At 38.7% G+C, this 101,783-nt stretch carries 103 protein-coding genes, 1 other RNA gene, 1 pseudogene, 1 riboswitch and 2 other annotated features (1 of these 108 cut by a window edge); of the genes and pseudogenes, 72 read left to right on the top strand and 33 right to left on the bottom strand.

What is annotated here, in order from left to right; genetic code table 11:
- Positions 1–57: 57 nt before the first annotated feature.
- Positions 58–993, bottom strand: coding sequence for a metal ABC transporter solute-binding protein, Zn/Mn family (locus COJ96_RS14895; protein WP_098574598.1), 936 nt, complete (start codon positions 991–993; stop codon positions 58–60).
- Positions 994–1,204: 211 nt separating this feature from the next.
- On the opposite strand from COJ96_RS14895, the gene COJ96_RS14890 reads away from it, so the two are divergent.
- Positions 1,205–1,777, top strand: coding sequence for a beta-class carbonic anhydrase (locus COJ96_RS14890; protein WP_098574597.1), 573 nt, complete (start codon positions 1,205–1,207; stop codon positions 1,775–1,777).
- On the opposite strand, the gene yidD is transcribed toward COJ96_RS14890, so the two are convergent.
- On the bottom strand, positions 1,774–2,001 hold the full coding sequence (gene yidD, locus COJ96_RS14885; RefSeq protein WP_098574596.1) for a membrane protein insertion efficiency factor YidD: 228 nt from the start codon (positions 1,999–2,001) through the stop codon (positions 1,774–1,776). The two genes, COJ96_RS14890 and yidD, sit on opposite strands and share 4 nt — an antisense overlap.
- 140 nt (positions 2,002–2,141) lie before the next feature.
- On the opposite strand from yidD, the gene COJ96_RS14880 reads away from it, so the two are divergent.
- A complete protein-coding gene (locus COJ96_RS14880; RefSeq protein ID WP_026563228.1) occupies positions 2,142–2,615 on the top strand; it encodes an S-ribosylhomocysteine lyase in 474 nt (157 codons plus the stop codon).
- A gap of 41 nt (positions 2,616–2,656) precedes the next feature.
- On the opposite strand, the gene ytzI is transcribed toward COJ96_RS14880, so the two are convergent.
- Together ytzI and COJ96_RS14870 are read right to left on the bottom strand one after the other, a co-directional pair.
- Entirely contained in the window at positions 2,657–2,818 is a 162-nt protein-coding gene (gene ytzI, locus COJ96_RS14875) for a YtzI protein (RefSeq protein ID WP_098574595.1), read from the bottom strand.
- Between the two features lie 113 nt (positions 2,819–2,931).
- Positions 2,932–3,189, bottom strand: coding sequence for a DUF6154 family protein (locus tag COJ96_RS14870; RefSeq protein WP_026563229.1), 258 nt, complete (start codon positions 3,187–3,189; stop codon positions 2,932–2,934).
- 202 nt (positions 3,190–3,391) lie between these two features.
- Here COJ96_RS14870 and COJ96_RS14865 point away from each other — a divergent pair, with 202 nt between their 5' ends.
- Together COJ96_RS14865 and ytkD are read left to right on the top strand one after the other, a co-directional pair.
- On the top strand, positions 3,392–3,709 hold the full coding sequence (locus COJ96_RS14865; RefSeq protein ID WP_098574594.1) for a hydrolase: 318 nt from the start codon (positions 3,392–3,394) through the stop codon (positions 3,707–3,709).
- Positions 3,710–3,856: 147 nt separating this feature from the next.
- The gene (gene ytkD, locus COJ96_RS14860; protein ID WP_098574593.1) at positions 3,857–4,336 is read left to right on the top strand and encodes an RNA deprotection pyrophosphohydrolase; all 480 of its coding nucleotides are present in this window, start codon (positions 3,857–3,859) and stop codon (positions 4,334–4,336) included.
- Between the two features lie 24 nt (positions 4,337–4,360).
- Here the strand turns inward: ytkD and COJ96_RS14855 are convergent, their stop codons facing one another.
- From COJ96_RS14855 to COJ96_RS14845, 3 genes are read right to left on the bottom strand one after another with little or no spacing between them, the layout of a single operon-like run.
- Entirely contained in the window at positions 4,361–5,167 is an 807-nt protein-coding gene (locus COJ96_RS14855) for an ABC transporter permease (RefSeq protein ID WP_098574592.1), read from the bottom strand.
- Positions 5,148–5,924, bottom strand: a complete 777-nt coding sequence (locus COJ96_RS14850; protein ID WP_098574591.1) for an ABC transporter ATP-binding protein — start codon at positions 5,922–5,924, stop codon at positions 5,148–5,150. Before COJ96_RS14850 ends, COJ96_RS14855 begins: the two co-directional genes overlap by 20 nt.
- Positions 5,925–5,944: 20 nt before the next feature.
- Positions 5,945–6,910 carry an ABC transporter substrate-binding protein gene (locus COJ96_RS14845; RefSeq protein ID WP_373561701.1) on the bottom strand — a complete coding sequence of 322 codons (966 nt, stop codon included), beginning with the start codon at positions 6,908–6,910 and terminating at the stop codon, positions 5,945–5,947.
- Positions 6,911–7,085: 175 nt separating this feature from the next.
- Between COJ96_RS14845 and COJ96_RS14840 the strand changes: the two genes are divergently transcribed.
- From COJ96_RS14840 to COJ96_RS14825, 4 genes are all read left to right on the top strand, one after another.
- Complete coding sequence (locus COJ96_RS14840; RefSeq protein ID WP_098574606.1) at positions 7,086–7,883, top strand: alpha/beta hydrolase family protein; 798 nt, start codon at positions 7,086–7,088, stop codon at positions 7,881–7,883.
- A 37-nt stretch (positions 7,884–7,920) separates the two neighbouring features.
- Positions 7,921–8,163: a DUF2584 domain-containing protein gene (locus COJ96_RS14835; RefSeq protein ID WP_098574589.1), complete on the top strand. Its 243-nt coding sequence runs from the start codon at positions 7,921–7,923 to the stop codon at positions 8,161–8,163.
- 123 nt (positions 8,164–8,286) lie between these two features.
- On the top strand, positions 8,287–8,811 hold the full coding sequence (locus COJ96_RS14830; RefSeq protein WP_098574588.1) for an RNA polymerase sigma factor: 525 nt from the start codon (positions 8,287–8,289) through the stop codon (positions 8,809–8,811).
- The gene (locus tag COJ96_RS14825) at positions 8,792–9,745 is read left to right on the top strand and encodes a hypothetical protein (protein WP_098574587.1); all 954 of its coding nucleotides are present in this window, start codon (positions 8,792–8,794) and stop codon (positions 9,743–9,745) included. Before COJ96_RS14830 ends, COJ96_RS14825 begins: the two co-directional genes overlap by 20 nt.
- Positions 9,746–9,779: 34 nt before the next feature.
- Here the strand turns inward: COJ96_RS14825 and pckA are convergent, their stop codons facing one another.
- Positions 9,780–11,366 (bottom strand): phosphoenolpyruvate carboxykinase (ATP), encoded by a 1,587-nt coding sequence (pckA, locus tag COJ96_RS14820; RefSeq protein ID WP_098574586.1) that lies wholly within the window; start codon positions 11,364–11,366, stop codon positions 9,780–9,782.
- Between the two features lie 247 nt (positions 11,367–11,613).
- Positions 11,614–11,753, top strand: a riboswitch (SAM riboswitch).
- A gap of 204 nt (positions 11,754–11,957) precedes the next feature.
- On the opposite strand from pckA, the gene metK reads away from it, so the two are divergent.
- Positions 11,958–13,157, top strand: coding sequence for a methionine adenosyltransferase (gene metK / locus COJ96_RS14815; RefSeq protein ID WP_098574585.1), 1,200 nt, complete (start codon positions 11,958–11,960; stop codon positions 13,155–13,157).
- A 247-nt stretch (positions 13,158–13,404) separates the two neighbouring features.
- On the top strand, positions 13,405–15,309 hold the full coding sequence (asnB, locus tag COJ96_RS14810) for an asparagine synthase (glutamine-hydrolyzing) (protein ID WP_098574584.1): 1,905 nt from the start codon (positions 13,405–13,407) through the stop codon (positions 15,307–15,309).
- A gap of 47 nt (positions 15,310–15,356) precedes the next feature.
- On the opposite strand, the gene COJ96_RS14805 is transcribed toward asnB, so the two are convergent.
- Positions 15,357–15,869 carry a gamma carbonic anhydrase gene (locus COJ96_RS14805; RefSeq protein ID WP_098574583.1) on the bottom strand — a complete coding sequence of 171 codons (513 nt, stop codon included), beginning with the start codon at positions 15,867–15,869 and terminating at the stop codon, positions 15,357–15,359.
- 143 nt (positions 15,870–16,012) lie between these two features.
- Between COJ96_RS14805 and COJ96_RS14800 the strand changes: the two genes are divergently transcribed.
- Together COJ96_RS14800 and COJ96_RS14795 are read left to right on the top strand one after the other, a co-directional pair.
- On the top strand, positions 16,013–16,816 hold the full coding sequence (locus COJ96_RS14800) for an alpha/beta hydrolase (RefSeq protein WP_098574582.1): 804 nt from the start codon (positions 16,013–16,015) through the stop codon (positions 16,814–16,816).
- 5 nt (positions 16,817–16,821) lie between these two features.
- Positions 16,822–17,916: a tetraprenyl-beta-curcumene synthase family protein gene (locus COJ96_RS14795; protein WP_098574581.1), complete on the top strand. Its 1,095-nt coding sequence runs from the start codon at positions 16,822–16,824 to the stop codon at positions 17,914–17,916.
- Positions 17,917–17,939: 23 nt separating this feature from the next.
- Here the strand turns inward: COJ96_RS14795 and mnmM are convergent, their stop codons facing one another.
- Complete coding sequence (mnmM, locus tag COJ96_RS14790; protein WP_098574580.1) at positions 17,940–18,512, bottom strand: tRNA 5-(aminomethyl)-2-thiouridylate-methyltransferase MnmM; 573 nt, start codon at positions 18,510–18,512, stop codon at positions 17,940–17,942.
- On the bottom strand, positions 18,509–19,474 hold the full coding sequence (gene mnmL / locus COJ96_RS14785; protein WP_098574579.1) for a tRNA modification radical SAM protein MnmL/YtqA: 966 nt from the start codon (positions 19,472–19,474) through the stop codon (positions 18,509–18,511). Before mnmL ends, mnmM begins: the two co-directional genes overlap by 4 nt.
- Positions 19,475–19,685: 211 nt before the next feature.
- Between mnmL and COJ96_RS14780 the strand changes: the two genes are divergently transcribed.
- The 8 genes from COJ96_RS14780 (at position 19,686) to COJ96_RS14745 (ending at position 27,694) form a co-directional block, all read left to right on the top strand.
- Positions 19,686–19,955, top strand: a complete 270-nt coding sequence (locus COJ96_RS14780; protein ID WP_098574578.1) for a YtzC family protein — start codon at positions 19,686–19,688, stop codon at positions 19,953–19,955.
- On the top strand, positions 19,952–20,131 hold the full coding sequence (locus COJ96_RS14775) for a glycogen biosynthesis protein GlgD (RefSeq protein ID WP_098574577.1): 180 nt from the start codon (positions 19,952–19,954) through the stop codon (positions 20,129–20,131). The genes COJ96_RS14780 and COJ96_RS14775 overlap by 4 nt, the downstream gene beginning before the upstream one ends.
- Positions 20,132–20,420: 289 nt before the next feature.
- Positions 20,421–20,933, top strand: coding sequence for a NapC/NirT family cytochrome c (locus COJ96_RS14770; protein WP_098574576.1), 513 nt, complete (start codon positions 20,421–20,423; stop codon positions 20,931–20,933).
- A 2-nt stretch (positions 20,934–20,935) separates the two neighbouring features.
- Complete coding sequence (locus tag COJ96_RS14765; RefSeq protein ID WP_098574575.1) at positions 20,936–22,387, top strand: ammonia-forming cytochrome c nitrite reductase subunit c552; 1,452 nt, start codon at positions 20,936–20,938, stop codon at positions 22,385–22,387.
- A 358-nt stretch (positions 22,388–22,745) separates the two neighbouring features.
- Positions 22,746–23,939, top strand: a complete 1,194-nt coding sequence (locus tag COJ96_RS14760; protein ID WP_098574574.1) for an MDR family MFS transporter — start codon at positions 22,746–22,748, stop codon at positions 23,937–23,939.
- Positions 23,940–24,087: 148 nt separating this feature from the next.
- Positions 24,088–24,309: a binding site (T-box leader), on the top strand.
- Positions 24,310–24,524: 215 nt separating this feature from the next.
- A complete protein-coding gene (gene leuS / locus COJ96_RS14755; protein ID WP_098574573.1) occupies positions 24,525–26,942 on the top strand; it encodes a leucine--tRNA ligase in 2,418 nt (805 codons plus the stop codon).
- A 53-nt stretch (positions 26,943–26,995) separates the two neighbouring features.
- A complete protein-coding gene (locus COJ96_RS14750; protein ID WP_098574572.1) occupies positions 26,996–27,310 on the top strand; it encodes a rhodanese-like domain-containing protein in 315 nt (104 codons plus the stop codon).
- Between the two features lie 198 nt (positions 27,311–27,508).
- Positions 27,509–27,694 carry a sporulation protein Cse60 gene (locus COJ96_RS14745; RefSeq protein ID WP_026563254.1) on the top strand — a complete coding sequence of 62 codons (186 nt, stop codon included), beginning with the start codon at positions 27,509–27,511 and terminating at the stop codon, positions 27,692–27,694.
- Between the two features lie 7 nt (positions 27,695–27,701).
- Here COJ96_RS14745 and COJ96_RS14740 read toward each other — a convergent pair whose 3' ends face one another.
- Positions 27,702–28,976, bottom strand: coding sequence for a BaiN/RdsA family NAD(P)/FAD-dependent oxidoreductase (locus tag COJ96_RS14740; protein ID WP_098574571.1), 1,275 nt, complete (start codon positions 28,974–28,976; stop codon positions 27,702–27,704).
- A gap of 206 nt (positions 28,977–29,182) precedes the next feature.
- On the opposite strand from COJ96_RS14740, the gene COJ96_RS14735 reads away from it, so the two are divergent.
- Entirely contained in the window at positions 29,183–30,814 is a 1,632-nt protein-coding gene (locus COJ96_RS14735) for a putative polysaccharide biosynthesis protein (protein WP_098574570.1), read from the top strand.
- A complete protein-coding gene (locus COJ96_RS14730; RefSeq protein ID WP_098574569.1) occupies positions 30,804–31,523 on the top strand; it encodes a 16S rRNA pseudouridine(516) synthase in 720 nt (239 codons plus the stop codon). Before COJ96_RS14735 ends, COJ96_RS14730 begins: the two co-directional genes overlap by 11 nt.
- 68 nt (positions 31,524–31,591) lie before the next feature.
- Here COJ96_RS14730 and COJ96_RS14725 read toward each other — a convergent pair whose 3' ends face one another.
- Entirely contained in the window at positions 31,592–32,026 is a 435-nt protein-coding gene (locus COJ96_RS14725) for a Dps family protein (RefSeq protein ID WP_098574568.1), read from the bottom strand.
- 173 nt (positions 32,027–32,199) lie between these two features.
- Between COJ96_RS14725 and speD the strand changes: the two genes are divergently transcribed.
- The 3 genes from speD (at position 32,200) to COJ96_RS14710 (ending at position 34,056) form a co-directional block, all read left to right on the top strand.
- Positions 32,200–33,009, top strand: a complete 810-nt coding sequence (speD, locus tag COJ96_RS14720; protein WP_098574567.1) for an adenosylmethionine decarboxylase — start codon at positions 32,200–32,202, stop codon at positions 33,007–33,009.
- 270 nt (positions 33,010–33,279) lie between these two features.
- Positions 33,280–33,705, top strand: coding sequence for an SRPBCC family protein (locus tag COJ96_RS14715; RefSeq protein WP_098574566.1), 426 nt, complete (start codon positions 33,280–33,282; stop codon positions 33,703–33,705).
- A complete protein-coding gene (locus tag COJ96_RS14710) occupies positions 33,706–34,056 on the top strand; it encodes an ArsR/SmtB family transcription factor (protein WP_098574565.1) in 351 nt (116 codons plus the stop codon).
- A gap of 54 nt (positions 34,057–34,110) precedes the next feature.
- Here the strand turns inward: COJ96_RS14710 and COJ96_RS14705 are convergent, their stop codons facing one another.
- Together COJ96_RS14705 and COJ96_RS14700 are read right to left on the bottom strand one after the other, a co-directional pair.
- Positions 34,111–35,466, bottom strand: a complete 1,356-nt coding sequence (locus COJ96_RS14705) for an amino acid permease (RefSeq protein WP_098574564.1) — start codon at positions 35,464–35,466, stop codon at positions 34,111–34,113.
- A gap of 467 nt (positions 35,467–35,933) precedes the next feature.
- Complete coding sequence (locus COJ96_RS14700; RefSeq protein ID WP_081825309.1) at positions 35,934–36,155, bottom strand: DeoR family transcriptional regulator; 222 nt, start codon at positions 36,153–36,155, stop codon at positions 35,934–35,936.
- A gap of 367 nt (positions 36,156–36,522) precedes the next feature.
- Here COJ96_RS14700 and dat point away from each other — a divergent pair, with 367 nt between their 5' ends.
- Positions 36,523–37,395 carry a D-amino-acid transaminase gene (dat, locus tag COJ96_RS14695; protein WP_098574563.1) on the top strand — a complete coding sequence of 291 codons (873 nt, stop codon included), beginning with the start codon at positions 36,523–36,525 and terminating at the stop codon, positions 37,393–37,395.
- A 119-nt stretch (positions 37,396–37,514) separates the two neighbouring features.
- Here dat and cysK read toward each other — a convergent pair whose 3' ends face one another.
- Positions 37,515–38,444 (bottom strand): cysteine synthase A, encoded by a 930-nt coding sequence (gene cysK / locus COJ96_RS14690; protein ID WP_098574562.1) that lies wholly within the window; start codon positions 38,442–38,444, stop codon positions 37,515–37,517.
- A 167-nt stretch (positions 38,445–38,611) separates the two neighbouring features.
- Between cysK and thpR the strand changes: the two genes are divergently transcribed.
- From thpR to COJ96_RS14670, 4 genes are all read left to right on the top strand, one after another.
- Entirely contained in the window at positions 38,612–39,199 is a 588-nt protein-coding gene (gene thpR, locus COJ96_RS14685; protein WP_098574561.1) for an RNA 2',3'-cyclic phosphodiesterase, read from the top strand.
- 11 nt (positions 39,200–39,210) lie between these two features.
- Complete coding sequence (locus tag COJ96_RS14680; RefSeq protein WP_098574560.1) at positions 39,211–40,194, top strand: diacylglycerol/lipid kinase family protein; 984 nt, start codon at positions 39,211–39,213, stop codon at positions 40,192–40,194.
- Positions 40,181–42,313 carry a type I pullulanase gene (gene pulA, locus COJ96_RS14675; protein ID WP_098574559.1) on the top strand — a complete coding sequence of 711 codons (2,133 nt, stop codon included), beginning with the start codon at positions 40,181–40,183 and terminating at the stop codon, positions 42,311–42,313. Before COJ96_RS14680 ends, pulA begins: the two co-directional genes overlap by 14 nt.
- A gap of 216 nt (positions 42,314–42,529) precedes the next feature.
- Positions 42,530–43,303 (top strand): phosphotransferase family protein, encoded by a 774-nt coding sequence (locus COJ96_RS14670; RefSeq protein ID WP_098574558.1) that lies wholly within the window; start codon positions 42,530–42,532, stop codon positions 43,301–43,303.
- Here COJ96_RS14670 and COJ96_RS14665 read toward each other — a convergent pair whose 3' ends face one another.
- Positions 43,304–43,582 (bottom strand): YtzH-like family protein, encoded by a 279-nt coding sequence (locus COJ96_RS14665; protein ID WP_098574557.1) that lies wholly within the window; start codon positions 43,580–43,582, stop codon positions 43,304–43,306.
- 166 nt (positions 43,583–43,748) lie between these two features.
- On the opposite strand from COJ96_RS14665, the gene trmB reads away from it, so the two are divergent.
- Positions 43,749–44,390, top strand: coding sequence for a tRNA (guanosine(46)-N7)-methyltransferase TrmB (gene trmB, locus COJ96_RS14660; RefSeq protein ID WP_098574556.1), 642 nt, complete (start codon positions 43,749–43,751; stop codon positions 44,388–44,390).
- A 97-nt stretch (positions 44,391–44,487) separates the two neighbouring features.
- On the top strand, positions 44,488–45,330 hold the full coding sequence (locus COJ96_RS14655) for a YtnP family quorum-quenching lactonase (RefSeq protein ID WP_098574555.1): 843 nt from the start codon (positions 44,488–44,490) through the stop codon (positions 45,328–45,330).
- Between the two features lie 41 nt (positions 45,331–45,371).
- Here COJ96_RS14655 and COJ96_RS14650 read toward each other — a convergent pair whose 3' ends face one another.
- On the bottom strand, positions 45,372–45,701 hold the full coding sequence (locus COJ96_RS14650; protein ID WP_098574554.1) for a PepSY domain-containing protein: 330 nt from the start codon (positions 45,699–45,701) through the stop codon (positions 45,372–45,374).
- Between the two features lie 179 nt (positions 45,702–45,880).
- Between COJ96_RS14650 and COJ96_RS14645 the strand changes: the two genes are divergently transcribed.
- From COJ96_RS14645 to murC, 6 genes and pseudogenes are all read left to right on the top strand, one after another.
- Complete coding sequence (locus tag COJ96_RS14645) at positions 45,881–46,954, top strand: M42 family metallopeptidase (RefSeq protein ID WP_098574553.1); 1,074 nt, start codon at positions 45,881–45,883, stop codon at positions 46,952–46,954.
- Positions 46,955–47,017: 63 nt separating this feature from the next.
- Positions 47,018–47,521, top strand: a complete 504-nt coding sequence (locus COJ96_RS14640) for a DUF84 family protein (protein WP_098574552.1) — start codon at positions 47,018–47,020, stop codon at positions 47,519–47,521.
- Between the two features lie 58 nt (positions 47,522–47,579).
- A pseudogene (locus COJ96_RS14635) lies at positions 47,580–47,918 on the top strand (thioredoxin family protein); the annotation flags it as partial.
- Positions 47,919–48,063: 145 nt separating this feature from the next.
- Complete coding sequence (locus COJ96_RS14630) at positions 48,064–48,852, top strand: DUF1444 domain-containing protein (RefSeq protein ID WP_098574605.1); 789 nt, start codon at positions 48,064–48,066, stop codon at positions 48,850–48,852.
- A gap of 452 nt (positions 48,853–49,304) precedes the next feature.
- Positions 49,305–51,509 (top strand): DNA translocase FtsK, encoded by a 2,205-nt coding sequence (locus COJ96_RS14625; protein WP_373561700.1) that lies wholly within the window; start codon positions 49,305–49,307, stop codon positions 51,507–51,509.
- A gap of 236 nt (positions 51,510–51,745) precedes the next feature.
- Positions 51,746–53,047 carry a UDP-N-acetylmuramate--L-alanine ligase gene (gene murC / locus COJ96_RS14620; protein ID WP_098574549.1) on the top strand — a complete coding sequence of 434 codons (1,302 nt, stop codon included), beginning with the start codon at positions 51,746–51,748 and terminating at the stop codon, positions 53,045–53,047.
- Positions 53,048–53,204: 157 nt separating this feature from the next.
- Here the strand turns inward: murC and COJ96_RS14615 are convergent, their stop codons facing one another.
- Complete coding sequence (locus tag COJ96_RS14615; RefSeq protein ID WP_098574548.1) at positions 53,205–54,320, bottom strand: aminopeptidase; 1,116 nt, start codon at positions 54,318–54,320, stop codon at positions 53,205–53,207.
- 224 nt (positions 54,321–54,544) lie between these two features.
- On the opposite strand from COJ96_RS14615, the gene COJ96_RS14610 reads away from it, so the two are divergent.
- The 5 genes from COJ96_RS14610 to ccpA all read left to right on the top strand — a co-directional run bounded on the left by COJ96_RS14610 (position 54,545) and on the right by ccpA (position 58,528).
- Positions 54,545–55,006, top strand: coding sequence for a DUF948 domain-containing protein (locus COJ96_RS14610; protein WP_098574547.1), 462 nt, complete (start codon positions 54,545–54,547; stop codon positions 55,004–55,006).
- A 22-nt stretch (positions 55,007–55,028) separates the two neighbouring features.
- Positions 55,029–55,523: a YtxH domain-containing protein gene (locus tag COJ96_RS14605; protein ID WP_098574546.1), complete on the top strand. Its 495-nt coding sequence runs from the start codon at positions 55,029–55,031 to the stop codon at positions 55,521–55,523.
- Positions 55,524–55,617: 94 nt separating this feature from the next.
- Positions 55,618–55,950, top strand: coding sequence for a bacillithiol system redox-active protein YtxJ (gene ytxJ / locus COJ96_RS14600; protein ID WP_098574544.1), 333 nt, complete (start codon positions 55,618–55,620; stop codon positions 55,948–55,950).
- 253 nt (positions 55,951–56,203) lie between these two features.
- Positions 56,204–57,283, top strand: coding sequence for a bifunctional 3-deoxy-7-phosphoheptulonate synthase/chorismate mutase (locus tag COJ96_RS14595; protein ID WP_098574541.1), 1,080 nt, complete (start codon positions 56,204–56,206; stop codon positions 57,281–57,283).
- A gap of 246 nt (positions 57,284–57,529) precedes the next feature.
- Entirely contained in the window at positions 57,530–58,528 is a 999-nt protein-coding gene (gene ccpA / locus COJ96_RS14590) for a catabolite control protein A (protein WP_026563283.1), read from the top strand.
- A 40-nt stretch (positions 58,529–58,568) separates the two neighbouring features.
- Here the strand turns inward: ccpA and COJ96_RS14585 are convergent, their stop codons facing one another.
- Genes COJ96_RS14585 through COJ96_RS14575 form a run of 3 tightly spaced genes read right to left on the bottom strand, consistent with a single transcriptional unit; the run spans position 58,569 to position 61,054 of the window.
- Positions 58,569–59,741 carry an acetoin utilization protein AcuC gene (locus COJ96_RS14585; RefSeq protein ID WP_098574538.1) on the bottom strand — a complete coding sequence of 391 codons (1,173 nt, stop codon included), beginning with the start codon at positions 59,739–59,741 and terminating at the stop codon, positions 58,569–58,571.
- Positions 59,738–60,385 (bottom strand): acetoin utilization AcuB family protein, encoded by a 648-nt coding sequence (locus COJ96_RS14580; RefSeq protein ID WP_098574535.1) that lies wholly within the window; start codon positions 60,383–60,385, stop codon positions 59,738–59,740. The genes COJ96_RS14585 and COJ96_RS14580 overlap by 4 nt, the downstream gene beginning before the upstream one ends.
- A 36-nt stretch (positions 60,386–60,421) precedes the next feature.
- Positions 60,422–61,054 carry a GNAT family N-acetyltransferase gene (locus tag COJ96_RS14575; protein ID WP_098574532.1) on the bottom strand — a complete coding sequence of 211 codons (633 nt, stop codon included), beginning with the start codon at positions 61,052–61,054 and terminating at the stop codon, positions 60,422–60,424.
- Between the two features lie 224 nt (positions 61,055–61,278).
- Between COJ96_RS14575 and acsA the strand changes: the two genes are divergently transcribed.
- On the top strand, positions 61,279–62,997 hold the full coding sequence (gene acsA, locus COJ96_RS14570; protein ID WP_098574530.1) for an acetate--CoA ligase: 1,719 nt from the start codon (positions 61,279–61,281) through the stop codon (positions 62,995–62,997).
- Between the two features lie 67 nt (positions 62,998–63,064).
- On the opposite strand, the gene COJ96_RS14565 is transcribed toward acsA, so the two are convergent.
- Positions 63,065–65,914: a transglycosylase domain-containing protein gene (locus COJ96_RS14565; RefSeq protein ID WP_098574528.1), complete on the bottom strand. Its 2,850-nt coding sequence runs from the start codon at positions 65,912–65,914 to the stop codon at positions 63,065–63,067.
- A 144-nt stretch (positions 65,915–66,058) separates the two neighbouring features.
- Positions 66,059–66,283, top strand: a binding site (T-box leader).
- Between the two features lie 47 nt (positions 66,284–66,330).
- Here COJ96_RS14565 and tyrS point away from each other — a divergent pair.
- The gene (gene tyrS / locus COJ96_RS14560; RefSeq protein WP_098574526.1) at positions 66,331–67,584 is read left to right on the top strand and encodes a tyrosine--tRNA ligase; all 1,254 of its coding nucleotides are present in this window, start codon (positions 66,331–66,333) and stop codon (positions 67,582–67,584) included.
- 117 nt (positions 67,585–67,701) lie between these two features.
- Here the strand turns inward: tyrS and COJ96_RS14555 are convergent, their stop codons facing one another.
- On the bottom strand, positions 67,702–68,949 hold the full coding sequence (locus COJ96_RS14555; RefSeq protein ID WP_098574524.1) for a cation:dicarboxylate symporter family transporter: 1,248 nt from the start codon (positions 68,947–68,949) through the stop codon (positions 67,702–67,704).
- 207 nt (positions 68,950–69,156) lie between these two features.
- Between COJ96_RS14555 and COJ96_RS14550 the strand changes: the two genes are divergently transcribed.
- Entirely contained in the window at positions 69,157–70,386 is a 1,230-nt protein-coding gene (locus COJ96_RS14550) for a sensor histidine kinase (RefSeq protein ID WP_257148525.1), read from the top strand.
- Positions 70,387–70,392: 6 nt separating this feature from the next.
- The gene (locus tag COJ96_RS14545) at positions 70,393–71,319 is read left to right on the top strand and encodes a response regulator (RefSeq protein WP_098574520.1); all 927 of its coding nucleotides are present in this window, start codon (positions 70,393–70,395) and stop codon (positions 71,317–71,319) included.
- A 109-nt stretch (positions 71,320–71,428) separates the two neighbouring features.
- Here COJ96_RS14545 and rpsD read toward each other — a convergent pair whose 3' ends face one another.
- A complete protein-coding gene (gene rpsD / locus COJ96_RS14540) occupies positions 71,429–72,031 on the bottom strand; it encodes a 30S ribosomal protein S4 (protein WP_026563299.1) in 603 nt (200 codons plus the stop codon).
- 380 nt (positions 72,032–72,411) lie between these two features.
- Here rpsD and COJ96_RS14535 point away from each other — a divergent pair, with 380 nt between their 5' ends.
- Both COJ96_RS14535 and megL read left to right on the top strand, forming a co-directional pair.
- A complete protein-coding gene (locus COJ96_RS14535) occupies positions 72,412–73,842 on the top strand; it encodes a sensor domain-containing diguanylate cyclase (RefSeq protein WP_098574518.1) in 1,431 nt (476 codons plus the stop codon).
- 99 nt (positions 73,843–73,941) lie between these two features.
- Entirely contained in the window at positions 73,942–75,126 is a 1,185-nt protein-coding gene (megL, locus tag COJ96_RS14530) for a methionine gamma-lyase (RefSeq protein WP_098574515.1), read from the top strand.
- Positions 75,127–75,475: 349 nt separating this feature from the next.
- Here megL and COJ96_RS14525 read toward each other — a convergent pair whose 3' ends face one another.
- Positions 75,476–75,958: a GAF domain-containing protein gene (locus COJ96_RS14525; protein ID WP_098574512.1), complete on the bottom strand. Its 483-nt coding sequence runs from the start codon at positions 75,956–75,958 to the stop codon at positions 75,476–75,478.
- A 158-nt stretch (positions 75,959–76,116) separates the two neighbouring features.
- Between COJ96_RS14525 and refZ the strand changes: the two genes are divergently transcribed.
- The 7 genes from refZ to rarD all read left to right on the top strand — a co-directional run bounded on the left by refZ (position 76,117) and on the right by rarD (position 84,206).
- The gene (refZ, locus tag COJ96_RS14520; protein ID WP_098574509.1) at positions 76,117–76,749 is read left to right on the top strand and encodes a forespore capture DNA-binding protein RefZ; all 633 of its coding nucleotides are present in this window, start codon (positions 76,117–76,119) and stop codon (positions 76,747–76,749) included.
- A 170-nt stretch (positions 76,750–76,919) separates the two neighbouring features.
- Positions 76,920–78,608, top strand: a complete 1,689-nt coding sequence (gene ezrA, locus COJ96_RS14515; protein ID WP_098574506.1) for a septation ring formation regulator EzrA — start codon at positions 76,920–76,922, stop codon at positions 78,606–78,608.
- A gap of 121 nt (positions 78,609–78,729) precedes the next feature.
- Entirely contained in the window at positions 78,730–79,872 is a 1,143-nt protein-coding gene (locus tag COJ96_RS14510) for a cysteine desulfurase family protein (RefSeq protein ID WP_098574503.1), read from the top strand.
- The gene (gene thiI / locus COJ96_RS14505; protein ID WP_098574499.1) at positions 79,873–81,078 is read left to right on the top strand and encodes a tRNA uracil 4-sulfurtransferase ThiI; all 1,206 of its coding nucleotides are present in this window, start codon (positions 79,873–79,875) and stop codon (positions 81,076–81,078) included. It abuts the gene before it with no gap.
- Between the two features lie 100 nt (positions 81,079–81,178).
- Positions 81,179–81,385 (top strand): alpha/beta-type small acid-soluble spore protein, encoded by a 207-nt coding sequence (locus tag COJ96_RS14500; RefSeq protein ID WP_088089259.1) that lies wholly within the window; start codon positions 81,179–81,181, stop codon positions 81,383–81,385.
- A 169-nt stretch (positions 81,386–81,554) separates the two neighbouring features.
- Positions 81,555–83,141 carry an acyl-CoA synthetase MbcS gene (mbcS, locus tag COJ96_RS14495; RefSeq protein WP_098574483.1) on the top strand — a complete coding sequence of 529 codons (1,587 nt, stop codon included), beginning with the start codon at positions 81,555–81,557 and terminating at the stop codon, positions 83,139–83,141.
- 132 nt (positions 83,142–83,273) lie between these two features.
- Positions 83,274–84,206 (top strand): EamA family transporter RarD, encoded by a 933-nt coding sequence (rarD, locus tag COJ96_RS14490; RefSeq protein WP_098574480.1) that lies wholly within the window; start codon positions 83,274–83,276, stop codon positions 84,204–84,206.
- Positions 84,207–84,261: 55 nt separating this feature from the next.
- Here the strand turns inward: rarD and COJ96_RS14485 are convergent, their stop codons facing one another.
- Positions 84,262–85,065, bottom strand: coding sequence for an NAD kinase (locus COJ96_RS14485; RefSeq protein WP_098574477.1), 804 nt, complete (start codon positions 85,063–85,065; stop codon positions 84,262–84,264).
- 164 nt (positions 85,066–85,229) lie between these two features.
- On the opposite strand from COJ96_RS14485, the gene sppA reads away from it, so the two are divergent.
- The 9 genes from sppA (at position 85,230) to COJ96_RS14440 (ending at position 92,681) form a co-directional block, all read left to right on the top strand.
- On the top strand, positions 85,230–86,240 hold the full coding sequence (sppA, locus tag COJ96_RS14480; RefSeq protein ID WP_098574475.1) for a signal peptide peptidase SppA: 1,011 nt from the start codon (positions 85,230–85,232) through the stop codon (positions 86,238–86,240).
- Between the two features lie 11 nt (positions 86,241–86,251).
- Complete coding sequence (locus tag COJ96_RS14475; protein ID WP_098574472.1) at positions 86,252–86,719, top strand: RDD family protein; 468 nt, start codon at positions 86,252–86,254, stop codon at positions 86,717–86,719.
- A gap of 115 nt (positions 86,720–86,834) precedes the next feature.
- Entirely contained in the window at positions 86,835–87,494 is a 660-nt protein-coding gene (locus tag COJ96_RS14470) for a DUF2953 domain-containing protein (RefSeq protein WP_257148524.1), read from the top strand.
- Positions 87,495–87,511: 17 nt separating this feature from the next.
- Positions 87,512–88,006, top strand: coding sequence for a GerW family sporulation protein (ytfJ, locus tag COJ96_RS14465; RefSeq protein WP_098574466.1), 495 nt, complete (start codon positions 87,512–87,514; stop codon positions 88,004–88,006).
- A 182-nt stretch (positions 88,007–88,188) separates the two neighbouring features.
- On the top strand, positions 88,189–88,689 hold the full coding sequence (gene tpx, locus COJ96_RS14460; protein WP_098574463.1) for a thiol peroxidase: 501 nt from the start codon (positions 88,189–88,191) through the stop codon (positions 88,687–88,689).
- A 115-nt stretch (positions 88,690–88,804) separates the two neighbouring features.
- Positions 88,805–89,788, top strand: coding sequence for a class I SAM-dependent methyltransferase (locus COJ96_RS14455; protein WP_098574460.1), 984 nt, complete (start codon positions 88,805–88,807; stop codon positions 89,786–89,788).
- A gap of 232 nt (positions 89,789–90,020) precedes the next feature.
- Entirely contained in the window at positions 90,021–91,214 is a 1,194-nt protein-coding gene (locus COJ96_RS14450; RefSeq protein ID WP_098574458.1) for an acetate kinase, read from the top strand.
- Positions 91,215–91,329: 115 nt separating this feature from the next.
- Entirely contained in the window at positions 91,330–92,172 is an 843-nt protein-coding gene (locus COJ96_RS14445) for an EcsC family protein (protein ID WP_098574456.1), read from the top strand.
- Positions 92,169–92,681, top strand: coding sequence for a MogA/MoaB family molybdenum cofactor biosynthesis protein (locus tag COJ96_RS14440; protein WP_098574453.1), 513 nt, complete (start codon positions 92,169–92,171; stop codon positions 92,679–92,681). The genes COJ96_RS14445 and COJ96_RS14440 overlap by 4 nt, the downstream gene beginning before the upstream one ends.
- A 38-nt stretch (positions 92,682–92,719) precedes the next feature.
- Here COJ96_RS14440 and COJ96_RS14435 read toward each other — a convergent pair whose 3' ends face one another.
- Both COJ96_RS14435 and COJ96_RS14430 read right to left on the bottom strand, forming a co-directional pair.
- Complete coding sequence (locus COJ96_RS14435; RefSeq protein WP_098574451.1) at positions 92,720–93,034, bottom strand: hypothetical protein; 315 nt, start codon at positions 93,032–93,034, stop codon at positions 92,720–92,722.
- Positions 93,035–93,306: 272 nt separating this feature from the next.
- A complete protein-coding gene (locus tag COJ96_RS14430; RefSeq protein WP_098574446.1) occupies positions 93,307–93,759 on the bottom strand; it encodes a universal stress protein in 453 nt (150 codons plus the stop codon).
- A 102-nt stretch (positions 93,760–93,861) separates the two neighbouring features.
- On the opposite strand from COJ96_RS14430, the gene COJ96_RS28675 reads away from it, so the two are divergent.
- The 3 genes from COJ96_RS28675 (at position 93,862) to ald (ending at position 95,799) form a co-directional block, all read left to right on the top strand.
- Entirely contained in the window at positions 93,862–94,023 is a 162-nt protein-coding gene (locus tag COJ96_RS28675) for a hypothetical protein (RefSeq protein WP_180230122.1), read from the top strand.
- Positions 94,024–94,227: 204 nt separating this feature from the next.
- Positions 94,228–94,518, top strand: a complete 291-nt coding sequence (locus COJ96_RS14425) for a hypothetical protein (protein ID WP_098574604.1) — start codon at positions 94,228–94,230, stop codon at positions 94,516–94,518.
- Between the two features lie 162 nt (positions 94,519–94,680).
- On the top strand, positions 94,681–95,799 hold the full coding sequence (gene ald / locus COJ96_RS14420) for an alanine dehydrogenase (RefSeq protein ID WP_098574443.1): 1,119 nt from the start codon (positions 94,681–94,683) through the stop codon (positions 95,797–95,799).
- 91 nt (positions 95,800–95,890) lie between these two features.
- On the opposite strand, the gene ssrS is transcribed toward ald, so the two are convergent.
- A non-coding RNA gene (ssrS, locus tag COJ96_RS14415) (6S RNA) lies at positions 95,891–96,087 on the bottom strand.
- A gap of 56 nt (positions 96,088–96,143) precedes the next feature.
- Positions 96,144–97,241 carry a M24 family metallopeptidase gene (locus COJ96_RS14410; protein ID WP_098574436.1) on the bottom strand — a complete coding sequence of 366 codons (1,098 nt, stop codon included), beginning with the start codon at positions 97,239–97,241 and terminating at the stop codon, positions 96,144–96,146.
- A gap of 187 nt (positions 97,242–97,428) precedes the next feature.
- Here COJ96_RS14410 and COJ96_RS14405 point away from each other — a divergent pair, with 187 nt between their 5' ends.
- The 3 genes from COJ96_RS14405 (at position 97,429) to COJ96_RS14395 (ending at position 99,878) form a co-directional block, all read left to right on the top strand.
- Complete coding sequence (locus tag COJ96_RS14405) at positions 97,429–98,109, top strand: metal-dependent hydrolase (RefSeq protein WP_098574433.1); 681 nt, start codon at positions 97,429–97,431, stop codon at positions 98,107–98,109.
- Positions 98,110–98,192: 83 nt separating this feature from the next.
- Complete coding sequence (locus COJ96_RS14400; RefSeq protein ID WP_098574430.1) at positions 98,193–98,432, top strand: hypothetical protein; 240 nt, start codon at positions 98,193–98,195, stop codon at positions 98,430–98,432.
- Positions 98,433–98,558: 126 nt separating this feature from the next.
- Positions 98,559–99,878, top strand: coding sequence for a CBS domain-containing protein (locus COJ96_RS14395; RefSeq protein ID WP_098574427.1), 1,320 nt, complete (start codon positions 98,559–98,561; stop codon positions 99,876–99,878).
- 88 nt (positions 99,879–99,966) lie between these two features.
- Here COJ96_RS14395 and COJ96_RS14390 read toward each other — a convergent pair whose 3' ends face one another.
- Entirely contained in the window at positions 99,967–100,278 is a 312-nt protein-coding gene (locus tag COJ96_RS14390) for a YtpI family protein (protein WP_098574424.1), read from the bottom strand.
- A 96-nt stretch (positions 100,279–100,374) separates the two neighbouring features.
- Between COJ96_RS14390 and COJ96_RS14385 the strand changes: the two genes are divergently transcribed.
- A complete protein-coding gene (locus COJ96_RS14385; RefSeq protein ID WP_098574421.1) occupies positions 100,375–101,325 on the top strand; it encodes a DHH family phosphoesterase in 951 nt (316 codons plus the stop codon).
- A gap of 36 nt (positions 101,326–101,361) precedes the next feature.
- On the opposite strand, the gene ytrI is transcribed toward COJ96_RS14385, so the two are convergent.
- Positions 101,362–101,783 carry the 3' portion of a sporulation membrane protein YtrI gene (gene ytrI / locus COJ96_RS14380; protein WP_098574418.1) on the bottom strand. 79 nt of this gene lie beyond the right edge of the window, so only the last 422 of its 501 coding nucleotides appear in the window; its start codon lies off the right edge, out of view — the gene reads right to left on this strand; the stop codon is at positions 101,362–101,364.

Genomic DNA, 101,783 nt, shown 5'->3' with positions numbered 1-101,783 from the left:
GATTTGTCGACAGTCTGAAATGAACCAATTAAAGACCTGGTTCATTTTTTTATCGATTTAATTGTTTAAAGCTGTTTTTAATGATTCAAGATTTTGATTCATTAACGAAAAATAGGTTTCTTTGTTTTTAATATTGTCTTTTGATAAAATAGCAAGGTTATGAATAGGTAATGCTTTGGCACCAATTTCTTTTTGAACGATGTTTCCAAGTTTCGATTGGACATTTTGTTCAAATAGCATATAGTGTAATCCTTCGCCCTCCGCAAGGGTAATGATTTTTTCTAACTCCTTTTGCGTTGGTTCATTGGCAGTCGAAAGTCCTGATATACTAATTTGTTCAATTCCATATCGTTTTTCCCAATATCCAAACGCTGCATGTGTAACGATGATCTTTTTATGCTTTGCCTTTGTAATTGTCTGTTCAAAATTCGTATTAAGTTCATCTAACTTGAGGGAAAGTTGTTGGAAATTTTTATTAAATAGATCTTTGTGCTCCGGCATCTGTTTAATTAATGCATCCCGGATGACAGCAGCCATATCCTTAGAGTAAATGGGGTCAAGCCATACATGTGGATTGACATCTGCATCATGATGCTCTTCCCCCTCATCATGTGTATCGGTTGATTTTGGGAGATTAATGCCCTCTGCAGTAGGTACTAGTTTAACATGCTCATTTTTCAATGTTTCTTTTGAATTTTCTACAAACCCTTCAAGCCCCAGCCCGATGTAGAAAAATAAGTCTGAATCAGCTAACCTCATCATATCCTTTTGGGAAGGTTCGAATGTATGTTCATCGGCCCCAGGTGGATAGATCGTGTTAACATTTACATATTTTCCACCTATTTGCGAAGTAAAGTATTGAAGTGGAAATACAGTGGTATAAATGGTTAACTGGTCCTTATTTTTTTGTACTTGTTCTTTACCATTTGAACACGCAGACATCAGTAGGCTTAATGGTAATAGAATAGATAGGAAAAGGATGATTTTTTTCATAGGAACTCCTTCATATGTTTATAAATCGGATTTATTACGATTTATTATCGAAAATTTTTTGAATTCTGAAAAATAATAACTACATAATACGGAACGATTCCGATTTCCATAAGTATCTTACAAAATATTTTCCTTAAAAGCAAGTATAAAATTTTGTCTAACTATCAAAAATTAGGTATGCTTAGAAAGAAACAAAGGAAGGGTGGTTATCTTGAATAACTCAAAATTGCTGAGTGAGATTCTAGACTATAATGAAAAATTTGTGGAAAACCATGAGTATGAAAGGTATGAAACAACCAAATATCCGAATAAAAAAATGGTCATCCTAACATGTATGGATACTAGGCTGCTTGAACTATTACCCAAAGCATTAAACTTGGGAAATGGTGATGCGAAATTAATTAAAGACGCTGGGGGACTGCTCTCACACCCATTTGGCAGTGTAATGAGAAGTATATTAATTGCCCTGTATCAATTAAAGGCTCAAGAGGTTTTGGTGATTGCTCATTATGATTGCGGGATGAGCGGGTTAAAGGCAGAACCAGTGCTTGAAAGTATGAAAGCACGTGGAATATCCCAAGAAACGATTGATACGCTTACGTACTCCGGAATTGATATAAAAAATTGGCTGCATGGGTTTGATAGTGTAACCGAAAGTGTAGAACACAGCGTAGAAATTATTAAAAATCATCCGTTAATGCCGAAGGATGTTCCTGTGCATGGTTTAGTTATTGACCCTAAAACAGGAAAACTGGATCTTATTGTGGATGGTTATCAAAATTAATGTGAATCCTTTTCGGGAACTGGATCCAACCCTCCCGGATGAAACGGATGACATTTCGATATCCTTTTGAGCGTAAGCCAGCCGCCTTTTAAGGCACCAAACCGTTGAATGGCTTCTACCCCATAATGAGAGCATGTCGGATAAAAGCGGCAGGTGGGTGGTTTTAACGGTGAGATAGCAACTTGATAAAAACGAATAATCGCAAGGAAAAATTTTTTTACCATTTGGAACACTCCTTTATTACAATTATCTACAACATACCATAATTTAATAGGAACGTCTAAATTGTTAAATAAATGTAAGTAGATGAAAAAACTCGGAATTTATTGTATGATACTAGTAGATAAAAAAAGGAGTGATATCGATGCCTTCAGTTGAAAGCTTTGATTTAGACCATAACGCGGTTAAAGCCCCTTATGTGAGACATTGTGGTGTTCACAAAGTTGGTAGTGACGGTGTTGTTAATAAATATGATATTCGTTTTTGCCAGCCCAATAAACAGGCGATGAAACCAGATGTGATTCATACATTAGAGCACTTGCTTGCTTTTAATCTTCGTAAGCATTCTGAGAAGTATGACCACTTTGATATTATTGATATTTCACCAATGGGCTGCCAAACAGGTTACTACCTGGTCGTTAGCGGTGAACCTACTGTGGAGGAAATCATTGATCTTATGGAAGATACAATGAAAGATGCCCTTGAAATTATTGAAATTCCAGCTGCGAATGAAAGACAATGTGGTCAAGCAAAACTCCATGACCTAGAAGGTGCCAAGCGTTTAATGCGTTTCTGGCTCGAGCAAAGCAAAGAAGACCTCAAGCAAGTTTTTGCATGATGATTTAAAAAAATTCCTATTCGATGTGAATAGGAATTTTTTTAAGCTTTGTTTTCATCCTGATTTTTTTCCTGTTCAAGATGCGGGTTATTTTCTAATGGATCGACCGTATGTTTATAAGTATAGGCTTTAGAAGTGGTGCCCACCGCTAGAAATAGAACTACGAACACAATAATAATACAAATTACGGCTACTACATACATGTGTATAGGCTGCCTCCTTTTTTCCTCTATTGTATCATGATTTGATGTTTTATTGAGAAAAGAAAAAGGGAAGCCCTCTGTTTTGGCTTCCGTTTCTACACTATTATGTATAATCAATGAATATTTCGAGGATGATAAGTATTCGTGCGATGCTGGCCGTACTCTTCTTGGGCAAATTTACCTTTTAAACTTTCAATTAAATAAATGCCCATTAAATTATATAATTCCTGTTTATCCATGTCTTGGATTAACGCTAGTAAATCCTCATGTGACATTTCTTCTAAAAAGGCAAATGCCAGCATATCGATATCCTCTTCGTCACCGGTTAACTTATTACGGTACATTTCATACAATTCATCGACTAATTTCATTCAGTACACCTCCTTGTTATATTCTTTTCCCTTTTAAGTATAAAATAATTCTAACTTCCGTTTTTGTAAATTAACAGAAAAATCTGTTTCTTCTGTTGTATGTTTATTATATCGTATTCATTTCTAAAAAATGAATCGAAATTTGGCTGAGAATAAATTTTTTCTATTTGCAAATTACTAAAGAGTAAAAGGGGATGACATAATGGATGAGCAAAAGAAAACCTATTATATTGATGTAGGGAGCGGTGAAATTTCGCAAAGTGCTACAAGTTCAACATGGAGTTATAAAATTCAGGCAAGTGATGAAGAAATTACGCAACTCCGTGAATTATTTAATCAAAATTATTCGACCGAATGGAAGAACTTCTTTCGAGCCCACGTACCATATGTCGAGTATCATTACGATCGTGAAAACGATGCTTACGATAGTACACTCCAACAAGTGTATGGAATGCTGCATAAGCTGGGTGATGAAGAAGCAAAAAGCCACATTGAAAGCATGAATATTTTACCAAGGTAAAATGAATATTTTACCAAAGTAAAATAAATATTTTACCAAGGTAAAAAAATTTATTTTTAAAAAGTATTTTATAAGAAAAATCCTTCCTTTAGGATTTTTCTTTTTTTGATTATAATAAGAGCAACAAATATTGAGGCGGAATTTAGAATGATACATTTTTTAGATGCAAATGGGAATAAAGGTGAACTGTCTTTTAGTCCAAATTCTTTCCAAGAGAAGGCCAAACATGTGTTGGTTATCTGCCAACATGGTGATGAATGGTTGTTGACGAACCATAAACAAAGAGGCCTTGAATTTCCAGGAGGTAAGATGGAATCAGGTGAAACCCTTGAAGAGGCAGCGCAACGAGAAGTTTTTGAGGAGACTGGCGCAATATTAACTGAGCTTATATTTTTGGCTGAGTATAAAATTTTCGATCCAGAGAAGTCCTTTGTGAAAACGGTCTTTTGGGGGAACGTAAAAAGGATAGAAAAAACGTCTGGTTATTACGAAACCGATGGTCCAGTACTTGTTCAAGGGGATATATTAACTCAACGATTTGGGGATACATACAGTTTTATTATGAAAGACCAGGTTATTGAGCAATGTGTGAAACACATCCAAAGGATAAAAGAACAAAAAGAATAGCAGAAAGTACTTATAACCAATCCGCTATTCCTTGATAAGTTTTCTCTCTAATAATTCAACGAGCTGATACATAATAGTGGCAAATACGGCAATAATCATGAGTGATAAGAAAACGAGGGTAAAATTAAAAACTTGGAAGCCATAGATAATCATGTAGCCAAGCCCTCTCGAGGATACAAGGAATTCCCCAACAATAACACCGACCCATGATAAGCCGACATTGACCTTTAAGGTAGATATTATCGTCGGAAAACTAGCAGGGAGGATTGCTTCCTTGAAGCATTGTAAACGGTTGGCTCCGAAAGTTTGAAGCACTTTTAGATAATTTGGATCTACCTCTTTGAATGAGGTATAAACAACGATCGTGGTAATGATGATGGAGATAATCGCACCCATGGCAATAATCGATGGATATCCTGGACCAAGCGCCACAATCAATATCGGCCCTAAAGCTACTTTGGGCATAGCATTTAATATGACAAGATATGGATCAAGCACTTTTGAAATCATTGGTGACCACCAAAGGATTGCCGCTAAAATGGTACCAAGCAGTGTGCCCAGAATAAATCCTAGTACAGTTTCGGTGAGGGTGACCCCAATATGGCTAACTAAAGTTCCATCGTTAATCTTTTCCAAAAATAAGTTCCAAATTTTTGATGGAGAACTGAAAAGAAGCGGGTCAATCCACTGTTTTTGACTAGAAAATTCCCAGCTTGCGAAAAAGATGATAAAAATAATCGCTTGATAAAATCTAACCCAACGTTTTTCCACTATCAACGATTGAATATAGTTTCTATGGAGGAGTTCCAGCTTATTCTTTTTCTCGCTCAAGTGACTCCAACTCCTTCCATATGGTTTGAAAGATGCTTGAAAATGCTTCATGATTTCTGGCTTCAAACGGGGAGATCTTTCTTAGTTCATCGGGCATCGTAAATGTTTTATAAATCCTGCCTGGACTTGGAGAAAGTAAATAGACCCGATCACTCATGGCAATCGCTTCACCAATATCATGTGTCACAAGAATGGCGGTTTTGCCAAATTCATCTAATGTGCGCGAGACTAGGTCCTCCAGTTTCAATTTAGTTTGATAATCGAGAGCAGAAAAGGGCTCATCAAGCATAAGCAGCTTTGGTTCTGTGGCAAGGGTACGGACGAGCGCTACCCGCTGCCTCATCCCCCCTGATAACTGCCTAGGCATTTGTTTTTCCACACCGGTTAATCCGATTTGCTCTAACAGGCTCATGGCCTTCGCTCTTGTTTGGTCATTCAACTGCTTCGATAATTTCAGTCCTAACAGAATATTCTCTTCAATCGTTTTCCATGGAAACAAATAATCCTGCTGGAGCATGTAACCGATTTGGTTTTTGGTGGTTGTTACAGGCTTATTCTCTAATAAGACAGTACCTTGGGTAGGTTTAAGCAAGCTAGAGATAATGGAGAGCAGAGTCGTCTTACCACAGCCGCTAGGGCCGAGAAGGGAGACAAACTCCCCCTCCTCAACGGTTAATGAAATATCGGAGAGGGCCGTGGCAGCCGAGGCTTTGGTAAAATAGGTATGATGAATATTTTGGACGGACAAAAAATTCATGGAGACGGCCTCCCTTTCCTTTATTCGTTAATAATTTTTTCAGCTATCTTTGTGTTTACAAGTGTTTGATGATCTACTTCTTTTGGAAGTTCTCCCGCTTCATTCATGATGTTTTGAAGATTATCCCATTCGGCTTGGTCGAGAACTGGATCTGTGGCAAAGGAACCTTGACTTTTATAGCGATCCACAACGGTGGTCATAATAGCTAGGTCTGTGTCCGGGAAAAATGATTCGACTGCTTTGGCAATTTCTTCGGCACTGTGGGATTCTACCCACTGTTGTGCTTTGTAAATTGCCCTAGTAAACTTTTCAATTGTTTCTTTATTTTTGTTCATGTAACTCTCCTTGGACATAAACGTGGTATAGGGAACATGGCCAGATTCTTTCCCAAAGGAAGCAACTATATGACCTTTGCCTTCTTTTTCGAAAATACTCGCAGTTGGTTCAAATAATTGCACAAATTCGCCCGTTCCTGAGGCAAAGGCATTGGCAATATTAGCAAAATCAATGTTCTGGATTAAGTTCAAATCTTTATGTGGATCAATGCCATGCTTCTTTAAAACAAACTCGCCAACCATTTGCGGCATGCCGCCTTTACGTTGACCTAAGAAGGTTTTTCCTTTTAAGAGATCCCATGAGAAATTATCTATTTTCTCTCTAGAAACGAGGAATGTACCATCTGTCTGTGTTAATTGGGCAAAATTAATGACCGGGTCATTTGCGCCTTGCGCGTATACATAAATCGAGGTTTCCGATCCAACCAGAGCAACGTCAGCTCCTCCGGAAATTAATGTAGTCATGGTTTTGTCGCCGCCTGGCGTTGTTGTTAGCGTCACATCTAAACCTTCAGCCTTAAAAAATCCCTTTGCTATGGCAACATACTGCGGGGCATAGAAGATGGACCTAGTAACTTCAGCGATTCGAACCTTTTCAAGTTTCTTGGTTTCATTTTTTGTGGTGCTATTACAAGCCACTAGTGAGAACATAAGTATAGTGATGAGCAGAAAGGAGAAACTGAATTTTAATGATTTTTTCATAAAGCAAGCCTCCTTATATTTCATAAAAAATCTGGGCTAATTGCCTAAGATATCGTATGAACGGAAGAAAAATGTGTGAATGCCAAAGTGTTATAAATTTGATAAAAAGAGGGAAGTTGTGCAGATGAACCAAAGCATTGAAGGGAAAATCGTTGAGATCATGCGGTTTCCTTCTCCAAATCCATCTGTTGAATTAAAGGTCATCACCTACCTTTCCAATGGATTAAGAGTCAAAGGAATGTTGGCAGAACCTATAGGGGAAGGTGAGTATGATGGATTCCTTTATTTACGGGGAGGCATCAAAAATGTGGGCAAAGTTCGACCCGCACGGATTGCCCAATTTGCCGCTGAAGGTTTTATTGTTTTTGCGCCTTATTATCGTGGCAATCAGGGTGGTGAGGGCAATGAGGATTTCGCCGGAAACGATCGGGAAGATGCATTTGCGGCCTTTTGGCTGTTAAAATCTTTGCCGAGGGTTCTTAATGTACATATTTTTGGGTTCTCGCGTGGTGGAGTCATGGCACTCTTGACTGGGATCGAATTCCCTGAAACCGCGTCTGTAGTTACCTGGGGAGGAGTCAGTGATATGTCCCTTACCTATATGGAACGGAAGGATTTAAGAAGAATGATGAAACGTGTGATTGGAGGGACCCCACAGAAATATCCGGAACGTTATCAAGACAGAACCCCAATCTATTCCTTAGAAAAACTGACTGCTCCAGTCCTAATTATCCATGGTGTAAATGACGGTAATGTCTCTGTGGAGCATGCCTATCGCCTGGAAAGAAGGTTGAGAGAATTAGAAAAGCCAGTCGATTGCTGGTATTTTGATGAGTTTACACATTACTTCCCTCCTGAAGTAAATAGAAAAGTCGTCTCAGATCTATCAAAGTGGATGAAAAGTCAACGTAAAAGATGTTAATATAAAGGTAAAACAAGCAGAGGAGCGGATCAAAGATATGGGTATGCCTCTTGAGTTAAATACAATGATTGTGACAAAAGGAAGAGAGATACGAGTAGAGGAAAATGTCTTCACATTAGAAAAAGAAGGGTATAGACTTTATCCTATTGAGATTCCGATTGATGTAAGAAAAACAATGGATAGTGATTCAAGTGGTACAGCAATCATTAAAAAAGTTGAGCTGCAGAATAACAGCACGACCATCACCTACCAATTAATCTCATTAAATTCAACGAACTAAGCAGGGTTTTGCCACCTGCTTTTTCTTTTTGAAAAAAATATTATTAATGTGTAATAAACTTTCGATACATTCGTCTTATTAATAGATTTATTAGGATTAAGGTTTTTGGGAAGGGGGATTGGATTGGAGCGCGGCCATCAAATAGAGAAATGGTTTATTCAATATGAGCAGGATGTTACCAATTATCTAGTTTATTATACAGGCTCGGTGGATGTTGAGGATTTGGTTCAAGAAACCTTTTTACGGGCATTACGAGCTTTAAGTCACTTTAAAAATGATTCAAGCCCGAAAACATGGCTGATATCAATTGCAAGAAATACAGCAATAGACTTTTACCGGAAGAAATCTGTTTGGAACAGACTTAAACAGATTTTAGATTATGAATCCCCTAAGCTTCATGAACAAGATACAGGGGAAAAAATTGTTAGGAAAATGGAATATGCCTATTTGTATGAAGCAATTAATGAATTAAAGCCCACCTATCGTGATGTAATTTTATTAAGAGGTATTGCAGAACTTTCATCCCAAGAAGCAGGTCAAGTCCTTGGCTGGACGGAGAATAAAGTGAATGTTACTTTTTTTCGGGCAGTGAAAAAACTAAATGAACGCTTAAAGGGGGGGGAGTATTTTGAGTCAATTGAAGGATAAAGAATTACTGGAAATGATGGCTGACTTTCCAAAGCATGAGTTAACTGCAAAGCAGAGAAACGCTTTTCTTAAAACAATTCGTGTGGAAAGCACTCGGAAACAAAGCAGGCGATTTAATTTTCAAAGACTAGCAGCATTAGCAGCTCTATTTATGTTGGCGATAATTGCTCCAATCCTTTATTTTACAAGCCATGGTGAAGATTTAAGCAATTCGGGATCTGTAAAGACAGAAGTTGTAAAAAAGGGCGAGTTTTTTGCTTTAATGGATAAGAGTGGCACACCATATTATCCTGATAGCAATTTTGGAATACCAAACAAGGTTAGCCTGCTTGCTCCACTGGAGTGGATAGCGAAGGATCAAAGGAGTGTTTCAAAAATATCAGTCTATTTATGGGGTGACTATGAAAAGGATTTTGCCAATAAACCTTTAAACATAACGGCAACCCATGTAAAAACAGGAGTCAAAGAACATCTTGCAACAGCCGTAATATCAGGGGGGATGTATGGGGCAGATGGTCATGCAATGACAAGTTTTAATCCATTTCCTTTTTCCGGTAAATATAATCTTGAATTTATAGCCGGCAATAAAAAGGTCGGTGAATTTTCAATTTATGTAATGGAGCCTTATATCAAGATAGGTGATTCCACTCTAATGATTTCCCAAGAAGTTTTATACGCAGGTTTCTATGAAGATGCTGCAATTGAGGTAGAGGGGGAAAACCTTCCACCTGAAATTAAATTAGAGATATTTGACTTAGAAAATGCAGAAGAATCCACCTTTACCTTTAAAGATAAGACCGATTATATCACCACCGATGGAAAAAAGATTTCTATTTACAAGGGAGATTTCCAACTGAAAAAAAGCGGCAGATATCGGTTTACTTTATTAAATAAATCAGAGACGGTAGAAGTAAGAAAGCCCATATCGAAATGATATGGGCTTTTAGAATAGTTAGGGCACTTTTCGCTTACGCGATAGGTCCGCCTTTTTGTTCAATTTCTTCTGAGACATTTGTGAATTTTTTGAAGTTTTCTCGGAACTGTGCTGCTAATTCTTCTGCCTTCTTCTCATAAGCAAACGGATCAGACCATGTTTTACTAGGTTGAAGGACTTCATCTGGTACTCCAGCAATATGAATAGGGATATTCAAACCGAAAATTTTATCTTTGGTTGTTTCTACATGATTTAACTCCCCTTCAAGCGCTGCTTGAATCATAGCACGAGTGTAAGAAAGTTTCATCCGATTCCCGACCCCATATTCACCGCCGGTCCAGCCTGTATTCACAAGAAATACATTCGCATTGTGCTCAAGAATCTTTTCACCTAACATTTCGGCGTATCGAGTTGCAGGCAGCGGCAAGAATGGTGCACCAAAGCAGGTAGAGAAGGTAGCTTGTGGTGAGGTAATTCCACGCTCTGTTCCAGCTAGTTTTGAAGTATAACCACTTAAAAAATGATACATTGCTTGTTCCTTAGTTAGTTTTGAAATAGGAGGCAATACACCAAAAGCGTCAGCCGTCAAGAAAATGATAGTGTTTGGATGTCCAGCAATACTTGGTTGAACAATATTATCAATCGCATGAATTGGATAAGCAGCACGTGTATTTTCTGTTAATGTGCCATCATCATAATCAGGGATTCTGGATTCTTGATTCAAGGTAACATTTTCTAATACCGTTCCAAAGCGGATCGCATCAAAAATTTGCGGCTCTTTCTCACGAGAAAGATTAATACATTTTGCATAGCAGCCTCCCTCGATATTGAAGACACCGTTGGATGACCAGCCGTGCTCATCATCACCAATTAATCGACGATTTGGATCCGCGGATAAAGTGGTTTTTCCAGTACCAGATAAGCCGAAAAATAATGCAACATCGCCTTCAAGACCAACATTGGCAGAACAATGCATGGAAAAAATATTATTTTCCGGAAGCAGATAGTTCATGACTGAGAAAATAGATTTCTTCATTTCGCCTGCATATTCTGTTCCACCGATTAGAACAATTCTTTTCTCAAATGATACAATAATAAAGGCCTCCGAATTTGTGCCATCAATTGCCGGATTTGCCTTGAAATTAGGGACAGAAATAACAGTGAAACCAGCATCATGTTCAAGCAGCTCTTCTTCTGTCGGGCGAATAAATAATTGGTGTACAAATAAATTTTGCCATGCTAATTCATTGATAACCCTGATAGGTAAACGCGATTTTTTATCGGCACCAGCAAAGCCTTTAAAAACAAAGATTTCATCTTTCTGTTGTAAATAATTAATGACCTTTTGATAAAGTTTTGTGAAAACCGGCTCTGAAATTGGTTGATTGGTCGTGCCCCATTCAATTTTATTTTTCGTTGAATCTTCTACAACAATGAATTTATCTTGTGGAGATCGGCCAGTATATTTACCAGTAGCGACACTAATTGCCCCAGTAGAAGTTAGTCCCCCTTCATGACGAGTTAAGACTTTTTCAACTAACTGTGGAACAGATAATTGTACATGAACATGACTTTCATTCAACAATTGATTTAATTCATTAGGAGTATCAACAGAATTCATTAATGAGACCTTCCTTTGTCTAAGTTTTATGTTGTTAATAATACAAAAAGTATAACACATTAGTTGAAATAATGTATCATATTAATCTGAATTTATATATTTTAAAACTTTAAATGAAGATATAAAAAAATTTTATAAAAGGTTAATGACTTACACCGTATTTTTTCCATTTTTTGAGGAAGATATTTCTAAAAAATACATTGACATTGTTACCCAGTATGATATCATTCTAAGTTGAACGGATACTCTCTTATCCTGAGCTGGTGGAGGGACAGGCCCAATGAAACCCAGCAACCTGCAGTATGAAAAGATGAACCACTTTAAAAGGTCCTTTTCAAATGCGAAGGTGCTAATCTGACGCAAGGCTAATGCCTTGAACGATAAGAGCGAAAGGCCCGAAAACAACCTTTCCTCTATGGTAAGGTTTTTTGTTTTTTTATAAGTCCTTTTATGAAATGAGTCTCTAATAAAAATCCTTTGTTTATTACATACTAAGGGAATGAGTACCGTATCAAATTCTCGAGGTTTAAGAAGTATACCTGTAACCTTCGAAAAAAATCCTCGTGATCTCATAATAAAGGAGGAATTCAGATGTCAAGAAACGCGCGTTTGTTCACTTCTGAATCAGTTACTGAGGGTCATCCAGATAAAATCTGTGACCAAATTTCTGATTCCATTTTAGATGCTATTTTAGCAAAGGATGCTAATGCTCGTGTTGCGGCTGAAACTTCAGTAACAACTGGATTAGTGTTAGTTGCAGGGGAAATCACAACATCTACATATGTGGATATTCCAAAAATCGTTCGTGAAACGATTAAAGGGATAGGATATGATCGTGCGAAATATGGATTTGACTCCGAGACATGTGCCGTTTTAACATCTATTGATGAACAGTCTCCAGACATTGCAATGGGTGTTGACCAAGCATTGGAGGCTCGTGAAGGCCAAATGTCTGATGAGCAAATTGAAGCAATTGGAGCAGGGGATCAAGGGCTAATGTTTGGTTTTGCATGTAATGAAACGAAAGAGCTTATGCCGCTTCCCATCTCACTTGCACACAAGCTTGCTCGTAAATTAACAGAAGTGCGAAAAGACAATGTTCTTGAATACCTTCGACCAGACGGAAAAACCCAGGTAACGGTGGAATATGATGAGAATGATAAACCGGTACGGATTGATACCATTGTTATTTCTACTCAACATAACCCAGAAGTAACGTTAGAGCAGATACAACGTAACTTAAAAGAATATGTCATCAACCCTGTTGTACCGAAAGAACTTATCGATGAGAAGACAAAGTATTTTATTAATCCAACTGGCCGTTTCGTCATTGGCGGACCACAAGGGGATGCAGGCTTAACCGGCCGTAAAATTATCGTTGATACGTATGGCGGATATGCTCGTCATGGCGGCGGTGCTTTCTCAGGTAAGGATCCGACAAAAGTGGACCGTTCCGCTGCATATGCCGCACGTTATGTTGCTAAAAACATCGTCGCTGCTGGTCTTGCTGAAAAATGTGAAGTTCAACTGGCCTATGCGATTGGTGTAGCACGACCGGTTTCCATTGCTGTGGATACGTTTGGTACTGGTAAAGTAAACGAAGATATTCTAGTGAACCTGGTGAGTGAAAACTTTGACCTCCGTCCTGCTGGAATCATCAACATGCTGGACCTTCGTCGTCCAATCTACAAACAAACAGCAGCCTACGGTCACTTTGGCCGTACAGATATTGACCTGCCTTGGGAGCGTACGGATAAAGTAGAGGCATTACGAGCGCAAGCAAATATTTAAATAGAAAGAGGGGGTTACATATGACATGTAACTCCCGTTTTTATTTGTACGTCTAATTACCTGTACATTTAATCGGTATTTGCCTAAAATGAAATGTTTATACAGGTCAAAAGAAGTGAAAAATGGGGATAGTAAATTTACCTATTGTTCACAGTGCATTTTTTCAAAAAAAAGTGGTAGTATTAGAGAGTATGTTTTTTGGATTAAATCCTTTATTTAGGGATATTTAGAAGAGGTGAGGTACATAATGTGTGGCTTTATAGGTTGTGTACACGATACAACACAAAACTATAGTGAAGTACAAAAACAACAATTTAAAAATATGAACGATATTATCACTCATCGTGGTCCAGATGATGATGGTTTTTATTATGATGATCATATTCAATTTGGATTCCGACGTTTAAGTATCATTGATATTGAGAGCGGTCATCAACCGTTAACCTATGAAAATGAACGCTACTGGATTATCTTTAACGGTGAAGTTTATAACTATGTTGAGCTGCGTGAAGAACTATTAGCTGAGGGTTTAACGTTTGCAACAAGTTCTGATACGGAGGTTATTATTGCTCTTTACAGCCATTTAAAGGAAAAGGCCGTTGAAAAACTGCGTGGAATGTTCTCTTTCGTTATCTGGGATAAACAAGAGCAAAGTCTTTATGGGGCACGCGATCCTTTTGGAATTAAACCGTTCTTTTATTTTGAAGATGGAGACCGAACATTTTTTGCGTCTGAGAAAAAGAGTATTTTGTTGGGTCTTGAAAATGATGTGCTCAATTATGATTCTTTGCAGCATTATTTAACCTATCAATTTGTTCCAGAACCAAACACTTTATCTGATGGAATTAAGAAATTAGAACCAGGTCATTATTTTACAAAAAAAATTGGCTCACCAATGGAAATTAAAAGATATTGGAAGGCACATTTTAAACCGGTTCAAAAAGCGGAGTCTGATTTTATAAAAGAAATTAAAGATGTCCTCTTTGATTCAGTCAAAATGCATATGCGCAGTGATGTTCCGGTAGGTTCATTCTTATCAGGCGGGATTGATTCTTCCATCATAGCGTCAATTGCTAAAGAATTTCACCCTGCCATTAAAACCTTCTCTGTTGGCTTTGAGCATAATGGTTTCAGTGAAATTGATGTCGCAAAAGAGACAGCTGAGAAACTTGGTGTTGAAAATATCAGTTATGTGATTTCCCCTCAGGAATACATGAATGAAATTCCAAAAATCATGTGGCATATGGATGACCCGCTTGCCGACCCTGCTTGCGTTCCGTTATATTTTGTTGCTCGTGAGGCAAGAAAGCACGTAACCGTTGTTCTGTCTGGTGAAGGGGCGGATGAATTATTTGGCGGCTACAATATTTATCGTGAACCGCAATCATTAGAGGTATTTAATAAAATCCCAAGAGCAGGAAAAGTGCTTTTAAAAGGGATTGCAGGCATGATGCCTGAAGGAATGAGAGGAAAAAGCTTTATTGAACGTGGTGTAACGCCAATGGAGGATCGTTATATCGGTAATGCAAAAATGTTTTTGGAAGAAGAGAAACGCGAACTATTAAATGTCTACCGTGAAGGATTAGATTATAAGGATATTACGAAGCCTCTTTACTCCGAATCGCGGGGCTACGATCCGGTTGATCGGATGCAGTATATTGATATTCATACTTGGATGCGCGGTGATATTTTATTGAAGGCGGATAGAGTGACCATGGCTCATTCATTAGAATTACGTGTGCCATTCCTCGATAAAGCGGTTTTCGAAGTGGCGTCAAAAATCCCAACTAGCCTAAAAACAGCTCATGGAACGACTAAGTATATCTTGCGTAAAGCCGCTGAAGGCATCGTGCCTGCCCATGTGCTAGACCGTAAGAAACTAGGTTTCCCTGTTCCAATCCGTCACTGGTTGAAGGATGAAATGAACGATTGGGCCAAAAAAATCATCCGTGAAAGCAACACCGATCATTTGATCAATAAAACCTATGTGCTTCAATTGCTTGAAGATCATAGCCAAGGCAAAGCAGATAACAGCAGGAAAATATGGACTGTGCTGATGTTTATGGTTTGGCATCAAGTGTATGTGGAAGATGTCTATTCATTTCAACGGGACTATTCTTTAGAAAAAGCATTGCAATCATCGAAAAATTAATGAATAAAAGCACCCAAGTTTTCTTGGGTGCTTTATTTTTGGGTAGTTTAAGGTTGAATGGACTTATAATATTGTCCCTTTTCTGCATATTCTCTAGAGATTCTTACCATATCTTTAATGTCTTCAGGTGTTAATTCTCTAATAACTTTTGCGGGTCTGCCAAATGCTAAGGTATTAGGCGGGATCTTTTTCCCTTGGGGAACCAGACTGCCGGCACCAATAAATGCACCTTCACCAATTTCAGCATTATCAAGGATAATCGATCCCATTCCGATGAGTGCTTTTTTTCTAATGATACAACTGTGTAAAATTACCTGGTGTCCAATAGTCACTTCATCCTCTAAAATTAGCGGGTTATTGGGACTTTGGTGTAATATAGAATTATCCTGGATATTTACTTTCTTACCGATGATGGTTGGGGCGACATCCCCTCTAATGACAGTATTAAACCAGACACTTGATTCATCGCCAATTACAACATCACCAGTAATTGTCACATAGTCGGCAATAAAAGCAGTATCCGCTATGTGAGGATACTTATCTTTATAAGGATAGATCATTCTTCTCGCTCCTTTTCCATGATGATATTATTTTAGCGGAAGTAGGAGGCATTTAAAAATAATTCGTCTTTTTTAAATTAGTGAAGTTTCGTGCATTGGAATTCATTCACTAATTGGTTATAACTACTCTAGGGGGGAACTTTATGTGGAAGTGGGAAGCAGAAGGGGAAGCCAAGGCAGTAATTGTGATGGTCCATGGTGCGATGGAGCATCACCGCCGTTATGGCTGGCTAATCGAAATGTGGCGTTCTGCCGGATTTCATGTGATTATGGCTGACCTTCCGGGCCAGGGGATGACAACAAGGGCAAACCGCGGTCATATTCATTCCTTCGATGATTATATCTTTGAAGTAAAGGATTGGATTCAGGCAGCCTACCGCTATAATTTACCAGTATTCTTACTTGGTCACAGTATGGGGGGATTAATTTCAATCCGGCTCTTACAGGAAGAGAAGCTGAATGTCGCTGGAGTGATTCTTTCATCGCCGTGTTTAGGGTTAGTTCATACCCCATCTAAAATTCTAGATATTCTATCGCATGGTCTGAATATGGTTTTTCCTTCACTTCGGATCAATTCTGGATTATCGGTCCAAATGGCAACAAGAAACGAAGAGGTCCGTGAAGCGGATTCCAATGATACCCTTTATGTAACCAAGGTATCGGTTCGATGGTATCGGGAATTAGTGAGTGCCATGAAAGAGGCCTTTCAGGCGCTTGAAAAAACACAAGACATCCCGATGCTAGTCATGCAGGCGGGCGATGACAAAATAGTCAATAAAAGTACCGTAAAAGAGTGGTTTAATCATGTACCACTTTCGGAAAAAAGATTTAAGGAATGGCCGAAATGCTACCATGAGATTTTTAATGAACCGGAGCGCGAAGTGGTATTTGAATACGCAAAGGATTTTGTTTATAGTCAATTAAAAGCAATCGGTTATATTGTTTAGAAAGGTTGTCGGTTTTAATGATGCCAATCACCCTTATGTCGAGGGTATACAGCAAAATACTTCCAGCAGTACACAAAGAATTGGCTTATTGGAAAAGCCGTGCAGAAAAAATCCCGAACGAGGAACTGAGGACTCAGGCCCTTGCAAGTATCAATCATAAAACGTTCCATTGCGAGGGTGGTGCTATCCTTGCACTAACCGCAAAAGGGGATTATCAAAAAGCGATAAAATTTATCGTTGCTTATCAAACGATTAGTGATTATTTGGATAATCTTTGTGACCGTTCCACCTCACTAGACCCTGAGGATTTTGCAGCGCTCAATGAATCCATGGCAGATGCGCTCGTCCTTAAGGCAGAGAAGAAAAATTATTACCGGCTCCGTGAAGACCAGGACGATGATAATTATTTAAATGATTTATCGGAAACCTGCCGCTCTATCCTGAGAGAAATTAAGAATTATGAAGGAATTAAAGATTATTTGCTTGAGCTATGCCAATACTATTGTGAACTGCAAATTCACAAACATGTCATCCATGAGGAGCGGGTCCCACGTCTTGAAAAATGGTTTCAAAAGAACCAACCTCACTTACCTGATATGGAATGGTATGAATTTTCAGCTTGTTCGGGTTCTACCTTAGGGATTTTTTGCCTTGTGTCCTATGCACATCGTGATGATTTTCAGTTGAGTGATGCGGAAAAAATTCGAAATGGATACTTTCCATATATTCAGGGCTTACATATTCTTTTAGATTATTTTATTGATCAAGAGGAAGACCTTATTGGGGGAGATTTAAACTTTTGTACTTATTATCGTAATGAGGAAATGCTTTTTCAACGCTTGAATCATTTTATGATTGAAGCAGACCGGCACACGGAATTTCTCCCTCACAAAAATTTTCATCGCTTGATTAATCGTGGTCTGCTGGGTATTTATTTATCCGATGCCAAGGTTCGCAAACAGAAAAACGTGCGAAAATTAGCCAAAGGTATGATTAAAACGGGCGGTTGGATTAGCTATTTCTTCTATTTCAATGGTCTTGCCTACCGTTCAGTGCAAAAATCAGTCCCAGCTTTTGTTACAAGGTTAATTTCAAAATAAAACCAGGCGCTTAGGCCTGGTTTTTATATTTTCTCGATTGCAATGATAAAAGCTGGACTATTTTGTTGATTGATAAATTGGTATTGGAGCACATGGGCTGTTTTTTGGTCAATTTTTTGGCAATAATCAAGCAGGGAATCACGTTCTTCAGCCCCTCCTTTGTGGCCATGATAAATAACGAGAACGATGATTCCTTCAGGAGCAATCATTTCCAGTAGTTGTTGCAGAGCATTAATCGTTGTTTCAGGTTGAGTAACTATCGTTTTATCACTGCCAGGCAAATATCCCAAGTTGAAAATTGCACCAGTTACTTTACCTTGATAGTTGTTAGGAATCAATTGGGATAGCTGTTCGTGCCCAGAGTGAAACAGTGTAACTCGCTCAGAAAGGCTTTGATTAATCAAACGTTCCTTGCTTGCGGCAATCGCTTTCTCTTGAATATCAAACCCAAATACGTGACCGGAGGCACCAACAAGTTCTGCTAAGAAAACTGTATCATAGCCATTTCCAACTGTCGCATCAATCACAACATCGCCAGGTTGAACCGCTGTTTTAAGTAGATTTTTCGCAAACGGAAGAACCTTGTCTATTTTCATAAATACTTCACCAATTGACCTTGATAAAATTTCCCCTGCCAGCTGTCTCGTTTTTTCAGTTCCGCATCAATGGCATTTAAGACTTCCCACTTGTTCACACTCCACATCGGCCCAACCATTAAATCAATGGGACCATCTCCTGTTATTCGATGAACAATCATCTCGGGTGGTAAAATCTCTAATTGGTCACATACTAACTTTACATAGTCATCTTGGGACATAAACTCGAGCATTCCTTTTTCATATTGCTTGACCATGGGCGTTCCTTTTAACAAATGGAGCAAATGAATTTTTATTCCTTGAACATCTAATTTGGCTACTTCATGAGCAGTTTCCATCATCATGTCGTAGTTCTCAAGCGGTAATCCATTGATTATATGGGAGCAGATGCGAATCCCATGCTTTCTTAGCTTGTTTACCCCATCTTTATAACATTGAAAATCATGGGCACGATTGATGAGTGAGGCTGTCCGTTCGTGGACTGTCTGAAGACCAAGTTCAACCCATAAATAGGTTCGTTCATTCAGTTCCGCTAAATACTCGACCACATCATCTGGCAGACAATCAGGACGCGTGGCAATCGATAAACCCACGACGCCTTCCTGATCCAGAACGGATTCATATTTTTCACGAAGTACATCTACTGGTGCATGGGTATTTGTAAATGCCTGAAAGTAGGCCATGTATTTGCCATCTTTCCATTTTGTGTGCATTTTTTCTTTAATGTTATTGAATTGAATTTCTAGGGACTCTACTCGATTACCGGCGAAATCTCCAGAACCTGACGCACTACAAAACGTACAGCCTCCGTGTGCGACAGTGCCATCCCGGTTCGGACAATCAAAGCCTCCATCAAGCGCGACTTTAAACACCTTATGACCAAATTCTTGGCGCAAGTGGTAATTCCAAGTATGGTATCGTTTATCATCAGAAGCATATATAAAAGGTCTCATCTGAACCAATCAGAAAACCTCCTTATAAAAAATAAAAAGCGCATAACATCAATTTTATCATGTAGTGGCTAGCTTATCCAAATGTAATTATTTACGGAACTGGCTGGTAATAATTATTCAACTGTTTATGTTATAGGAAAGAAAATGGAGAACAAAATAAGAAATGAAGCATTATGCTTCTCACACGGGGCTTCCAGTTATTATAGAAAGGGGTTCTTAAATGGCTACTCGCGACTCTATGGACGAATTAATGCAACAGGTTGAGGACACAGTTCGCTTTGCCCAAGAACAATACAAACAAAGTAGTCTCCAAGAGCATTATAATGACGATGATTACACAAAGGCGCTGCAGCAGCTTGAAGATACTTATCAAGACATTGCTAAAATGGCACATAGTGCAAACTCGCAGCAACGGGAACAGCTCCATAGAATGAGACTCCAGCTGCAGCAGCTTCAGAATACCATGGTTCTAGAGGGGGAAAACCTTTGAAAAAGCGTTCTAAGCAACAAAATCCTGAACAGAAAACCCGAAATGGAATTAATAATCAAGATTTAGAACTGGGGCAAGATTTCGATCTTGTTAAGCAAGCCAAGAAGAATTATGAAGAATCCGGTGGGCAGCCTGTAAAGTCCAAATTCCACCAAGAAAAAGACCAATCTTCATAAAACAAGGAAGAATCCCTCAATTTTTTTCATTGAGGGGTTCTTTTTTTATAAATAATTTTTCCGAAAATTATTGAAAAAAGTGTAAAAAATCACTTGGAATAACAATATTACATTAAAAACACCTTGAAAATAGAAGGAAACGCTCGTTCACAGGTCGGTAACAAGTAGTGATATATATGTGATGTACGTCACAGTTTTGCCCTTTTATATCATGGTTTAAATAAGGTTGTAGACCACTCAGGATTACGATGCAGAAAAACTAAAAGAGAAAAGAATGGGAGGTGAGGAAATGTTAAAAAGATTCCTTAAAATGGACAAAAAGTTTTTAATTGTGCTGGCGCTGCTGATTGGTGTGTTTTTATCTTTTTCCACTGTAAAAACAATGGCCTACTTGGATTCACCTGGTTTTTGTCAAAACTGTCATACGATGAAATCCGTACATAAGTCTTTTATGGATTCAACTCACTCGGATTTACAGTGTAATGACTGCCATCTGCCTCATAAAAGTGAAGTGGGGAAATTATTTTTTAAAGGCCGCGCAGGGATGACACATATTTATTTCAATACACTCGGAACAAAGAAGATTCCGGATGTGATTGAGGCGACCGAACGAACTGAAAAAATTATGAATGACAACTGTATTTCTTGTCATAAAAGCACACTTAGCAATGTATCGCATGATGCAAAGGAAAAGTGTATTTCCTGTCACAAAACAGTTCCACACGGGAAAGGCTTTAAAGATGATCGTTATAATAAGCCGCCTGTTTCAGGAGAGTTATTAGAAAATAAGGGAGGATTTTAGAAATGGGAAGCTTTCGATATGGGGCATATCTTCTCCTGCTAGCGATCGTTTTGATCATTACTGGGTGCAGCGATGGATCTACTGAGAAAACGGCGTCTGCAGCAGGAAAGAAGACTACAGGACTCGCAGCCGATGAAATTCGAAATGAAGCGTTTAAGGACTTATTTCCACTTCAATATAATAGTTACAAAAAGAATGAAAAGATGGAAGATACTACTAATGGCGGTTCTGAAAAACGCAGCAAATTTGAAAAGGATAAAGAGCCTTTGTTACCTATCCTCTTTAATGGATATGGATTTGCAACGGAATATAATGAAGAACGTGGACATACATACGCCTTAGAAGATATACGCAGTATTCAACGGATTACCGATAAATCGGTTGGCTCGTGTTACACTTGTAAATCGACAGCTGTTCCAAAGATGATTGAGGAAATGGGCGACCACTACTGGGGTGCTAATTTTAATAAAGATATTTGGCCAAAAGGGGAGGAGATGGGGCACTCGCCCATAGGCTGTTCGGATTGTCATGATCCAAAAACAATGGATTTGCGTGTCACTCGTCCAAGCTTCTATAAGGCATTACAAGCCAAAGGCGTAGATACATCCAATCCAACCAAAAACGATATGCGCAGCTATGTTTGCGGCCAGTGTCACGTGGAGTATTATTTTGCAGCCGATAATAGTGAAGTAACATTCCCGTGGACAAAAGGTTTTAAGCCTGATGAAATGTATGAGTATTACAGCACCATTGCGAAAGAAAAAGGTTTTGAGAAGGATTGGATTAGTAATATTTCTGGAACGCTGATGTTAAAGTCACAGCACCCCGAATATGAAACACATTCATCAGGTACACATGGCAAAGCGAATGTATCTTGTGCTGACTGCCATATGCCGTATGAGCGTGTCGATGGAAAAAGAAAAATCAGCTCACACTGGTGGACTTCACCGCTTAAAACCATGCAAACTTCATGCGGTCAGTGTCATGGCGATCGCGATTTAGATAAACTGAAGGACCGTGTCCTTGAAATTCAAGAAGCAAATGTTAGTGCATTACACGAAGCACAGGATATTTCCACGACATCACACTATTATGTAAATAAAATGATTACTTCAGGTGTAAATCAGGAGAAAATCAAGCAAGCGCAGGAATTTGTTCGGAAGGGCCAATGGTTCTGGGATATTATCGCAGCTGAAAACTCGGCCGGTTTTCATAATCCACAGGGATCGATGGATTCCTTAAGAGAATCTGTTGTTCAATCCAACAAAGCGGTCCGGCTTGCAACTGAAGAGCTTGTTAAAAAAGGCGTTGATATGGAAGAAGTAGACAAGGAAATTGAAAAAGTGAAAAAGGCTGTTTTCGACGAAAAAGATAATGAGAAGAAAAAAGATGCCGCAGTGAATAGTTATTTCCCTGCGCAAGCACCGGTAATACCAGGAGTACCAAAGAAATAACTATAAATATTTTGGTCAGGAAAACACTGTTTCATTTACAGTGTTTTTTTCTTATGGCTTTTTTGAGGAGAAATTGAGATTGGCGATATCTTCATTAGATTTGGCGAAATAATTGGGAAACTTGGCGAAATCCTGGGACAATTCAGCGAAATCCAATTCAGTTTGGCGAAATCCTGGGCCAATTCGGCGAAATCCAATCCAGTTTGACGGAATCCAGGATCAATTAAAGAGGGAATACCAAATCTCCATACCTCTCCCCATTGCACTGGAAAACAAAAAGCATTGCGCGCCCCAAGAAAAAATAATAGAATATATCCTTGGTAATTGAAATTGTAATATGTAAAGGGGCGTTTTATACATGCCACGTGCCTTATGGCTCTTAATAATAGGGATGGTCGTTAATGTCACAGGCTCATCATTTCTGTGGCCTTTAAATACAATTTATATACATGATCACCTGGGTAAGTCCTTATCGATTGCTGGAATAGTCCTAATGCTAAATTCAGGGGCAAGTGTGATTGGTAACCTATATGGCGGCAGCCTATTTGATAGAATAGGCGGCTACAAATCTATCTTAATAGGAATCTCGATTACTCTTACAGCACTCATCGGTTTAACTTTTTGGCATGGCTGGCCTGCCTATATTGTCTTCCAAAGCATTATTGGATTCGGTACCGGTATTATTTTTCCGTCGATGTATGCAATGGCAGGGGCCGTTTGGGTTGAAGGTGGACGGAAAGCCTTTAACGCCATTTATGTTGCCCAAAACCTTGGGGTAGCCTTGGGCGCCTCCCTTGGCGGGATTGTTGCCGCTTATTCCTTTCAACTCATCTTCCTAGCCAATACTATTATGTACGTCCTCTTTTTGCTTATAGCTCTATTTGGCTATAAAGGAATTTCAGGAGAGTCAGGAAAACCGGCAACTAACGATATAAATGTTCCTATTGTAAAAAATAGAAAAAAACTGTATGCCTTATTAATACTGTGTACAGGGTATTTGCTTTGCTGGGTTGCCTATGTACAGTGGCAAACAACGATTGCCACCTATACACAGGAAATTAATATTTCATTAACACAGTATAGTCTTTTATGGTCGATCAACGGTGCCCTAATTGTCATTGGCCAACCATTCTTAAATGGTGTAATGAAGCATCTGAAAGCATCACTTAAACTGCAAATGATTATTGGAATTGGTATTTTCGTTGTTTCATTTTTAGTTGCAGGGCAGGCAACGCTGTTTTCTGGGTTTCTAGTTGGGATGATTATCTTAACAATTGGTGAGATGTTTATCTGGCCGGCAGTTCCAACAGTTTCCTTTAACCTGGCACCGAAGGGACGTGAAGGCTTCTACCAAGGAATCGTCAACAGTACGGCAACAGGCGGCAGAATGATTGGTCCCCTAATGGGCGGAATAATCGTAGACATGTACAACATATCAGCACTATTCATTGTACTAATAGTGTTATTCCTCATCGCAATCATCACAACACTCCTTTACGATCGAGGTCTAAAAACAAAAATGGTGTCAGGCACCGTCCATGGACAAATCTAGTTATTTGTCCATTCCACGCGGACGAAGAAGTAACTCTTCTTTGTCTTTTTGTTTATTATCCCGATATTTTGTCTATCCTGAATTTAGGCGCTAGTTTGCCTTGCATACTTGTTGAAAATTTATTACAATAACCGTAATACTTTATATTGAAATGACTGTGATTAGGAGTAGTAATGATTCATATCCGCACTTAGAGAGTTGACGGCTGGTGAAAGTCAACCGGGTACATCATGAACTCGCCTTTGAGTTGCAAGTGTGAAAGTATAGTAAGGCTTGCCGTATTCCGCGTTAAGGATGAATGAAGCGAGTGTTTTTAACACTAATGTGGGTGGTACCGCGGGAAGATACATACAATCCTCTCGTCCCTTTTTGGGATGAGGGGTTTTTTTATTTTGGCTGTGTTAAAGTTAAATGTTGATTTTAGCACTCTGTTGATTGGAGTGGAAGGCACGAAGACTCCTGCAGGAGTACGGGGCAGGGGAGACCCCNNAGGAGGCTCCCCGGCACGCCTGCGGAAAGCGAAGTGACTGGAACGGAAATCAACAGACAGGTTAACACAGCCTTTATTTTAAGGAGGCAACAGATATGAGTTTCGATCATAATCACATCGAACAAAAGTGGCAAAAGAAATGGGAAGAAGAAAAAACATTTAAAACAAGCGAGGAATATGACAAAAGAAAATTCTACGCTTTAGATATGTTTCCATATCCATCAGGAGCAGGACTACACGTAGGGCACCCTGAAGGCTATACAGCAACCGACATTCTTTCACGATTAAAGCGGATGCAGGGATACAATGTGCTTCATCCAATGGGCTGGGACGCGTTCGGCTTACCGGCAGAACAGTACGCACTAGATACGGGTAACGACCCTGCAGAATTTACAGAGCAGAATATCAACACGTTTCGCCGCCAAATTAAATCATTAGGATTCTCTTATGATTGGGATCGTGAAGTTAATACTACCGACCCAGAATACTACAAATGGACCCAATGGATTTTCTTAAAGTTATTCGAAAAAGGTTTAGCATATATTGATGAGGTTGCGGTAAACTGGTGTCCGGCGCTTGGAACAGTTCTCGCAAACGAAGAAGTCATTGATGGCAAAAGTGAGCGTGGCGGGCACCCCGTTGAACGCCGTCCGATGAAGCAATGGATGTTAAAAATCACTGCTTATGGTGATCGTTTACTTGAAGACCTAGAAGAACTTGATTGGCCGGAAAGTTTAAAGGAAATGCAGCGTAACTGGATCGGCCGCTCGGAAGGTGCAGAAGTGACTTTCTCGATTGAAGGCCACCATGAGACATTCACAGTATTCACTACACGCCCTGACACCTTATTCGGTGCTACCTATGCAGTGCTTGCTCCTGAACATGCATTTGTTGATAAAATCACAACAGCTGAACAACGTGCTGCGGTTGATGCTTATTTGGATAAAGTGAAAACAAAGAGCGATTTAGAGCGTACCGATCTTGCAAAAGAGAAAACAGGTGTATTCACTGGGGCATATGCCATCAATCCTGCAAATGGTGAAAAAATGCCAATCTGGATTGCTGATTATGTATTAGTAAGTTACGGTACAGGGGCAATTATGGCAGTTCCAGCTCATGATGAGCGTGACTATGAATTCGCTAAAGAATTTAATCTGCCGATTAAAGCTGTTGTCGCTGGTGGAGATATTGACAAAGAAGCCTATACTGGCGATGGTGAACATATTAACTCTGAATTCTTAAATGGCTTGGATAAAGCAGAAGGCATTCAAAAGATGATTGCTTGGTTAGAAGAAAAGGGAATCGGAACGAAGAAAGTCACTTTCCGTTTGCGTGACTGGCTATTCAGCCGCCAGCGTTATTGGGGCGAACCGATTCCAATTATCCATTGGGAAGATGGCACAATGACTGCGGTTCCTGAAGATCAGCTTCCATTGATGTTACCAAAAACGAAAGAAATTCGACCATCTGGAACAGGGGAATCTCCGCTGGCAATTATTTCTGATTTCGTCAACGTGGTGGACCCAGAAACCGGTAAAAAGGGCCGTCGTGAAACCAATACAATGCCGCAATGGGCAGGCAGCTGCTGGTATTATTTACGTTACATTGATCCGAAAAATGATCAAGCACTTGCTTCTCAGGAAAAATTAAACCACTGGCTTCCTGTTGACATTTACATTGGCGGGGCAGAACATGCAGTTTTACATTTACTTTATGCGCGCTTCTGGCATAAATTCCTGTATGATATTGGTGTTGTTCCAACCAAAGAACCATTCCAAAAGCTATTTAACCAAGGCATGATTTTAGGTGAAGGAAATGAAAAAATGAGTAAATCAAAAGGGAATGTCGTAAACCCTGATGATATCGTCGGCAGCCATGGTGCTGACACCCTTCGCCTCTATGAAATGTTCATGGGACCGCTTGATGCATCAATTGCTTGGTCAACAAATGGACTGGATGGTTCCCGCCGCTTCTTAGATCGCATCTGGCGTTTATTGGTTGAAGAAAACGGGGAATTAAATCCAAAGATTCAAGTAAATGAAGAAGCCTCAAATTTGGAAAAAGTTTATCATCAAACGGTGAAGAAAGTGACTGAGGATTACGAAGGCTTAAGATTTAATACGGCGATCTCACAGATGATGGTATTTATAAATGAGGCCTATAAAGCAACCGTACTGCCAAAAGAATATATTGAAGGTTTTGTTAAAATGCTTGCACCTGTTTGCCCGCATATTGCTGAGGAGCTTTGGGAGAAGTTAGGTCATAGTGAAACAATATCTTACGAAGCATGGCCAGCCTATGATGAGGCAAAACTAGTAGATGATGAAGTTGAAATTGTTGTTCAAGTCAATGGTAAAGTAAAAGCAAAGCTTTTGGTACCAGTGGATGCAAGCAAAGAGTCTCTTGAGGGAATCGCAATGGAGGATGCCCAAATTAAGGAACAAATTGAAGGGAAAACAATCCGCAAAGTCATTACTGTTCCTGGCAAGCTTGTAAATATCGTCGCAAATTAATCTATAGAATGGCCCCTTTTTCGGGGCTGTTTTTCCTAAAGGGGATGGACTTAATGGAAGAAATTCAAACAATTACACCAGAAGAATTACAAAAGAAGCTTGAGTCAGGGGAAAAACTTGAGCTAGTCGATGTAAGGGAAGATCATGAGGTCGTTTTCGGGATGATCCCAGGAGCAAAGCATATTCGCATGGGAGATATCCCTGATAAACTCGACTACTTTGACAAGGATAAAGAATATATCTTTATCTGCCGCTCCAGCGCAAGAAGTGGAAATGTCTGCCATTATTTGCAGGATCAAGGCTATAAGGTTCGTAATATGGTAGGCGGCATGCTCTCTTGGACTGGTGAAACAGAATACACAGAATAACCGATTCCACAATGGAATCGGTTTTTTTGTGCGGCGGCAAATCAAGTCTGCTGGTGACAATTTAGGTATTCAGTAAGTACCACCAGTAGTTGTATCAAAGCCTCCACTCAAAATAATCTTAACTTTTTATAAAGATTAAATTTTTAAAATTTCAGAAAAGTGGTAAGAATAGTAGTAAAAAAAGAGAGGGAGAGAACATTGATACAGGTAAAGTTGTTTGATCGGGAGCATGAGAAGGATCTGGAAAAGGAAATGAATCGTTTTTTAAAGGGACTGGATGAAACAAGTCTGCTTGATATTAAATATAATGTGGCAGCAATGGCAGAGGAAGAAGAAGAGGAACAGATTTATTGTTTTTCAGCGATGATTATTTATAAGGCCTGACAACTTGTCAGACCTTTTTATTTTTCACATATATGGCTGCATTACTTCCAGCTAATCTTCCGGTTACAAGTGCAGAAGTAATATTATACCCTCCGGTGTACCCATGGATATCTAAGATTTCACCGCAAAAATATAAACCATTCATAAGTTTCGAGCCCATCGTTTGCGGCTCAATTTCTTTAACTGACACACCGCCGCCCGTGACAAACGCTTTTTCAAGTGGCAGGGTGCCATTAACTTTAACTAGGAATTGCTTACAACTCTTGGAAAAGCTGCGTATTTTTTCATTAGAAATCGTTCCAGCTTGCTCAGCAGGATCGATTCCATTTTGGTCTAATAGAAACAGGAGGTACCGTTCAGGGACGAGCCCTTTGAGTGTATTTTTAATGCTTTTCTTAGGCTCACTTTTTACAAGTGAAAGAATTTCTTGAAAAACTTCTTCCTCTTTCTTATCTGGTAAGACATTAAGGCTCATGGTTACTTCTTGTAACTTCCATTTCTTCATCGCTTTCACCACGAACTGGCTGCAGCGAAGGACAGCAGGACCGCTTAGTCCAAAATGGGTAAAAATCATATCCATTCGATGAGAGATGAGGGGCTTACCCTTTGGGTTCAAGACACTTAATTCGATATCTCTTAACGACAACCCTTGAAGGACTTTGTTTTTTATAAATGGTTCATTCGAGGTCACTGGAACCTCGGTGGGAAAAAGTTCAGTAATGGTATGGCCCGCTTTTTCAGCCCAGGCATAGCCATCACCCGTCGAACCTGTATGAGGGACAGACTTTCCGCCGACAGCAATCACGACGGATTGAGCAGATATGGTTTGTCCGTCCTTAAGTACCACAGCCGAAACACGCTCATCCTCATACATGAGTTCGCGGACAGGGCTATTTGTAAAGACACGTACATGAAGTTTTTCTAGTTGATTTAGTAATGCATCCACAACGGACTGTGCTTTATTAGAGACTGGAAACATCCGGCCGTGATCTTCTTCCTTTAAGGCAATTCCTAATTTCTCAAAGAATTTAATAATATCTTCATTACTAAAGATAGAAAAAGCACTATATAAAAATTTCCCGTTTCCAGGCAAGTGCTTGATAATTTCCTCTATTGGCAGGCGATTGGTCACGTTACAGCGGCCGCCGCCAGATATCGCTAGTTTTCTGCCAAGTTTGTCACCTTTATCTATTAAAAGGACCTTTGCGCCTTTTTCACCAGCGGCAATAGCGGCCATTAAACCTGATGGGCCGCCGCCGATGACAACAACATCATATTCCATATTTACACCAACTTTTTATTAATCCATCACTCCATTATAAACATTTATCATCAAAATAAAACGAATGTGCCCATATTTTCATAAATTTCACTTGGTTGTTAGTGGCGTCTGGGGACAAGAAGTTGTAAACTACTATAGTGTGCAAAAAAATAGTCGATTTATATATGTGAAGAGCGCACGTATTTCTTCGGGTAGGAAGGGATTTTATGCAGTCTAAGCTTTTAAGAGGAACATTTATATTAACGCTAGGAACGATACTTTCAAAGGTAATCGGCTTAATTTATGTTATACCATTTTTTCAAATTGTCGGTAGGGAAGGGACTACGCTTTATCAATTTTCCTATGTACCGTATACGATTTTTATTAGCGTTGCAACAGCCGGTGTGCCGCTCGCCGTTTCGAAATTTATTTCAAAATATAATGCTCTAGAGGAATATGCAGTTGGCAGGAAGCTGTTTAAATCTGGTTTAGTCATTATGATGTTAACAGGGATTATGGCTTTCTTAGTGATGTATCTTGCGGCACCGACATTAGCGGAAATGAGTGTTGGTGATAAAAAGGCAAATTTAGATTCGGTCACCACGGTTATGCGAGCTGTAAGCTTTGCGTTAATTGTTGTTCCATTTATGAGCCTCATTCGAGGATTCTTTCAAGGGCATCAATCGATGGGCCCCTCTGCACTTTCACAAGTTGTGGAACAAATTGTCAGGATTGCCTTTACCCTTCTAGGGGCTTTTGCCGTCTTACATATTTTTCATGGAAAAATGGTAACAGCGGTAAGTGTGGCGACGTTTGCTGCCTTTATTGGCGCGATTGGCGGTTTATTTGTTTTATTTTGGTATTGGTATAAACGAAAACCGTATTTAGACGAACTCCTTTCACAGGATAAGGGCACAATAGATATCTCTCTTAAGGATATCTATAAGGAAATTCTTATTTATGCGTTTCCGTTCGTGTTAGTGGGGATTGCCAACCCTTTATTTCAGGCGATTGATCAATTCACCTTTAGTCAGGCAATGGCAGAAATCGGGAAAGCGAAATTTGCAGAATCCTTTTTCTCTATTTTGAACTTTGAATCCCATAAAATTGTCATTATTCCAGTGTCTCTGGCAATAGGATTTTCGTTAACCCTTGTACCAAGTATAACGAGGGCCTTCGTTGAGGGGGAGGGAGCAAGCTTAAACCAACAGTTAGATCAGACATTTCAGGTCCTGCTATTTTTAACATTACCAGCAGCTATTGGTCTTTCGTTATTGGCAGAACCTGTTTATACAGCGTTTTATCAGCATGATGTAATTGGTACGGAAGTATTAAGGGCATACGCACCTGTAGCCATTCTTTTCTCCTTATATTCTGTTACTGCAGCCATATTACAAGGAATCAACGAACAACGATTTACGGTGTTAAGTTTACTTGTCGGATTATTAATTAAACTGTCTCTAAATATTCCGTTAATAAAAATGATGGAAACAAGAGGGGCAGTATTAGCAACAACACTTGGATATGTTGCAGCCATTCTCATCAATTTTATTGTTATTAAGATATATGCCCGTTATCCATTCCGACTTGTATGGAGAAGAAGCTTGTTAATTGTTATCTTTGCTGGATTCATGTGGGTGGGCACAGAATTAATGTACAAACTATTATTGTTATTCCTCTCTCCTGCATTAAAAGTTCAATCCGTTATAATAATTGTTATTTGTGCTGCAGTGGGGGCTGGAATTTATTTTTATCTTGGCTTAAAATCAGGACTTGCGGCCCGTTTATTTGGGGATAAACTTGATCGGATCATGAACAAATTAAAATTACCTGGGAGGAAGAGAAGCGTTGAGAATTGATAAAATGCTTGCAAACCTAGGCTATGGAAGCAGAAAAGAAGTTAAGCAATTGTTAAAAAGCAGTGCGGTTAAAGTGGATAATGTGGTAGTAAAAGATGCAAAACAGCATGTGGATCCATCCTCACAAACTGTAACCTTAAACGGAGAAATTATCGAATACAAAGAATTTATTTATTTGATGATGAATAAGCCACAAGGAGTCTTATCTGCTACAGAAGATAGTTCTACCGAAACTGTCATCGATTTATTAGAACTCGAAGACCAAGTTTATGAGCCTTTTCCGGTTGGACGATTGGATAAGGATACTGAAGGGTTGCTGCTAATCACCAATGATGGCCAATTGGCCCACCGTTTGCTTTCTCCGAAAAAGCATGTTCCGAAGACGTATTTTGCGGTCATTGATCGTGAAGTGACTGAGGACGATATTGAAGCGTTTGCTAACGGCGTTACCTTGGATGATGGCTATGAAACCAAGCCAGGTGAATTGAAAATCTTAAAGTCTGGAATCCGATCCGATATTGAATTAACAATTACTGAAGGGAAATTTCATCAGGTGAAAAGAATGTTTGAAGCTGTTGGGAAAAGAGTAGTCTATCTCCAACGGATTTCGATGGGTCCATTACCACTCGATGAGACACTTGAATTAGGTGAATATCGAGAACTAACAGATGAAGAAGTGGAGTTACTCCGAAATTATCAAGTGAAATAGACTTATATATGAAAAAGCAGCCTCATTTGAAGCTGCTTTTTCTCTTTTTATAGCTTGTCCTTACAGTATTAAGCCTGTAAAAAAGATTGTAACATCCAGTTATGTTTCTTAAGTTTTCCAATTAAGCCTAAAAACATGTCGCTAGTGACTTCGTCATCATTTTGCTCGGCGACTTCCATCCCAACTTTTAACTCATCAATGAGTAAAGAAAAGTCATGGATGATTGCTTGTACCATTTCCTCAGCTGTTAGTGTTTCGTTCGTTTCTTCAATCGTTGCAAGTTGAAGATACTCTTTTAGGGTAGAAACAGGACGGCCTCCAATCGTTAATAATTGTTCTGCAAATTCATCAATGGAAGCGGCTGCTTCTTCATATAATTCTTCAAATTTTCCGTGCAAGGTAAAGAAGTGAGGACCTTTCACATACCAGTGAAAACGATGTAATTTAGTATATAGGACATTCCAGTTAGCGATTTGTTGGTTGAGCATTTGTTCGACTGTCATTTAACATTCCTCCTAATTTCTTATCTGAGTTAATTATAACACATATTATTTAAAAGTAAATATTAAATTATAATTATTATAAATAAGGAGAAAAATAATTAACTATACGGTTCTCTGGGTATCTTAATAATATTTACTTGAAAAGGATACCTTAATATTAAGGGGGAACTGTCATGAAACTTACACACGAGCAGGCAATTGAGTTACACGGCTTTAATAACTTAACGAAATCGTTAAGCTTTAATATGTATGACATTTGTTTTACGAGAACGAGGGAAGAGCGTGAAGCTTATTTAAAGTATATTGATGAACAATACAGTGCGGAAAGGCTGCAAAATATATTAAAGCATGTTTCAGATATCATTGGTGCCCATGTATTAAATGTTGCGAGTCAGGACTTTGAACCGGCTGGGGCGAGTGTGACCCTGTTGGTTTCTGAGGGGCCGGTTGCGAATGCACCAGATGAATCATTTGAAGAATCACCAGGACCACTGCCAGAATCGGTGGTTATGCAGTTAGACAAGAGCCATATCACGGTTCATACATATCCTGAATTTCACCCCGATGAAGGAATCAGTACATTTAGAGCGGATATTGATGTTTCCACTTGCGGGGAGATTTCGCCGCTTAAGGCTCTTCATTACTTAATTAGATCGTTTGAAACGGATGTCATGACAATTGATTACCGTGTGCGCGGGTTTACACGGGATAAATCGGGACACAAGCTCTTTATTGATCATGAAATCAATTCGATTCAGAATTATATCCCGGAAGATGTTGGTGAACTATTCGATATGATTGACGTCAATGTCTATCAGGAGCATATTTTTCACACGAAATGCAAACTGCGTGAATTCGATTTAAATAATTATTTATTTGGATATAGCAAAGACACTTTAACACCTGAAGAACATATTGAAATCACTGAGCGGTTAAAGATAGAGATGGATGAAATCTTTTATGGGAAAAATATTGTTCAATAACAGGAAAAGGAGCAGTAATATTAAGGTCACTGGAACAGAGGTGTGGTCGGTTCTTAGGTGGCTCAAAAAGTAATTGATTAAGACTAAGGTCACGTAGAAGGAGTCTACGTGACTTAAATCATGTCAGAATAAAGACGAAGGTCACGGAGAGGTTAGCAGCCTTAAAAAAATGGCTTGACGTGAAACCAAATGGTGTTATATAGTCTTTATATGAAACCAAATGGTTTCGTATTGAAAAATATCGCAGTAAAATTCGAGGAGGCAATTAATATGAGTAACGAGTCACAGGCAACATTAGAGGATATAAAGTATACGGTTGTTTATAATGCTCCGATTGCAAAAGTATGGGATGCAGTAGCGACTGCAGAGGGTCTAAGTGCCTGGTTTATGCCAAATGATCTACAGGCAGTTGAGGGACATGAGTTTCATTTAAATGCAGCTCAATTTGGCATGTCGCCATGTAAGGTAACCCATGTTGATCCTCCAAACCGTCTATCCTTTAATTGGGGGAAAGACTGGACACTAACATTTGAATTAAAAGAACTGGATGATAAAACGGAGTTAACATTAATCCATGGAGGTTGGGACGCGAATAAAGTCACTGAATTTGGTCAACCGCATACTCCAATCCGTGATCATATGAATCAGGGCTGGGCAGGTATTGTGAAAAAATTGCAGGGATATGTTGAGGCATAAATGGCGGCTTCCTCGGCAAAGCATGATGTCTTTCAAGCCATCGCTGATCCAACAAGAAGAAAGCTGTTAAAACTGCTTAGCAAGGAAGAGATGCCCGTAACGGCAATAAGTGAACACTTCCCGATAAGCCGTACCGCCGTGTCTAAGCATCTTCGTGTTTTAGCGGAGGCTGGGCTGGTTAAGGAACGAAAAGCTGGCAGGGAAACAAGGTACAAACTGGAGCCAGAACCGTTATATGAATTAAAAGATTGGCTCCAATATTTTGAGCTATTTTGGGAAAATAAATTATCAGCACTCAGGCTATTTGTAGAGTCAGATGATCAAGATACGCCAACGGATCCAAAGGATTGAGATTGAAAAAGCAAAAAAGGCCAACCAATATTTGGTGGCCTTTTTAAGTTCATATTAAACAGTAATTTCATTCAACCCATTTTTTCTAACAAGAAATGAGAGGATGATTAGCAAGCCTATTATTGTTAGGCTTACCGATGAACCAATAATATTATTTGGATTAAACACAAATCCAATAAAGATAATACTTAAAGATGCAAGTGCGAAAATGGTCGTATATGGAAACCATTTTATTTGGAACGCTGGTTGATTTTTGTAAAGTGGTCTTAATTTTAACTGCGCTGCACAAATACTACTCCAGAGTAACATGACTGTAAATCCTGGAATGGTCATAAGATAGCCGATAACCTGACTAGGTGTTAAATAAGCTAGAAAAACTCCTGCTAGTATACAGACACTCGTAAGGAAAATTCCTGTTAATGGGATTCCCTTTGCGGAGAGTTTTGCAAAAACCTTAGGCGCAACACCACTTTGTGCCATCGAAAATAGTGTTCTTGATGTCGCATAGATTCCTGAATTTGCAGCCGATAGGACAGCTGTCAAAAGGACAAAGTTCATAATATGTGCTGCTCCCGGTAATCCGGTTGCGCTAAAGACCTGAACGAAGGGACTGTCTGTACCAGTAACTTTGTCCCAAGGCATGAGTCCACAAATGATTAGAATTGGTAAAATATAAAAAATCATGACACGCCATACGGCACCTTTAATAATTTTTGGCAATACTCGCTCGGCATCCTTTGTTTCGGTTATAGCTACCCCGATTAATTCCGCACCGCCATAAGAAAACATGACTACTAAAAATGCGCTGAACATTCCACCTATTCCGTGCGGGAAAAATCCGCCATTAGCTGTATAGTTAGAGAGTGGGTCCTGAATCGAGCTGGGAATAATACCAAAAAGGAGTGAAAAGCCTAAGATAATAAAGGCCACAAGTGCAATGATTTTAATCCCTGCAAACCAAAATTCAAGCTCCCCATAATTTTTTACTTGAGTTAAATTGATTCCTACGATTACAACTGCACATAGGAAACTTAACAGCCATAAAGGTATCGTAGGAAACCAAAATTGTAGAAAACTTCCCGCAGCTAGTAATTCAACAATCGTAACAAGAGTCCAATTGATCCAGTACAGCCATCCGACGATATAAGAAACTTGGAAACCAAATGCTTTGTTTACTAAATGCTGTACATTTAAATTTGGAAAAGCAAGTGCCATTTCCCCAAGGGCAGCCATTATGATAAAAAGTAATAGACCGCCAAGTAAATAGGCCACGACTACACTAGGTCCAGCAATGGCTAATGTATCGGAACTTCCTTTAAATATCCCCGTCCCAATCATACCAGCCAAAGCAATAAACTGGACATGCCTTGATAATAATCCTTTTTGTAAGTTCTGATGATTTTTTTTCATATCTTCTCCTATTAAACTTTTTTGCTTAAACGCTTTTAAGCGCTAAAGTATTTTTCTATAATAATATACTACCATACTATTTAAATCTGTCAATTGGAGTCGAGAGACTGAGCAGTTAAGCCATATCCCTATTTTGACCTGGACGATCGCATTATTTCATTGGGAATTTTGATAACAGTTTAAATATTAACCAGAAGAATTTTTTTTGGTTGAAGGAAACTTTGTTTGAAGAGGCGAATATAAATAAAGTAAATTAGGAGGATGATGCATATGTTTATTACCCCTCGATTGCAGCGGAGAATTTTCATGTATTCATATGTTTTTAGAAAGCTCGGCATCATAAGTGAACAAGAATATAACAAAATCACTAATCATTTACATGGCAGGACTTAATATTTTGACAAACAAAAAGCACCGAGAGTATCTCGTGTGCTTTTTTATGCTATCCATTTACGTTACTTTTCGTTTTAAGAAGACATTTTAACTCTTTTTTGTGTAGTCGTCCATTTTCCGCGGCTTGGGCTTATTACCAAGTCATTATAGGCTAAGACATTTAAATCTCGTTGTATGGTGCGAGGAGTGATACCAAATTCCTCTACAAGTTCCTGCGTTGTGACTGTTCCATTATTGCGAATAAACATGTAGATACATTTGATGCGGTTTAACATCCGGTTAGTCGAAGGTTTCAAAAAACCACTCCCTATCCTTTTTTCAAACCTATGGCTTAATCCCTCTACCGACAGCCTGTTTGAAGATTCCTCTTCAAGAAATATGTAGTTTTCTTTTCCGCGCAGACAACTCCTTTTTATGGATGTTTACTGTGGATACTTAGATGGTGTCCATCTATCCTTATTGTAACCACAAAAACTGAAAATTTCCACCAATATACTTTATTTTACAAAATAATCTTCAAAAATTAACAAAAATTGTTCGGATATTCTCCCTCCCTTGTAGTACTCTTACTATAGGTTATGGGTTATAATGTATGGATTATGACAAATTATTTGAATTTTTAGTTTTAACACAGCAAATAAAAAATAAAGGGGAAATGGGAGAATGAAATATGCAATCATGGATGGAAAAATAATTGAGCGAAGCGAAGCAAAGGTAGATGTAGAAGACCGGGGTTATCAATTTGGGGATGGAGTGTACGAGGTGATCCGTGTCTACAACGGAAAAATGTTCACAGTAACCGAACATCTAAATCGTTTATTGAAAAGTTTAGATAGTATCGGTATCCAACTCCCATACACAATGGATCAATTAACAAATTTTCTGGAAGAACTGATTGAGAAAAATAACCTTCAGTTAGGAACGATTTATATGCAAATTTCAAGAGGCGTTGCCCCTCGTAATCATGCTTTCCCAACAGAAAATGTGAGGCCAAGTTTAGTAGCATATACGAAGGAAGTGTCTAGGCCATTAGAGAGTTTGAAGATGGGCGTAAGAACAATCGTTACAGATGATATACGCTGGCTGCGCTGTGATATAAAAAGTTTAAATTTGCTTGGAAATTTATTAGCGAAGCAAAAAGCTGCCGAAGCCGATTGCTTTGAGGCAATTCAACATCGCAGCGGGAATGTGACGGAAGGAAGTTCATCAAATATCTATATGGTTAAAAATGGAAGGGTAATCACACATCAGTCGGATAACTTAATTTTAAAAGGAATTACAAAAGATGTTATTTTGCATGTCTGCGAAAAAAATAACATTGTTGTTGAGGAACGAACATTTACACTTGATGAACTTATAGATGCTGAGGAAGTGTTCCTTTCAAGTACGACCGCAGAGGTAATGCCAATTATTGAAGTGGATGGGAAGCGTGTAAGGGATGGTTTGCCTGGTCCTGTCACCAAATTACTGCAGGAACGTTTTGAGTTAGAAATTGAAAAACAATGCGGAGCACTTGTTGACAAAATTCTTCATTAGCAATTAAGACGTGTACACAGAAGTGTCCACGTCTTAATCTTTAATCCATATGCTTGGTACCTTTAGGGGAAAAAATGAACTACTTTTTTCCCTAATAAAAGAACGTCCACTTATTATTTTTAAAACTGGAACAAATCGCTCGATAAGTATCTTTCGCCTGTATCGCAAGCAATACATACAACGACATCATTAGGGGTTAATCGTTTGGCAACTTCTATCGCTGCAAAGCAAGCCCCGCCTGAGGATGGCCCGACAAGAATTCCTTCTTCTACAGCCAACCTGCGTGCAATATCATAGGCATCTTCATCATTAATTTGATGGATTTCGTCATAGACATCCTGATTAAGAATGTCTGGAATAAATCCTGGACTTGTTCCAACAAGTTTGTGCTTACCAGGTTTTCCGCCTGACAAAACAGGCGAGCCTTTTGGTTCCACCACGTGGACAGATATATTTTCAAAATGTGCTTTCAAGGTTTCGCCTGTACCAGTTATGGTCCCACCTGTTCCAGCGGTGGCAACAAAGGCAGCAAGCGGTTTGCCAAGTTCGTTCATTGCTTCAATGATTTCTACAGCGGTAGTATGACGATGTGCATCTGAGTTCGCATGATTTTCAAATTGCATTGGAATAAAACTATTGGGAATCTCGTTAGCTAATTCAATGGCTTTTTTGATGGCCCCTGGCATTTTTTCATCTCCAGGTGTAAGGACAACTTCCGCACCGTATGCCCTTAAAATACTGATTCTTTCTTGCGTCATCGTATCTGGCATGATGATAATCGATTTATATCCTCGTGCAGCAGCATTCATGGCAAGGCCAATCCCTGTATTTCCACTTGTTGGTTCGATAATCGTGGAACCTGTGGTTAATTTCCCAGCCTTTTCCGCTTCAACAATCATATTAAATGCAGCACGGTCTTTTACGCTTTTACTAGGGTTAAAGTATTCCAACTTTAGATAAACCGATGCCCCACCCCTAGGTGCTAATTGATTTAGTTTAACAAGTGGTGTATCTCCGATTAGTTCAGCTATATTATTGACTACTTTCAAGAGGCCCGCGTCCTTTCCATCCTTTGAAGTAAATAACTATTACTTGATTCATAACTAATAATAAATAAAAATTAATACTTTGTAAAAAAATCGGCTAATTGTCTGTTTGCTAATAGATACATTTAGGACAAAATAGACTAGAATTATTTATAGAAGGGAACATAACGATGGAAAAACGCCCCCATTATTTCTTTGCCGTAAGAATACCAGAGCATGCGAAACTAGTGATGAAAGACCATTTGGAAAAAATCAGAGACATGATCCCGTTTAGTCGCTGGGTCCATGATCAGGATTTACATATAACCCTAGCGTTTCTTGGTGGTGCAACGTCAGATATATTAACAGAAGCAGTTAAAAACGTTAAAATTGCCCTTAGCGATGAGAAAACACTAACATTGAACATCAACAAGCTTGGTATTTTCGGTAGTGTGACTTCTCCCCGTATTTTTTGGGCCGGTATAGAGGAAAGCACACATTTACAAGTTATTAGAAAAAAAGTATTTTCTGCTTGTGAGCTGGCAGGGTTCCAACTGGAAACAAGACCATTCCGTCCCCATATTACTCTTGCGAGAAAATGGATAGGTGAACATCCTTTCCAAAACGAAATGCTTAAACTGTGGGAAGAGCTCCAGCCTACGCCCCTTTCATTTGATGCTGTTGATGTGGTGCTTTATCAAACACACCTGAACAAAACACCAAAGTATGAAGCAATTAAAACATATCCTTTAACCAGCATAAAACCATTAAATAAATAAAGGTTGGTAGTATGAAACAAGTATACTTTATTATTAATCCCAAAGCTGGCAATGGTCATTGCTTTAAGATTTGGGAAAGAGTGGAGCACCAACTAAAAGTTAATCATGTAAATTATCTTGCATTTTTTACTGAATACCCTGGACATGCAAAGATTCTTACCACGCAAATTGTGCAAAAGACTTCTGAGCAAAAGATTGTTATTGCTGTGGGTGGAGATGGAACGATGCACGAGGTGATGAATGGGGCAGTCAACGATAATAAAATTACACTAGGATTTATTCCTGGAGGGTCTGGAAATGACTTTTCTAGAGGTTTTCAAATTCCTGCTGATCCTGTTGAAGCCATAGCAGTAATACTCCGTCTGGCAAAACAAAAGGGTTTGTCAATCGATATCGGGAAAATTAAATTGGCTGAATCAAATGAGCGCTTTTTTATTAATAACATGGGTGCTGGATTTGATGCCCTCATTTCCTATGAAGTAAATCAATCCCGGATGAAAGCCATATTAAATAAACTCTCGATGGGTAGAATGGTTTATGTTTATTTTTTGTTAAAAAAATTATTTACTTATAAAACCACTACAATTGATTTATCAATTGACGGGAAAAAGCATATATTTGAACAGACATGGTTTGTAACTGTTTCGAATCAACCCTTTTATGGCGGTGGGATGAAAATTGCCCCTGATGCTGAACCAGATGATGGCCTTTTTGACATTACCGTGGTCCATCAATTATCACGATGGAAACTGCTGCTTGTTTTTATAAGTGTATTTTGGGGAAAACACACCCATTTTAAAGAAGTGAAAACTTATACGGGCAGGAGTGTGTCCATCCATTCTCCAACAAAACTTTTTGTTCATGCAGATGGAGAGCATATCGGAACTACACCATTTAAGATAGATCTTCAAGTAAGCGCTCTGGAAGTGTTAACAAGAAGAAGTCATCCGAAAGAAGTGGAGATGAAAGAGAGGGACTCGAATGATTGCTACTGACCGAAATTTCTTCGCCTATCTAGATGAGATGAAGATCATTACGATTCTTCTACCTCTTTCCTATCATCACGGATTGTCATCCTCCTTTTCGATTACAAGTGATTTTCAGGAACATCCATTGAAAATCATCGAGAAGAGACAAATAGATAATAAAATGAAATATATTTGCGAATTTTCAAAAGAGTATTCCTTTGAAAAACAATATGTAATTATCGATGAGCATGGAGGGAAAACTGACCTCCAAATTGGTGCCGTGATTCGAACAGAGGAATTTGACGAGAAATTTTATTATGACGGAAAGGATCTCGGTGTTACCTTCCAACCGGGGCTAACCCGGTTTAAGCTTTGGGCACCCACCGCTACCCAGGTTAAATTAAAGTTACGTCCATCTAATAGTACTTTTTCAGAAATTGTAAAAATGAAACGAGAAGATCACGGCATTTGGACCGTAGCTGTTAACCGTGATTTAGAGCTCTATCAATATAGTTTTCTAATCTTAGTCAATCAAGAATGGCGTGAGGCTGTGGATCCTTATGCTAAAGCTGTGACCGTTAATGGAGAACTTGGAGTGATTGTAAGATTTGACGAAACCCAGCGAACGCGTCTTAACTTACCTAAAATTGAAAATCCAGTGGATGCCATTATATATGAGACCCACATAAGGGACTTAACGATTCATCCTAAAAGTGGTGTGAAGAATAAGGGTCTGTATCTAGGTGCTGGTGAGCAAAATACAAAAGGAATGGATGGGGAACCCACGGGGTTAGCGTATATTAAAGACTTAGGTGTTACCCATATTGAATTCCTTCCTTTCCATGATTTTGCTGGTGTGGATGAACTGCATCGAAATAAGGAATATAATTGGGGATACAATCCTCTTCATTTCAATGCCCCTGAAGGAAGCTATTCAACGAATCCTGCCAATCCATATTCAAGAATCATCGAATTAAAACAGTTAATTGATCAAGTTCATAGTCTTGGTCTTAGAGTAATCATGGACGTCGTATATAATCATGTATATGTTCGTGAGACCTCATCCTTTGAAAAGGTGGTTCCTGGGTATTATTTCCGTCATAACGAGGTCGGACTTCCTTCAAATGGTACGGGAGTTGGAAATGATATTGCATCGGAACGCAAAATGGTCAGAAAATATATTGTGGATTCCATTCAATATTGGTTGGAAGAATATCATATCGATGGGTTCCGCTTTGATTTAATGGGGATCTTGGATGTGGAGACCATGAAAGAGGTAAGGAAAGTTTGCGATAGGCATTCAACAGGGACGATCATCATCGGTGAAGGCTGGAACCTCAATACACCACTTCCAGCAGAGCAGAAAGCAACAATTGGAAATCAGGCAAAAATGCCAAGTATTGCTCAATTCAATGATAAATTTCGTGATTCTATAAAGGGAAGTTCTTTTAACTTATTTGATAAAGGTTTTGCCTTAGGTAATGACCATTACCTCGAGGCAGCTAATGAAGTGATAACTGGGAGCATCGGTTTTACTAAACACGGGCCGGGTACTTTTAATGAACCTTCTCAATCACTAAATTATGTAGAATGTCATGATAACCACACGATGTGGGATAAACTTCAAGCATGTCTCCCCGATGCTGATGAATCGTTACGAATAAAGTATCATCGGCTCGCTACAGCGATTGTTTTGTTGTCCCAGGGAGTCCCCTTTCTACACAGTGGCCAAGAGTTCTTTCGAACAAAAAAGGGGGAGGGGAATAGTTATCGTTCCTCTGATGAAATCAATCAACTGGACTGGGAAAGAAAAATTATATATAAAGATAATGTAGAATATGTAAAAGGACTTATTCAAGTACGTAAGAAATTTTCTTGTTTCCGAATGAGAACTCCTGCAGAAATCCGATCAAATATCCGCCAAATGCCATTAGCTTCACCACTGTTAGGATATAGGTTTATAGGGGATAATGAACTAATTTTACTAATCAATCCCACCACGAAAGAGCACAATATAACGTTACCTGACGGGAATTGGACGGTCTTAGTTGATGATGTAAACGCAGGGATTACTGCCGGGCGGAATATGTATAGGAAAGAATGGAGTATTGAACCAGTCTCCATAAATGTTTTGCTAAAAAAATAGTTTCTGCAGATATACTTGACGAAAAAAGGTAATCCGAGATAAAATTTAATAAGATGGCTATTGTGTGCAATGGTTTCAATAGCTTTTTTTTTATTTAAAAAAATAAAAGCTGTTGATGAAACTGTGGTAATATAAGACCTTCCGGCAACGCAGGTTATACCTCTAAATATAGAGGAATAAGCCCATAAGAACGGCATAAATTGAAGGTGAGCAATTTTGGATCATATACTAGGACAAGAGTGGGAAATTACCCCTGCTGGAGGCAAAACAGGTGAAGCCTTTTATGCAAAATATCAAGACCAAAGGCTTTTTTTGAAGCGGAATTCGTCTCCGTTCCTTGCTGTACTCTCAGCAGAAGGCATTGTCCCAAAGCTTGTTTGGACAAAAAGGTTGGAAAGTGGAGATGTAATTACTGCACAGCAGTGGCTTCCCGGCAGAGAACTAAAGCCGTCAGAAATGAATCAAGAACTCGTGGCAAGACTGCTGAAGAAGATTCATTGCTCAGAGCCAATGCTGGGAATGTTAAGCCGGATAGAGACTTCTCCATTACATCCAGAGCCTATATTGAAATCGGTGGTAAATGAGTTAGATGAGCAGACACTTTCCTTGCCTGAAGTGCAAAATGCAATGAGCTTTTTAAAAAAGGAAGCATTAAATGTCTATTGCGATGAGAAAGTGGTTTGTCATGGTGATGTTAACCATAACAACTGGCTGCTTGCAGAAGACAACCAGTTGTATTTGATTGATTGGGACGGGGCAATGATCGCCGACCCCGCCATTGACCTAGGATTGCTCCTATATTGGTATATTCCAAAAGAGAATTGGCAGGATTGGTTAGGCATGTACGGCAAAGAGCTGACCGATAACCTAAAGTTACGAATGAAATGGTATGTTACCATTCAGACGCTTTCTTCAATTCAATGGTATAAAAATAAAAATCGCTTGGAAGAAATGAACAAATGGATAAAGTTCTTGGGTGAAATTCTCTAATCAGGAAAATTGGTCTATATTACTTACCCAGCTTGATAAGTTTGCTTGGTTAGATAAAATATGTTGATCTAAATCAGCAGTACCAACTCCATGGTGGCTGTATTGATATACTTCCTGTAAGATATTCTTAACATTTTGATCCACCTCGGTGTTCACCATTAGAGATTTCACCAATCGCTCTAATTGTTCACATTCGGCAACGGACCCACAGCAATCGGTTTGATGATTGTTTAATATATCTTTTAATAAAGTGACTTGGTCATCATGACTTAATGGCATGAATGGACACCCTCTCAAGTGTTATTTAAAAACAAGAATTCACACTGTTAGGTTGTGAATTCTTTTTTTGTTTATTCATGATCTTATTTTCCATTAAGTTAAACTTGTACTGAAAAATGGTGCATGATATATGTAACGAACAAAATTATTATTAGGAGTGTCATAAATGAGAGTTAGACATAAACCTTGGGCAAAGGAAAAAATAGAGCAGCATCCACAATATATTGTTGCCAATCCTGAAGAATATAAAGGAAAATGGCATGAAGTATTTACTAACGATCAGCCGCTACATATTGAGGTGGGTACAGGCAAAGGTCAATTTATTACGGAAATGGCTAGAGCGAATCCGACGATAAATTATATTGGTATTGAATTATACGACAGTGTCATCATTACTGCTTTAGAACGATTAATTGAAGCGGATTTACCGAATCTAAGGCTCCTTAATGTAAATGCAGTGGATTTGCCGAAATATTTTGCCAAAAATGATGTGGACCAGGTCTATTTAAACTTCTCTGATCCATGGCCAAAATATCGTCATAGAAAAAGAAGATTAACATATAAGGATTTCCTAAAGCTTTATGAGGATATTATGGTTGATGGTGGTGAAATCCATTTTAAAACAGACAATCAAGGCTTATTTGAACATTCCTTAATTAGCTTTTCAGAGTATGGATTGTTATTAAAGTACATCAGTCTAGATCTTCATAAAAGTGATTATGAAGGTAACATCATGACAGAGTATGAAGAGAAATTTTCAGAAAAAGGAAGCCGTATTTATCGCTGTGAAGTAAAATATCAAAACTAACTTTTTAAGGACAGTTCATTAATGAGCTGTTCTTTTTATTTCTTCAAGTATATACAAAATGTTAATATATAGAAAATGGGCAAAGGGGGCAGAAGGATTGGAAACAGTAAAAGTTGGTGGTGTGACACTAACCTGGTTATCAGGAGGAGTAACAAATTTAGATGGCGGGGCTATGTTTGGGGTTGTACCGAAAGGAATGTGGTCGAAGAAATATCCCTCCAATGAAAGAAATCAAATTGAATTACCAACGGATCCGATGTTCATTCAAATGGATGGAAAAAATTTCTTAGTTGAAACAGGAATTGGTAAAGGGAAATTATCAGAAAAACAATTAAGAAATTTCGGTGTAACGAAAGAATCAGAGTTGGATGAATCTTTAGCTAAGTTAGGTTTCCATCCAGAAGATATCGACTACGTCTTGATGACTCATTTGCATTTTGACCATGCAGGCGGCTTGACAAAACTAGAAAATGGACGATACGTTTCAGCCTTTCCCAATGCAAAAATCATTACTTCACAGGTAGAATGGGATGAAATGCGTAACCCTAATATCCGCTCGAAAAATACATATTGGAAAGAAAACTGGGAAGCGATTGAATCGCAGGTAGTTCCTTTTGAAGAAAAATGGAACTTAGGGGCGCTGACCTTGGTTCATACCAGCGGTCATAGTAACGGACATTCCATCCTTATTATAGAGGATCGGGGAGAAATGTTGATTCATATGGCTGATCTGATGGCAACTCATGCCCATCAACCAGTGTTATGGGTGATGGCTTATGACGACTATCCGATGACTTCGATTGCAGCAAAGGAAAAATGGCTTCCATACGGATTACGGAATCACGCATGGTTTAGTTTTTATCATGATGCTTTTTACCGGGCAGTGAAATGGGATACAGAAGGAAAGCAAATTGTTGAAAGTATTAAAAGAGAAAATTAAGTAAAAAAATAGCCGTAACCATTCAGGTACGGCTATTTTTACTATGAAACAAGTTCGTTGGACAAAGACCGAATATCCAAAAGGGTACCAGTTTGGGCATCGGCAATGAATTCGAATTGTTCTGTTGTCCCATTATTGTTTTTAGAAATACCGCCTTTATAGACGAGGTAATCGATGTGCTGTTTTTCATACGGCTCTGCTTCCATATGTATCCATGAACCATTGATTGGTCCATTCTTAGTAAATTGCCTTTTTACTTGTTCTAATACTTTTTCGGGCGATACATTTGTTCTACCATAAATGATTTCTTTGGCAGCATATCCGCTAATCAACCCGACCGTTGCACCAAGGAGAAATGACTTCCAATTCATAAAGGACCTCCCAAAGATAAAATTTGGAAAAGATAGGATTCTCTTCTCAGTATATCGTATTTAGGGATAAGGAACATACTATTACTAATATTAAATTCAATTGATGGAAAGAGAACTCAAAGTTTTGTAAAATTATAATATACATAATTAAATCTGAGAAACCTAAAGGAGCTCAAAAAATGAACGATCAAACCTTAAAACTTTTTCAAACACTAACAGAACTTCCTGGTGCTCCCGGAAATGAACATTTGGTCAGAAAATTTATGAGAGAACAATTATCTCAATACGCAGATGAGCTTGTTCAAGATAATCTGGGCAGTATTTTTGGCATGAAAAGAGGGGAAGAGACAGGCCCGACGGTCATGGTTGCGGGTCATATGGATGAAGTAGGATTCATGGTGACGGCGATTACGGAAAATGGCATGCTTCGCTTTCAGCCTCTTGGCGGCTGGTGGAGTCAAGTAATTCTTGCTCAGCGTGTTCAAGTGATGACCAATAATGGTCCAGTCATTGGTGTCGTTGGTTCGATACCTCCACATCTTTTAGACGATGCAAAGCGTAATAAACCAATGGAAATTAAAAATATGCTGATAGATATCGGCGCAGATAATCGTGAGGATGCCAAACGGATAGGGATTAAGCCAGGTCAGGCAATTCTGCCAATTTGTCCATTTACACCGATGGCCAATCCGAAAAAAATATTAGCCAAAGCATGGGATAACCGCTATGGTTGTGGTTTAGCTATTGAGTTACTGCAGGAATTAAAAGATGAGACTTTACCAAATACACTATTTTCAGGGGCAACGGTTCAAGAAGAGGTTGGTTTACGTGGTGCCCAAACTGCTGCAAATATGATAAACCCGGATATCTTTTTTGCACTTGATGCAAGTCCGGCAAATGATATGACGGGTGATAAGAATGAGTTTGGCCAATTAGGTAAAGGGGCATTGCTTCGCATTCTTGACCGGACAATGGTCACGCATCGCGGGATGAGAGAGTTTGTCCTCGATACAGCTGAAACGAATAAAATTCCCTACCAATATTTTGTTTCGCAGGGAGGAACAGATGCCGGCCGGGTTCATCAATCAAATGAAGGTATTCCTAGTGCGGTTATTGGAATATGCTCACGTTATATTCATACCCATGCCTCAATCGTTCATGTGGATGATTATGCAGCTGCGAAAGAACTAATTGTTAAACTAGTCAAAGCGTGTGACAAAACAACGGTTGATACGATTAAAGCTAACAGTTAGGTTACCTTTTTAGGGGGGCATTTTTATGCTCCCTTTACTTTGTTAAAAGGAGTAAATATCATCATGAAAATTATCATTGGGTCAAAGAATCCTGCTAAAATTAGTGCGGTGAAAAATTGTTTTACTGAGGACCATGAGTTTGTTGACTTAGACATCCCATCAGGTGTTAATGAGCAGCCGTTTTCCGATGAGGAAACAATTAAAGGTGCTATTAATCGGGCAAAAGGTGCTTTAAACCTAGGGAGTGGTGATGTTGGGATTGGACTTGAAGGAGGTGTACAAGAAACCAGTTACGGATTATTTATATGTAACTGGGGAGCACTTGCAGCCAATGATGGAGAACCGATTATTGCCGGCGGGGCAAGGATCCCACTTCCGGAAGAAGTTGCGGTCCGATTAAGGGCGGGTGAAGAACTCGGACCAGTTATGGAAGATTATGCGAACAGTAAAAATGTAAGGAAACAAGAGGGAGCAGTTGGTATTTTTACTAACGGAATGGTAAATCGCTCTGAAATGTTCACTCATGTTATGAACCTGTTAGTGGGACAATACAAAAGGGGCAGATGATTGGACTGAAAAGTAGTCTACTGCTATGATTTAAGAAGATAGCCATGAAAATGAGCAAAAGATTCTAACGGAGGCGTTGAATTTGAAGAATTTAGAGTCAGTTGAGCAATTTGAACAACTGCGCGATCATGGAAAAACAATTTTCATGTTTTCAGCAGGCTGGTGTCCAGATTGTCGAATTATTGAGCCGATTTTACCAGAAATAGAATCAAAATTTAATGAGTATACATTTATTCATGTTGATCGAGATGAGTATATTGATATATGCCAGCAATTAGATGTCTTCGGAATCCCAAGCTTTATCGCATTCGAAGACGGAAATGAACTAGGCCGATTCGTAAGCAAAGACCGAAAGACACAAGAAGAAATAGAAAACTTTATCTCAGGTTTAAAATAATTTTTAACCACTGCTGATTGGAGCAGAAATCAATACAAGTTTTAGCAGAACCAAAATTATTTAGAACTCTCCATCACTTTGAGATGGAGGGTTTTTCATGTAAAATAGAAAAGCAGCTCCTAAAATGGAGGAATTTAAAATGAAAATGGATAGCAGAAAAATGAAAACCGAATTAGAGAGACGCCTGTCTCGTGAAGATCGGGTGATTACCTACGATCGAGAGAAGGACCAATTGCGCTTTGAAAGCAAAGAGTCAGGAAAAGGTATAACAGTCGCTTTACCTGGGATTATTGCCAAATGGCATATCGAAAAAGAGAAAGCCATCGATGAAGTTGTTTATTATATTGAAGAAGGGCTTCGTGCGATGGAGGACACAGTTCAGTTAACCGATCATGAGAGGAAAATCTTCCCCGTCATTCGCTCCTCATCCTTCCCAAAGGAGGCAGAAGAGGGGGTGCCATTTTTAATTGACGAGCACACAGCTGAAACAAAAATTTATTATGCCTATGACCAAGGCAACACCTATCGGTTAATCGACTCTCGTATTATGGCAAAAGAGGGCTGGGAAGCAAACAGAATTAAGGAAATTGCTTTATTTAATGCGAGATCCCTTTCTACTCCCCTAAAAGAGGATCAAGTTGCAGGAAATAGCTTTTACTTTTTAAACACAAATGATGGATACGATGCGAGCCGGATCTTAAATAAGGTGTTCTTAAATGAATTCCAAAAGAAGATGACGGGGACAATGGTGCTAGCTGTTCCACACCAGGATGTTTTAATTATTGCTGATATTCGTAATGATCGAGGATATGATGTGATGGCACAGATGTCCATGAGCTTTTTTGCAAACGGTCATGTGCCAATAACAGCTTTATCATTTTTATATGAAAATGGTGAATTAGAACCCATTTTTATTTTAGGAAAAAACAAATAATTAAACATAGATGAAGGATCACATTCACAGTGATCTTTTTTCATTGAACTATTTTTACAGAGTGTATTTTGCCTCATTTATAAGAATTATGTCGATAAAATCTAAAAAACTGATAAAATAAAGTGATAGATTTAAAGTAGTTAGTAGAAAGAGTGATAGTTTTGAGCTGGTTCCAAAACCTATTTCAAAAATTAAGAAAAGAAGAAGATGATGAATTTGAGAGTTACTTAATACATAAACAAGAAGGCCAGCCGTTTCTAAACAAAAAAGAAAATTTTAAGGATTTAGAGACCAAGGTGTCCTATCAGTACCCAAAAGGCAGTAATCATCCTTTTCATCCGCCAAAACTTAAGGAAACACCAAAGGAAAATGAACAAACATTACGACAAAAAAGAAAAAATTCCCACCCAGAACCGCCTAAGCGGATCATTAGGGAAAAGCCAGAAGTTCAAATGGTAAAACAGGAAATGCCTAAACATAAAAAAGAACCATCTCTGAAGAAGAACGGTACCTTCCAACCGACAGAAATTCCTTCTCCCGTTTTTGGGTTTAATCGGCCCAAGAATACGGATAAAATTGTCGAGCATGAATTAAGCCGCTTTTTAGAAGAGAATGAAGGAAGTCTGGTTGACAGTCCAACTGTTTCAGAAGTGATGACAACTGAAATAGAAATCACTAAACAATCAGAAATTGACATGGAAATTTTCGAAGTGGAAACAATTCCTGGAGAAATGATTCAAAAAGAAACCGTAGTAGAAGCACTGGATGAAGACTCACATGAAGAGGTTAAAGAATTAATAGCAGCAGCAAACGATTCAAATGATGCAGAAGAGGATTTACCTGAACTAGAGACCTTATTAGAACCAGAGTCCGAATCAGAACTAGAGATTATCTCAGAACCAGAGACTAACTCAGGATTAAAGATCATCTCAGAACCAGAGACCAACTCAGGATTAGAGATTATCTCAGAACCAGAGACCAACTCAGGATTAGAGATCATCTCAGAACCAGAGGCAGCACCAGAATCCACAGTACCAAAGCGTTCCCATTTGCCATTTAATGTGATGATGTTAAAACAAGATAAACAAAAATGGGAAGAGCGAAAGAAAAATAGGGGATCGGAAGCACAAGTTGTGCGGTCACAAGAACATGTGCCTCCTGAACAAAATAACCAAGTGATTGACCTATTCCCAAAAAAGGAAGAAGTCATCCAAGATAAACCAGATGATAGTGATTATGTGCTGCCAACATCTAGTTTGCTAAACCCTCCTGTGACAGTGGGGAATGATATGAAATGGTTATTAGAGCAAGAGGAAATATTAAACGAAACCTTAAAAAACTTTAATGTGGGCGCTAGTGTCGTTAATGTAACACAGGGTCCTTCGGTAACTCGTTTTGAAGTTCAGCCGGAGCCGGGTGTTAAGGTAAACAAAATTACCAATTTAACGGATGATATTAAGTTAAGCCTTGCTGCTAGAGATATTAGGATGGAGGCCCCCATACCAGGAAAGCATACGATTGGGATTGAAGTTCCCAACCAAAAGTCACGTCCTGTATTCATTAACGAAATAATTCAAAGTAGTACTTTCAAAGAATCAAGCTCTCCCTTAACAGCTGTGCTTGGTCTGGATATTGCCGGAAAGCCGATTGTCACAGACTTAAAGAAAATGCCGCACGGTTTGATTGCTGGTGCAACAGGATCAGGGAAGAGTGTGTGCATTAACACGATTTTAGTTAGCTTACTTTTTAAAGCCAGTCCTGAAGACTTAAAGCTATTATTAATTGATCCAAAAATGGTCGAACTCGCACCATACAACCGTATTCCGCATCTTGTCAGTCCAGTTATTACGGATGTTAAGGCGGCGACAGCTGCATTAAAATGGGCGGTCGATGAAATGGAAAGACGCTACGAATTGTTTGCCCATACCGGTGTTCGTGATATTAATCGCTTTAACGAACTGGCAATAAAGCATAAACAGTATGCAGACAAACTTCCATTTATTGTGATTATTATTGATGAATTAGCTGACTTAATGATGATGTCACCAGCAGATGTGGAAGAAGCAATTTGTAGAATTGCTCAAAAAGCAAGAGCTTGTGGGATTCATTTAATAGTCGCGACACAAAGGCCATCAGTGGATGTAATAACCGGCTTAATTAAAGCCAATATTCCTACCCGAATCGCCTTTTCTGTTTCTTCTCAAGTGGATTCACGCACGATCATAGATATTAGTGGGGCAGAAAAGTTACTCGGCCGCGGTGATATGCTATTTTTAGAAAATGGCTCATCTAAGCCTGTCCGTTTGCAGGGAACGTTTGTCTCGGATGAAGAAATTGATCTGGTCGTAGGTCATGTAAGGGAACAGCGAGAACCAGATTACTTGTTTGAGCAAGAGGAATTATTGAAAAAAGCTCAAGTATCGGAAACAGAAGATGAACTTTTTTATGAGGCCTGTGAATTTATCATTGATCAAGGCGGAGCATCAACATCAAGTCTGCAAAGGCGTTTTAAAATAGGCTATAATCGTGCAGCAAGATTGATGGATATGCTTGAGACTAGTGGCTATATTACTAGTGCAAATGGAAGCAAAGCGCGTGAAGTATTAATTACCCATGCAGATTTAGAATCGATTTTAGAGGCTAATGCAAATAATTAATTGATAGTATTCTTTCATGACTAGGACAAATAATATATAGTGAAATAACTAGTCAGAATCTAAAGAATTTGTTTACAAATAGTTTTTCAGTGTGATTAATGATATAATAATTAAATATGTTTTTTAGAGGTTATTGAAATTATTTATAGTGTACAATAGCTCTCTGTTTTCTTGTTAGCAAATACAGACAGATGTCATATACTGTTCTACAGATAGACGTTGTTGGAGGTTCTTCTATGACTATTTACCATTTTGTCGGTATAAAGGGGTCTGGAATGAGTGCACTCGCACAAGTTCTACATGATATGAAATTTCAGGTGCAAGGCTCCGATGTCGAAAAGCGCTTTTTTACACAACTGGCCCTTGAGCAATCAGGGATTACGATTCTTCCTTTCCAAAAGGAAAATATCAAGCCAGGAATGACGATAATTGCAGGGAATGCTTTTCCGGATACACATGAGGAAATACAGGAAGCGATGAAACTTGGGCTTCCTATTGTGCGTTACCATCGCTTTTTGGGTGACTTTATGCAAAACTTTACAAGTGTGGCAGTTACTGGTGCACACGGAAAGACGTCTACAACAGGCCTGCTTGCCCATGTGATGGAAGGAGCTAAGCCAACATCATTTTTAATTGGTGATGGGACTGGTAAAGGAAAAGAAGGCTCAGAATATTTTGTATTTGAAGCTTGTGAATACAGAAGGCACTTCTTGTCTTACTTCCCTGACTATGCAATTATGACGAATATAGATTTTGATCATCCTGATTATTTTGCAAATATTGATGATGTCTTTTCAGCGTTTCAAGAGATGGCCATCCAAGTGAAAAAAGGAATATTTGCTTATGGTGATGATGAACAGCTTCAGAAAATTCAGGCAAAGGTTCCCGTTTTGTTTTATGGTTTTGGCGATGAAAATGATTATCAAGCAAAAAATCTTGTGAAGACAACTACTGGAACGACGTTTGATGTCTTCATTCGTAATACATTCTATGACACATTCACTATTCCAACTTTCGGCGATCATAGTGTATTAAACGCACTTGCCGTTATCGGTTTGTGTCATTATGAAGAAATTAGTGTAGAAATAGTCAAGAACGAATTAATTACCTTTCAAGGTGTAAAGAGAAGATTTTCAGAAAAAAGAATCGGTTCACAAATATTAATCGATGATTATGCCCATCATCCGACTGAAATTAAAGCAACAATTGATGCGGCAAAGCAAAAATATCCCGACCGTAAAATTGTGGCTGTATTCCAACCACATACTTTTTCGCGAACTCAAGCGTTTCTTGAAGACTTTGCCAAAAGTTTAAGAGAAGCAGATAAAGCCTATTTATGTGAGATTTTTGGGTCTGCTCGTGAAAATCATGGGAAACTAACCATCAAGGACCTTCAAGCAAGAATCGAAGGATCTGAAGTCATTACGGAAGAGCATACTTCGGTTTTAAATGACTATGACAATAGCGTCATTATTTTTATGGGTGCTGGTGACATTCAAAAGTTCCAGGAATCCTACGAAAAACAGTCAGCTAAATAATAAAGAAAGGATGCCAGCAAGTTGGCATCCTTTCTTTTATTTTGGCTGTGTTAAANNCCTGCGGGGTCTCCCCTGCCCCGTACTCCCGCAGGAGTCTTCGTGCCTTCCTCTCCAATCAACAGAGTGCCAAAATAAATATTAACCTTTAACACAACCTTTATTTTAAGTTTTCCGGATTTAATACCTCTAACTCTGGAAGAACAAATAGGCCATCTTTTCGTATTAAGACATCGTCAAAATAGATTTCTCCTCCGCCATACTCCGGCCGCTGAATGTTAACCATATCCCAGTGGATATTGGAATGGTTGCCATTAAAGGCATCATCATAACATTGCCCAGGTGTAAAATGGAAGCTGCCAGCGATTTTTTCATCGAACAAGATATCTTGCATTGGATTAAGAATGAACGGATTAACGCCAATAGCAAATTCACCAATATAACGTGCACCTTCATCGGTATCGAAGATTTTATTAATCCGACTAGAATCATTGGATTCCGCTTCAACAATCTTCCCTTCTTTGAAGGTTAACTTCACATTTTCAAACGTAAACCCTTGGTATGGTGAAGGAGTGTTATACGTAATTACGCCATTGACTGAGTCGCGAACAGGAGCCGTATAAACCTCACCGTCAGGAATATTTAATCGTCCAGCACATTTTATGGCTGGTATATCCTTAATGGAAAAGCTAAGGTCAGTTCCTGGACCTGTGATTCGAACTTTGTCTGTTCGGTCCATTAGCTCTTTCAGACTATCCATTGCTTTATCCATTTTACCGTAATCAAGGTTACAAACATCAAAATAAAAGTCTTCAAATGCCTCTGTACTCATCTTAGCTAATTGAGCCATGGAAGAAGTTGGGTAGCGAAGAACAACCCATTTTGTCTTTGGAACACGAATGTCGCGATGAACTTTTTTACCAATCGTATTTCCGTGGATTTTCATTTTATCATCTGGGACATCGGATTGTTCACTGATGTTATCCCCGGAACGAAGGCCTATGTATGCATCCATTTTACTCATTACATTTGCTTCGAATTCGGCCATCATGTTATATTGCTCTTCTTGAGCTCCAAATAAGAGTGAGCGGTCTACCTGATGGTCCTTTAACAGCACAAAAGGGTATCCCCCCGCTAAGTAGGCTTCCTTTACGAGGGCGGTCACAAGCTCACGCTGCAGCCCGAAGTTCTCAATTAAAACCTTTTCTCCTTTTTGGAGCTGGACCGAATAATTAATTAAGTTTTTTGCTAGTTTTTCAATACGAGGATCTTTCATACTTTACGCCTCCAACAAAAAATAATGTTCTTACTAACATATTGTAACCGAATAAGCCTTAAAGTTGATAAATAAAACTATTGTAGCCCATACTTGTTGAAATTTTTTAAAGAAACGGCAGGAAAAGAGGACAAAAATATGGAAGTAGTATAAGATAATTAGCGAGGTTTATATCTTTTCATGATGGGATATACATATTGATAGGATTAAGGCGGAGGTGCACGATGCAAATAATTTTATACTTAAGCGTAGCCTTGATAGCAATCGCGTTTTTTGTGCTTGTCATCTTTTTATCGACAACGCTCAAATCATTTCAAGTTACACTTACAAGCGTTTCAAAAACTTTAGCTGGATTGGAAAAACAGTTGGATGGTGTAACAGCTGAGACAACCGTACTTTTACAAAAAACAAACGCATTAGCAGATGATCTCAAAGAGAAAACGGAAAGCTTAACAAGCGTTGTAGATGCGGTAAAAGATGTGGGCACAACAGTCAATAAATTCAATGGAACACTTAAAAATATTACAAAAACAGTGGATATCCAAGTTGAGGAAAGCAAAGAAAAAATTTCGCAAATTGTGCAATGGAGTAATGTCATTCTAGAATTAAAGGATAAATGGCAGGCAAGAAAGCAACAAAAAAGTGAGATAAGCGTAAATGAAGGTAAGAAGGTTAGATCCCATTAAGAACTAGAGGAGGAATTTGAAGATGTCAAATAGGGAATTTGATTCAAGAGAGACGAATCAAACTCGAAGTGAGGAGTCATCCAATAGTTTTCTGCTTGGTGCAATTATTGGAGGAATAGTTGGTGCTGCTGTTGCTCTCTTTCTGGCTCCCAAATCGGGAAAAGATCTGCGGAATACGTTTAGTAACCAAGCTGGGTCCATCATCGATAAGACATCGACAATGAAAGAAAATGTAATGAGCAAAAGTAATGAATTAGTCTCTAAGAGTTCCTCGCTGTCCCAAGGAATCGTCTTGCAATCTACAGGACTATTGGATAAGGTTAAAGGGAAAATAACAAACCAAGGCGAACGAGAAGACGAAACAGAATCAACCTATATTCCCATTCAGCCCTTGAAAGAAAAGAGCAAAGCAAAGAAATCCATCGAAATTGGACACTTAGATAGCACTGAAATAAGAAAAAAACTCGAGGAAGCGGAAAGGGCATTAGAAGAGGAAGAAAATAAGGTTAAGCTTTAAAAACATGGATGAATTGAATCAGTTTATTTGTGATAGAAACGGTGGAGTGATAAAATTACTTCACCGTTTATTTCATTTTTGGAGGAATGTACATATGTTAGAGAAAATTGATTCAATTGAACAATTTGATGAAGTATTGAAAAAGGAGAGTAAGTTCTTTCTCTTAAAGCACAGTTTAACATGTCCCATTAGCCATGCAGCATACAAGGAATATGAAAAGTTTGCAAATGAAAATCAGTCTGTACCCACTTATTTCCTTGCTGTTCAGGATTCTCGTCCATTGTCTAATGAGGTGGCTGAAAAATTCCAAATTAAACATGAATCACCGCAAACGATCCTATTTTCAAATGGAGAGCCATTATGGAATGCTTCCCACTGGAAAATTACAAACCGCTCCCTAACAGGTGCTATTGCTGAAAATCAATAAATTCATTAAAGTTTGCGTTTAATAAAAGGCAGATTTCGTTCTAATATTATACACAATGCTTTAGCGCTTAAAAGCGTTTAACCATTAAAGAAAAAATTAGTGACAAATAAAAACATATCCGATATAATAAGCCTAATTATAAAGATGAATATATTTGAATGTACACGTTAAGCTTTTCACAAAAGAACATATATGCATTCAGAACTTTTTAACAGAAAGATCTGTTTAGCAAAGGAAAAGGCGGGGACGAAGGATGGGCAAAAAAATCGAATTAGAACAATTGAGGGCACGGGTCGATGAGCTAAACTTAGAATTGTTAAGATTAATTAATGAAAGGGCACAGCTGGTTCAGGATATCGGCCGAGTGAAAGAAAACCAAGGTGTGTACCGTTATGATCCAGTCCGTGAAAGAAAGATGCTTGATATTATTAAAGAGCATAATGATGGTCCTTTTGAAAATTCAACAATTGATCATATTTTTAAAGAGATTTTTAAAGCAGGTCTTGACCTCCAACAGGATGACCATAGTAAGGCATTGCTTGTTTCTAGAAAAAAACAGCCTGAAGATACCATTGTAACATTAAAAGGTGAAAAGATTGGCGATGGCAAGCCACACTTCGTATTTGGTCCGTGTGCAGTCGAATCATATGAACAAGTGGCAACAGTAGCGAAATCGATGCAAGAAAAAGGCTTAAAGCTTCTTCGAGGCGGCGCTTATAAACCAAGAACTTCTCCTTACGATTTCCAAGGGTTGGGGGTAGAAGGCTTAAAAATCCTAAAACGGGTCGCTAAGGAATTTGATATGGCTGTAATCAGTGAAATTGTCAGCCCTGCCGATATTGAAATGGCGATTGATTATATTGATGTCATCCAAATTGGGGCACGTAATATGCAGAACTTTGAATTGTTAAAAGCAGCGGGTTCTGTAAATAAACCTGTATTGTTAAAAAGAGGGATTGCGGCGACAATCGAAGAATTTATTAATGCGGCCGAGTACATTGCCTCACAGGGGAATAGCCAAATCATTCTTTGTGAACGAGGCATAAGGACTTATGAGCGCGCCACAAGAAACACTCTTGATATTTCAGCGGTACCAATTTTAAAACAAGAAACACATTTACCTGTCATGGTTGACGTAACTCATTCTACTGGCAGAAGAGACCTTTTATTACCGTGTGCAAAAGCTGCTATTGCAATTGGTGCAGATGGTGTGATGGCTGAGGTACATCCAGACCCGGCCGTGGCGCTTTCCGATCAAAAGCAGCAAATGGATCTTAATCAGTTTGATAAATTCTATAACGAACTTCTCGCATCCAACTATGTTCGGGTTTAATTGTAAGAAATAGTAATAAAAACCTTCTGCTTCTTCATTGCAGGAGGTTTTTTTGATATTATTTAGTATTTTTGCAAAAAATGTTGACAAATGCAATTGCGGCTTTTCCCTTCTTATCGTATGATTAAATACATATTAAAGATTGTTTACGTTCTCACAAACAAAAACAAAAAACAAATGATTAAGTTTATACAACCTGTTGTAAAATAATGAAAACAATGATCGTTTTAGGAGAGTGTGTATTAGGTGAATATAACAATTTATGATGTCGCAAGAGAAGCAAATGTTTCGATGGCTACGGTATCCCGTGTAGTAAACGGAAATCCGAACGTTAAACCAGTAACACGGAAAAAAGTGTTAGAAGTGATTGAAAGACTAGGCTATCGTCCGAATGCTGTAGCAAGGGGATTGGCTAGTAAAAAAACAACCACTGTCGGGGTAATTATTCCCGATATCTCAAATATCTTTTTTGCAGAATTAGCTCGTGGGATCGAAGATATTGCCACAATGTATAAGTACAACATTATTTTAAGCAATTCAGATCAAAACAAAGACAAGGAATTACATTTGCTTAATACAATGCTTGGCAAACAAGTGGACGGGCTAGTATTCATGGGTGGCAATATCACAGCAGACCATGTCGAAGAATTTGAAAAATCACCTGTACCAATTGTGCTTGCGGGTTCAATTGAAGAATCCAACACAATACCTTCCGTAAATATTGATTATGAGGAAGCGGTATATGACTCCATCAAGGAATTTATTGAAAAAGGTCATAAGAATATTGCTTTTGTCGTGGGTCCACTTCATGAACCTAAGAATACAATCAAGAAACTTAGAGGGTACCAAAGGGCATTACAAGAAGCTGGCATTGCTTATAATGAGGAGCTTATCGTTGAAGGTGATTATACCTACGACTCTGGGATTGAAGCAATCGAAAGACTACTGGAAATCTCAGCTAGACCTACGGCGATCTTGGTTGGATCTGATGAAATGGCACTTGGCGTTGTGCATGGTGCAGAGGACAAAGGTTATAAAATTCCTGAGGATTTTGAGGTTATCACATCTGATAATACAAGGCTGTCACTGATGGTGCGTCCGCAATTAACAACCATCGTTCAGCCGTTATATGATATTGGAGCAGTTGCGATGCGACTTTTAACCAAATTGATGAACAAAGAAAAGGTATCAGATCAAATTGTAGTTCTTCCACACCGGATTGAACACCGTCGTTCAACAAAATAATTGTAAAGATGGGTTGACCAAACTTGGTCAACCCATCTTTTTATATCGACTCACTTTTTTGTTGGCTTCTAATTGGGTAAAGAGCTTTTTCGAGTGTTAATAAATTCTTTTCGGTAATCTCTGCTTTTCTCGGGATGGGGGTATATAAATTTTCTGGGTCATCCCATTCCTTTGGTAATGCCACTGGAGATTCTTTTTGCCAAGTATCTATCCATTCTTGAGGTAAACGGCCATAACAGTTTGAGTTTTCAGTCATCTCATGCCAAATTATAGCCCAGGCTCTTGGAACGACACGCCAAATATCATAGCCACCGCCGCCAACAGCAATCCATTTTCCGTTACAATATTGATGGGCGATTTCATGGGCTAGTCTAGGTATTTCCCGATAGGTTTTCATGGTTGAAGATAGATGTGTTAATGGGTCCAAATAGTGAGAATCTGCGCCGTTTTGGGTAAGAATCACATCGGGTCTAAAAAAATCAGCTACTTCTCTAAGGGCATGTGTATAGGCGTAAAGCCAAGATTCATCTTCGGTAAAAGCATCAACGGGTATGTTAAATGAGTAACCATAGCCCATCCCTTGACCGCGTTCATTTACATTGCCAGTGCCAGGGAATAAATATCTTCCTGTCTCATGGATGGACAGTGTGCATACCTTGGGATCATCGTAGAAGGACCATTGAACCCCATCTCCATGATGAGCGTCAGTATCCACGTATAAAACACGAGCATTATATTTTTCCTGTAAATATTTGATGGCGACCGAACTGTCATTATACACGCAAAACCCAGACGCTTTTCCCCTGAATCCATGATGCAGCCCTCCGCCTAAATGGAGAGCATGCAGAGCCTTTCCAGTCATAACTTGATCGACGGCTGTTAATGTCCCTCCAACAAGTAAAGCGCTCGCTTCATGCATGTTAGGGAATATAGGGGTATCTTCTGTACCAAGTCCATAGTTTTCGGCTATTCCTGGAGATAATAGACCATTGCCTGCTTTTTTTACTGCTTCTATGTAATTTATGTCGTGAATTAAGGCTAGCTCTTCATCAGAGGCTATTCTTGGCGGGATGACATTTTCTGAATGAAGCGCATTCATCTTTTCTAATAAGTCCACTGTTAATTTAAGCCGGAATTGGTCAAAAGGATGTTGATTACTGAATTTGTATTTCAGAAGCTCATCTGAAAATACGAAGGAACACTTATCACTCATAGTGAAATCCCCGGCAGATTAGGCCAAAGTACGTGAAAACCAGCCTGTTTAAGATCTTGAATTAATAAAGTGGGATTCATTGTCTGTACTCTAATCACAAGTATTTTAAACTGATCATCCAACTTATCAGGGTAAACGAGGACACTCAGAATATTTGCATTCCGTTGCTTAATCACAGTGGTTATTTCACTAAGTTTACCGGCAAGATTAGGAACCTTGATTTCAATTTGAGAACCTGGCTGATGGGCACCCGTTAATTCCACCATTGTCCAAAGTAAATCGGTTTCAGTCACGATTCCGACTAATTCCCCATTATTGATGATAGGAAGACAACTGATTTTATGTTCATAAAAAACGCCAGCTACTTCCTCTACAAAATCTAAGGGATGACCGGTAATAACGTTTCGTTCCATAATTGAGTTAAGTGGTTTTTTTATATCTTCTGGATGCTCATTCGCATGGAAAATAGATGGAGTTGCTTCATGGATTTTTGCCACTGTTACAAGGCCCACTAAATGTTTTTCATGGTTGATAATAGGGATATGGCGTATTTTTCTTGATTCCATTAATTGAATGGCGTCTGCAATGGTATCTGTCGGAAGGAGTGTGGCGACATCTGTTTTCATAATTTGTTCTATTATCATTTGAACATCCTCCTTTCTTAAGCATTTAACATTGAGTTAGTACATAAACCGGTTCATAAATCTGAGGCGGTCAAATTTTTGGATGGTTTCTTGATCGATTCTTTTCCCCATCCGTGCCATGAGACAGTTGGCAGGGTGCGAGCAAATTTCAGGATCATCGGTTGCATACCATTCAAGACCACCTGCATTCATCATTTTCTCCATAATTTTCCGGTACTCCCACACATTCAATTTGGTACATTTTAAATCCCAGTGCCAATAATACTCTGTCGTGATAATGAGGTAATCTTCCATCGCATCATCCATCATGCCGACGATAAGAAGATTTTTACCCACAGAACAGCCCCTATATTTTGGAATGACTTCGATTGCGCCTAGTTCAATTAAATTTTCAATTTTGCCTTCTGACCATCGTTCAAGCGGATCAGGGTATAGGAAGGTCACATAGCCGACAATAGTATTTTGATGTCTGGCAATAATAATTCTGCCTTCTGGAAGGTTTGCTATTCCAATTAAGGCCTGATGCTGCTGCGGGGGCTGGCGGAATGCAATGAGGTCTTCATGGAAATCAAATCCTGCCAGTTTATCTGCATTAATGGGTCCTTCAATAATTATAGAACCATGGGGTGTTTTTAATTGTTTGGCATTGTATGTCTTTTTGTGTTCCATACGATCACCTACCTTGGGAAAATCCATCAATATTAATTCTATTATACATAAAATCTATCAATGATAAGTAACTTCACAAAATTTTCTGTAAGATAAAAATAATATTTTTCTAGGCATTTAGTAAGTAAAAATAAAAAATGTATATAATTTACTTTTTAAAAAATTGCGAATAGTATATATTTGTACTATAGTAATTTTAAAATAAGTTCAAAGGGGGAGATTGAATGAAAGTGGAAGCGTTACCAGTCGTACAAGGGGATCATAATCTAGTAAATTATCAAGAAAAGTATAGGGATTTTGATTGGAAAGAAACGGAAGGGGAATTTACATGGAGTGAAACAGGTCTTGTCAACATGGCTTATGAGGCCATCGACCGTCACGCGAAAACCTTCCGGAAAAATAAAGTAGCCCTATATTATCGAGATGGTTCAAGAAATGAAAAGTATACTTTTAAGGAAATGAAAGAACTATCAAACAAAGCGGGCAATGTGTTAAAAACATTCGGGGATGTTGATAAAGGCGACCGTGTCTTTATTTTTATGCCGCGCTCTCCTGAACTTTATTTTACGGTATTAGGTGCCATCAAACTTGGGGCAATTGTTGGTCCATTATTTGAAGCTTTTATGGAAGGGGCTGTCAGGGACCGCTTGCAAGATAGTGAGGCGAAGGTTTTAGTTACCACCCCTGAACTGTTGGAACGTGTACCTGTTCAAGAGCTGCCAGCTCTTAAGTCTATTTTCCTTATTGGTGGGAATGTAGATGAACAAGGACCATACATTGACTTTCTGAAAAAATTTGAATCTGCAAGTAAAGATCTTCAAATTGAATGGGTAGACAGAACCGATGGTCTCATCCTGCATTATACATCCGGGTCTACTGGGAAACCAAAGGGCGTACTGCATGTACATAATGCCATGATTCAGCATTATCAGACAGCAAAATGGGTGCTCGATTTAAAAGAAGACGACGTATACTGGTGTACAGCTGACCCAGGCTGGGTAACAGGGACAACATACGGAATCTTTGGACCATGGCTTACAGGAACATCAAATGTGATTGTAGGAGGGCGGTTTAGTCCAGAAGCTTGGTATCAAATGATTGAAGACTTTGGAGTAACGGTCTGGTACAGTGCACCAACGGCGTTCCGGATGTTAATGGGTGCAGGTGATGAGTTGGTGAAGAAATTCAACTTAAGCAGCCTCCGCCACGTCCTGAGTGTTGGAGAGCCTTTAAACCCAGAGGTAGTTAAATGGGGAGTAAAAGTATTCAACAAGCGCATTCATGATAACTGGTGGATGACAGAAACTGGTGCGCAGCTGATTAGTAATTATCCTTGTATGGAAATTAAGCCTGGTTCCATGGGGAAACCAATTCCAGGTGTGGAAGCAGCGATTGTTGATAATCAAGGAAACGAACTGCCTCCATACCGGATGGGGAACCTTGCGATTAAAAAGGGCTGGCCTTCTATGATGCATACAATTTGGAATAACCCTGAGAAATATGAATCTTACTTTATGCCAGGTGATTGGTATGTTTCAGGCGATTCAGCTTATATGGACGAGGATGGCTATTTCTGGTTCCAAGGACGTGTGGATGATGTCATTATGACTTCAGGGGAGCGTGTTGGACCGTTTGAAGTAGAAAGCAAGCTTGTTGAGCATCCTGCTGTTGCAGAAGCTGGTGTCATCGGTAAACCAGACCCAGTTCGCGGGGAAATCATTAAGGCGTTTATAGCACTACGGGACGGCTACTCAGCTACAGACGAACTAAAAGAAGATATCCGTCAGTTTGTCAAAAAAGGACTAGCCGCTCACGCTGCTCCACGTGAAATTGACTTCCGTGATAAACTGCCAAAAACAAGAAGCGGTAAGATCATGAGACGGGTTCTAAAGGCATGGGAACTAAACCTTCCAACTGGTGACCTTTCTACGATGGAAGATTAAAAACCAGCTGAACAATAGGAAAATAATAAAACGCACCGACACATTGCAGTCGGTGCGTTTTAATTATTTACGGCGTTGGTGGATTAGTCGGATTAGTCGGATTAGTCGGTTGATTCGGCTGAGCTGGAACGTTTGGGTCATTCGGTACAACGGGGTTCGTTGGTTCCGTTGGTATAATCACTCCTGCATCGACTAAATTCGATGGAGCAGACTCCCTGCCGGCAATATCAACTGCTGTTACATAGAAAGATCCGGTCCCCACTTTAAATGACCGCTTAGAGCCATTGACTACACTTCCTACTTTTTTAGCACTTGCCCCACCTTGATAGATGCGGTAACCAACAACATCTTTATCCCCTGAGGCTGACCATGATATGGTATTTCCTTTTGCGTTTACGCTAACACTAGCAGGAGTTTTTCCGTTATCGTACATTCTTGCGGTTGAAACAAGAATTTTTCCCCAACGATCCTTCTGTGGAATCAGTTGACTATAATTGTGGAAGTTACTTCCAACAATCCGCTTAATAAAATCAGGATTTAAGACGAGACCAAATTGGGAAAACTCTTTTGGTGTAGAGTCTAAGGCTAAATATTTTTTGTCACCTACAGTGACATAGTTTGCTTCAATTAAGCTATCGTCTACTTTTGTAGGTACATTATTGACATTAAAGTAATCACTTTCGATTAAACCTGCTTTTGAACAAGCTTTAGAAGGAAGCATTCCTGAAACAGCACAATAGGAGCGTTTCACGATTCCTTTTGGCATTTTAAATGACTTGTCCGGATCAATTAAATCTGGCCTAATTTTATAGGCAGCGTTCATTAACTTTGCCCATAAGTTATTGGTCCGTGCACTATAAGACATTCCAGATGTCTGAAGCGATTTTGGTGTATCATATCCTCTCCAAAGACCAAAGGTGACATTAGGGTTTGAAGCAACAAACCAGGAGTCAATATATTGATTTCCTGTTCCTGTTTTCCCTGCCCAGTCGCTGCTAAAGTTTAATTGGCTTCTAACACCTGCTGCCGTTCCCATTTTAACAACGTCTCGCATCATATCGAGGGTTAAATAAGCTGTTTGCGGTTTAAAGACTTTAACGGGTGTTACCTGATGCTGATAGATAACCTTGCCATTTTTATCAACAATTTTATCAATCATATAAGCATCAATAAATTTACCATTGTTAGCGAAGGTGCTGAATGCATTGGTATTTTCTTCAATTGTTACCCCATTTGTCATCGAGCCAATCGAGGTAGCTAGATTTGTATAATCGTCTTTTCGTAAAGAGGTAAATCCCATTTTTTCAAGATACTTGGCAGGACGCTGCTCCACTATACTCTTGTATAGTTTAACAGCAGGAACGTTATAAGATTTCGCCAGAGCATATCGTGCTGAAACCAATCCGCTATAGCGATAGTCATAGTTTTGCGGCCATGGATCACTTCTGCCGGGCGCTAAAGCTAATGCTACGTTAGGCAGCGGTGTGCCTGGAGCTGCTTTTCCTAACTCAATCGCAGGTGCATACACTAGAAGCGGTTTCATTGTGGAGCCGTTTTGTCTAATGGCATTGGTTGCGTGATTAAGCTGTTGATCATCATAATTCCTTCCAGCCACAAAACTGATAATTTTTCCAGTTTTGTTTTCAATCAGCTCTGCTCCCACCTCAGCAGGTTCCATAACCGTTTTGACCTCTCCAGTTTCTGGATCCTTTTTTTCTTGAGGTTTATCAGGTCCGTAATATTGATAATTATCCTTTACCTTCTGCATAGCATCATAGATTTTTTTGTCAATCGTCGAATGAATCTTGTATCCATTTTGACGCAAAGCATTTCTAGCTAAAATTTGATATTTATAAGCGAGATTATCATCGTTCTTTAACTCTTTTTCTGAAATCCCATCATTTTTTGCTAAGACGGTAGTTAAAACTTCAGTGGAACGCTTTTCAATTTCGACTGTTAGCCAAGGATATTTTTCGAGTGGATTTGCGACAGGTTTGATAAAATCCTTCTTAATATCATAGGCAGAGGCCTCTGTATACTGCTTTTGGGTGATATAGCCACCATCAAACATTCTTTTTAGGACCGTTTGCATCCTTGTAAGACCTGGTTCAAGATATTTTGGTTCTTTTATCGTCCCTTCTCTTGTGAAAGGCGTATATCCGAATGGGCTTTGAGGCAATCCTGCAATGAAGGCTGCTTGTGGTAGTGTTAAATCACTTGCCTTTTTACCAAAGATTCCTTTTGCCGCTGCTTGGACACCAGCAATATTTCGTCCTGACGAGTTTCTTCCTAACGTAGACACGTTTAGATAAGCTTCCAAAATTTCCTTTTTATCAAAAAATTTCTCTAAACGAAGGGCAAGTAATATTTCACTCGCTTTTCTTTGAAATGAAACTTCATTGGTTAAAATTTGATTTTTAATTAATTGCTGTGTTAAGGTACTACCGCCGGATTGTACCGCGGAGTTTGTCACTTCTTGGAAGACTGCCCGAAATACGGCTTTTGGTACGACACCTTTATGTTTGTAGAAGTATTCGTCTTCAGTCGCAACAACTGCGTTCACCAAATAATCGGATACATCTTCTAGCTTTACTTCTTCTCGTTCTAAATCTGTACGGAGTTTTCCAAGATATTTATTATCAGCAAAATATAACTCAGATGTTTCCGTGTAGTTATAAATGTCCTTTTTCATGCTGTCATAGGATCGGACAGGTTCATCTTTAACAAGTGAGGCAAAATAACCAGCACCGACACCTGTTGCAAATGATCCACCCAGAATTACTACTGTTAGTACAAGGAGAAACAGATTCCAAACGACTTGATATGTGATTCTTGCACTTTTAACCGTTTTTCTATGGGTAAATATGTTCAGTACGGATTTTGATTTTTCGAGCCATGCTTGTAATTTTTCAACCATCTATAGTATCACCTCATCTAAAATCACATACATTATAGCATATCAAAGGTATAAAAACTGACAAAGTTCTACATTATCTGAAATTTCCAGTTGTGTTTGACAAGTAACTATAATTATGGTAAAAAAAGCTATACATTAATTTAATAAAAAGCTATGAAGGGAACCAACTGTAGTTCTTCTATCCCTGTTTGTAGAGAGTCAGCGGTGGTGCAAGCTGATACATATAGAAGAATGAATTACGTCCTTGAGCTTTCTCTGTGAAGATTGATTGACAGTAGTGGAGAACGGTCTAAACCGTTAATTTTATGAGTTGGAGGAATGTTCCTATTCCTCAAGCTGGGTGGTACCGCGTAAATTTACGTCCCTGCATTTTGCAGGGGCGTTTTTATTTTTTTACATTATTGGAGGGAATATTTATGGATTTATTACAAGATTTGACTTGGAGAGGGATTATTTACCAGCAAACGGATGAAGAGGGGTTAAAGGATACCTTAAGTAAGGAGCCAATTTCTTTGTATTGTGGTGTCGACCCAACCGCTGATAGTATGCACATCGGCCATTTACTGCCGTTTTTAACATTAAGAAGATTTCAACAGCATGGACACCGTCCGATTGTCTTAGTTGGCGGAGCAACAGGATTAATTGGTGACCCAAGTGGAAAAAGCGAAGAACGAAAGCTGCAAACTCTTGAAACAGTTCAAGATAACGTAGCGGGAATTAAGAAGCAGCTTGAATCTATTTTCGAATTTGCAGGCGAAAATGGGGCTATTATGGTTAATAACTATGATTGGGCAGGCTCTATGGATGTCGTTACATTCTTGCGTGATATTGGTAAACATATCGGCGTGAATTATATGCTTGCAAAAGACACTATTGCCAATCGCCTTGAGACAGGAATTTCATTCACTGAATTCACATACACCATTTTACAAGCGATGGATTTCCTTCATTTGTATGAGAACCATAACTGTAAATTGCAAATCGGAGGAAGTGACCAGTGGGGGAATATCACTACAGGGTTGGAATTAATCCGTAAAGTTCAACCAGAAGGCTCGAAGGCATATGGGTTAACGATTCCGCTTGTGACCAAAGCAGACGGTACTAAGTTTGGGAAAACGGAAAGCGGTGCGATTTGGTTAGATCCTGAAAAAACAACGCCATACGAGTTCTACCAGTTCTGGATTAATACCGCAGATGCCGATGTTGTTAAATACTTAAAGATTTTCACATTCCTTTCGCACGAGGAAATTGAACAATTAGAAAGTGCTGTTCAGGAAGAGCCTCATCTTCGTAAGGCCCAAAAGGTATTAGCAGAAGAAATGACTCGTTTGATCCACGGAGAAGATTCCTTACAGCAGGCAATCAAAATTTCTCAGGCATTATTTAGTGGGGATGTAAGCAGTCTTTCAGCGACGGAAATTGCGCAGGGTTTTAAAGATGTACCAGCATATACTTCACAAAATGAGGAGAATTTGGTCGACCTTTTAGTTGCGGCGAAAATTTCTCCATCCAAGCGTCAAGCACGGGAAGACATTTCAAATGGTGCCGTCACAGTTAATGGCGAAAAAATCACAGATACCGCTTATGTATTAGCAGAAACCGATCGGATCGAAGGACAATTTACAATTGTTAGAAGAGGTAAGAAGAAGTACACATTAATCAAATACTAATAGGAGAAGGGCTTTGGGTTCAAAGCCCTTTTTTTGGGCTGGAACAGAATCCTTGCAAAAAACCAAACAGGCACAACCAGCTATATTCACTAGTTGTGCCTGTTCCCATATGACAGCTTAGGCAGCCTGTTCTTCGATGTGTTCTTTAACTTCATGACCTTCCCATTTAGTTATAACTATAGCAGCTAGTGAGTTACCAACAATGTTTACACATGTACGGGCCATGTCCAGCAGCCTGTCTACGCCTAAAATAAACGCCAAGCCCTCGACAGGAACACCAACACTTCCTAAGGTGGAAAGCAGGACGACAATTGAAACACCAGGGACACCCGCAATCCCTTTCGAGGTAATCATTAAAATAAGGACCAATGTAATCTGATGTCCAATGCTCATATGAATACCATACATTTGTGCGATGAACAGTGCTGCAATTGCCTGATACAAGGTTGAACCATCGAGATTAAAGGAATAGCCAGTCGGAATCACGAATGAAGTAATCCCTTTCGGACAGCCGATTCGCTCCATTTTTTCCATGATTTTCGGAAGGACGGTTTCCGAACTTGCGGTGGAATACCCTAAAATTAATTCGTCTTTTAAGTAAGCTAATAGCTTAAAAATATTATAGCCGGCTATTTTTGCGACAATGCCAAGGACCACAATAATAAAGAATATCATTGCTCCATAAACGGTCATTACCAATTTTCCGAGCGGTATTAATGATTCCAACCCAAATTTCGAAACTGTAACCCCAATTAAGGCAAACACCCCAAATGGAGCAATCTTCATAATCTGATTGGTTACATAGAACATCGCATCAGCAGTACCCCTAAAAAACGCGATAATCGGCTTACCTTTTTCACCAATTGCCGCAACGCCAAGTCCAAACATTACAGAGAAGAAAATAATAGCCAGCATGTCCCCATTTGCGAACGCCTGCACCACATTAGTCGGTACGATGTTCACGAGTGTATCAATTTTGGAGTGTGATTCCGTCGCTTTTTCAGTCGTTACATAGGAGCTGATGTCTGATTTAACGAGTTGTGAACGGTCCACGCCTGTACCTGGATGGAAAACATTGGCGATTAATAACCCAACAACGATTGCGATCGTTGTAATAATTTCAAAATAAAGGAGTGTTTTTCCCCCGAGCTTCCCTAACGATTTCATATCTCCCGTACCAGCCACACCGACAACAAGGCATGAAATAACAATCGGCACGACAATCATTTTAATTAATCGCAAAAAGATGTTTCCAATCGGCTGTAAGAATTCCTCAATATGTGGATTTCCGAAAAAAATGGCACCCACAATAATCCCAAGAATTAAACCAATAAAAATTTGCCATGCTAAACTAATTTTTTTCATTCACTTCTCTCCCATCGTAAGTTTTTTGATAGTATTAGAGTAGGGTATATTCTGTAAACGTTTCCAACGTTAACATCATACTTGTAGTACTACGATAAACTACAAAAACCTACAAATTGGATAAAAATATTTTTACAATTTATAATATTTTTTTTACGATAGAAAGGGAGTAATTGTATTCGCGATAAATTATTAGCGTATTTATTTATGATTATTGCTGTGCCCATTACTGGAGAATTGAAGTTTTACCCCTTAAGTGGAGCTGATTTAAGATTCAGCATGAGTACAACTGTATTCTTCTTCATTTTGTTATGGTCACGAAAAATCCATCCTGTTTTAGCCGGCTTTTTAACGGGAAGTGCAGTTGTTTGCTTTCGGATTATTCTGGACAAGGTACAGGCTGGCTCATTCGATTTCCCTATCCATTGTCCTGTGTTTTTTTATTACATGGTGTTCGGCATGTTTTTCCATATTTTTAAGGTAAAGAAATTGTATCATCAGCCTCTTCTCATTGGTCTGCTTGGCATGGTGCTCGAAATTATGGGGAATGTTACCGAAATGACCATTCGTCATTTTACAACCGATATGAAAATGACAACCTCGAGTTTCTTGATTATTATAGGGGTAGCAATTATCCGCAGCTTCTTTGTCCTCGGTTTTTTCAATACTATCTTAGTGCGGGAAACTAGGTTGGCTGAAGAGCAGCAAAAAAAGAGGGCCGAAGAGGTTTTACTATTAGTCTCAAATTTGTACGTAGAAATGTTTCAATTGGAAAAATCCGCGAAAGATGCGGAGAATTTAACCAGTGCCTGCTATGCAATTTATCGTGATTTAAAAGCTCTAAACAATCAGAATCAAGCACAAGCGATGTTGAAAATCGCCGGAGAATTACACGAGATTAAAAAAGATAATCAACGTATATATGCCGGTTTGTCCAAATTAATGACCAAAGAAAAATTGGATGATTTTATGAACATTCAGGAAATCATTTCTGTTGCAACTATCTCGAATAAAAATTATAGTGAGTTGCTTGGGAAAACGATTGATTTCCAAGTAAGAATTTCCGGTGACCATCCGGAGTACCGCACTTTTATCCTCCTTTCCCTAATCAATAATCTTGTCGCCAATGCTGTGGAAGCCATCGATCAGGAGGGGCAGATTGTGGTAACGTCTGAAAAGGTTCAAGACCTAGTCAAAATAACTATAAAGGATAATGGAAACGGGATTTCAAATAAGAACAAAGTGTATATTTTTGAACCTGGCTTTACGACGAAATTTGACCAGGCAGGAATCGCTTCTAATGGAATTGGTTTATCCTACACAAAAAATGTCATTGAAGATCTTGAGGGTAAAATTAACTTGATTGAGTCTTCAAAAGAAAAAGGAACCACCTTTGAAGTCCAGCTTCCGGTTGTGAATTTAATGAAAAAGGGGTGATATACAGTGAAATTTTTTATTGTCGATGATACCCCAACTATCAGAGGGATGTTATCCAATATTATTGAAGAAGAGATATTGGGTACGGTTGTGGGGGAGGCGGCTGACGGGTCTGAAGTAGATGCACATACCCTCGATATACAGGAAATTGATATATTAATGATTGACCTTCTCATGCCCATTAGGGACGGGATTGAGACAGTCAGAGAAATTGCTCCCTCCTTTCGGGGAAAAATCATCATGATCTCCCAAGTCGAAACGAAGGATATGATTAGTGAAGCGTATTCCCTAGGTGTAGTGCATTATATCACCAAGCCGATAAACCGACTTGAGGTGGTAAGTGTCATTAAGAAAGTGAGTGACTATCTTTTACTGGAAAAATCACTTCATAACATTCAAAAGTCATTAAGCTTTTTAACTACGCATAATACAAAAAAACGGCAGATTGAGAACGACCTCCCAAGTAAACAACCCATGTTTCCGTCCTCTGCCAAAAGCATCTTGCTTGAACTTGGAATTGTTGGCAAAAACGGTGAAAAGGATTTGTTGGATCTTCTAGAAATTTTACATCAAATGGACATGGAGGGAAGTCGGGAGCTCCCGCCTATGAAGGATCTTTATGAGCGAGCGGCCAAAAAGCGGCTTGGTTCGTCCGTCTCTCCGGAGGAAATTAGAAAAGAAGCCAAGGCTGTGGAACAACGGATCCGCCGAATTCTCCAACAGGTGCTCGAGCATCTTGCTTCACTAGGATTAACCGATTATGCCAACCCAACATTTGAGTACTACTCATCCAAATTGTTCGACTACACCCAAGTAAGAATGAAGATGCTCGAACTGGAAGGAAAAAACCACACAGCAACTACCCGAATCGATATCAAAAAATTCCTCTATGCTTTATTAATGGAGACAAAAGGCAGACTATCACATAGGTAGATTCTCTCATTTCGAATACTCTACTAAGCGAAGCAAAAATAAAAAACCCTAGAAGCGTTAATATAACGCTTCTAGGGTTTTTGTGATTGCTGTTTAATAAGCAAATCAATTAACGTGAGTAGAATTCAACGATAAGAGCTTCGTTAATTTCAGCAGGTAATTCAGAACGCTCAGGTAAGCGAGTGAAAGTACCTTCTAATTTGTCAGCATCAAAAGTTAAGAAGTCAGGAACGAAGTTGTTTACTTCGATTGCTTCTTTGATCACATCAAGGTTACGTGATTTTTCACGAACACTGATTGTTTGACCAGGAGTTACGCGGAATGATGGGATATCAACGCGTGAACCATTAACTAAGATGTGGCCGTGGTTAACTAATTGACGTGCTCCACGACGAGTACGTGCTAAACCTAAACGGTATACAACGTTGTCAAGACGTGATTCAAGAAGAACCATGAAGTTTTCACCGTGGATACCAGCTAATTTGCCAGCTTTATCAAAAAGATTACGGAATTGACGCTCAGTTACGCCATACATATGACGAAGCTTTTGCTTCTCTTGTAATTGTAATCCGTATTCAGAAAGCTTTTTGCGTTGGTTTGGACCATGTTGTCCAGGAGCGTAAGGACGCTTTTCTAATTCTTTACCTGTGCCGCTTAGAGAGATTCCAAGACGACGGGAAATTTTCCAGCTAGAGCCAGTATAACGAGCCATGAATGACTCCTCCTTCGTGTTTTTATTTTGGTAAAATAAAAACCGTTATGAGACTCTTTGACAGCCATTTTATTTTCATGCACCTTCGCCCTTGCAGCTAAGGGTTACGAGATACACCATCATTTAAATATGAGGAATAAAATGAGACTATTCAAAGTGAACACAATAGGCTGCAATATTTTACACAAAAAGTATTATATAATTTTTATTCCTCTAAAGTCAAGAATATTTTTAAAGAATAAGTACAAACGAATTTTGTAAGAAACATTATTTTAATAAAAGTTAATAATTTATACAAATTAATATCGCCAAAATGTCTGAACATTAACTATAATTAAGAGACTATGTATATATCTGGAATTAGATCGGGTGAAACCTAAATGGATATTCTCGAGTGTGATTTACAGTGGCAAATAAAAAGATACAAACAATTAATAGAGATTACAGAAACACTACATTCATCTTTAGATGTAGAGAACCTTTTAGGTGAATTATGTGTTATTTTGAAAGAATTATATCCTGACTCCTCCTTTTCCCTATTACTTTCACAGGATACATATAGTCATAATGAACTTCCGATTATTGAACTTGAATATGATAGTGAAAATATTGCAGCTATTAAAGCATATGGATCAGGAGAACTTCAATTTGAGTATTCTGCAACTGGTGACCATGCGATTATTTATGCCCCCCTCAAAGGAAAACAAGTAACCTATGGTGTCTTACAGGTAGTGTCAGCAGCCGCGGATGAATTCGATGAGTTTGAGGTGGAATTTATTTGTTTACTTGCGAGTGCGGCGGGTTGTTCCTTGGAAAATGCCTATCTTTATCAACAATCAAGGCAGGAAATCGCCAATTTGCAATTCATCAACGAAACTTCGCATTGCTTAAATTCTAACTTGCGATTAGTTGATACAATGACGTATATGTCAGAAAAAATCATTTCATCCATTGATGCACAAGAAGTTGGATTTTTCTTATTCACTAACGAACATGCTAAGGTAAAAATACTCCCAGGTTCAACTCCTTACTTTTACACACCACAAGCCAAATTTTATATTGATTATTTAAAGGGAAAAATTGAAAGAGAAAAAAATCCTTTATTTATTGGAGATTTCAACCTCCAAAACATAAAAAATACACCAAGATATCATTCGATTCTTGCAGTACCAATGATTCATAGCGAAAAATTAAAAGGTTTTTCCATTGTAATGCATCAAAAGCCCTATTTCTTTTCTTTTGATACATTTAAACTCCTTCAGTCTCTTATTCATCATTCATCGCTTGCACTAACCAATTCCATGCTCAGAGAAGAGTTGGAGCATATGATTATTACCGATCATCTAACAAAGCTCTATTCACGTAAATTTTTAGATGAGAGGATTCAGGGGTCAATGAAAGAGTCCGGAGAAGGTACTTTTATCCTGCTCGATATTGACAATTTTAAAGAAATAAATGATACATATGGCCATCAGGTGGGAGATCAAGTTCTAGTACAGGTTGCAAAATTGATAAAAAACAATATTCGTGGAGAAGATATCGGTGCCCGCTGGGGTGGGGAAGAGTTGGCTCTTTATCTTCCGGGAGTTCCATTAGACAAAGGAGCGGCTGTAGCTGAAAGATTAGTAAAAAAAATTGCTGAATCCTCTGTGCCGCATATTACGGTGTCTTGTGGTGTTTCTTATTGGAATAAGGAGCAGGATGATGCCTACAGTTACCTATTTAAAAGGGCAGATGAAGCACTGTATATTGCAAAGGGGACAGGAAAGAACAAGGTTGTCATTCAAAAGCAAAGTATTAGAGTTTGTTAGGAGAGGGCACTCATATGAAGAGTGCCCTAACGATATTTATCAAACTGACATATTATAAATCAACAAAATGCAAACGTTTTCAAACGGGAGGAATCAAAAATGGAGAAAAAGAAATCACGGTTTGAAACGGAAGTTATTCATTCAGGCTACAAGGCGGATGAACATCAAGACAGTTTAGTTCCCCCTTTATATCAAACATCCACCTTCACTTTTGCAAACGCCGAACAAGGGGAAAGAAGGTTTGCTGGTCAGGAAGCGGGATTTATTTATTCACGCTTGGGAAATCCAACCGTGAAAATATTGGAAGACAGGATCGCCGTTCTTGAACAAGGTGAAGCGGGCTTAGCGTTTTCGTCTGGAATGGCAGCCGTCAGTGCCGTGTTAGTGGCCTTAACAAAGACGGGGGATCATATTCTTTGTTCACAAGGAGTATATGGTTGTACCTTTGGTTTGTTAGAGCTATTAAAAGAGAAATATGGTATAGACCACCACTTTTCTTTAATGAACTCGGCGGATTTATTAGAACAAGAACTCCGTCCAAACACGGCATGTATCTATATTGAAACGCCGATAAATCCTACAATGAAGTTGGTAGATTTAGAATTAGTGGCGAGGGTGGCCAATGAAAAAGGGATTCCTGTTGTGGTGGATAACACATTTTGTTCCCCCTATATTCAAACTCCGCTCACACTTGGGTGCGATGTTGTCATTCATAGTGCAACCAAATATATCTGCGGACATGGAGATGTCATTGCGGGGCTTGTCGTTGGAAAGAAGGAGTTTATTAGACAAGTATCAAAGACGACCCAAAAAGACATTGGTGGGATTATCTCCCCTTTTGATGCTTGGCTTTTATTAAGAGGGATGAAAACACTGCCACTTCGCATGGACCGCCACTGTGAGAATGCCAGGAAATTGTTTCGATTTTTGAAAGACCATCCGAAAATCGAAACAGTTTATTTTCCTGGCGATCCAGAGCATCAAGATTTTTCAATTGCAAAAAATCAAATGAAACAACCAGGCGGGCTTATTTCTTTTACAATCAAGGGAACAAAGGAAACAGCACAACAGTTGATGAATCAACTCCAATTAATAAAAATTGCTGTTAGTCTCGGTGATGCTGAGTCATTAATCCAACATCCTGCGACGATGACCCATGCAGTTGTACCAGAGGAAGAACGAAAAAAAATGGGCTTTGATGATACCTTGCTGCGGCTATCTGTTGGCCTAGAAGCATGGGAGGATCTTCAAGAAGACCTCGAACAAGCGCTGGATAAGATATAATAGAAAGAGCATAAAAGTAAATAAGCGGAGAATTTCCTGTTAAATGCATAACGAAGCTCGTTTCGGGGTATATAAGGGAAGTTTTTCCGCTTATGCAAGGCAAAATCTCTCATTTTCACGTTTTTCGAGTCAATAGGCGGAATCTCTTCGCCTATTTTGGTTATTTTTAATAATAATTTCTAAATAAGCGGAATTTTTCCGGTTATTTATTAGCTCGAGTGCTTAACCTGAAAGAAACCTTGATGAATAAAGAAAAAGACGTATGCCTATTCATACGTCAATTCTTTTGTCTTTTAATAATAAAGCACCCGAAAACGCATCCCATTAGGAAACTTCCTCTGTGCTCTCTCTATATATGTTCAACCAGAATAGCGACAAACTCTTCTAGTTTTTGTTGATCTAACTCATCAAAGCGATTCTTTTCTGGGGAATCAATATCAAGAACACCAAGTAGCTCTCCATCCTTTATCAACGGAACGACAATTTCTGATTGGGACGCAGCATCACAGGCAATGTGGCCTGGAAACAGATGAACGTCAGCAACTAGAACCGTTTCCTGTTTTAAGGCAGCCGTTCCACAAACCCCTTTACCAACCGGAATTCGGACACACGCAGGAAGACCCTGGAATGGCCCCAGGACAAGCTGTCGGTTTTTATCCATTAAATAAAATCCAACCCAATTAACTCGATCAAGAAATTGATTCAGCAGGGCACTTGCATTGCTAAGATTGGCGATTTGATTGTCCTCATCATGAATGAGAGCATGCAACTGTTTTATGACAAGATTATAATTTTCTTCGCGGCTCCCTGAATACATTTCGACGTTAAACATGAAATTTCCCCTTTGTTTCAACAATTTAATATAAGTATTTTATCAAATTTACAGGAATATAAGCAGACTTTGTCGATATTTTTATAAAGGAATCTGTCGTGTAACAAAGAATTTTTAAGTAAGGGGATTATCGGGTATTCCAGAAAGGGGCCACTATTATGAAGAAAAATGCTAAAGAAGCAATAGTAAAGGCTGCTATCACATTGTTCACGTCCAATGGTTATACAGGAACGTCCATAAGGGATATCGCCCGTCTTGCTAACGTAAATACGGCAACCATTGCCTACCATTTTGAAAACAAACCAGGTCTATTAGAATATTGCTTTACGCATTTTTTTGAACAATATATTAGTAAGATGGAAGAAGCCTATGCATCCATTGAAAGGGGAGCAAAGGAATGTTTAAAACGAATTGTCGCGGATTTATTACACTATCAATGTGAAAATAGTAAATTGGCTAGTTTGGTTTACCGAGAAATGTCGATGGACTCACAAATAGTAAGAGAAATCATGTCTACTTATTTACTTAAAGAAAAATACTATTTTCAATTAATCTTTGAGAGAGGTTTTGAATGGAATGAGTTTCGACCTCATTCGATTCCCTATTTAATTATTCAATTAAAAGGATTACTTATGATGCCATTTATGAACACCCATTATATGAGGGAAGTGTTATATGTTTTTCCTAATGAACCATTTTTTGAACAGAAATATTTAAAAGATATAAATTTATGGATTGATAAAACATTATGTTCGGATGTGCCAAGGAAATTAGGGGCAGTCGTAAAATAGCGGCAATCGCTATTTTTTTTTATTTTACAAAAAAAATGAAATTAATAGTCAAAAAATGTCGTTTACATGGTATCATAATAGCATTGAACAGAACATTATTAGATTCATTTAAAATAGATGTACGATAACTGCATTTGGAAAGAATGTTTTTGGAAATAGGGGGCTTACTTGTGAAATTTTTCATTGGATTTTTTATCCTAATACTGGCCTTAATCGTAGTAGGGTATCTAATTAAGAAAAAGTACTTTAAGGAAATGGATCGATTGGAAGCTTGGAAAATCGATTTAATGAATCGTCCAGTACTGGATGAAATGTCAAAGGTTAAGCTGCTTAATATGACAGGGCAAACGGAAGAGCTTTTCGAACGTTGGCGAAATCAGTGGGACGAGGTTGTTACGGTGCAACTTCCTAAATTAGAAGAAATGCTTTTCGATGCAGAAGAGTACATAGATAAGTATCGTTTTAATAAAGCTAAAGGTGTCCAACTAGCCATCGCAGGGAAGTTACAAGAAACAGAGGATCAGATAAAAAGTATTTTAGAAGAGTTACATGAATTGGTTGGCAGCGAGGAAAAGAACCGTGTTGAAATCGAGGGATTAAAAGATCAGTATCGGGAATCTAAGAAAATGCTGCTTGCCCACCGCCACAGTTTTGGCAATTCAGAAAAGTCTTTAGAAGAACAACTTAATGGCGTGTCACAAAAGTTTCAGGAATTTGATGAAAAAACGGAACAAGGTAATTATCTTGAAGCCCGTGAAGTAGTTTTGTCTATTCAAAGTCAGCTGGGGACGATAAAAAAAGATATGGAATTAATCCCGCAGCTATTAATTGAATGTCAATCGCTTCTTCCGAATCAGCTATCCGATATTCTTGAAGGGTACCGTGAAATGTCTGGCCAAGAATATTACTTAGAACATATCAACGTGGATGAAGAGCTAAAACGCTTAGAGGAAAAGCTGTCTGAGAATTTAGTACTCATCGAAGCGACGAAGATTGATGAGGCAGTGGAAGGTATAGCAGAAATAAAGGAAAGAATCGATATCCTATTCGATCAATTGGAAAAAGAAGTTCATGCTAAGCATTTTGTGTTAAAAAATGAACAAATTGCGAGTGATCTCCTCCTTTCTGCCTATGAGGAAAATAGTCATCTTTCAAGTGAACTCCTTCATGTTCAAGAAAGTTACCAGTTGTCCGATAGTGATTTTGAAACACAGCGTCATCTGGAAAAGGAACTTTCTAGTGTCTATAAACATTTTGAAATCCTAATAGAAAAAGTAAAATTAAACGAAATAGCACAAAGTGTCATAAGCGAAGAGTTGGCTCAGATTAAAGAACAGCTGGATATTATCCGTGAGGGACAGCAAGATTTTGCTTTAAAACTCCAAGCCCTTAGGAAAGATGAATTTGAAGCAAGAGAGACACTTAAAGAACTTACTAAAAAAGTGGGGGAGACCGTTCGTCTCGTGACGAAGGGCAATGTGCCAGGCTTACCAGAGGATTATAAGTATTTGTTTGAGGATACAAATGAGAGTATTCAAAATGTGAAATACCAACTTGAAGAAAAACCGCTTAACATTTCCGCATTAAATCAGTATTTAGAAATTGCTGTTTTAACAGTGGATAAACTTACTAATTCAACGATTGAGCTATTAGAAAATGTGATGCTTGCAGAAAAAGCTATTCAATATGGGAATCGATATAAAACTCAGTACCCAGCAGTAGCTAAAGGCTTAAAGGAAGCAGAAATTGCGTTTAGACATTATGATTACCAACAGGCTCTTGAACGAGCGGCAGCAACACTGGACGTTATTGATCCCGATGCTTTGAAAAAAATAAAAGCTTCATTTGTCAGTGAGTAAATAATTAAAACCGATCAGTGCACTCTTTGGCTGAATCGGTTTTTTGTTTTTCCTTTTATTTATCTTTATGATAAGATTTATTTTTGTAAGTGTACTGGTTCGGAAGTTCGGAGGAGAAAAAATGATTTATTTAGATAATAGTGCAACGACTAAACCGTTTAAAGAAGTGTTAGATTCTTTTGTTACAGTATCGAGTGAATATTATGGGAACCCGTCCTCACTACACAATATGGGTGCACAAGCAGAAAAGTTGTTATCCCAGGCACGAGAACAAGTGAGCAAGCTCCTAAAGGTGAAGCCCTCCGAGATTTATTTTACCTCTGGAGGCACTGAAGGAAATAATTTAGCAATTAAAGGGACTGCATTATTGCATAAAAATAAAGGACGCCACTTGATTACATCAAGTGTAGAGCATCCATCCGTACGATCTGCGATGGAACAGCTTGAACAGGAGGGTTTTGAGATTACCTACCTGCCTGTGGACCGGTATGGAAGGATTAGTGTCGCTGACCTTGAAAGCGCGATTAGGAAAGATACTATTTTAATTTCGATTATGCATGTGAATAATGAAGTGGGAACGGTTCAGCCGATAGAAGAAATTGGTGACCTATTAAAAAAATATCCGACGATTTTATTCCATGTGGATGCTGTTCAAAGTATAGGGAAAATTCCTCTTTTACTAAAGGAAGGCAGGGTGGATTTCTGCTCGATATCCGGCCATAAATTTCATGGTTTAAAGGGGACTGGTGCCCTTTATATTCGTGAAGGTACAAGACTCGCTCCATTATTTTCTGGGGGGAATCAGGAACGGAAACTTCGCAGTGGTACTGAAAATGTGGCAGGTGCAGTTGCGATGGCCAAAGCACTTAGGATGACCTTAACGAAAGCGGAAACCGGGTTAGTAAGAATGAAGAAGATTCAAAGCATGCTCAGGAATGGATTAACTGAAATAGAAGATGTTCAAATTCATACGCCACATGAACATGCAGCCCCGCATATCATAAATTTTTCACTAAAAGGAATTAAGTCGGAGGTATTTATCCACTCGCTTGAGCAGAAAGGCATCTATGTTTCAACAACAAGTGCATGTTCCTCAAAGAAAAAATCGCCTAGTAAGACGCTTCTAGAAATGGGTGTTCCTGAGACGTTAGCGGAAAGTGCCGTCAGAATAAGTCTTTCCTTTGAAAATAGTATAGAAGAAGCAATTACGGCTTTAGAAGGCTTCAAAGAATCTGCAGACCAATTAAGGAAGGTAATGAAATAAATGGAATACGAACGAATACTAATACGCTATGGTGAAATCTCAACAAAAGGCAGAAATCGTAATAAATTTGTTGATAAGTTAAAAAAAAGTGTAAGAATCGCGCTTGCTCCTTTTCCGAACGTGAAAGTGGAAGCAGGCCGTGACCGGATGTATGTCTTATTAAATGGTGAAGCTTGCGAAGAAGTTATTGATAAATTAGAGAATATTTTTGGAATCCAGTCCTTTAGCCCTGCGATTAAGGTAGAAAGAGGGTTGGAGGAATTAAAGCAGAGCTCGCTAGAATTAGTTCGCTCTCTTTATAGGGATGGACAAACCTTCAAGATAACACCTAAAAGATCGGATAAATCGTTTGAGTTGGATACTGATGGAATCAATCATACCATCGGCGGCTATTTATTGCAGAATATCCCAGGGTTGAAAGTGAATGTGAAAAATCCTGATATTAATTTACGAATTGAAGTCAGAAAAGAAGCCATTTATCTATCATGTCAAACCATCCAAGGTGCTGGCGGGCTTCCCATTGGGTCAAGCGGTAAAGCTATGCTCATGCTTTCAGGTGGGATTGACAGCCCAGTTGCAGCGTATATGGCAATGAAAAGAGGAGTAGAAGTCGAAGCAGTCCATTTCTTCAGTCCTCCATTTACGAGTGAAAGGGCAAAAGAAAAGGTCATTGATCTTTCAAAAAAACTAGCTGAAATATATGGCTCACTGAAATTGCATATTGTCCCGTTTACAAATATTCAGCAAACCATTCGTGAACAAATACCAGAAAATTACTCGATGACATCCACAAGAAGAATGATGCTGCGAATTACAGATGAAATTCGAAAAAAACACGAAGGTTTGGCGATTATTACCGGTGAAAGCCTAGGTCAAGTGGCGAGCCAGACATTAGAAAGTATGTTTGCAATCAATGAAGTAACCAATACGCCTATTTTGCGGCCATTGATTACAATGGACAAAACAGATATTATAAAAATTGCGCAAGAAATTGATACACTTGAAATCTCAAACAGGCCTTTTGAAGATTGCTGTACCATCTTTGTACCTTCCTCACCGAAAACAAAGCCAAAAAGAGAAAAGGTTCAGCATTTTGAAAGTTTTTTTGATTTTGAACCCTTGATCCATGAAGCAGTACAGGGGACAGAGACAATTGTCGTCAAACCGGATCAAAAACAGCACTCAGAATTTAGCGAATTATTTTAAGAAGGTAAAATTCGAACAATTTGTGAACAATTACCAATTGTAAGATAGAATGAAGTTCTTAAGTTCTACACATTCTATACTCACAAGGAGGTGATATCACATGGCAAACAACAACAACTCAAATCAATTATTGGTTCCTGGTGTTGAACAAGCTCTAAGCCAAATGAAATATGAAATTGCTTCTGAATTTGGTGTAAATCTTGGAGCTGACACTACTTCACGCGCTAACGGATCTGTTGGTGGTGAAATCACAAAGCGTCTAGTAGCAATGGCTGAATCACAATTAGGCGGCGGATTCTCTCGTTAATAAAAAATTAATACGATGGCTACAGAGAGCGTGGGGGTTTCCCCACGCTCTCTTTTTATAGTCCAGATAGTAAAAAATAATTGTATCTGAATAATAATACAAAATTATCTAATAATTTTGTATAATTAATATTGTGGGATAAAAATAACATATTGTTAGGGGGAGAAGCATGAAGCGGGAAGATTTGATTGCACCGGAAAAGTATAATCTAGTCTCAGAAATGGAGCGGTTTGCGCAGGATCCAAACAGAGTCGCCTTAAAGTGGGAGAATGAAGCAGGAGACACCCAGCAAGTTACATATGAACAATTAATGAGGAAAGTGAATCAAGCGGCAAATGTGTTCGCTAGGAATGGCTTAAATAAGGGAGATGTAGTCCTTGTCATCGTACCGCGTCTCATTGAAGCATATGTCGTTTATTTGGCTGCTTTAAAAGCGGGATTGGTCGTTATTCCAAGTTCGGAAATGTTAAAGGAAAAGGATTTGCAATATCGGATAACACACGGTGATGTAAAGGGTGTAATAAGTCATTATCCATACACGGATCAATTTGAAAATATCAACAAAACCCAGCCATTGCTCAGATTTACGATTGGTGGAACTGAACCGGACTGGATTGACTTGGACACTGAGATGGCAACTGCTTCCGAATCCTTTGAACAAGCAGACACCCTTAGAGAAGATATGGCCTTTTTATCCTATACATCTGGAACAACTGGAAATCCTAAAGGTGTGGTCCATACACATGGCTGGGCTTATGCACATTTAAAAACAGCTGCACCACAGTGGCTTTGTATTGAAGATGGTGACACAGTTTGGGCAACTGCTGGCCCAGGATGGCAAAAATGGATTTGGAGTCCTTTCTTATCCGTTCTTGGCTCCGGTGGTACTGGCTTAGTTTACAGTGGAAAATTTGAACCGAAAAAATATTTAAGTCTCCTCCAAAAATATGATGTAAATGTCCTTTGCTGTACACCAACGGAATATCGACTAATGGCGAAGGTTGATAACTTAGCTGATTACCAATTACCAAATCTTCATAGTGCTGTCTCGGCAGGGGAACCATTAAATCGAGAAGTAATTGACACGTTTAGAAAACATTTTAATATTGATGTCCGTGACGGTTATGGACAAACAGAGAATACTTTGCTTGTAGGCGTTACCAAAGGAATGGAATTGAAATCTGGTTCCATGGGCAAGCCTACGCCTGGGAACAGAGTTGAAATCATAAACGAAGAGGGCATGGTGTGTGCAGTCGGTGAAGTGGGTGATATCGCTGTCCATGTAGAAACGCCAGCCTTATTTAAAAACTATTATAAAGACCCGGAAAGAACAGCAATGCAGTTCCGGGGTGATTATTATGTAACCGGTGATAAAGCAAAAATGGACGAAGAAGGCTATTTTTGGTTTGAAGGACGTGGGGATGATATTATTATCAGCTCTGGCTATACGATTGGACCATTTGAAGTGGAAGATGCACTTGTTAAACATCCATTTGTAAAGGAATGTGCAGTCGTGGCAAGTCCCGATGAGATTCGCGGCTTTATTGTCAAAGCATTTGTTGTCTTAAAAGAAGATGTTGATTCCTCCGACCCTGAATTAACAAAAACATTACAAGAGCATGTAAAAACGCTTACAGCGCCATATAAGTATCCAAGGAAAATTGAATATATCACAGAACTACCAAAAACAACCTCTGGGAAAATTCGCCGGATTGAACTTCGGAAAAAAGAACTTGAGGGAGCGAAACAAGCATAAAGTTTGTTGGAGAGCGAGCAGGCGGAATTTCGTCTGCTTTTTTCTTTAAAGTAAAAATTTCCCCTATTTACGAAGTTTCGCGTTATAATAGAAATTATTTCGAAACTAGAAAGAATAGGGGCTCGTACACATATGAATAAGACAGAAACACAAAAAGGAGTAATACATGCCGGATTTTCTTATTTACTTTGGGGATTATTACCAATCTATTGGAAGCTTTTAGACCATGTTAATGCTAAAGAAATTTTAGCCAGTCGTGTTGTTTGGTCGTTTATTTTTATGGTCGTCATTCTTCTCCTAACCAACAAATGGGGACTTTTTCTTCAAACCATTAAAGGGTTTGCGAAAAATAAAAAACAAATGGCTGCATTGACGATTGCCTCCCTGTTAATCAGTGTGAACTGGTTCATTTATATTTGGGCGGTTAACAGCGGTCATATGATTGAAGCAAGCCTTGGATATTACATCAATCCATTAATTAGTATTTTATTAGGGATGATTGTGCTAAAAGAAAAATTGACGGTTTATCAATACGTCTCATTTATCCTAGCAGCCATTGGTGTATTAATCATTTCTATTTCCCATGGGCAGTTTCCATGGATTGCGATTGTATTAGCCCTTTCCTTTGGATTATATGGATTAGCCAAAAAGTTAATCAATGTGGATTCTGAAGTAGGGTTAACCTTAGAAACTCTAGTGATTACACCAATTGCTGTGATTTATATAGGCTTCTTATTTCTTAATGGGTCTAATGATTTTTTAAAGGAAGGGATACAAACCGACCTTTTATTAATAGGTGCAGGGATAGCAACCGCAGTACCGCTCCTGTTTTTTGCAAAAGGCGCACAAAAGATCCCTTTATCATTATTAGGTTTTCTACAATATATTGCACCAACATTAACCTTACTTTTAGGCGTATTTGTTTACCATGAACATTTTTCAAAAATACAGCTATTATCCTTTATGTTCATATGGTCCGCATTAACGATTTATTCTTTATCAAAAACAAAGCTATTTTCTGCACAATGGTTCCATTTGCGAAAAGAAAAGGGCACTAGCATATAAAGAAAAACCTTATCCGCTTTCTTGGATAAGGTTTTTTTGTGAGTAAATGCTGTTTTTAAAGGAAAGACCGCTTCACTTTTTGCCAAAAGGAATTGTCTTTTAGTTTAAGAGTTTTTAACTTTTTATCACTTATTTTTATACTGATTTTCTCTACGTGACGGATGCTTAATGCTTCATTATCCATACCCATTGTTGGATGGTCATTACCTTCAGAGATTACTTTAAGCGTAAGGGTTCTTTCACTGCCAACAATAAAGGAGGAACCTAGCGTTCGATAATTGTTGGTATTAACAGAGGCTACTTCACTCACCTGCATGCAAGGTAGAAGGGGATCAACGATCGAACCATTCACCGCTTTATTATAGCCAGTACTACCCGTTGGTGTTGCGACAATAAGTCCATCGCCGCGGAAGGTTTCTAAGTGAAGCTGGTCAATATAGACATCTACTACTAGTGTCTTAATGATTGAAGAGCGAATACTGAATTCGTTTAAGCAAGGAAACGTCCCTTGGCCATCAACTTCTACTTCAATTAACGGATAACGGCGCACCTTTACATTTTCATTGGTGACAATCGCATCAATCATTTTAGATCTATCATTAATTCGGAAATCACAATACATACTCAGGTTATCTTCGGTTGAAATCCCCGTATAAAGGCAATCCTCCCGGAAGCCAGTTTTCCTAACTGCTTGGAGAAATGTTCCATCATCCCCGACACTAGCAATGATATTTGCGTTTCGGTAATCAGTGACAATTGTAAATCCATATCGATTTGCTATTTCTACAAGCGGAGCCACTTTTGACAGCATGTCCGAATCGCGTTTGTGATAAAAGTAAATATTGCGTCTATTCTCCATATTATGTACCTCCCTAGTTAATGAGATTTTTGTAACATTATCCCCATCACAAAAATTTTCTCTAAGAAATAATGCTAGTCTGAAATTAGTTTAGCATTTTATTGAGACAATATGAAATAGGACTTGATTTTTTGAGATAAACAAAAAGGGGGGCTTACGTATTTATGAATGGAAAGCGGTGGGCCGCACTAGGGATTGCAGCAGCGTTATTCTTCATCTCGGTTGTCATTAATTTTTTATCCTCTTTTGCCTTTAAAGGATGGGAATCAAATTTCACCGATTTTATGGCTTCTGAGGAACAGCCTTTTACAGAAGAGGTTGTCAATGAAGGGAATGAATTAAAGAAAATAGTGATTCTTGATGTAAATGGGGTCATCCAGGATACAGGGGAAACAAGTTCTATCCTGCAAAGCTCTGGTTTCAATCATCAGGACTTTATGAAAAAGTTAAACCATATTAAAAAAGATGATACGGTGAAGGGAATAATTATCAAAGTCAATTCCCCCGGTGGCGGAGTGGTTGAAAGTGCAGAAATTCATGATAAATTAACTGAAATCCAAAAAGAAACCAAAAAGCCAGTCTATATTTCAATGGGATCCATGGCTGCATCGGGAGGTTATTATATTTCAACAGCGGCTAAAAAGATTTATGCCAGTCCCGAGACAATGACTGGCAGTCTCGGTGTGATTATGGAAGGGGTCAATTATAAAGGGCTTGCCGATAAATATGGTGTTGATTTCGTTACGATTAAAAGTGGTAAGCATAAGGACATTATGAGCCCAACAAGAAAAATGACCGAGGAGGAACGACAGATCTTACAGTCGATGATAAATAATTCATATCAAGGATTTGTTAAAGTTATTTCAGAGGGACGAAACCTCCCAATCACGCAGGTGAAAAAAATAGCGGATGGTCGTGTCTATGATGGCCGTCAAGCCAAGGAATTGCAGTTAATTGATGGTTTTGGTTACTTAGATGATGTGGTGAAACATATGAAAAAACAAGAGAAACTTAAAGGTGCACAAGTTGTCCGTTATTCAGACTCACTTGGGCTGGGATCCTTATTTACAATGCAGGCAAAAAAATTAATGGGTAAAGATATGGAAATGGCAGGTTTGTTGAAGGTTCTATCAAGACCGAATTCTCCGCGGCTTATGTACCTGTATGCGGAATAGGGGGAGTATCCATGGAAACGAATGAGTATCAAGAATACCCGAACGACAGAAAAGATGAACTTTCCTTTCGATATGCGGGCTTCTGGATGCGCCTATGGGCTTATCTTCTTGATTTGGTGGTAGTGGGAAGTATCGTTAGGATATTGATTAAACCAGTTTTTCGAATCGTGAATTATTCTTTATCGGAATCGTCCATGTTTGCTCCAATCTCAATCATATCTGCGTTAATCTTCTATCTGTATTTCGTACTAATGACCAAGTATCTAAATCAAACCCTAGGAAAAATGGTGTTTGGATTGAAAGTAGTTGATTTAAGAAGTGATCAAATGACATGGGGGACGATTCTCTTTCGTGAATGGATTGGCCGTTTTATTTCATCAACAATCATTGTTGGATATATAATTATTGCTTTTTTACCCAAAAAACAAGGCTTGCATGATCTATTCACTGACACAACGGTGGTACATGTGGAACGGTGATCTTAAACCTATCAACATTTGTTGGTAGGTTTATTTTTTTTTGAAAAAGCAAATACTACCCGCTGAAAGGTTGTGATTGAAATTGTTCTGGGTGCTCGTAGTTTTATCGATTCTATTGCTCTTTTTCATTCTCATTCTTTTTACTAAATTAACAATACTAATTAATTATTATCATCATAATGACAATGATGATTTAAAGATAAAATTTAAGATTTGGTTTGGATTAATAAAATATACAATTAATGTACCTTTAATAAAAGTGGATGATAATTCTCCTAGCATTGTTGTAAAAAGTAAATCTAAAATGGGGGATTCCTCAACTGAATCAACTAGCGAGGACTCCAAGCAAATCACAGCTGAAGAAGTTGAAAATAATTTATCAAATGCCAAAAAATTACTGCATCATGTATTTGGGCTACATCGGATTGTAAGGAATTTTTTTCAAAAAGTTACAATGAAAGGATTTGAGTGGAATACTTTGATAGGTTTAGGAGATGCAGCACACACAGGGACGATAACGGGTGCCATTTGGGCATTTAAAGGGAGTATCATAGGTCTTATTAGTCATTATTTAAAACTGAAGGAAATGCCAAAAATAACAGTGACTCCACATTTTCAGGCAGCCGTAATTCAAACAAGACTTACATGTATTATTCAGTTTCGTATCGGGCATGCTATTCTAGCAGGATTAAAACTGTTTATATTCTGGAGGGGCGGACTTCCGCACTTTAAAAAGAAAACAAATTTTGCAAATGATAAAACAAAATCCATTTGAAAAAGGAGGAAACAGCCATGTCTGACCATCCAATTCAAGGTTTGATGACAACTGCAATGGAAAGCCTTAAAGAAATGATTGATGTGAATACGATCATTGGTGATCCTGTTGAAACCCCTGATGGTAGTGTTATTCTGACTGTGTCAAAAGTAGGTTTTGGATTTGCCGCAGGTGGTAGTGAATTTAAGCTTGAGGGGTCTCAAAGTCAAGGGCAAGGGCAAGGGCAAGGTCAAAGTCAAAGTCAAAGTCAAAGTTCATCCCATCCATTTGGCGGCGGGAGCGGGGGCGGGGTCTCGATTACCCCAATTGCCTTTTTAATTGTCAACTCTCATGGCGTAAAAATGCTGCATTTGGATGAAAGCACTCATTTGTATGAAAAAATATTAGAGCTGGCACCTCAGGCGATAGATAAAATTCAGCAAATGTTCTCAAAAAAGGACCAGGGCCAACAGCAAAATAGTTTGCAAGGTTTGAAAAACGAGCACAAACCAAAAGAAGAACTTGAATTATAGCAGAAAAGGTTAATCTTCCGGAAGATGAGGAAGGTTAACTTTTTTCATGCAATATGTGAAAATTCAAAAGCTTATTAATTGCAAATTAGATTTTGAAAAGATATATTTACACTGTACATATTTGAAGGGAAGCGGTTTTCTATTATCCGCTAGAACTTGAACATGACAAAGGAGGATGTAAAATGGCAAATGTAACATTTAAAGGGAATCCAATTACACTTTTAGGCAATGAAGTAAAGGTAGGGGACAAAGCACCTAACTTTACTGTATTGGCAAATGATTTGTCAGAAGTTACCTTAGAAAGTACCAAAGGTCAAGTACGTTTAATTACCTCTGTCCCTTCATTGGATACGGGTGTTTGTGATGCGGAAACACGTCGTTTTAATGAAGAAGCAAACAGTTTAGGTAACGTGAAAATATTAACGGTAAGTGTTGACTTACCATTTGCACAAAAACGCTGGTGTGCTGCTAGTGGAATTGAAAATGTGCAAACACTATCTGATCATCGTGATCTCTCATTTGGTGAAGCATTTGGTGTTGCTATCCAAGAATTAAGACTGTTGGCTCGTGCTGTATTTGTTGTTGATTCTAACGATACAGTTACATATGTTGAATATGTAAGTGAAGCAACCAACCACCCGAACTACGAAGCAGCACTTGAAGCAGCTAAAGCAGCTAAATAATGTAATGATTTAGAAGGCCTCTGTGTATTGCAGGGCCTTTTTCTATGCTTAAAACTTGTATAATATGTCGATACTCATTAAAATGAATAAGGAAATTAATGAGGGTGGGGATCAAATGAGAGTTTCTCCAGTAGAACAACTGTTTACGTTATTTAATGAAACTGCACTTCTTCTGCAGGAAGAATTAAATTGTACATATTTAGAGGCACTCGCTGAGACAGGAGAGAATTTATTCCAAGGATCAATCCTGCAAGATGAGGTCAGCGAACTAACAGAAAAAAGAATGAAGAAACAATATGAACAGATTCATTTAGAAAAGTTTTCAAACGATGAAATTCGAAAAGCTTTTCAGCTGGCTATTTTAAAAGGGATGAACGATAGTGTTCAACCGAACCATCAAATGACACCTGATTCTGTTGGGATACTTATTGGCTATTTAGTTGAAAGATTTATGAAACAGTCAAACTTCCGCTTGCTTGATCCAGCAGTGGGGACGGGAAATTTGCTAACAACTGTTTTAAATCATCTTCAAAGAAAAATTGATTCTGTCGGCGTTGAGATTGATGACCTTCTTATAAAGCTTGCCTATGTTAATGCAAATTTACAAGCTCATCCTATTCAACTCTTCAATCAAGACAGTCTTGAACCGATGTTTATTGATCCTGTTGATGCAGTAATCGCAGATTTGCCCGTAGGCTTTTATCCAAATGATGTCAGAGCTGCAGATTATCAAGTCAGTGTAAGTGAAGGGCATACTTACTCTCATCATCTATTCATGGAACAAAGTGTCCGTCATACAGTGCCAGGCGGGTATTTATTCTTTCTTATTCCTAATGGATTATTTGAAAGTGACCAAGCACCACAATTACATGAATTTTTTAAAGAGCATGTGATTGTTCAAGGATTACTCCAATTACCAATAAGCATGTTTAAAAATAAAAATACAGCGAAAAGTATCATTATCTTGCAAAAAAAAGGAGAAGGTGTAATGCCTCCTAAGCAAGCATTACTGGTTGAATTACCAAATCTTTCAAGTGCTGTAGAGATGGACAAAATACTATTCCAAATGGATAAATGGTTTCAAGAAAACAAAGGATGAACCGAGATTATTCTCTAGGTTCATCCTTTTTTAATATTGTAAAATAAGAAATATCAGAATACATTTTCATTTGTAATGTAACCGCTGCCACGAGAAATTTGCCTTGAAATAAACTATACACAATGATTCAATTAAGGATGAAAATAATCAAGAGTGGTTTGAGCAAAATAATGTTGTACTACTCAAAAAAAATGCCAAACCAGTGTTGTTATATAAAAGGAGCGGTAACAATATGTCAAAAATTATTGCAATTAATGCGGGGAGTTCTTCCTTGAAGTTTCAATTGTTTGAAATGCCAAGTGAAGATGTCATTACAAAAGGATTAATCGAAAGAATCGGTTTAAATGATTCAATTTTTAATATAACGGTTAATGGTGAAAAAATCCAAGAAATAATTGATATTCCTGATCATGAAGTAGCTGTAAAAATGCTATTAGATAAATTAACAACTCTAGGTATTATCAAATCCTTAAATGAAATTGTTGGAATGGGACACCGTGTGGTCCATGGTGGAGAAACATTTAATGATTCTGCTCTCATTACTGACGAAGTAATAAAGAAAATTGATGAATTATCTGAACTTGCGCCATTGCATAACCCAGCCAATCTAACAGGAATTAAGGCCTTCATGAGCGTACTTCCTAATGTTCCAGCAGTAGCTGTATTTGATACGGCATTCCACCAAACGATGCCGGACAGCTCTTACCTATACAGCTTACCAATGGAGTACTACGAAAAGTATGGTATTCGTAAGTATGGTTTCCATGGAACTTCTCATAAATATGTTTCTCAACGTGCAGCAGAACTTCTTGGGCGACCTGTTGAACAATTGCGTCTAATTTCTTGTCACTTAGGAAACGGTGCAAGTATTGCAGCAATTGAAGGCGGTATGTCCATTGACACATCTATGGGCTTTACACCACTGGCCGGGGTGACCATGGGTACTCGTTCAGGTAATATTGACCCAGCATTGATCCCATATATTATGGAAAAAACCAATCAAACAGCTGAAGAAGTACTTGATGTCCTTAATAAAAAGAGTGGTATGCTAGCCATGTCCGGTTTCTCAAGTGATTTACGTGATATTGAAATTGAAGCGAAAAAAGGCAATGAGCGTGCGAAACTTGCCTTGGATGTTTTTGCTAATCGAATTCATAAATACATCGGTTCTTATGCTTCACGAATGAACGGTGTAGATGCAATTATTTTCACAGCAGGAATTGGGGAAAATAGTGACACCATTAGGGAAAATGTTTTAAGAGGTCTAGAATTTATGGGTGTTTATTGGGATCCAGCTCTTAACAAAGTTAGAGGCGAAGAAGCATTTATTAACTACCCACACTCACCAGTAAAAGTATTAATCATCCCAACAAACGAAGAAGTGATGATTGCCCGCGACGTTATACGTCTTGGTAACATTCATTAATCGATAATATTAAAAGGCAAAAGCTAGGGCATAGCTTTTGTCTTTTGTCTTTTTATCAAGGTAATTCTTTATGATATACTTGAAAAAGAAAGCCTTGCACTGGGAGGAATCAAACATGCCATTAACAGACCGTGAAGCAATGGTCTTGAATGAAATACAGGATTGGGAAAGAAATTTATTTGAATTCGAGCCGAATGATTTCCAATTAACCTATGAAAAATTTCTGCAGCAATCATTCTCATTATTGCCTGAAAAGGTTCAAAGCCAATTCTTTTCAGTGATCGATAGCTGGCTGTTTCATTTACATAGCATGATCCAAGGTTCTCAGCTGCAAATGGATGCAAAGGAGAGAATTCTTTCATCGGGGCGAATCTTTTATAAGGATCTAGAAGAAATTGCAGATCTAAAAAAATTAAGCATTGAACAATTACAATATATTGCTGAGCAGCAAATTGCCCGTCATCGGTTTTATTCCTTTGCGCAAGGGGGATTAGCTGGGACTGGTGGTCCACTGCTATTAAGCACAGATATACCAGCGATAGCAGTAATTAATTTAAGGGTTGTCCAATTAATAGCGATGACTTACGGGGTGGAAGTGAATACCCCATTTGAAATGATGACCTCTCTGAAGGTCTTTCACACGGCTACACTACCTCCAAGACTGCAAAGAGCAGGCTGGACCTCGCTGATGGAAGAATTAGAGGCGCAGGAAGACTATTATTTTTATGAAGGAAATGAAGAAATAACTGATATCACCTGGCTTGAACAACCAGTTCAACAACTTATGAAAGCGCTGGTCATTTCGCTGTTCAGAAAAAAAACGATTCAAGGAATACCGCTTGTCAGCATGGCCATTGGTGCTGGTGCAAATTATCAGTTAACTAGAAAAGTAACGGATGTGGCTCATAAATATTATCAACTACGTTACCTACGAGAAAAAGAGGAGTTAATGGGATGAGTACACAAGAACATAAAAAGGCCGCACCTAGAAAAGTTAATTGCAAAGTTATAACAGTTAGTGATACAAGAACAAAGGAAACAGATAAAAGTGGAAAGTTAATGATGGAATTGCTTGAACATGCAGGACACAAGATTGTTGATTACGTCATTGTAAAAGATGAAGCTGAGCCCATCCAAGATGAAATCGTAAAAGGATGTGGAATGGAAGAAATTGATGTCATTATAACAAATGGCGGAACGGGGATTGCCAAGCGGGACGTAACGATTGAAACGGTAGAAAAATTACTTGATAAAGAGATTGTCGGTTTTGGTGAAATATTCCGGATGTTGAGTTTTCAAGAAGATATTGGTTCGGCAGCTATTCTTTCTAGGGCTATTGCTGGTGTGGTAAAAAATAAAGCAGTATTCTCTACCCCTGGCTCCACAGGTGCCGTGAAGCTCGCCATGAATAAATTAATTCTGCCTGAACTAGGGCATGTAGTTAGAGAGATACAAAAAGACCTCTAAATAGAGAAAACTCCCTTTTTCGATGGAAAGGGAGTTTTCTATTGATGGGCTTTTGTTGAAAGCACTTCGTTTGCTCGGTACCATAGCCATAAATCATTAATAATGGAAGCGAGTTCTGCGATTTCCGTGTTCAGTTGACATGAACGTGGAAAATTACATTCATTGGAGAGAAGTGTTTGTTTCAAATTAATTTCGGTTTCAAGTTCACTAATCCGGTCAGGGATCGAACCGCGGACTTGTTCCCAGTAAAAGAGAATCTTTTGTTGTGTTTCCTCGTTGTATTGGTCCCATTCCAAAGTTAATTCGGGTACTGGAATACCAAGACGATGATCAAAAGAAAAATATTCTTCCATACGATTGCCTCCAATCCGACTGACTACTTTTTATTTTACTATAGATTTACCACCCATTCACTACAAATCTATGTTTAATATTTGTGGGCTGTGTTAAACTTGTCTGTTGATTTCCGTTCCAGGCACTTCGCTTTCCGCGGGNNCCCGTACTCCCGCAGGAGTCTTCGTGCCTTCCACTCCTATCAACAGAGTACAAAAACAACAGTAATCTTTACCTCAGTATATTTGTAAAGAAAGCACGAAGCTTAAAATCAGCTGCGTGCTTTCGACTATTAGGCGATATCTTTTTCTGTGCGAATTACGAGTACGTCACAATGTGCATAACGAGTAATATGTTCAGATACGCTGCCGATAATAAACCTCTCGACAACATTTAATCCAGTTGCACCGCAGATAATCAAATCCACTTCGTGTTTTTTAGCTAAATCTCTTGGGATACGTATTTTTGGAGAACCATAATCAATTTCATATTGCACTTTAGTTAGGCCCGCATCCTCGGCTTGCTTGCGGTAATTTTCAAGCATATCTTTTGCAGCCTTTTCCGCTCGATCTTCAACGACCGTGTCATAAGCCTCAATTAATGCAAATGTTCTAGTGTCAATAACGTGGACTAATAATAGGGTGGCATCATTTCTCTTGGCTATTTCAATCCCTTTTTTAAAAGCCCAATCAGCCTCTTTTGAACCATCAATAGCGACTAAAATATTTCTATATTTAAGTCCCATGATTAATCATCTCCTTACTTAAATTATACATTATTTAACAAGGAATAACTGTTGCAACTTTTCGAACAATATAGAGGTAACCTCAATGGAAAGGAGAATTGAATGATGGGTAAAAATGAACAAAACAAAAAGTTTTTGTTTGAGTTTAATGAGCATGGTGCCAATGAAGTAAGCCAGCTAATTTTGGACTCATATAACAGTGGATTTATTGGCGAAGGTACAGCGATTGCAGACAGTGATGATTTTGCAGGAACCGAGAATTAATGTAATGTCGTACGGACTGTCCTTAAGGGGATAGTTCTTTTTTTGTGGTCAAATGTCTTGGAATTTTCGAAATCAAGGGCAAATACCCAAGAATATGCATTTACTTATGCATATTCTTTAGTGTGTCTATTAATAAAAATGAGGAGGAGAAACATGAGCACAGAAATGTATGGAATGCCTAATAACGTAGATGTGAACTATAATATGGTAGAACCTGCGGATGAAAGGATACATGGATTCCACGGAGGATTTGGCCACTTTGGCGGTTTTGGCCGTCCGGGCTTTGGATTTGGTCGCCCTGGCTTTGGATTTGGCCGCCCAGGATTTGGATTTGGTTTTGGACGCCCAGGATTTGGTTTTGGTGGATTTGGCTTTGGGGTCCCATTCTTAACTGGTTTAGCAGCAGGTGCTTTATTAACTCCAGGTTGGGGATACGGATATCCTTACTACCCGCCATACCCATACCCATACCCATATTATCCTTGGTATTATTAAAAAAAAGGGCTTTGCCATTTTGGCAAAGCTTTTGCTTTAGTTTTTGTCGAAATCTAATGTTCCTTCGTTAATGTTACGAAGTTACATCTTCCTTTGGAAAAAGGTTATAATTAAATTGTCTTGGTTAATTTTACTAATTTGAATTTATTTGGAGGTAAGTACATGCGGATCGGAGTACCTAAAGAAATCAAAAATAATGAAAACCGTGTAGCCATGACACCAGCCGGAGTAATCAACCTGGTTAAATTTGGTCATGAGGTTTTTATTGAAAATGGAGCTGGGCTTGGATCTGGTTTTTTAAATGAGGATTATGAATCAGCAGGTGCAAAACTTGTAGATTCAGCAGAAGAAGCATGGTCCATGGAAATGGTGATGAAGGTGAAAGAACCGCTTCCAAGCGAATATAAATACTTTCGTGAAGGATTAATATTATTTACATATTTACATCTTGCACCTGAACCAGAATTAACGAAGGCGTTAATTGATCAAAAAGTAATAGGTATCGCCTATGAAACGGTGCAGCTGCCAAATAGAAGCTTACCATTGTTAACGCCGATGAGTGAGGTAGCTGGCAGAATGGCACCACAAATAGGTGCCCAATTCCTTGAAAAAGTTCATGGGGGAATGGGAATTCTTTTATCTGGTGTCCCGGGGGTCCAAAGAGGAACTGTTACCATTATCGGCGGAGGTGTGGCCGGAACGAATGCGGCTAAAATGGCGATTGGATTAGGAGCTAAAGTGACTATTATTGATTTAAATCCAGATCGTCTTCGTCAATTAGATGATATTTTTGGCTCAGAAGTGACGACCCTTATGTCCAATCCTTATAATCTCGCTGAAGCAGTGAAGGATTCGGATTTGGTGATTGGTGCCGTTCTTATTCCTGGAGCAAAAGCCCCGAAACTCGTAACGGAAGCAATGATTCAATCGATGAAACCAGGTAGTGTTGTTGTGGATATTGCGATCGATCAGGGAGGGATTTTTGAAACCACTGACCGTATTACCACGCATGACAATCCAACCTATGTGAAACATAATGTTGTTCATTATGCTGTTGCAAACATGCCGGGGGCGGTCCCAAGAACTTCTACCATTGCCTTGACAAATGTAACGGTCCCTTATGCCGTGCAAATTGCTAACAAGGGATACAAACAAGCTTGTCTCAGCAGTGAAGCATTGTTAAAAGGAATCAACACACTGGGCGGCTACGTAACCTATCAAGCAGTCGCAGAAGCACACGGGCTGGAATTCTTAGATACAAAAACGCTACTTGAAAAATAATAACCTTACACGGGAGGAGGGACAGAATGTTCCTCTTCTTTTTTATAAAATAAAAACCAGCTCCTAAAAGGAACTGGTTTAAAATACATACTATGTAGCCGCATTTGCCGTATTAATATAAGAAAGTTTTAAACCACCACTCCTCAAAGTGGGTGTTCTCAGAAACCCTTCCTGCATGTCCTCCAAGTCTTATAGACAGAGGCTTGTCATTCCAGCTCCAATGGTTAAACTCCCTTTTACAGCTTAAAGGTTAAAACTTTATTATGACTACGAACAACGCAGCTTGTATTAGTATAATATATCAATTCTGCTTAAATTTCAATGTAAAAAAATTACAAATGAAATTATTTTATGATCTGCAAGTCTTTAGGGAACTTTGTAAGAACTTTTGCCCCGTCTGCAGTAATATATATGTCATCTTCTATCCGAACACCGGCCACATTTGGTACATAGATACCTGGCTCAATCGTGTAGATCATACCTTCCTCAATAATGAGTGGGTTTGTTTCTGTCAATGATGGATACTCGTGGACGCTAATTCCGAGCCCATGACCGAGTCTATGTGGAAAATATTCTCCATAGCCCGCATCAGAAATAATTCGACGGGCAGTCAGGTCTACTTCTGCAGCTGTTACTCCTGGCTTGCTTACTTCAATTGCAGCCAGCTGAGCTTTTAATACAGTGTCATAGATGTCTTTTTGCTTGTCATCAATGTCCCCGTAAGCCACAGTTCTAGTGATATCTGAACAATACCTATCAACAACCACACCCAAATCAAATAAGACAAGATCTCCTTTTTGAATTTTCGTCTCTCCTGGATTTCCATGTGGAGAAGCGGCATTAGCTCCGGTAAGAACCATGGTTGAAAACGACATTTCGGTAACGCCCTTTTGTTTTAAGGCGTACTCTAAAGCATTTAGTATTTCCAGCTCTGTTTTGCCTTCCTTAATTTCACTAGCCCCGAATTCAACGGCGAAATCAGCAAGAGCACATGCTTCTTCAATAATTTTTAATTCCTTGGCGTCTTTAATCATTCGAAGCATGCGCAATTTTTCTTCAGCAGAAACAAAGGCTGCTTGTGGGAATAATTTTGAGAGGTGTTCATAGCGTTCTACATTCATATGTTCTTTTTCAATGGCTGCTTTTGATACACTCTTTATTCTATTATTAATAGAATTTAAAATCATTTCCCATGGGTTTTCGATATCACTATAACCTAGAATTTCATGGTCCCAGCCTGACCGTTTGGCATCGGGCACTTCCATTGCAGGGCAGACAAGGAATGGCTCTTCCGTTTGAAAGACTGCAAGTGCGAGCAGCCGTTCATGTGGATTGGTGTAATATCCGCTTAAATAAAATACATTCTCTGAAGAGGTTAGAAAACTAACTTCTATATCGTTTTCCCTCATCCATGATTGAAGTTTAGTTAATCGTTGATTCATGTTAACTCCCCCTATGTAATTCATATCCTATTTGAGAGTATCAATTAAAACATGAAAAGTAAACTTTCGATACATTTAGGTCTACCTGCTTAATTTCGATAATCTAGGATTATACTAGAGATTATGGAAGGAATTCCATTCATTGTATGGAAATAAGTAAAGGAAGAAAATGAGGGGAGCGAATGTGATGAAAATATCATATCACGGACATTCAGTAGTTCAAATTCAAACAAATGGAAAAAATATTATAATTGACCCATTTATTAATGGGAATCAATTAACAGACTTGAAAGTGGATGAAACAAGCCCTGATGTCATTATCTTATCACATGGACACAACGACCATGTCGGGGATACGGTCGAGTTAGCAAAGAAAAATAATGCTCTTGTTGTGGCCAACCATGAACTTTCCACTTACCTAAGCTGGCAGGGAGTGAACACCCATGGCATGCATATTGGCGGAGCCCATCAATTTGAGTTCGGCAAAGTTAAATTAACGCAAGCTTTTCACGGTTCAAGCTATACATCGGAAAATAATGAAATCATTTATTGTGGCATGCCTGCTGGGATTTTATTTATGAATGAGGGAAAAACCATTTATCACGCTGGAGATACCGGATTATTTTCAGATATGAAACTAATTGGTGACCGCCATCCGATTGACGTAGCGTTCCTGCCAATAGGTGATAATTTTACCATGGGTCCTGAAGATGCAGCATATGCTGCAAAACTGCTAAGAGCTAAAACAGTTGTACCAATTCACTTTAATACATTCCCGCCAATTAAACAGGATCCTTTCAAGTTTATAGAAATGCTGGAAGATAAAAACGGAAAAGTACTCCAACCCGGCGAAGCATTTGAATTTTAAATGTTCTAGGTAATTTACATACTTTTTTCGCTCCCCTATGCATAAATATGGAACAAGCAGTCTTTATAGGGGAGGAAATGAAGATGAAAAAGAACAGATATTTACTTTGCCTGTTACTCTGTGGCTTCTTGCTTTATTATGGAGTCCCGCGCATATCCATTTATGCCGATGGTGCCGAAGGGATATTTTCAGTAGCCTGGCTTGCATTTGCGTTAATGGTCATTGCCGGAAATCTAACTGGTTTGCTTTATAGCCCAAAAAGGCAGGGTCAAAAACCTCATGTCGAGCGACGAGTAAAGAGGAAATCCAGATCCTTTCATTGATAATTAACGGCAATGTGAGAATCCGCATTGAATCAAGGCTTTTAACACTCTATAATAAAATTTATACGTAATCCGGATTATTCGTAACTGAATGATTGGAACTTGACTATAAAAAGGGTGAAGGTCTTGGCCACAAAGCATGAACAAATTTTACAATATATAGATGGACTCCCAATTGGGGAAAAAATATCTGTCAGGCAAATTGCTAAGGCGATGACTGTGAGTGAAGGTACTGCCTACCGCGCGATTAAGGAAGCGGAAAATAAAGGATATGTTAGTACCATCGAACGCGTTGGAACGATTAGAATCGAACGGAAGAAGAAAGAAAACATTGAAAAGCTGACTTTTGCAGAAGTAGTAAACATTGTTGATGGACAGGTGTTAGGCGGAAGAACAGGGTTGCATAAAACATTAAGTAAGTTTGTGATTGGTGCAATGAAATTAGAAGCCATGATGCGCTATACGGAAGCTGGAAACCTGTTGATTGTTGGAAATCGAACGCAGGCACATGAACTAGCCTTAAAAGCAGGAGCCGCTGTACTCATTACCGGTGGATTCGATGCGGAAGAACATATTAAGAAACTAGCAGATAAACTCGAAATACCGGTGATCTCAACTAGCTATGATACGTTTACGGTTGCAACAATGATTAACCGGGCGATTTATGACCAATTGATTAAAAAAGAAATAATACTGGTTGAGGATATTCTAACGCCTCTTGTCGATACTTTTTATCTCAAAACCACGGATAAGGTGTCCAGATGGCACGAATTTAATCAACAAACTGCTCACAGTCGCTATCCTGTTGTCGATCAGAACATGAAAATACAAGGGATGGTTACAAGCAAAGATATTTTAGGTCAAGGTATGGATACTACTATCGATAAGATTATGACCAAACACCCAATGTCTGTTAATGGGAAAACAAGTGTGGCCTCAACTGCGCATACAATGGTCTGGGAAGGAATTGAAGTTCTTCCTGTTACGGATGATGCTAACCGGCTAGAGGGGATCATCAGCAGGCAGGACGTATTAAAGGCCTTACAAATGAACCAACGGCAGCCACAGGTGGGAGAAACCATTGATGATATCGTTACCAACCAAATGGTATTAATTCAGGGTAAAGCTAAAGGAGAAGAGGTTTACTCTTGTGAAGTAACACCACAAATGACTAATCATCTGGGAACCATTTCATATGGCGTTTTTACTACCATCGTCTCCGATGCTGCCAATCGAGTGTTACGATCCTATAAAAAAGGTGACCTTGTTGTTGAAAATATGACCATTTACTTTATTAAACCAGTTCAGATGGAAAGTACATTAGAAATATATCCAAAAGTACTTGAAGTAGGGCGCAAATTTGGAAAAGTGGATGTTGAGGTTTTCAATGAAGGCGTATTAGTCGGGAAAGCGATGATGATGTGTCAACTGCTAGATCGAAGTTAGAAAGAAAAGCGGAAGCTACTTGGCACTGGATCTAGATAGTTATCGAAATAAACAAAGCCGCTTCATAAGAGAAGCGGCTTCAGACTTTTTATTTTTGTAATTCAAAATTCTTTGCTTCCTCGATTGCGAAAGGAAGGTAATGCTTGTATTTTTTGTAACCAATCCAGCTGAATATGGCTCCATAAACAATAAAAACTGCGGCAACAATATACATAACCGTTGTTTCGGAAATAAATAACATGTGATTAATTCCGAATAAAGAGACAAAAAGCCCTAATGCAATATTTGATTTAGCCGCAAGCCATTTCTTTTCTACTAAACGGTTGCTTCTGATGTATTTTGTTTTATAAAATAGGTAGAAAGCAAAGAGTATAGCAATTAATATAACAAGTACAAACATATTATTTCCTCCAAGCATAGAAAATCTTCTATTATTGTACCTGTAAAAACAAAAAAAGACCACCATGGTTTATGAGTTGGTAAAGGAGAAGCGCCCATGATTGAGCAAATATTAGCAGAGATTGAAAAATATGAAACCATAATCATTCACCGTCACGTCCGTCCAGACCCGGATGCATATGGTTCACAAGGCGGCTTGGCAGCTATTTTACAAGAATCCTTTCCGGATAAAAAGATTTATGCTGTTGGTCTAGAAGAACCAACTCTTCATTACATGCGCAGGCTGGATGTGATTGAAGATGAAGTTTACAATGGGGCATTAGTAATCGTTTGTGATACTGCAAATGAGGAAAGAATTTGTGACAAACGATACACACTTGGTGATAAATTAATAAAAATTGATCACCACCCAAATGAAGACCCATATGGTGATTTACTATGGGTGGATACAAGTGCCAGCTCATGCAGCGAAATGATTTATGAATTTTATCTAAAGGGACAAGCCAAAGGGCTAAAAATGAACGATTCAGCAGCTAGACTTCTATACGCTGGTATAGTCGGCGATACGGGCAGATTTCTATTCCCGAGTACAACAGAAAAAACGCTGGGCTATGCTGGAGAATTGATCCATTATAATTTTTCTCGTACCGAGTTATTTGACAAGATGTATGAATTAGATCTCAATATCGTTAAATTAAACGGATATATACTTCAAAATTTTGAACTTCAGGAAAACGGTGTTGCATCGGTTAAATTAACAAAAGAACTTCTCGAAGAATACAATGCAAAACCAGCAGAAGCATCACTGCTTGTCGGAATATTAGGGAATGTAAAAGGGATTAAGGCATGGGTATTCTTTATTGAGGAAGACGAGCAAATAAGAGTCCGGCTGCGTTCCAAAGGCCCAGTTATTAATGTAGTTGCAAGAAAGTTCAAAGGAGGAGGACATCCACTAGCTTCCGGAGCCTCCATCTATTCGTGGAACGAAGTAGACGATGTATTAAAAGCACTTGGTGAAGTTTGTGAAACCTATTCTTTAAGCAAATAGAAAAAATCGGCCCTCGTAGAAGGGGCCGATTTCTTGTTATTCAAACTGAATCTCTAGTTGAATGGAAAGGTTGGTATAAAAAACCATTTCTTTAACCTTGAGTTTATATCTTTTATCATTTATTTTTACGGGCTTATTTTCAATAATCTTTTTCAGAAGGTCCTTACTTTTATAGACGGTTTCAATATCTTTTGCTAGCATCATACTAATATCATCTTTCACTGAGTCTTCTGTCTCTAAAACACTTAATGAGTCAAGTTTATACTTTTCCCAGTTTGTAATTCGAATATTGATTTTCTGTACCGTCAGCTGTTCGATATTCCGTTTGTTGATTTCTTTATATTCTTCTTGCCAAATTTTTTTCTCCTCGTTTAAGTCCACAATCTCCTGGGCTTGTTTCCGAATTAATTCGGTGTTCTCTTCCTGCCAGACTCCGTAAATATATAAAAAAATGCACC

The sequence above is a fragment of the Bacillus sp. AFS073361 genome, from assembly GCF_002567005.1.
Classification (GTDB): Bacteria; Bacillota; Bacilli; order Bacillales; family Cytobacillaceae; genus Neobacillus.
The sequence above is the reverse complement of the archived record's forward strand: the minus strand, read 5'-3'. Positions and strand labels throughout refer to the sequence as shown.

What these genes read in the sequence shown, in the direction of transcription:
- COJ96_RS14895 (WP_098574598.1), bottom strand. Translation starts at nt 993, where the DNA reads ATGAAAAAAATCATCCTTTTCCTATCTATTCTATTACCATTAAGCCTA.
- yidD (WP_098574596.1), bottom strand. Translation starts at nt 2,001, where the DNA reads ATGGTAAAAAAATTTTTCCTTGCGATTATTCGTTTTTATCAAGTTGCT.
- COJ96_RS14880 (WP_026563228.1), top strand. Translation starts at nt 2,142, where the DNA reads ATGCCTTCAGTTGAAAGCTTTGATTTAGACCATAACGCGGTTAAAGCC.
- ytzI (WP_098574595.1), bottom strand. Translation starts at nt 2,818, where the DNA reads ATGTATGTAGTAGCCGTAATTTGTATTATTATTGTGTTCGTAGTTCTA.
- COJ96_RS14870 (WP_026563229.1), bottom strand. Translation starts at nt 3,189, where the DNA reads ATGAAATTAGTCGATGAATTGTATGAAATGTACCGTAATAAGTTAACC.
- COJ96_RS14865 (WP_098574594.1), top strand. Translation starts at nt 3,392, where the DNA reads ATGGATGAGCAAAAGAAAACCTATTATATTGATGTAGGGAGCGGTGAA.
- ytkD (WP_098574593.1), top strand. Translation starts at nt 3,857, where the DNA reads ATGATACATTTTTTAGATGCAAATGGGAATAAAGGTGAACTGTCTTTT.
- COJ96_RS14850 (WP_098574591.1), bottom strand. Translation starts at nt 5,924, where the DNA reads ATGAATTTTTTGTCCGTCCAAAATATTCATCATACCTATTTTACCAAA.
- COJ96_RS14845 (WP_373561701.1), bottom strand. Translation starts at nt 6,910, where the DNA reads ATGTTCTCACTAGTGGCTTGTAATAGCACCACAAAAAATGAAACCAAG.
- COJ96_RS14840 (WP_098574606.1), top strand. Translation starts at nt 7,086, where the DNA reads ATGAACCAAAGCATTGAAGGGAAAATCGTTGAGATCATGCGGTTTCCT.
- COJ96_RS14835 (WP_098574589.1), top strand. Translation starts at nt 7,921, where the DNA reads ATGGGTATGCCTCTTGAGTTAAATACAATGATTGTGACAAAAGGAAGA.
- pckA (WP_098574586.1), bottom strand. Translation starts at nt 11,366, where the DNA reads ATGAATTCTGTTGATACTCCTAATGAATTAAATCAATTGTTGAATGAA.
- metK (WP_098574585.1), top strand. Translation starts at nt 11,958, where the DNA reads ATGTCAAGAAACGCGCGTTTGTTCACTTCTGAATCAGTTACTGAGGGT.
- asnB (WP_098574584.1), top strand. Translation starts at nt 13,405, where the DNA reads ATGTGTGGCTTTATAGGTTGTGTACACGATACAACACAAAACTATAGT.
- COJ96_RS14805 (WP_098574583.1), bottom strand. Translation starts at nt 15,869, where the DNA reads ATGATCTATCCTTATAAAGATAAGTATCCTCACATAGCGGATACTGCT.
- COJ96_RS14800 (WP_098574582.1), top strand. Translation starts at nt 16,013, where the DNA reads ATGTGGAAGTGGGAAGCAGAAGGGGAAGCCAAGGCAGTAATTGTGATG.
- mnmM (WP_098574580.1), bottom strand. Translation starts at nt 18,512, where the DNA reads ATGAAAATAGACAAGGTTCTTCCGTTTGCGAAAAATCTACTTAAAACA.
- COJ96_RS14780 (WP_098574578.1), top strand. Translation starts at nt 19,686, where the DNA reads ATGGCTACTCGCGACTCTATGGACGAATTAATGCAACAGGTTGAGGAC.
- COJ96_RS14770 (WP_098574576.1), top strand. Translation starts at nt 20,421, where the DNA reads ATGTTAAAAAGATTCCTTAAAATGGACAAAAAGTTTTTAATTGTGCTG.
- COJ96_RS14765 (WP_098574575.1), top strand. Translation starts at nt 20,936, where the DNA reads ATGGGAAGCTTTCGATATGGGGCATATCTTCTCCTGCTAGCGATCGTT.
- COJ96_RS14760 (WP_098574574.1), top strand. Translation starts at nt 22,746, where the DNA reads ATGCCACGTGCCTTATGGCTCTTAATAATAGGGATGGTCGTTAATGTC.
- leuS (WP_098574573.1), top strand. Translation starts at nt 24,525, where the DNA reads ATGAGTTTCGATCATAATCACATCGAACAAAAGTGGCAAAAGAAATGG.
- COJ96_RS14750 (WP_098574572.1), top strand. Translation starts at nt 26,996, where the DNA reads ATGGAAGAAATTCAAACAATTACACCAGAAGAATTACAAAAGAAGCTT.
- COJ96_RS14740 (WP_098574571.1), bottom strand. Translation starts at nt 28,976, where the DNA reads ATGGAATATGATGTTGTTGTCATCGGCGGCGGCCCATCAGGTTTAATG.
- COJ96_RS14735 (WP_098574570.1), top strand. Translation starts at nt 29,183, where the DNA reads ATGCAGTCTAAGCTTTTAAGAGGAACATTTATATTAACGCTAGGAACG.
- COJ96_RS14725 (WP_098574568.1), bottom strand. Translation starts at nt 32,026, where the DNA reads ATGACAGTCGAACAAATGCTCAACCAACAAATCGCTAACTGGAATGTC.
- speD (WP_098574567.1), top strand. Translation starts at nt 32,200, where the DNA reads ATGAAACTTACACACGAGCAGGCAATTGAGTTACACGGCTTTAATAAC.
- COJ96_RS14715 (WP_098574566.1), top strand. Translation starts at nt 33,280, where the DNA reads ATGAGTAACGAGTCACAGGCAACATTAGAGGATATAAAGTATACGGTT.
- COJ96_RS14710 (WP_098574565.1), top strand. Translation starts at nt 33,706, where the DNA reads ATGGCGGCTTCCTCGGCAAAGCATGATGTCTTTCAAGCCATCGCTGAT.
- COJ96_RS14705 (WP_098574564.1), bottom strand. Translation starts at nt 35,466, where the DNA reads ATGAAAAAAAATCATCAGAACTTACAAAAAGGATTATTATCAAGGCAT.
- dat (WP_098574563.1), top strand. Translation starts at nt 36,523, where the DNA reads ATGAAATATGCAATCATGGATGGAAAAATAATTGAGCGAAGCGAAGCA.
- thpR (WP_098574561.1), top strand. Translation starts at nt 38,612, where the DNA reads ATGGAAAAACGCCCCCATTATTTCTTTGCCGTAAGAATACCAGAGCAT.
- COJ96_RS14680 (WP_098574560.1), top strand. Translation starts at nt 39,211, where the DNA reads ATGAAACAAGTATACTTTATTATTAATCCCAAAGCTGGCAATGGTCAT.
- pulA (WP_098574559.1), top strand. Translation starts at nt 40,181, where the DNA reads ATGATTGCTACTGACCGAAATTTCTTCGCCTATCTAGATGAGATGAAG.
- COJ96_RS14665 (WP_098574557.1), bottom strand. Translation starts at nt 43,582, where the DNA reads ATGCCATTAAGTCATGATGACCAAGTCACTTTATTAAAAGATATATTA.
- trmB (WP_098574556.1), top strand. Translation starts at nt 43,749, where the DNA reads ATGAGAGTTAGACATAAACCTTGGGCAAAGGAAAAAATAGAGCAGCAT.
- COJ96_RS14650 (WP_098574554.1), bottom strand. Translation starts at nt 45,701, where the DNA reads ATGAATTGGAAGTCATTTCTCCTTGGTGCAACGGTCGGGTTGATTAGC.
- COJ96_RS14645 (WP_098574553.1), top strand. Translation starts at nt 45,881, where the DNA reads ATGAACGATCAAACCTTAAAACTTTTTCAAACACTAACAGAACTTCCT.
- COJ96_RS14640 (WP_098574552.1), top strand. Translation starts at nt 47,018, where the DNA reads ATGAAAATTATCATTGGGTCAAAGAATCCTGCTAAAATTAGTGCGGTG.
- COJ96_RS14630 (WP_098574605.1), top strand. Translation starts at nt 48,064, where the DNA reads ATGGATAGCAGAAAAATGAAAACCGAATTAGAGAGACGCCTGTCTCGT.
- COJ96_RS14625 (WP_373561700.1), top strand. Translation starts at nt 49,305, where the DNA reads ATGGTAAAACAGGAAATGCCTAAACATAAAAAAGAACCATCTCTGAAG.
- murC (WP_098574549.1), top strand. Translation starts at nt 51,746, where the DNA reads ATGACTATTTACCATTTTGTCGGTATAAAGGGGTCTGGAATGAGTGCA.
- COJ96_RS14615 (WP_098574548.1), bottom strand. Translation starts at nt 54,320, where the DNA reads ATGAAAGATCCTCGTATTGAAAAACTAGCAAAAAACTTAATTAATTAT.
- COJ96_RS14610 (WP_098574547.1), top strand. Translation starts at nt 54,545, where the DNA reads ATGCAAATAATTTTATACTTAAGCGTAGCCTTGATAGCAATCGCGTTT.
- COJ96_RS14605 (WP_098574546.1), top strand. Translation starts at nt 55,029, where the DNA reads ATGTCAAATAGGGAATTTGATTCAAGAGAGACGAATCAAACTCGAAGT.
- ytxJ (WP_098574544.1), top strand. Translation starts at nt 55,618, where the DNA reads ATGTTAGAGAAAATTGATTCAATTGAACAATTTGATGAAGTATTGAAA.
- COJ96_RS14595 (WP_098574541.1), top strand. Translation starts at nt 56,204, where the DNA reads ATGGGCAAAAAAATCGAATTAGAACAATTGAGGGCACGGGTCGATGAG.
- COJ96_RS14585 (WP_098574538.1), bottom strand. Translation starts at nt 59,741, where the DNA reads ATGAGTGATAAGTGTTCCTTCGTATTTTCAGATGAGCTTCTGAAATAC.
- COJ96_RS14580 (WP_098574535.1), bottom strand. Translation starts at nt 60,385, where the DNA reads ATGATAATAGAACAAATTATGAAAACAGATGTCGCCACACTCCTTCCG.
- COJ96_RS14575 (WP_098574532.1), bottom strand. Translation starts at nt 61,054, where the DNA reads ATGGAACACAAAAAGACATACAATGCCAAACAATTAAAAACACCCCAT.
- acsA (WP_098574530.1), top strand. Translation starts at nt 61,279, where the DNA reads ATGAAAGTGGAAGCGTTACCAGTCGTACAAGGGGATCATAATCTAGTA.
- COJ96_RS14565 (WP_098574528.1), bottom strand. Translation starts at nt 65,914, where the DNA reads ATGGTTGAAAAATTACAAGCATGGCTCGAAAAATCAAAATCCGTACTG.
- tyrS (WP_098574526.1), top strand. Translation starts at nt 66,331, where the DNA reads ATGGATTTATTACAAGATTTGACTTGGAGAGGGATTATTTACCAGCAA.
- COJ96_RS14555 (WP_098574524.1), bottom strand. Translation starts at nt 68,949, where the DNA reads ATGAAAAAAATTAGTTTAGCATGGCAAATTTTTATTGGTTTAATTCTT.
- COJ96_RS14550 (WP_257148525.1), top strand. Translation starts at nt 69,157, where the DNA reads ATGATTATTGCTGTGCCCATTACTGGAGAATTGAAGTTTTACCCCTTA.
- rpsD (WP_026563299.1), bottom strand. Translation starts at nt 72,031, where the DNA reads ATGGCTCGTTATACTGGCTCTAGCTGGAAAATTTCCCGTCGTCTTGGA.
- COJ96_RS14535 (WP_098574518.1), top strand. Translation starts at nt 72,412, where the DNA reads ATGGATATTCTCGAGTGTGATTTACAGTGGCAAATAAAAAGATACAAA.
- megL (WP_098574515.1), top strand. Translation starts at nt 73,942, where the DNA reads ATGGAGAAAAAGAAATCACGGTTTGAAACGGAAGTTATTCATTCAGGC.
- COJ96_RS14525 (WP_098574512.1), bottom strand. Translation starts at nt 75,958, where the DNA reads ATGTTTAACGTCGAAATGTATTCAGGGAGCCGCGAAGAAAATTATAAT.
- refZ (WP_098574509.1), top strand. Translation starts at nt 76,117, where the DNA reads ATGAAGAAAAATGCTAAAGAAGCAATAGTAAAGGCTGCTATCACATTG.
- COJ96_RS14510 (WP_098574503.1), top strand. Translation starts at nt 78,730, where the DNA reads ATGATTTATTTAGATAATAGTGCAACGACTAAACCGTTTAAAGAAGTG.
- thiI (WP_098574499.1), top strand. Translation starts at nt 79,873, where the DNA reads ATGGAATACGAACGAATACTAATACGCTATGGTGAAATCTCAACAAAA.
- COJ96_RS14500 (WP_088089259.1), top strand. Translation starts at nt 81,179, where the DNA reads ATGGCAAACAACAACAACTCAAATCAATTATTGGTTCCTGGTGTTGAA.
- mbcS (WP_098574483.1), top strand. Translation starts at nt 81,555, where the DNA reads ATGAAGCGGGAAGATTTGATTGCACCGGAAAAGTATAATCTAGTCTCA.
- rarD (WP_098574480.1), top strand. Translation starts at nt 83,274, where the DNA reads ATGAATAAGACAGAAACACAAAAAGGAGTAATACATGCCGGATTTTCT.
- COJ96_RS14485 (WP_098574477.1), bottom strand. Translation starts at nt 85,065, where the DNA reads ATGGAGAATAGACGCAATATTTACTTTTATCACAAACGCGATTCGGAC.
- sppA (WP_098574475.1), top strand. Translation starts at nt 85,230, where the DNA reads ATGAATGGAAAGCGGTGGGCCGCACTAGGGATTGCAGCAGCGTTATTC.
- COJ96_RS14475 (WP_098574472.1), top strand. Translation starts at nt 86,252, where the DNA reads ATGGAAACGAATGAGTATCAAGAATACCCGAACGACAGAAAAGATGAA.
- ytfJ (WP_098574466.1), top strand. Translation starts at nt 87,512, where the DNA reads ATGTCTGACCATCCAATTCAAGGTTTGATGACAACTGCAATGGAAAGC.
- tpx (WP_098574463.1), top strand. Translation starts at nt 88,189, where the DNA reads ATGGCAAATGTAACATTTAAAGGGAATCCAATTACACTTTTAGGCAAT.
- COJ96_RS14455 (WP_098574460.1), top strand. Translation starts at nt 88,805, where the DNA reads ATGAGAGTTTCTCCAGTAGAACAACTGTTTACGTTATTTAATGAAACT.
- COJ96_RS14450 (WP_098574458.1), top strand. Translation starts at nt 90,021, where the DNA reads ATGTCAAAAATTATTGCAATTAATGCGGGGAGTTCTTCCTTGAAGTTT.
- COJ96_RS14445 (WP_098574456.1), top strand. Translation starts at nt 91,330, where the DNA reads ATGCCATTAACAGACCGTGAAGCAATGGTCTTGAATGAAATACAGGAT.
- COJ96_RS14440 (WP_098574453.1), top strand. Translation starts at nt 92,169, where the DNA reads ATGAGTACACAAGAACATAAAAAGGCCGCACCTAGAAAAGTTAATTGC.
- COJ96_RS14435 (WP_098574451.1), bottom strand. Translation starts at nt 93,034, where the DNA reads ATGGAAGAATATTTTTCTTTTGATCATCGTCTTGGTATTCCAGTACCC.
- COJ96_RS14430 (WP_098574446.1), bottom strand. Translation starts at nt 93,759, where the DNA reads ATGGGACTTAAATATAGAAATATTTTAGTCGCTATTGATGGTTCAAAA.
- COJ96_RS28675 (WP_180230122.1), top strand. Translation starts at nt 93,862, where the DNA reads ATGATGGGTAAAAATGAACAAAACAAAAAGTTTTTGTTTGAGTTTAAT.
- COJ96_RS14425 (WP_098574604.1), top strand. Translation starts at nt 94,228, where the DNA reads ATGGTAGAACCTGCGGATGAAAGGATACATGGATTCCACGGAGGATTT.
- ald (WP_098574443.1), top strand. Translation starts at nt 94,681, where the DNA reads ATGCGGATCGGAGTACCTAAAGAAATCAAAAATAATGAAAACCGTGTA.
- COJ96_RS14410 (WP_098574436.1), bottom strand. Translation starts at nt 97,241, where the DNA reads ATGAATCAACGATTAACTAAACTTCAATCATGGATGAGGGAAAACGAT.
- COJ96_RS14405 (WP_098574433.1), top strand. Translation starts at nt 97,429, where the DNA reads ATGAAAATATCATATCACGGACATTCAGTAGTTCAAATTCAAACAAAT.
- COJ96_RS14400 (WP_098574430.1), top strand. Translation starts at nt 98,193, where the DNA reads ATGAAAAAGAACAGATATTTACTTTGCCTGTTACTCTGTGGCTTCTTG.
- COJ96_RS14390 (WP_098574424.1), bottom strand. Translation starts at nt 100,278, where the DNA reads ATGTTTGTACTTGTTATATTAATTGCTATACTCTTTGCTTTCTACCTA.
- COJ96_RS14385 (WP_098574421.1), top strand. Translation starts at nt 100,375, where the DNA reads ATGATTGAGCAAATATTAGCAGAGATTGAAAAATATGAAACCATAATC.